General features: G+C 70.4%; 110 protein-coding genes (1 of these 110 only partly in view). 56 read left to right on the top strand and 54 right to left on the bottom strand.

The features are described from left to right. A partial coding sequence (locus tag ACIBHX_RS28115) for a DUF2867 domain-containing protein (protein WP_397070271.1) occupies positions 1-785 on the bottom strand: 785 nt, incomplete at its 3' end. Between the two features lie 69 nt (positions 786-854). Here ACIBHX_RS28115 and ACIBHX_RS28120 point away from each other — a divergent pair. From ACIBHX_RS28120 to ACIBHX_RS28130, 3 genes are all read left to right on the top strand, one after another. After that, positions 855-1,664 (top strand): SAM-dependent methyltransferase, encoded by an 810-nt coding sequence (locus ACIBHX_RS28120; RefSeq protein WP_397070272.1) that lies wholly within the window; start codon positions 855-857, stop codon positions 1,662-1,664. Between the two features lie 101 nt (positions 1,665-1,765). Continuing rightward, positions 1,766-2,794 carry a hypothetical protein gene (locus tag ACIBHX_RS28125; protein ID WP_397070273.1) on the top strand — a complete coding sequence of 343 codons (1,029 nt, stop codon included), beginning with the start codon at positions 1,766-1,768 and terminating at the stop codon, positions 2,792-2,794. 47 nt (positions 2,795-2,841) lie between these two features. Continuing rightward, complete coding sequence (locus ACIBHX_RS28130; protein WP_397070274.1) at positions 2,842-3,414, top strand: dihydrofolate reductase family protein; 573 nt, start codon at positions 2,842-2,844, stop codon at positions 3,412-3,414. On the opposite strand, the gene ACIBHX_RS28135 is transcribed toward ACIBHX_RS28130, so the two are convergent. Further along, on the bottom strand, positions 3,411-4,064 hold the full coding sequence (locus tag ACIBHX_RS28135) for a 2'-5' RNA ligase family protein (RefSeq protein WP_397070275.1): 654 nt from the start codon (positions 4,062-4,064) through the stop codon (positions 3,411-3,413). The two genes, ACIBHX_RS28130 and ACIBHX_RS28135, sit on opposite strands and share 4 nt — an antisense overlap. Between ACIBHX_RS28135 and ACIBHX_RS28140 the strand changes: the two genes are divergently transcribed. Both ACIBHX_RS28140 and ACIBHX_RS28145 read left to right on the top strand, forming a co-directional pair. After that, a complete protein-coding gene (locus tag ACIBHX_RS28140) occupies positions 4,063-4,194 on the top strand; it encodes a hypothetical protein (RefSeq protein WP_397070276.1) in 132 nt (43 codons plus the stop codon). The two genes, ACIBHX_RS28135 and ACIBHX_RS28140, sit on opposite strands and share 2 nt — an antisense overlap. A 151-nt stretch (positions 4,195-4,345) precedes the next feature. Next, the gene (locus tag ACIBHX_RS28145; protein WP_397070623.1) at positions 4,346-4,801 is read left to right on the top strand and encodes a DinB family protein; all 456 of its coding nucleotides are present in this window, start codon (positions 4,346-4,348) and stop codon (positions 4,799-4,801) included. 58 nt (positions 4,802-4,859) lie between these two features. Here the strand turns inward: ACIBHX_RS28145 and hypF are convergent, their stop codons facing one another. Beyond that, positions 4,860-7,142 (bottom strand): carbamoyltransferase HypF, encoded by a 2,283-nt coding sequence (gene hypF, locus ACIBHX_RS28150; protein WP_397070277.1) that lies wholly within the window; start codon positions 7,140-7,142, stop codon positions 4,860-4,862. Between the two features lie 181 nt (positions 7,143-7,323). Here hypF and ACIBHX_RS28155 point away from each other — a divergent pair, with 181 nt between their 5' ends. From ACIBHX_RS28155 to ACIBHX_RS28225, 15 genes are all read left to right on the top strand, one after another. Then, on the top strand, positions 7,324-7,881 hold the full coding sequence (locus ACIBHX_RS28155; RefSeq protein ID WP_397070278.1) for an SIS domain-containing protein: 558 nt from the start codon (positions 7,324-7,326) through the stop codon (positions 7,879-7,881). After that, complete coding sequence (locus ACIBHX_RS28160) at positions 7,878-8,732, top strand: SIS domain-containing protein (RefSeq protein WP_397070279.1); 855 nt, start codon at positions 7,878-7,880, stop codon at positions 8,730-8,732. Before ACIBHX_RS28155 ends, ACIBHX_RS28160 begins: the two co-directional genes overlap by 4 nt. 79 nt (positions 8,733-8,811) lie before the next feature. Next, entirely contained in the window at positions 8,812-9,888 is a 1,077-nt protein-coding gene (locus ACIBHX_RS28165) for a hydrogenase expression protein HypE (protein WP_397070280.1), read from the top strand. 1 nt (position 9,889) lies between these two features. Then, entirely contained in the window at positions 9,890-11,674 is a 1,785-nt protein-coding gene (locus tag ACIBHX_RS28170; protein WP_397070281.1) for a nickel-dependent hydrogenase large subunit, read from the top strand. A 9-nt stretch (positions 11,675-11,683) separates the two neighbouring features. Further along, positions 11,684-12,247, top strand: a complete 564-nt coding sequence (locus ACIBHX_RS28175) for a NifU family protein (protein WP_397070282.1) — start codon at positions 11,684-11,686, stop codon at positions 12,245-12,247. Then, positions 12,244-12,864, top strand: a complete 621-nt coding sequence (locus ACIBHX_RS28180) for a DUF5947 family protein (RefSeq protein WP_397070283.1) — start codon at positions 12,244-12,246, stop codon at positions 12,862-12,864. The genes ACIBHX_RS28175 and ACIBHX_RS28180 overlap by 4 nt, the downstream gene beginning before the upstream one ends. Further along, a complete protein-coding gene (locus ACIBHX_RS28185) occupies positions 12,857-13,483 on the top strand; it encodes a DUF6084 family protein (RefSeq protein WP_397070284.1) in 627 nt (208 codons plus the stop codon). The genes ACIBHX_RS28180 and ACIBHX_RS28185 overlap by 8 nt, the downstream gene beginning before the upstream one ends. Continuing rightward, positions 13,480-14,817, top strand: coding sequence for a hypothetical protein (locus tag ACIBHX_RS28190; RefSeq protein ID WP_397070285.1), 1,338 nt, complete (start codon positions 13,480-13,482; stop codon positions 14,815-14,817). Before ACIBHX_RS28185 ends, ACIBHX_RS28190 begins: the two co-directional genes overlap by 4 nt. Next, positions 14,814-15,287, top strand: a complete 474-nt coding sequence (locus tag ACIBHX_RS28195; protein ID WP_397070286.1) for a hydrogenase maturation protease — start codon at positions 14,814-14,816, stop codon at positions 15,285-15,287. The genes ACIBHX_RS28190 and ACIBHX_RS28195 overlap by 4 nt, the downstream gene beginning before the upstream one ends. 5 nt (positions 15,288-15,292) lie before the next feature. Next, positions 15,293-15,397, top strand: coding sequence for a DUF6893 family small protein (locus ACIBHX_RS28200; protein WP_397070287.1), 105 nt, complete (start codon positions 15,293-15,295; stop codon positions 15,395-15,397). Between the two features lie 24 nt (positions 15,398-15,421). Beyond that, complete coding sequence (locus ACIBHX_RS28205; RefSeq protein ID WP_397070288.1) at positions 15,422-15,814, top strand: hydrogenase maturation nickel metallochaperone HypA; 393 nt, start codon at positions 15,422-15,424, stop codon at positions 15,812-15,814. Further along, entirely contained in the window at positions 15,789-16,040 is a 252-nt protein-coding gene (locus ACIBHX_RS28210) for a HypC/HybG/HupF family hydrogenase formation chaperone (protein WP_397070289.1), read from the top strand. Before ACIBHX_RS28205 ends, ACIBHX_RS28210 begins: the two co-directional genes overlap by 26 nt. A 5-nt stretch (positions 16,041-16,045) precedes the next feature. Continuing rightward, positions 16,046-17,173 (top strand): hydrogenase formation protein HypD, encoded by a 1,128-nt coding sequence (gene hypD, locus ACIBHX_RS28215; protein ID WP_397070290.1) that lies wholly within the window; start codon positions 16,046-16,048, stop codon positions 17,171-17,173. Continuing rightward, entirely contained in the window at positions 17,170-18,240 is a 1,071-nt protein-coding gene (hypE, locus tag ACIBHX_RS28220) for a hydrogenase expression/formation protein HypE (RefSeq protein WP_397070291.1), read from the top strand. The genes hypD and hypE overlap by 4 nt, the downstream gene beginning before the upstream one ends. 141 nt (positions 18,241-18,381) lie before the next feature. After that, entirely contained in the window at positions 18,382-19,797 is a 1,416-nt protein-coding gene (locus tag ACIBHX_RS28225) for an LCP family protein (protein ID WP_397070292.1), read from the top strand. A 47-nt stretch (positions 19,798-19,844) separates the two neighbouring features. Here the strand turns inward: ACIBHX_RS28225 and ACIBHX_RS28230 are convergent, their stop codons facing one another. Beyond that, on the bottom strand, positions 19,845-20,198 hold the full coding sequence (locus ACIBHX_RS28230) for an ArsR/SmtB family transcription factor (RefSeq protein ID WP_397070293.1): 354 nt from the start codon (positions 20,196-20,198) through the stop codon (positions 19,845-19,847). Positions 20,199-20,268: 70 nt separating this feature from the next. Next, the gene (locus tag ACIBHX_RS28235; RefSeq protein ID WP_397070294.1) at positions 20,269-20,859 is read right to left on the bottom strand and encodes a TetR/AcrR family transcriptional regulator; all 591 of its coding nucleotides are present in this window, start codon (positions 20,857-20,859) and stop codon (positions 20,269-20,271) included. A gap of 99 nt (positions 20,860-20,958) precedes the next feature. Here ACIBHX_RS28235 and ACIBHX_RS28240 point away from each other — a divergent pair, with 99 nt between their 5' ends. After that, positions 20,959-21,843: a virginiamycin B lyase gene (locus ACIBHX_RS28240; protein WP_397070295.1), complete on the top strand. Its 885-nt coding sequence runs from the start codon at positions 20,959-20,961 to the stop codon at positions 21,841-21,843. A gap of 21 nt (positions 21,844-21,864) precedes the next feature. Here ACIBHX_RS28240 and ACIBHX_RS28245 read toward each other — a convergent pair whose 3' ends face one another. Beyond that, entirely contained in the window at positions 21,865-22,125 is a 261-nt protein-coding gene (locus ACIBHX_RS28245) for a hypothetical protein (RefSeq protein WP_397070297.1), read from the bottom strand. Positions 22,126-22,589: 464 nt separating this feature from the next. Here ACIBHX_RS28245 and ACIBHX_RS28250 point away from each other — a divergent pair, with 464 nt between their 5' ends. After that, positions 22,590-22,793: a hypothetical protein gene (locus ACIBHX_RS28250; protein ID WP_397070298.1), complete on the top strand. Its 204-nt coding sequence runs from the start codon at positions 22,590-22,592 to the stop codon at positions 22,791-22,793. Continuing rightward, on the top strand, positions 22,793-23,479 hold the full coding sequence (locus ACIBHX_RS28255) for a helix-turn-helix domain-containing protein (protein ID WP_397070299.1): 687 nt from the start codon (positions 22,793-22,795) through the stop codon (positions 23,477-23,479). The genes ACIBHX_RS28250 and ACIBHX_RS28255 overlap by 1 nt, the downstream gene beginning before the upstream one ends. A 74-nt stretch (positions 23,480-23,553) precedes the next feature. On the opposite strand, the gene ACIBHX_RS28260 is transcribed toward ACIBHX_RS28255, so the two are convergent. Beyond that, positions 23,554-23,874, bottom strand: coding sequence for a hypothetical protein (locus tag ACIBHX_RS28260; protein ID WP_397070300.1), 321 nt, complete (start codon positions 23,872-23,874; stop codon positions 23,554-23,556). A gap of 208 nt (positions 23,875-24,082) precedes the next feature. Here ACIBHX_RS28260 and pstS point away from each other — a divergent pair, with 208 nt between their 5' ends. Then, positions 24,083-25,111 carry a phosphate ABC transporter substrate-binding protein PstS gene (gene pstS, locus ACIBHX_RS28265; protein WP_397070301.1) on the top strand — a complete coding sequence of 343 codons (1,029 nt, stop codon included), beginning with the start codon at positions 24,083-24,085 and terminating at the stop codon, positions 25,109-25,111. A 108-nt stretch (positions 25,112-25,219) separates the two neighbouring features. Here pstS and ACIBHX_RS28270 read toward each other — a convergent pair whose 3' ends face one another. From ACIBHX_RS28270 to ACIBHX_RS28290, 5 genes are all read right to left on the bottom strand, one after another. After that, positions 25,220-26,641, bottom strand: a complete 1,422-nt coding sequence (locus ACIBHX_RS28270; RefSeq protein ID WP_397070302.1) for a phosphatidylinositol-specific phospholipase C domain-containing protein — start codon at positions 26,639-26,641, stop codon at positions 25,220-25,222. 75 nt (positions 26,642-26,716) lie between these two features. Beyond that, positions 26,717-27,328 (bottom strand): TetR/AcrR family transcriptional regulator, encoded by a 612-nt coding sequence (locus tag ACIBHX_RS28275; protein ID WP_397070303.1) that lies wholly within the window; start codon positions 27,326-27,328, stop codon positions 26,717-26,719. A gap of 69 nt (positions 27,329-27,397) precedes the next feature. Further along, entirely contained in the window at positions 27,398-28,969 is a 1,572-nt protein-coding gene (locus ACIBHX_RS28280; RefSeq protein ID WP_397070304.1) for an alpha-amylase family glycosyl hydrolase, read from the bottom strand. Beyond that, on the bottom strand, positions 28,966-29,880 hold the full coding sequence (locus ACIBHX_RS28285) for a glycosyl hydrolase family 18 protein (RefSeq protein WP_397070305.1): 915 nt from the start codon (positions 29,878-29,880) through the stop codon (positions 28,966-28,968). The genes ACIBHX_RS28280 and ACIBHX_RS28285 overlap by 4 nt, the downstream gene beginning before the upstream one ends. 37 nt (positions 29,881-29,917) lie before the next feature. After that, the gene (locus tag ACIBHX_RS28290; protein ID WP_397070306.1) at positions 29,918-30,961 is read right to left on the bottom strand and encodes a LacI family DNA-binding transcriptional regulator; all 1,044 of its coding nucleotides are present in this window, start codon (positions 30,959-30,961) and stop codon (positions 29,918-29,920) included. A 106-nt stretch (positions 30,962-31,067) separates the two neighbouring features. On the opposite strand from ACIBHX_RS28290, the gene ACIBHX_RS28295 reads away from it, so the two are divergent. The 8 genes from ACIBHX_RS28295 (at position 31,068) to ACIBHX_RS28330 (ending at position 41,399) form a co-directional block, all read left to right on the top strand. After that, positions 31,068-32,366: an ABC transporter substrate-binding protein gene (locus tag ACIBHX_RS28295; RefSeq protein ID WP_397070307.1), complete on the top strand. Its 1,299-nt coding sequence runs from the start codon at positions 31,068-31,070 to the stop codon at positions 32,364-32,366. A gap of 4 nt (positions 32,367-32,370) precedes the next feature. After that, on the top strand, positions 32,371-33,246 hold the full coding sequence (locus ACIBHX_RS28300; RefSeq protein WP_397070308.1) for a carbohydrate ABC transporter permease: 876 nt from the start codon (positions 32,371-32,373) through the stop codon (positions 33,244-33,246). A gap of 1 nt (position 33,247) precedes the next feature. Beyond that, positions 33,248-34,150 (top strand): carbohydrate ABC transporter permease, encoded by a 903-nt coding sequence (locus ACIBHX_RS28305; protein ID WP_397070309.1) that lies wholly within the window; start codon positions 33,248-33,250, stop codon positions 34,148-34,150. A 67-nt stretch (positions 34,151-34,217) separates the two neighbouring features. Next, positions 34,218-35,495 carry a glycosyl hydrolase gene (locus ACIBHX_RS28310; protein ID WP_397070310.1) on the top strand — a complete coding sequence of 426 codons (1,278 nt, stop codon included), beginning with the start codon at positions 34,218-34,220 and terminating at the stop codon, positions 35,493-35,495. Beyond that, a complete protein-coding gene (locus ACIBHX_RS28315) occupies positions 35,488-38,475 on the top strand; it encodes an alpha-mannosidase (RefSeq protein ID WP_397070311.1) in 2,988 nt (995 codons plus the stop codon). Before ACIBHX_RS28310 ends, ACIBHX_RS28315 begins: the two co-directional genes overlap by 8 nt. A 212-nt stretch (positions 38,476-38,687) precedes the next feature. Beyond that, positions 38,688-38,834 (top strand): hypothetical protein, encoded by a 147-nt coding sequence (locus tag ACIBHX_RS28320; protein WP_397070312.1) that lies wholly within the window; start codon positions 38,688-38,690, stop codon positions 38,832-38,834. Positions 38,835-39,121: 287 nt separating this feature from the next. Beyond that, positions 39,122-40,324 (top strand): PP2C family protein-serine/threonine phosphatase, encoded by a 1,203-nt coding sequence (locus tag ACIBHX_RS28325; protein WP_397070313.1) that lies wholly within the window; start codon positions 39,122-39,124, stop codon positions 40,322-40,324. Between the two features lie 241 nt (positions 40,325-40,565). Further along, the gene (locus ACIBHX_RS28330) at positions 40,566-41,399 is read left to right on the top strand and encodes an alpha/beta fold hydrolase (protein ID WP_397070314.1); all 834 of its coding nucleotides are present in this window, start codon (positions 40,566-40,568) and stop codon (positions 41,397-41,399) included. Positions 41,400-41,444: 45 nt separating this feature from the next. On the opposite strand, the gene mscL is transcribed toward ACIBHX_RS28330, so the two are convergent. The 4 genes from mscL to ACIBHX_RS28350 form a co-directional block, all read right to left on the bottom strand. Then, positions 41,445-41,864: a large conductance mechanosensitive channel protein MscL gene (gene mscL / locus ACIBHX_RS28335; protein WP_397070315.1), complete on the bottom strand. Its 420-nt coding sequence runs from the start codon at positions 41,862-41,864 to the stop codon at positions 41,445-41,447. Then, complete coding sequence (locus ACIBHX_RS28340) at positions 41,816-42,169, bottom strand: P1 family peptidase (protein ID WP_397070316.1); 354 nt, start codon at positions 42,167-42,169, stop codon at positions 41,816-41,818. Before ACIBHX_RS28340 ends, mscL begins: the two co-directional genes overlap by 49 nt. A gap of 100 nt (positions 42,170-42,269) precedes the next feature. Next, complete coding sequence (locus ACIBHX_RS28345; protein WP_397070317.1) at positions 42,270-42,797, bottom strand: hypothetical protein; 528 nt, start codon at positions 42,795-42,797, stop codon at positions 42,270-42,272. Next, positions 42,794-43,432, bottom strand: a complete 639-nt coding sequence (locus tag ACIBHX_RS28350) for a TetR/AcrR family transcriptional regulator (RefSeq protein ID WP_397070318.1) — start codon at positions 43,430-43,432, stop codon at positions 42,794-42,796. Before ACIBHX_RS28350 ends, ACIBHX_RS28345 begins: the two co-directional genes overlap by 4 nt. Before the next feature lie 89 nt (positions 43,433-43,521). Here ACIBHX_RS28350 and ACIBHX_RS28355 point away from each other — a divergent pair, with 89 nt between their 5' ends. Then, the gene (locus ACIBHX_RS28355; protein WP_397070319.1) at positions 43,522-46,959 is read left to right on the top strand and encodes a serine/threonine-protein kinase; all 3,438 of its coding nucleotides are present in this window, start codon (positions 43,522-43,524) and stop codon (positions 46,957-46,959) included. A 3-nt stretch (positions 46,960-46,962) separates the two neighbouring features. After that, positions 46,963-47,913 carry a hypothetical protein gene (locus tag ACIBHX_RS28360; protein ID WP_397070320.1) on the top strand — a complete coding sequence of 317 codons (951 nt, stop codon included), beginning with the start codon at positions 46,963-46,965 and terminating at the stop codon, positions 47,911-47,913. 66 nt (positions 47,914-47,979) lie between these two features. Here the strand turns inward: ACIBHX_RS28360 and ACIBHX_RS28365 are convergent, their stop codons facing one another. The 4 genes from ACIBHX_RS28365 to ACIBHX_RS28380 form a co-directional block, all read right to left on the bottom strand. Continuing rightward, the gene (locus ACIBHX_RS28365; protein ID WP_397070321.1) at positions 47,980-49,386 is read right to left on the bottom strand and encodes a DHA2 family efflux MFS transporter permease subunit; all 1,407 of its coding nucleotides are present in this window, start codon (positions 49,384-49,386) and stop codon (positions 47,980-47,982) included. Between the two features lie 124 nt (positions 49,387-49,510). Continuing rightward, the gene (locus tag ACIBHX_RS28370) at positions 49,511-51,745 is read right to left on the bottom strand and encodes a xanthine dehydrogenase family protein molybdopterin-binding subunit (protein WP_397070322.1); all 2,235 of its coding nucleotides are present in this window, start codon (positions 51,743-51,745) and stop codon (positions 49,511-49,513) included. After that, the gene (locus ACIBHX_RS28375) at positions 51,742-52,737 is read right to left on the bottom strand and encodes an FAD binding domain-containing protein (RefSeq protein ID WP_397070323.1); all 996 of its coding nucleotides are present in this window, start codon (positions 52,735-52,737) and stop codon (positions 51,742-51,744) included. Before ACIBHX_RS28375 ends, ACIBHX_RS28370 begins: the two co-directional genes overlap by 4 nt. Continuing rightward, positions 52,724-53,206: a (2Fe-2S)-binding protein gene (locus ACIBHX_RS28380; RefSeq protein WP_397070324.1), complete on the bottom strand. Its 483-nt coding sequence runs from the start codon at positions 53,204-53,206 to the stop codon at positions 52,724-52,726. Before ACIBHX_RS28380 ends, ACIBHX_RS28375 begins: the two co-directional genes overlap by 14 nt. Before the next feature lie 285 nt (positions 53,207-53,491). On the opposite strand from ACIBHX_RS28380, the gene ACIBHX_RS28385 reads away from it, so the two are divergent. Further along, positions 53,492-54,109 (top strand): class I SAM-dependent methyltransferase, encoded by a 618-nt coding sequence (locus ACIBHX_RS28385; protein WP_397070325.1) that lies wholly within the window; start codon positions 53,492-53,494, stop codon positions 54,107-54,109. A 57-nt stretch (positions 54,110-54,166) separates the two neighbouring features. Here ACIBHX_RS28385 and ACIBHX_RS28390 read toward each other — a convergent pair whose 3' ends face one another. From ACIBHX_RS28390 to ACIBHX_RS28400, 3 genes are all read right to left on the bottom strand, one after another. After that, a complete protein-coding gene (locus ACIBHX_RS28390; RefSeq protein ID WP_397070326.1) occupies positions 54,167-55,072 on the bottom strand; it encodes a hypothetical protein in 906 nt (301 codons plus the stop codon). Between the two features lie 73 nt (positions 55,073-55,145). Then, positions 55,146-55,589, bottom strand: a complete 444-nt coding sequence (locus tag ACIBHX_RS28395) for a DUF6789 family protein (protein ID WP_397070327.1) — start codon at positions 55,587-55,589, stop codon at positions 55,146-55,148. 69 nt (positions 55,590-55,658) lie between these two features. Next, positions 55,659-56,243 carry an SRPBCC family protein gene (locus tag ACIBHX_RS28400; RefSeq protein WP_397070328.1) on the bottom strand — a complete coding sequence of 195 codons (585 nt, stop codon included), beginning with the start codon at positions 56,241-56,243 and terminating at the stop codon, positions 55,659-55,661. A 599-nt stretch (positions 56,244-56,842) separates the two neighbouring features. Here ACIBHX_RS28400 and ACIBHX_RS28405 point away from each other — a divergent pair. Further along, positions 56,843-57,289 (top strand): STAS domain-containing protein, encoded by a 447-nt coding sequence (locus ACIBHX_RS28405; protein ID WP_397070329.1) that lies wholly within the window; start codon positions 56,843-56,845, stop codon positions 57,287-57,289. A gap of 60 nt (positions 57,290-57,349) precedes the next feature. On the opposite strand, the gene ACIBHX_RS28410 is transcribed toward ACIBHX_RS28405, so the two are convergent. Then, complete coding sequence (locus ACIBHX_RS28410; protein WP_397070330.1) at positions 57,350-58,765, bottom strand: alpha/beta hydrolase; 1,416 nt, start codon at positions 58,763-58,765, stop codon at positions 57,350-57,352. A gap of 609 nt (positions 58,766-59,374) precedes the next feature. Here ACIBHX_RS28410 and ACIBHX_RS28415 point away from each other — a divergent pair. Continuing rightward, positions 59,375-59,767, top strand: coding sequence for a hypothetical protein (locus ACIBHX_RS28415; protein WP_397070331.1), 393 nt, complete (start codon positions 59,375-59,377; stop codon positions 59,765-59,767). Positions 59,768-59,781: 14 nt separating this feature from the next. On the opposite strand, the gene ACIBHX_RS28420 is transcribed toward ACIBHX_RS28415, so the two are convergent. Genes ACIBHX_RS28420 through ACIBHX_RS28430 form a run of 3 tightly spaced genes read right to left on the bottom strand, consistent with a single transcriptional unit; the run spans position 59,782 to position 64,637 of the window. Continuing rightward, the gene (locus ACIBHX_RS28420) at positions 59,782-60,834 is read right to left on the bottom strand and encodes a serine hydrolase (RefSeq protein ID WP_397070332.1); all 1,053 of its coding nucleotides are present in this window, start codon (positions 60,832-60,834) and stop codon (positions 59,782-59,784) included. A 53-nt stretch (positions 60,835-60,887) separates the two neighbouring features. Beyond that, positions 60,888-63,656: a BTAD domain-containing putative transcriptional regulator gene (locus ACIBHX_RS28425; RefSeq protein ID WP_397070334.1), complete on the bottom strand. Its 2,769-nt coding sequence runs from the start codon at positions 63,654-63,656 to the stop codon at positions 60,888-60,890. A gap of 9 nt (positions 63,657-63,665) precedes the next feature. Beyond that, entirely contained in the window at positions 63,666-64,637 is a 972-nt protein-coding gene (locus tag ACIBHX_RS28430) for an AraC family transcriptional regulator (protein ID WP_397070335.1), read from the bottom strand. Positions 64,638-64,720: 83 nt separating this feature from the next. Between ACIBHX_RS28430 and ACIBHX_RS28435 the strand changes: the two genes are divergently transcribed. Then, a complete protein-coding gene (locus ACIBHX_RS28435; RefSeq protein WP_397070337.1) occupies positions 64,721-65,563 on the top strand; it encodes an NAD(P)H-binding protein in 843 nt (280 codons plus the stop codon). 227 nt (positions 65,564-65,790) lie between these two features. Here the strand turns inward: ACIBHX_RS28435 and ACIBHX_RS28440 are convergent, their stop codons facing one another. Next, on the bottom strand, positions 65,791-66,927 hold the full coding sequence (locus ACIBHX_RS28440; RefSeq protein WP_397070338.1) for an FAD-dependent oxidoreductase: 1,137 nt from the start codon (positions 66,925-66,927) through the stop codon (positions 65,791-65,793). Positions 66,928-66,989: 62 nt separating this feature from the next. On the opposite strand from ACIBHX_RS28440, the gene ACIBHX_RS28445 reads away from it, so the two are divergent. After that, a complete protein-coding gene (locus tag ACIBHX_RS28445) occupies positions 66,990-67,439 on the top strand; it encodes a MarR family winged helix-turn-helix transcriptional regulator (protein WP_397070339.1) in 450 nt (149 codons plus the stop codon). 58 nt (positions 67,440-67,497) lie between these two features. Here ACIBHX_RS28445 and ACIBHX_RS28450 read toward each other — a convergent pair whose 3' ends face one another. Both ACIBHX_RS28450 and ACIBHX_RS28455 read right to left on the bottom strand, forming a co-directional pair. Then, positions 67,498-68,382 carry an LLM class flavin-dependent oxidoreductase gene (locus ACIBHX_RS28450; protein WP_397070340.1) on the bottom strand — a complete coding sequence of 295 codons (885 nt, stop codon included), beginning with the start codon at positions 68,380-68,382 and terminating at the stop codon, positions 67,498-67,500. A 129-nt stretch (positions 68,383-68,511) separates the two neighbouring features. Further along, the gene (locus ACIBHX_RS28455; RefSeq protein WP_397070341.1) at positions 68,512-69,168 is read right to left on the bottom strand and encodes a hypothetical protein; all 657 of its coding nucleotides are present in this window, start codon (positions 69,166-69,168) and stop codon (positions 68,512-68,514) included. Between the two features lie 89 nt (positions 69,169-69,257). Here ACIBHX_RS28455 and ACIBHX_RS28460 point away from each other — a divergent pair, with 89 nt between their 5' ends. Further along, a complete protein-coding gene (locus tag ACIBHX_RS28460) occupies positions 69,258-69,899 on the top strand; it encodes a TetR/AcrR family transcriptional regulator (RefSeq protein ID WP_397070342.1) in 642 nt (213 codons plus the stop codon). Positions 69,900-69,903: 4 nt separating this feature from the next. Here the strand turns inward: ACIBHX_RS28460 and ACIBHX_RS28465 are convergent, their stop codons facing one another. Next, complete coding sequence (locus ACIBHX_RS28465; RefSeq protein ID WP_397070343.1) at positions 69,904-71,226, bottom strand: serine hydrolase domain-containing protein; 1,323 nt, start codon at positions 71,224-71,226, stop codon at positions 69,904-69,906. Between the two features lie 84 nt (positions 71,227-71,310). Next, entirely contained in the window at positions 71,311-74,661 is a 3,351-nt protein-coding gene (locus tag ACIBHX_RS28470) for a SpoIIE family protein phosphatase (protein ID WP_397070344.1), read from the bottom strand. Positions 74,662-74,814: 153 nt separating this feature from the next. Here ACIBHX_RS28470 and ACIBHX_RS28475 point away from each other — a divergent pair, with 153 nt between their 5' ends. Continuing rightward, positions 74,815-75,249 carry a DUF6098 family protein gene (locus ACIBHX_RS28475; RefSeq protein ID WP_397070345.1) on the top strand — a complete coding sequence of 145 codons (435 nt, stop codon included), beginning with the start codon at positions 74,815-74,817 and terminating at the stop codon, positions 75,247-75,249. On the opposite strand, the gene ACIBHX_RS28480 is transcribed toward ACIBHX_RS28475, so the two are convergent. Genes ACIBHX_RS28480 through ACIBHX_RS28490 form a run of 3 tightly spaced genes read right to left on the bottom strand, consistent with a single transcriptional unit; the run spans position 75,210 to position 78,750 of the window. Next, positions 75,210-76,184 (bottom strand): LLM class F420-dependent oxidoreductase, encoded by a 975-nt coding sequence (locus ACIBHX_RS28480; protein ID WP_397070346.1) that lies wholly within the window; start codon positions 76,182-76,184, stop codon positions 75,210-75,212. The two genes, ACIBHX_RS28475 and ACIBHX_RS28480, sit on opposite strands and share 40 nt — an antisense overlap. Next, positions 76,181-77,320, bottom strand: a complete 1,140-nt coding sequence (locus tag ACIBHX_RS28485; RefSeq protein ID WP_397070347.1) for an acetyl-CoA C-acyltransferase — start codon at positions 77,318-77,320, stop codon at positions 76,181-76,183. The genes ACIBHX_RS28480 and ACIBHX_RS28485 overlap by 4 nt, the downstream gene beginning before the upstream one ends. Continuing rightward, entirely contained in the window at positions 77,317-78,750 is a 1,434-nt protein-coding gene (locus tag ACIBHX_RS28490; protein ID WP_397070348.1) for a carotenoid oxygenase family protein, read from the bottom strand. The genes ACIBHX_RS28485 and ACIBHX_RS28490 overlap by 4 nt, the downstream gene beginning before the upstream one ends. A gap of 94 nt (positions 78,751-78,844) precedes the next feature. Here ACIBHX_RS28490 and ACIBHX_RS28495 point away from each other — a divergent pair, with 94 nt between their 5' ends. Together ACIBHX_RS28495 and ACIBHX_RS28500 are read left to right on the top strand one after the other, a co-directional pair. Beyond that, entirely contained in the window at positions 78,845-80,362 is a 1,518-nt protein-coding gene (locus ACIBHX_RS28495) for a class I adenylate-forming enzyme family protein (protein ID WP_397070349.1), read from the top strand. After that, positions 80,359-81,540, top strand: coding sequence for an acetyl-CoA acetyltransferase (locus ACIBHX_RS28500; RefSeq protein ID WP_397070350.1), 1,182 nt, complete (start codon positions 80,359-80,361; stop codon positions 81,538-81,540). Before ACIBHX_RS28495 ends, ACIBHX_RS28500 begins: the two co-directional genes overlap by 4 nt. Here ACIBHX_RS28500 and ACIBHX_RS28505 read toward each other — a convergent pair. Then, a complete protein-coding gene (locus ACIBHX_RS28505) occupies positions 81,525-82,313 on the bottom strand; it encodes a DUF899 domain-containing protein (RefSeq protein WP_397070351.1) in 789 nt (262 codons plus the stop codon). The two genes, ACIBHX_RS28500 and ACIBHX_RS28505, sit on opposite strands and share 16 nt — an antisense overlap. A 175-nt stretch (positions 82,314-82,488) precedes the next feature. After that, positions 82,489-83,391: a winged helix-turn-helix transcriptional regulator gene (locus ACIBHX_RS28510; protein WP_397070352.1), complete on the bottom strand. Its 903-nt coding sequence runs from the start codon at positions 83,389-83,391 to the stop codon at positions 82,489-82,491. Between the two features lie 115 nt (positions 83,392-83,506). On the opposite strand from ACIBHX_RS28510, the gene ACIBHX_RS28515 reads away from it, so the two are divergent. Then, the gene (locus tag ACIBHX_RS28515) at positions 83,507-86,359 is read left to right on the top strand and encodes a CARDB domain-containing protein (protein WP_397070353.1); all 2,853 of its coding nucleotides are present in this window, start codon (positions 83,507-83,509) and stop codon (positions 86,357-86,359) included. On the opposite strand, the gene ACIBHX_RS28520 is transcribed toward ACIBHX_RS28515, so the two are convergent. Then, positions 86,356-86,613, bottom strand: coding sequence for a WHG domain-containing protein (locus ACIBHX_RS28520; RefSeq protein ID WP_397070354.1), 258 nt, complete (start codon positions 86,611-86,613; stop codon positions 86,356-86,358). The two genes, ACIBHX_RS28515 and ACIBHX_RS28520, sit on opposite strands and share 4 nt — an antisense overlap. Positions 86,614-86,799: 186 nt before the next feature. Here ACIBHX_RS28520 and ACIBHX_RS28525 point away from each other — a divergent pair, with 186 nt between their 5' ends. After that, a complete protein-coding gene (locus ACIBHX_RS28525) occupies positions 86,800-87,492 on the top strand; it encodes a class I SAM-dependent methyltransferase (RefSeq protein WP_397070355.1) in 693 nt (230 codons plus the stop codon). 46 nt (positions 87,493-87,538) lie between these two features. On the opposite strand, the gene ACIBHX_RS28530 is transcribed toward ACIBHX_RS28525, so the two are convergent. Both ACIBHX_RS28530 and ACIBHX_RS28535 read right to left on the bottom strand, forming a co-directional pair. After that, positions 87,539-87,901: a hypothetical protein gene (locus ACIBHX_RS28530; RefSeq protein ID WP_397070356.1), complete on the bottom strand. Its 363-nt coding sequence runs from the start codon at positions 87,899-87,901 to the stop codon at positions 87,539-87,541. Then, positions 87,901-88,320 carry a hypothetical protein gene (locus ACIBHX_RS28535; RefSeq protein WP_397070357.1) on the bottom strand — a complete coding sequence of 140 codons (420 nt, stop codon included), beginning with the start codon at positions 88,318-88,320 and terminating at the stop codon, positions 87,901-87,903. The genes ACIBHX_RS28530 and ACIBHX_RS28535 overlap by 1 nt, the downstream gene beginning before the upstream one ends. Positions 88,321-88,405: 85 nt before the next feature. Here ACIBHX_RS28535 and ACIBHX_RS28540 point away from each other — a divergent pair, with 85 nt between their 5' ends. Next, positions 88,406-89,191 (top strand): helix-turn-helix domain-containing protein, encoded by a 786-nt coding sequence (locus ACIBHX_RS28540; RefSeq protein WP_397070358.1) that lies wholly within the window; start codon positions 88,406-88,408, stop codon positions 89,189-89,191. A 5-nt stretch (positions 89,192-89,196) separates the two neighbouring features. On the opposite strand, the gene ACIBHX_RS28545 is transcribed toward ACIBHX_RS28540, so the two are convergent. After that, entirely contained in the window at positions 89,197-89,859 is a 663-nt protein-coding gene (locus tag ACIBHX_RS28545) for a hypothetical protein (protein WP_397070359.1), read from the bottom strand. 253 nt (positions 89,860-90,112) lie between these two features. Between ACIBHX_RS28545 and ACIBHX_RS28550 the strand changes: the two genes are divergently transcribed. The 4 genes from ACIBHX_RS28550 (at position 90,113) to ACIBHX_RS28565 (ending at position 93,135) form a co-directional block, all read left to right on the top strand. After that, the gene (locus ACIBHX_RS28550) at positions 90,113-90,604 is read left to right on the top strand and encodes a DUF1772 domain-containing protein (RefSeq protein WP_397070360.1); all 492 of its coding nucleotides are present in this window, start codon (positions 90,113-90,115) and stop codon (positions 90,602-90,604) included. Positions 90,605-91,018: 414 nt separating this feature from the next. Next, entirely contained in the window at positions 91,019-92,068 is a 1,050-nt protein-coding gene (locus ACIBHX_RS28555) for a zinc-dependent alcohol dehydrogenase family protein (RefSeq protein ID WP_397070361.1), read from the top strand. Beyond that, positions 92,065-92,439, top strand: a complete 375-nt coding sequence (locus ACIBHX_RS28560) for a DUF2255 family protein (protein WP_397070362.1) — start codon at positions 92,065-92,067, stop codon at positions 92,437-92,439. Before ACIBHX_RS28555 ends, ACIBHX_RS28560 begins: the two co-directional genes overlap by 4 nt. Positions 92,440-92,757: 318 nt before the next feature. Next, on the top strand, positions 92,758-93,135 hold the full coding sequence (locus ACIBHX_RS28565; protein ID WP_397070363.1) for a YciI family protein: 378 nt from the start codon (positions 92,758-92,760) through the stop codon (positions 93,133-93,135). Positions 93,136-93,194: 59 nt separating this feature from the next. Here ACIBHX_RS28565 and ligD read toward each other — a convergent pair whose 3' ends face one another. From ligD to ACIBHX_RS28590, 5 genes are all read right to left on the bottom strand, one after another. Further along, positions 93,195-94,232: a non-homologous end-joining DNA ligase gene (gene ligD / locus ACIBHX_RS28570; RefSeq protein WP_397070364.1), complete on the bottom strand. Its 1,038-nt coding sequence runs from the start codon at positions 94,230-94,232 to the stop codon at positions 93,195-93,197. A 70-nt stretch (positions 94,233-94,302) separates the two neighbouring features. Further along, positions 94,303-94,857 (bottom strand): cysteine hydrolase family protein, encoded by a 555-nt coding sequence (locus tag ACIBHX_RS28575; RefSeq protein ID WP_397070365.1) that lies wholly within the window; start codon positions 94,855-94,857, stop codon positions 94,303-94,305. A gap of 46 nt (positions 94,858-94,903) precedes the next feature. After that, a complete protein-coding gene (locus ACIBHX_RS28580; RefSeq protein WP_397070366.1) occupies positions 94,904-96,007 on the bottom strand; it encodes a DNA glycosylase AlkZ-like family protein in 1,104 nt (367 codons plus the stop codon). 116 nt (positions 96,008-96,123) lie between these two features. Next, positions 96,124-96,867 (bottom strand): polysaccharide deacetylase family protein, encoded by a 744-nt coding sequence (locus ACIBHX_RS28585; protein WP_397070367.1) that lies wholly within the window; start codon positions 96,865-96,867, stop codon positions 96,124-96,126. After that, positions 96,864-97,994 (bottom strand): YncE family protein, encoded by a 1,131-nt coding sequence (locus tag ACIBHX_RS28590; RefSeq protein WP_397070368.1) that lies wholly within the window; start codon positions 97,992-97,994, stop codon positions 96,864-96,866. The genes ACIBHX_RS28585 and ACIBHX_RS28590 overlap by 4 nt, the downstream gene beginning before the upstream one ends. 144 nt (positions 97,995-98,138) lie before the next feature. Between ACIBHX_RS28590 and ACIBHX_RS28595 the strand changes: the two genes are divergently transcribed. Genes ACIBHX_RS28595 through ACIBHX_RS28610 form a run of 4 tightly spaced genes read left to right on the top strand, consistent with a single transcriptional unit; the run spans position 98,139 to position 101,778 of the window. After that, entirely contained in the window at positions 98,139-99,518 is a 1,380-nt protein-coding gene (locus ACIBHX_RS28595) for a hypothetical protein (RefSeq protein WP_397070369.1), read from the top strand. A gap of 9 nt (positions 99,519-99,527) precedes the next feature. Further along, positions 99,528-100,298, top strand: coding sequence for a class I SAM-dependent methyltransferase (locus ACIBHX_RS28600; protein WP_397070370.1), 771 nt, complete (start codon positions 99,528-99,530; stop codon positions 100,296-100,298). 4 nt (positions 100,299-100,302) lie between these two features. After that, entirely contained in the window at positions 100,303-101,181 is an 879-nt protein-coding gene (locus ACIBHX_RS28605) for a metallophosphoesterase family protein (RefSeq protein ID WP_397070371.1), read from the top strand. A gap of 60 nt (positions 101,182-101,241) precedes the next feature. After that, entirely contained in the window at positions 101,242-101,778 is a 537-nt protein-coding gene (locus ACIBHX_RS28610) for a TetR/AcrR family transcriptional regulator (RefSeq protein WP_397070372.1), read from the top strand. A gap of 8 nt (positions 101,779-101,786) precedes the next feature. Here the strand turns inward: ACIBHX_RS28610 and ACIBHX_RS28615 are convergent, their stop codons facing one another. Continuing rightward, complete coding sequence (locus ACIBHX_RS28615; protein WP_397070373.1) at positions 101,787-103,304, bottom strand: MFS transporter; 1,518 nt, start codon at positions 103,302-103,304, stop codon at positions 101,787-101,789. Further along, a complete protein-coding gene (locus ACIBHX_RS28620; protein WP_397070374.1) occupies positions 103,301-104,329 on the bottom strand; it encodes a fatty acid desaturase family protein in 1,029 nt (342 codons plus the stop codon). The genes ACIBHX_RS28615 and ACIBHX_RS28620 overlap by 4 nt, the downstream gene beginning before the upstream one ends. A 76-nt stretch (positions 104,330-104,405) precedes the next feature. On the opposite strand from ACIBHX_RS28620, the gene ACIBHX_RS28625 reads away from it, so the two are divergent. Both ACIBHX_RS28625 and ACIBHX_RS28630 read left to right on the top strand, forming a co-directional pair. Then, complete coding sequence (locus ACIBHX_RS28625; protein WP_397070375.1) at positions 104,406-104,966, top strand: TetR/AcrR family transcriptional regulator; 561 nt, start codon at positions 104,406-104,408, stop codon at positions 104,964-104,966. Between the two features lie 5 nt (positions 104,967-104,971). Next, the gene (locus ACIBHX_RS28630; protein ID WP_397070376.1) at positions 104,972-105,286 is read left to right on the top strand and encodes a hypothetical protein; all 315 of its coding nucleotides are present in this window, start codon (positions 104,972-104,974) and stop codon (positions 105,284-105,286) included. Positions 105,287-105,341: 55 nt separating this feature from the next. On the opposite strand, the gene araA is transcribed toward ACIBHX_RS28630, so the two are convergent. The 6 genes in view from araA to mmsA are tightly spaced (at most 14 nt apart) and all read right to left on the bottom strand, a layout consistent with a single transcriptional unit that may run on beyond the window. Next, complete coding sequence (gene araA, locus ACIBHX_RS28635) at positions 105,342-106,829, bottom strand: L-arabinose isomerase (protein WP_397070377.1); 1,488 nt, start codon at positions 106,827-106,829, stop codon at positions 105,342-105,344. Next, positions 106,826-107,473, bottom strand: a complete 648-nt coding sequence (locus tag ACIBHX_RS28640; RefSeq protein WP_397070378.1) for an L-ribulose-5-phosphate 4-epimerase — start codon at positions 107,471-107,473, stop codon at positions 106,826-106,828. The genes araA and ACIBHX_RS28640 overlap by 4 nt, the downstream gene beginning before the upstream one ends. Then, positions 107,470-109,113: a ribulokinase gene (gene araB / locus ACIBHX_RS28645; protein WP_397070624.1), complete on the bottom strand. Its 1,644-nt coding sequence runs from the start codon at positions 109,111-109,113 to the stop codon at positions 107,470-107,472. The genes ACIBHX_RS28640 and araB overlap by 4 nt, the downstream gene beginning before the upstream one ends. Positions 109,114-109,127: 14 nt before the next feature. Beyond that, the gene (locus tag ACIBHX_RS28650; protein ID WP_397070379.1) at positions 109,128-110,150 is read right to left on the bottom strand and encodes a LacI family DNA-binding transcriptional regulator; all 1,023 of its coding nucleotides are present in this window, start codon (positions 110,148-110,150) and stop codon (positions 109,128-109,130) included. Beyond that, positions 110,147-111,364, bottom strand: a complete 1,218-nt coding sequence (gene mmsB, locus ACIBHX_RS28655; protein ID WP_397070380.1) for a multiple monosaccharide ABC transporter permease — start codon at positions 111,362-111,364, stop codon at positions 110,147-110,149. The genes ACIBHX_RS28650 and mmsB overlap by 4 nt, the downstream gene beginning before the upstream one ends. Then, on the bottom strand, positions 111,361-111,927 hold the final stretch of the coding sequence (gene mmsA, locus ACIBHX_RS28660; protein ID WP_397070381.1) for a multiple monosaccharide ABC transporter ATP-binding protein. The gene runs 927 nt beyond the window's last position; 567 of the gene's 1,494 nt are visible here — the last part of the coding sequence; its start codon lies off the right edge, out of view — the gene reads right to left on this strand; the stop codon is at positions 111,361-111,363. Before mmsA ends, mmsB begins: the two co-directional genes overlap by 4 nt.

A 111,927-nucleotide genomic window follows, 5' to 3' on the forward strand; every position in this document is an offset into this window, starting at 1 on the left:
GGGGGGGCGTGGCGGGCGCGGCCCCCGCGGCCCCCCGCCCCCCCCGCCCCCCCCCCCCCCGCCCCGCCCCCCCCCCCCCCCCCGGCCCCCCCCCCCCCCCCCGGCGGCCCCCCCCCCCCCGCCCCCCCCCGACAGGCGCGTCCAGCGCGGTCGCGCCAGGCCTGTTCCCATCGACGGGTGAGGGCCGGGTAGACGAGGAGGTACCGGAAAGGCGCGATGGCGGCCATGTAGAGCCGCCCGAACCATCCGTTGGCCTTGACGAGGACGGCCATCCGCAGCTCGTAGTCGCCGTTCGCGCCTTGCACCCAGCCGAGATGCATCACGGTGTGCACGGTCTTGTTCGCCAGTTCGCGAGCGGCCTCCATATCGAGCTCGTAGACCGCCTTGAGGGGCATGCTCGGGCTGTCAGGGCCGCGGGGAGCGTCGCGGAGGTCACTGGGCAGCCGGTCGCGGAGCGAGGCAACCCGCTCACCGACGCCCGCTGATGCTTTGTCCCAGCCGAGGAGTGCGCCGACCTTCCACCGAAGGGCGAACAGGAACCTCACCGGCCGGGTCTGCTTCGCGAGTCCGCCGGTGGCTCGCATCGCCGCGAGCATCGCGGGGAAGTCGTCAGGCCCGGCTCCAGGAGTGCGGTACGACCACACATCCTCGACCGAGAAGTCACTCGCGAATTCGTGGATGCGCCACGGGCGGGAGGTGTACGCGGTCTTCGGCAGCCTCATGAGAAACTCCTCGAGTCTATGTCGATTGACACAGGCTATATCTGCCAGCATTTCCTCTGCCATCCGGCATGGGCCATCGAGAAGACCACGATCACTGGCCAAAGTCGCGCCCTTGGGACAAGAGTTGCTTTCATGACCAACGACACGCCGCCGCCACCCTCGCCCAAGATCGACACCACCACCCCGCACTCGGCGAGGGTGTGGAACTACTGGCTGGGCGGCAAGGACAACTACGAGATCGACCGGCAGGTCGGCGATCAGGTCCGCCAGGTCTACCCCGGCATCGTGGACGTCGCCCGGCATTCCCGCGCGTTCCTCGGCCGTGCCGTCCGATACCTGGCCGGGGAGGCGGGGATCACCCAGTTCCTGGACATCGGCACCGGTCTGCCCACGGCCGACAACACCCACGAGGTCGCCCAGCACGTCAACCCCGCCTGCCGGATCGTCTACGTCGACAACGACCCCCTCGTCCTGGTCCACGCTCGCGCGCTGCTGACCAGCACCCCACAGGGAGCGTGCGACTACATCGACGCCGACGTGCGCGACCCCGGCCGCATCCTCGCCCAGGCCGCCGCCACGCTGGACTTCACCCGGCCCGTCGCCCTGATGATGCTGGGCATCCTCGGCAACGTCTGGGACGACCAGGAGGCCGCCATGATCTGTGACCACCTGGTCGCCGCGTTGCCGCCCGGCAGCTATCTGGCTCTCGAGGACGGGACCAACGCCGTCGACCCGGAGGCCGCCGCCCAGGCGGAAAAGACCCGCGCCGAGGCAGGCGATCCCTACAAGCTGCGCACCCCGGACCAGATCGCCGCGTTCTTCCACGGCCTGCACCTCATCGACCCCGGCGTGGTGTCGGTCTCGCGGTGGCGTCCGGAAACCACCCCCTGGGGCGAGCCAGAAGAGGTCACCGCCTACTGCGGCGTCGCCGAGAAGATCTGACGCTCCAGGTGAATAACGACTCTGACCGAAAGTCAAACCGGCAGGCATCGCATGGCCACATGGGCAAGAATCGGCGGAGACCGTAATCAAGGAGGTTCTCTGTGCGCGCAGTTCTCACCGCCGTGGTCATGGCGCTCGCCCTGTTGGCCACCGGGGCCGGTTCCGCCGGCGCCGCACCCAGGTCGTCCCTGCCTGGCGGAAAGGCCAACTTCGTGATCACGCAGGGCTTCCTGAGCGCTGCGTCCACTCAGAACTGGGTGCGCCTGGGTACCTACCAGTTCAAAGCTGACGGCACGGTCAGCGCCAACACCTACCTCTGGTGGCAGCGCAACCCCGAAGGCAGGCAAGCCACCGGTGTCGTCCCGGACTCCAGTTGCGCGACCAAGTCAGGCCGGTCCAGCTCACGCGTACGCGCCTGCGACGTGCTGACCGCCGCCGGCTTCACCGGCGCTCCTGACGAGTCCCGTACCGGGACCTACACTACGGCGGGCAACCTGGTGAGCATCAGATGGAAGATCGCCCAGACCTGGACCGAGAAGTGGCGCGTGAAACTGTCGGCTGACGGCAAGCTGGCCCAACTGCAGTTCGCCGAGAGCACCCTGGCCACCAACGGTTACGGCTACGGCAGCAACGCCCCGCTCAGCACTCGCCGCGCGATGAGCTCCGTGCGGGCGTTCGCCGGAACGCTCAAGCAGGACCTGGTCTCCTGGTCGGGCCACCGCATCGTGAGGTCGGACGGCCAGGTCTTCAAGAACTCGTCCTTCCACGGCTGCGCCACCACGACCTGGTGCCTGACGTACCTGCAGCCGGCATCCCCGGGCGCCTGCCAGAAGTCGGGCGGCTGCCCCAACTTCGGCGGCGGCACCAAGGCGAACGTCAGCTCCATCCAGTACTACCTCGTCAGGGTCTCCAGCAACGACCGCCGCGACACCCTGTGGCACTGGTGCACCTGCTTGGCCCTGGAGAGCAAGCAGTTCTGCTATTCGGGCAACTCGCACATCAAACCGCTTCTGCAGATCATCGACGACAGCGGAGCGTTTCATGGCTGGGTCGGCGCCGAGGCGTCCTTCTATCCCGGGGTCAGGACCAAGGACATGATGGCCGTATTCCGTACCGCTGACTTCCGCTGACGAGCCGGATCAGCGGGCTGACAACCTCGGAACACCTGGGAGATGCGATGGGCACCGTGGTGATGCACAACGTCGTGTCCGTGGACGGCTTCATCGCCGACGCGGAGGATCAGGTCGGCCCGCTGTTCGACTGGTACTCCAACGGCGACGTCCAGCTCGGAGAAGTCGGGAGGATCTCGCAGGTCTCGGCCGAGTACGTCAAGCCGATGTGGGCGAGGATCGGGTCGATGGTGATCGGGCGCCACCTGTTCGACATGACCAACGGCTGGGAGGGGTCGCCGCCGACCGGCGAACACGTGGTCGTCGTGTCACACCGGCCCAAGCCCGACGGGTGGCACCCCGAGGCGTCGTACCACTTCGTCGACGATGTGGCACAGGCCGTCGCGAAGGCCAAGGAACTCGCGGGCGATCGCACCGTCGCCGTGGCGGCGGGCGACGTCGGCGGGCAGGCATTCGCCCTCGGCCTGGTGGACGAGGTGGCGATGGACGTCGTGCCGGTGGTCTTCGGCTCGGGCAAGCGGTACTTCGGGTCAGTCGATGCCCGGCATCTGCTCGACGACCCGCACGTGGTGATCCAGGGCGACCGGGTGCTACACCTGCTCTATCGCGTCCGCCGTTAGGACACGGGCTCGGCGCCTGCCAGCGTGAATCGGGCGACGATCTCGGTGCACGTGCCGTGCTCCCCCATCACGCACAGCGCCAGCGTGTCGAAGGCCGCTGTGAAAGCCTGCGTGGAGGGCAGCAGCGCCGGGTCGACCTGGTGATCACGCTGCTGGAAGCGGGTCAGTGTGATGTGCGGGCGGAACAGCTCGCCGACCTCGTCGTAGCCGTACCGCTCGAGGTTGTCGCGCGCGGGCGCGGGCGCGCTGAGCCGGTAGTCGGCCAGGACGCGACCGACCGGATCATGCCGCCGCCATCCCGCGCGCAGCGGCGCCACCGCGGCCAGCACGTCCTCCTGCAGAGCGGTGATGGCCTCGCTCTTGTCGTAGAACAGCTCGAACATGCCGTGCTCGTTGCCCGCGAAGCGATCGGCCCGCAGATCGATCACCGGCGTGCGCCGGCCGATGCCGGCCAGCCGCTCCACGGCCGCCGCGCGCTGCTCGGGGGTGTAGACGGCCATGAACAGCGACAGGTGCGGATACACCCGCTCCTCGGTCAGGACGAACTCGGCGCCGGCCGGCTCCGCGCACTGCCGGCTCAGCTTGACAGCCTCCGCGGCGATGCCCGCCGGGGGCAGCAGGACGACATCGTAAACCGGAAGATCACCCATGCCGGGCAGTGTACGGCGCAGAAACTCCTCCAGGTACGGCAAGCCGCAAAGGGCCGGGCTGACGGTCCAGCACGACGAGAACGGCCCGCGCGGCATGCGGGTGCTGACCGGCGTCGAACAGCAAGGCTGACCATCCCGTACCCTCGATCGGCGCGTCACCGCTGATCGACGAGAAGGGCTGAGGAGCTTTGGACAACACGGTCCGACAGAGAAGAGGCGACATCATCGGCGGCGATCAGGACAGCCGGTTCGCCTTCCCCGCCACCGGAGACGAGCGGGCCATGCTCGTCAACGTCCTCGCGGCGCAGCGGGCCACGCTGGAGTTGAAGTGCGCGGGGCTGGACGCCGAGCTGGCCCGGCGCTCCGCGGAGCCTTCCACGCTGTCGCTGCTCGGCCTGGTCCGGCATCTCGCCGACGTCGAGCGCCGTTGGTTCCGGCTAGTGCTGGCCGGGCATGACGCGCCTGCCCACTTCTCCTCCGCGGAGGACCCTGACGGCGACTTCGACGGCGCCGATCCCGCCGTCGGCCCCGCCGCCTGGCAGGCTTGGCGCGAGGAGGTGGCGTTCGCGGAAAGCTATGTCGCCGGCGCTCCCCATCTCGACGTCGAAGGCCGCGACGCCTGGCGAGGGCCTGTCTCACTGCGTTGGGTGCTCATCCACATGATCGAGGAGTACGCCCGCCACAACGGCCACGCCGACCTGCTTCGCGAACGCATCGACGGGGCACGGGGCCTGTGAGGCACAGGACACGACGAAGCGCACGAGGCGTCGGCCGAGATCCAGGCGGCGTGGCCGGCTAGCAGCGGCCGGCCGCGTCTCGGGCCGCGGCCACCGCGGCCTGCCCCAGGCTGATGCCGCCGTCGTTGGGCGGGATGCGGTGGTGGGTCAGCACACGGAAACCGCCCGCCTCGAGCCGGCCCGCGAGCGCGCCCAGGAACAGCTGGTTCTGGAACACCCCGCCGCTCAGCGCGACGGTGCGCAGGCCCGTGGCGGCGCGCAGCCGTACACAGCCTGCGGCGGTGACGGCGGCCAGACCGTGATGGAAGCGAGCCGAGATGATCGCCGGGGCCACCCCGGCGCGCAGGTCCGAGACGACGGCGCGGACGAGGTCGCCGCAGTCGACCGTCACGAGGTCGCCGTCGAGCAGGCCGGCCGGGTAGGCGCCGTGCTCGGCAGGGTCGGCGAGCTGCTCGAGCGCGATCGCGGCCTGTCCCTCGTACGCCACGGTGTCGCCGAGGCCCAGGATCGACGCCACCGCGTCGAACAGCCGCCCCGCGCTGGAGGCGAGAGGCGCGTTGGTCCCCGATCCGGCCAGGGCGGTCACGTCGGCCCAGCGCAGCCGGTTGCGTGAGCGCACGGGGAGATCGTCCGGCGGCGCGCCGCCGTACGCGGAGTCGAGGTGTGCGGCGGCCATGCGCCAGGGCTGCCTGATCGCGGCGGCGCCGCCCGGCAGCGGCACGGGAGACAGGCGCCCGGCACGGGTGAAGTCGACGAGGTCGGCCACGAGCAGCTCGCCGCCCCACAGGGTGTCGTCGTCGCCGTAGCCGAGGCCGTCGAACGCGACCCCGATGACCGGTCCCCGCTCCTGGTTGTCGGCCAGGCACGAGGCGATGTGCGCGTGGTGGTGCTGGACCGCGACCAGTTCGGCCCCTTCGGTGTCGAGGGCGTACTTGGTCGAGAGGTATTCGGGGTGAAGGTCGTGCGCGAGGAGTTCGGGAGTGATGTCGAACAGCCGGCGGTAGTGCTCGACCCCCTCGACGAAGGACCGCATCGTCTCGTAGTTCTCGAGATCGCCGATGTGGTGCGAGACGAAGGCATGGCGGTCACGCGCAAGGCAGAAGGTGTGCTTCAGCTCGGCGCCGCAGGCGAGCACGTGCCGGGGAGCCGGCTCGGACAGCATGAGAGGCTGCGGCGCGTATCCACGCGATCTCCGCAGCGGGATCGCCTGCCCCCGGCCGGGCAGGAGCACCGAATCGTCGCCACGGACGTGGATCGGCCGATCATGGACGAGGAAGCCGTCCGCGAGGCCGCCCAGCCGCTCGAGCGCGTCGCCGTCCCGGTGCGCGATGGGCTCGTCCGAGAGGTTCCCGCTGGTGAGCACGTACGGCCCGGCGAAGGCCCGGGCGAGGAGATGGTGCACGGGCGTGTACGGCAGCATCAGGCCGAGCCGGCCCTGGCCGGGTGCGACTCCCTCCGCGACCGCGGCGCCCGGCCGCCTGGGGAGCAGCACGATCGGGCTCTGCGGTCCGGTGAGCAGCCGTTCGGCGTCGGGGTTCAGCTCGCACAGGCCACGCGCGGCGTCCAGATCGGGGACGAGCACCGCGAAGGGCTTGTCCTCGCGGTACTTGCGCGATCGGAGGGTGCGCACGGCCTCCTCGTCGGCGGCACCGACCGCCAGGTGGTATCCCCCGAGCCCCTTGACGGCCAGGACACGGCCCGACCGCAGCAGCTCGGCCGCGCCCTCGATCGGGTCGCCGGGCCGCGGTCGCCCCCGCGGGCCGACTAGCCTCAGTGTGGGGCCGCAGGCCGGGCAGCAGATCGGCTGCGCGTGGAACCTCCTGTCCTCCGGATCGAGGTACTCGCGCTCGCAGTCCCCGCACATGGCGAACCCGGACATCGTCGTGGCCGGCCGGTCGTAGGGGACGTCCTTGATGACGGTGAACCTCGGCCCGCAGTTGGTGCAGTTGATGAAGGGGTGCAGGAACCGCCGGTCGGCCGGGTCGAAGAGCTCGGTCAGGCAGTCGCGGCAGGTCGCGGCGTCGGGTGAGACGAGCGTGGCCGGCCCGGATCCCTGCAGGCTGTCCGCGATGCTGAAGCCCAGGTCGCCGCGTGCGGGGATCTCCGTGGTCGTCACCCGGTGGATGGCCGCCAGCGGTGGCGCCTGCTCGCGCAGGTCCGTCTGGAAACGCGCGATGTCCTCCGGCTCGCCCTCGGCCTCGATGAACACGCCCCTGCCGTCGTTGCCCACCCATCCCGCCAGCCGCAGCCGCCGAGCCAGCGAGTGAACGTGCGGGCGGAAGCCCACACCCTGCACAATCCCCTCGACACGGATGCTGATCCGCGCTTTTCCGCTGCTCATGGCGTCATCCTCGCCAGCTACGGCGAACCGGCAGACAAGGGCACACACGAGCTAGAGGAGAAAGTTACCCCTGCGATCAGACCTTTACCGCAGATCATGACCGCACGGGTGTCGACCATGAAGTTTCGCACCGTAACGTGACAGCTACCTTGAGTGATGGGGTATGCGCATGTCATCGACGATGAGTGAGGCAGTCGGCGAAGCCTTCGCCCGGCGCGATCGCGCCGGGCGTGCACTGGCGGCCGACGTCGAGCTCATCGTGCGGACCTGCCGCGACATGGCCACCCGCTTCCGCCGCGGCGGAAAGCTGATCGTCTTCGGCGACGGCGGCGGATCGGATGCCGCGCACGTCGCGGTGGAGTTCATGCACCCGGTCATCGTGGGCAAGCGGGCGTTGCCGGCGATCGCGCTGAGCCATGACGGGCTCGGAAACGACGAGGGACCGGCCGAGATCTTCGCCCATCAGATCCGGCACTGGGCCGAATCCGATGACATGGCGATGGGCATCTCCCGCGAGGGCCGCTGCACCAGCGTGCGGCGCGGCCTCGAGACGGCACGCGAGCTGGGCCTGTGCACCATCGCCCTGACCGGCGGTGACGATCCGCCGGGCCAGGTGGCCGACCATGTCCTGGTCGCCCGCTCCGACGATCCCGCCGTGATCAAAGAGGTCCACGTCACGATCTACCACCTGCTGTGGGAGCTGGCGCACGTCTTCCTCGAAGGTGAGGCCCGAGGATGAACGACCCTGGAGAGTGCTCCACCGAGGTGTGCGTGACCTGTGCCGACGAGGCCCTGCCGTACGTCGTCGTCCGGGTGGGCGAGGGCATGCTCGCGCAGGTCGACACCGGCGGCGGCGCGCTCGAGGAGGTCAGCGTGGCTCTGGTCGACGCCTCCCCGGGTGACACCGTCCTGGTGCACGCCAAGGAGGCCATCGCCGTCACCGCCAGGGCGGAGAAGTCCCCGCTGGGCGAGCTCTACCCCTTTCTGCACGCGGGCTCGGGCCCGTCGCTCGAGGACGTCGGCCGCTCCACCGCCGAGAAGGCGGCCGAGATCGTCCGGCTGCGCGCGCGGGTGGCGGAGGAGTCGGCGCGGGCCCTGATGGCGTGCGCGGAGGAGATGGCGGCCAGGTTCGCCGCCGGCGGCCGGCTGTTCACCTTCGGCAACGGCGGCAGCAGCACCGACGCCCAGGAGGTGGCCACCGCCTTCCTGCATCCCCACCGCGGTGTGCCCCTGCCCGCCCTCTGCCTGACCGGCGACGTCGCGGTGCTCACTGCGCTGTCCAACGACGTGGGCTTCGACGTGGTCTTCGCCCGCCAGCTCGCCGCGCTGGGCAGGCCGGGTGACGTCGCGCTCGGTCTGTCGACGAGCGGCGGCTCCGCCAACGTCGTCCAGGCCTTCGAGGCCGCGGCCCGGCAGGGCATGCTCACCGTCGGCCTGGCCGGCGACAAGGGCGGCAGGCTGGCCGAACTCGACGTGCTCGACCATCTCTTCGTCATCCCCTCCTCGTCCGTGCACCGGATACAGGAGGCCCAGACGACGGTCTACCACGTGCTGTGGGAGCTCACCCAGCACGCGCTCGATTCCGGCTGAACGACAGGGAGACAGCTACCACACGAACCGACCCCCCACCGATCACGACCCATGGACGCGAAAAGGATGGGGTGGCGACATGACCGCGCCGACCAGCTCGACGAGCGGGGGCTCACCGCCGCAGGACGAACCGGTTCTGCACATTCTCTGGATCAATGCCGGGCTGAGCTGCGACGGTGACTCCGTCGCACTGACCGCCGCGACCCAGCCGAGCATCGAGGAGATCGTGCTGGGTGCGCTGCCCGGCCTGCCGAAGATCGCGGTGCACTGGCCGTTGATCGACTTCGAGTGCGGGCCCGTGGAGGGCGCGGACGCCTTCATCGAGTGGTTCTACAAGGCCGATCGTGGCGAGCTGGAGCCGTTCGTGCTGGTCATCGAGGGGTCCATCCCGAACGAGTCGATCAAGGAGGAGGGCTACTGGTGCGGGTTCGGCAACAACCCGGACACCGGCCAGCCGATGACCACCAGCGAGTGGCTGGACCGGCTGGCGCCCAAGGCGACCGCGGTCCTGGCCGCGGGCACGTGCGCGACCTACGGCGGCATCCACGCGATGGCGGGCAACCCGACCGGTGCGATGGGTGTGGCCGACTATCTGGGCTGGGACTGGAAGTCCAAGGCCGGGTTGCCGATCGTGAACGTGCCCGGCTGCCCGGTCCAGCCGGACAACCTGTCCGAGACGATCCTGTACCTGCTGTACCAGGTGGCGGGGCAGGCGCCGATGATCCCGCTGGATGAGGCGCTGCGGCCCAAGTGGCTGTTCAGCAAGACGGTGCACGAGGGCTGTGACCGGGCGGGCTACTACGAGCAGGGCCAGTTCACCACCGAGTACGGCCGGCCGGAGTGCCTGGTCAAGATCGGGTGCTGGGGGCCGGTGGTGAAGTGCAACGTGCCCAAGCGCGGCTGGATGAACGGGATCGGCGGCTGCCCGAACGTGGGTGGCATCTGCATCGCCTGCACCATGCCGGGTTTCCCGGACAAGTTCATGCCGTTCATGGACGAGCCGCCAGGGGCGCGGGTGTCGTCCACGCTGAGCACGGGCTACGGCGTCGTGATCCGCACCCTGCGCGGCATCACCCTCCGCACAGTCGACAAGGAGCCGAAGTGGCGCAAGAAGGGCCGCGAGCTGCTCACCGGATACCGCGCGCCATGGAGCTGACATGACGACAACACCGAAACAGGACCGCGAACTGGTCGAGATGGCCTGGGATCCGATCACCCGGATCGTCGGGAGCCTGGGCATCTACTGCAAGATCGACTTCAAGAAGAAGGAGGTGGCCGAGTGTTACAGCACCTCGTCGGTGTTCCGCGGCTACAGCGTCTTCATGAAGGGCAAGGATCCGCGCGACGCGCACTTCATCACCAGCCGCATCTGCGGGATCTGCGGCGACAACCACGCCACCTGCTCGGTCTACAACCAGAACATGGCTTACGGCGTGCGGCCCCCGGCCCTCGCCGAATGGATCATCAATCTCGGCGAGGCGGCCGAGTACATGTTCGACCACAACATCTTCCAGGAGAACCTGGTCGGGGTGGACTACTGCGAGAAGATGGTCCGCGAGACCAACCCCGGCGTGCTCGAGCTGGCCGAACGCACCGAAGCGCCCCATGCCGCCGATCACGGCTTCAAGACGATCGCCGACATCATGCGCTCGCTGAACCCGCTGGAGGGCGAGTTCTATCGGGAGGCTCTCGCGGTCAGCCGGACCACCAGGGAGATGTTCTGCCTGATGGAGGGCAGGCACGTGCACCCCTCCACGCTCTACCCAGGCGGTGTGGGCACGGTGGCGACCGTCCAGCTGTTCACCGACTACCTGAGCCGGCTGATGCGCTACGTGGAGTTCCTCAAGCGCGTGGTGCCGATGCACGACGACCTGTTCGACTTCTTCTACGACGCCCTGCCCGGCTACGAGCAGGTCGGCCGCCGGCGGGTGCTGCTGGGCTGCTGGGGCAGCTTCAACGACCCGGAACACTGCGACTTCAGCTACCAGAACATGAGCGACTGGGGTCGCAAGATGTTCGTCACGCCGGGCGTGATCGTCGACGGCCGGCTCGTCACCAACAACCTGGTCGACATCAACCTGGGCATCCGGATCCTGCTGGGCAGCTCCTACTACGACGACTGGGAGGGCAGGGAGCCGTTCGTCACCCGCGACCCGCTCGGCAACCCGGTCGACATGCGCCACCCATGGAACCAGACCACCATCCCGCACCCGCAGAAGCGCGACTTCACCGACAAGTACAGCTGGGTCATGTCGCCCCGCTGGTTCGACGGGGAGAAGCTGCTCCCGCTCGACACCGGTGGTGGCCCTCTGGCCCGGCTCTGGTCGACGGCGCTGTCCGGCCTGGTGGACATCGGCTACGTCAAGGCGACCGGCAACAGCGTCGAGATCAACCTGCCGAAGACGGCCACGAAGCCGGAGAAGACGTTCGTCTGGAAGATCCCCGAGCGCAACGGGGAGTTGCTCTCCAACGCGCTCGAGCGCAACCGTGCCCGCACCTATTTCCAGGCCTACGCCGCGGCGTGCGCGCTGCACTTCGTCGAGCAGGGGCTGGGCGAGGTGCGCGCCGGCCGTACCCAGACGTGGTCGCCGTTCAAGGTGCCGGAGGAGGCGATCAGCTGCGGCTTCACCGAGGCGGTGCGTGGCGTGCTGTCCCACCACATGGTGATCCGCGACGGCAAGATCGCGAACTACCACCCGTACCCGCCCACGCCGTGGAACGCCAGCACGCGCGACAGCTACGGCACGCCGGGCCCGTACGAGGACGCGGTGCAGAACACGCCGATCTTCGAGGAGAACCCGCCGGACAGCTTCAAGGGCATCGACATCATGCGTGCCGTACGCAGCTTCGACCCCTGCCTGCCGTGTGGAGTCCACATGTACCTCGGTGGCGGCAAAGAACTGCGCAAGCTGCACACCCCCCACGCCTTCAACGGCGGGTGACGGGAAGAGATGATGCCGCACGCTCACGATGTCCAGTCGGCCGGTGACCGCGTCGAGGCGCTGCTCGCCGACCTGGGCGGCCTCGCCGACCCGGCGGCGCGCGCCAAGGCCGAGGAACTGGTCAGGGCGCTGGTCGAACTGTACGGTTCCGGCCTGGAACGCCTGATGGAGATCCTCGTCGAGTCCGATGCCGGGGAGGCGCTGCGCCGCGTCGCCGCCGATCCCCTGCTCTCAGGCCTGCTGGTGCTGCACGACCTGCACCCGCTCAGCACGCGGGAGCGCGTCGTCGCGGCACTCGACGAGGTGCGGCCCCTGCTGGGATCGCACGCGGGCGGCGTCGAGCTGCTCGATCTCGACGCCGACGGGGTGGTACGGCTGCGCCTGGAGGGCAACTGCCACGGCTGCCCCTCCTCGCAGATCACGGTCACGGACACCATCGAGCGTGCGGTCGCCAGGGCCGCGCCCGAGGTGTCACGGGTGGAGGTCGACGGGCCGGCCGCCGCGCAGGAAGGAATCCTGCAGATCCAGCGGCGCCCGCCCGGCCCCTGCCCGGTGCCGGAGACCGCGTCGTGACCGCCACCGGGCTGCGCAGGTTCCTCGAGCCCCGGGCCCCTGAGGTGGAGCGGTGCGAGCTGTGCGCGGCGCCGGCGGGAGCTGACCACGGGCACGTCGTGAACACCGAGAGCCGGGCGCTGCTGTGCGCGTGCAGGGCCTGCTATCTGCTGTTCACCCAGGAGGAGGCGGGCACAGCACGGCGCTACCGCGCGGTACCAGACCGCTATCTGTACTTCCCTTCGTTCCGGCTGTCGGCGGGCGACTGGGAGGAGCTGCAGATCCCGGTCCGCACGGCGTTCTTCTTCCACAACTCCGTGCTCGGCCAGGTCGCCGCCTTCTATCCGAGCCCGGGCGGCGCCACCGAATCCCAGCTCCCCCTGGACACCTGGGAGCGCGTGCTGGCCGCCAATCCCGAGCTCCCCGAGACCCTGCCGGACGTGGAGGCGCTCCTGGTGGACCGCGGGCCCGACGGCTTCGGGTGCTACCTGGTGCCGATCGACGCCTGTTACGAGCTGGTCGGCCTGGTGCGCACCCGTTGGAAGGGCTTCGACGGCGGTCAGGAGACGTGGGAGGCGATCGAGGGCTTCTTCGCCGAGCTGCGCGGGCGCGCGCGGGCTGGAGGCGAGCATGGCTGAGGTCGGCTTCACCTGCCTGGGCTCGCGGGTGAAGACCCATGCCGCGTTCCCCACGTTGCTCTTCCGGCTGCGCATCACGTCGCAGGCCGATGTGCACGCGATTCTGCTGCGGTGCCAGATCAGAGTGGAGCCGCACCTGCGGCGCTACAGCCCGGACGAGGCGGAGCTGCTCGGCGACCTCTTCGGCGACCCCGCACGCTGGGGCGACACACTGAAGCCGCTCCAGTTCGCCGAGGTGGCCGTCGCGGTCCCCGGTTTCAGCGGAGCCACGGAGATCGACGTGCCCGTGCCGTGCGGCTACGACCTCGAAGTGGCGGCGGGCAAGTACTTCGCCGCGCTCGACGACGGCGAGATCCCGCTGCTCATGCTCTTCAGCGGCACCGTCTTCGCCCGGGCGGCCAACGGCTTCGCCGTCGCGCAGGTGCCGTGGCACTGCGAGGCCCGCCACCGGCTGCCCGTCGCCCTCTGGCGGGAGCTGATGGACCGCTACTTCCCCGGGTCGGGCTGGCTGCGGCTGCGCCGCGACACGCTGCGCGATCTGCATCGCTTCAAGTCCGCCCGCGCCCTGGCGACCTGGGACGACGCCATGGAGGCGCTGCTCAAGGAGGCACAGGGATGACCGTACCGATGGACATCGCCCGCAGGGTCGCGGACACGGTCCTGTACGAGGGCTACCTGCTCTACCCCTACCGGGCCTCGGCCGCCAAGAACCAGATGCGCTGGCAGTTCGGCGTGCTCGTGCCACCGGGCTTCACCGCCACCGCCGAACCCTCGGCGAGCACGACGGAATGCCTGGCCGAAGCGGCCGGGGCGGCCAACGTGCGGCTGATCCTGCGCTTCCTGCACGTCAAGGAGCGCCGGGTCGAGTGCGCCGACTCGGGCGGATACCGGCCCGTCGCCGAGCTGAGGAGCGGGGACAGCACCTTCATCACCTTCGACGAGGCGACGGAGCGCGAGGTGGAGACCGTGCTCTCCATCGCCGACCTGCTCGACGCCGAACGCACGGTCGAGGTGAGCGTGCCCGGCGAGCTGGGCGAGGAGCCGATCCTCGCTCCGACCGGCGAGGTCGAAGGGCGGGTCGTCGCGCAACACCTGCCGCTGCACGCCGTGCTCAGGGTCGCGGCCGAGCCGATCGCCGGGCCGTACGGACTGATCAAGCTGCGCGCCCAGGTGGAGAACGTCGACGGCTGGGACCCGCGTGACGCGCCGCGCGAGCAGGCGCTGCGGCGCTCGCTCGTCTCGGCGCACCTGCTGCTCGCCCTGGACAGCGGGGCGTTCGTGTCCCTGACCGATCCGCCGGAATGGGCGCAGCCGTTCGCGCGGACCTGCCGTAACGAGCACACCTGGCCCGTGCTCGTCGGCGAGCCCGGGCACCGCGACGTGGTGCTGTCGTCGCCGATCATCCTGTACGACCACCCCACCATCGCGCCCGAGAGTCCAGGCGACCTGTTCGACGCGACCGAGATCGACGAGATCCTGCACCTGCGCACGCTCACCCTCACCGAGGAGGAGACGCGCGAGGCCAGGGCGACCGATCCCCGTGCGGCCAGGCTCATCGACATGGTCGGCGACCTGCCCGCCGAGTGGGTGGAGCGGCTGCACGGCGCGATCAGGTATCCGGAGGCGGCCGCGCCGTCACCCTGGTGGGACCCGGGATCCGACCCCAGCGTGTCGCCCGGCACCGACAGCGTGGTGATCGCGGGTGTGGCGGTCGCCCAGGGCAGCCGCGTCCGGCTCAACCCGGGCAGGCGGCGTGCCGACGCCCACGACATGTTCCTGGCCGGCCGTACCGCCACGGTGGAGGCGGTGCTCCTCGACGTCGACGGGGCCCGGCATGTCGCCGTGACCCTCGACGAGGACCCCGGGGCCGACCTGCAGCGGTCGCACGGCCGGTTCCTCTACTTCGCCCCCGACGAGATCGAGCCGCTCGGCGACGAGAGGGCGGACGCGTGAGGATCCTCGTGGCCGGAGTCGGCAACGTCTTCCTCGGCGACGACGGCTTCGGCGTCGCCGTGGCCAGGCGCCTGGCGGACACGAGCCTGCCCGAGGGCGTGCGGGCCGCCGACTTCGGCATCCGCGGCGTGCACCTCGCCTACGAGCTCACCGGCGGCGCCTACGAGGCGGCGATCCTGGTCGACGCCGCGTCGAACGGCGGACCGCCCGGCACGCTGTACGTGCTCGAGCCGGAGCCCGGCGGTCCCGGCGAAGTCCTCGACGCCCACTCCATGACACCCGAGGCCGTCCTCGCGCTGGCGGGCACACTCGGCGCCGGACCGCCACCGGTCCTGGTCGTCGGCTGCGAACCCGAGGACATCTCGCCGGGCATGGAGCTCAGCCCGACCGTCGCCGGCGCCGTCGGCACCGCGGTCGACCTGGTACGCGACCTGATCGACGAACTCAACGAGAAACAGTCTGCGGGGTGACGAACATGCTCAAACGCCTGATCATCGCGGCTGCCCTGGTGGGCACCGCGATCCTGATCCTTCAGTCTCTGCCCGACATCAAGCGCTACATCAAGATCAGGAACATGTGACCGGCACCTCAGGGGGAGGCAGTCTTGCACGAGTTCGGAATCGCCGAGGCGATACTCACCGCGGTCGAGAACCGCGCGGAAGGCCGGCCGGTACGGCTGGCCCGGGTACGGGCGTCCGCCATGCTCCGCATCACGGAGCCGGTGATCAATCAGGCGTTCTCGATGGTGGCCGAGGGGTCGCCGGCCGAGGGCGCGCGCGTGGAGCTGATCGTCATCCCGGTCAGCCTCACCTGCAGGTCCTGCGGGCACACGGCCGTGTCCCACGACCCCTTCGCCGTCTGCCCGAAGTGCGGCGGCACCGATATCGACACCGAGGGCGGCGACGATCTCGTCCTCGAATCCATCCAGATGGCGGAGGCCGCTCATGTGCCTGGGCATTCCCGGGGAGATCGTGGAAATCCTGTCGGACAGGCCTGACCTGGCGATGGTCGACGTCAGCGGGGTACAGCGGGCGATCAACATCGGGCTGCTCGAGGGCGAGTCGGTGACGCCCGGCGACTGGATCCTCATCCACGTCGGCTTCGCCCTGTCGAAGATCGACGAGGCGGAGGCCAAGGCGGCGCTCGACTTCCTGGAGAGCATCGGGCAGGCGTACGAGGACGAGATCGAGGCTCTGCGCGAGTCCATGATCGAGGAGGTGTGAGGCCGATGCGCTTCGTCGACGAGTACCGCGACGCCGACATGGCCCGGTCGCTCGCCGCGCGCATCGCCGCGCTGTGCGAGCCGGGCCGGACGTACAAGTTCATGGAGGTGTGCGGCGGGCACACCCACACGATCTACAAGCACGGGCTGGAGGACTACCTGCCGCCGGCCGTCACGCTGGTGCACGGCCCGGGCTGCCCGGTCTGCGTCATCCCGATGGGCCGGGTGGACGACGCCATCCACATCGCCTCGCAACCGGACGTGATCATGACATCGTTCGGCGACATGATGCGCGTCCCCGGCGGGTCCGGGTCCTTCCTGGACGCCAAGGCCAGGGGCGCGGACATCCGGATGGTGTACTCACCGCTGGACGCGCTGAAGATCGCCAGGGAGAACCCGGCCAAGCGCGTGGTGTTCATGGCCATCGGCTTCGAGACGACCGCGCCCTCGACCGCGATGACCGTCCTGCGCGCGCAGGCGGAAGGCATCACGAACTTCTCGGTCTTCTGCAACCACGTGACGATCATCCCGGCGATCAAGGCCATCCTCGACTCCCCCGACCTGCGCCTCGACGGGTTCATCGGGCCCGGCCACGTCTCCACGGTGATCGGCTGCCGGCCGTACGGGTTCATCGCATCCGAGTACGGCAAGCCGCTGGTGGTGGCCGGGTTCGAGCCGCTCGACGTGCTCCACACCGTCTACCGGATCCTGCTCCAGCTGAGCGAGGGCCGCTCGGAGGTGGAGAACCAGTACGCCAGGGTGGTCCCGTGGAACGGCAACCTGAAGGCGTTGAACGTCATCAACCAGGTGATGGAGCTGCGTCCCTACTTCGAGTGGCGCGGGCTGGGCTTCATCTCGCACTCGGCGCTGCGGATGACCGAGCGCTACGCCGCCTACGACGCGGAGCGCATCTTCGACATCCCCGGCGGGCGGGTGGCCGATCCCAAGTCCTGCCAGTGCGGCGAGGTGCTCAAGGGCGTCCTCAAGCCCTGGGAGTGCAAGGTGTTCGGCACCGCCTGCACCCCGGAGACCCCGATCGGCACCTGCATGGTGTCCTCGGAAGGGGCCTGCGCGGCCTACTACAACTTCGGCCGGTTCTCCCGCGAGCGCGTCAAGGAGGCGACGCTGACATGACGACCATCCGCGAGGAGCAGGTCCTCGAGCGGATCGAGCGCTCGCGCCGCCGCAAGGCCCGCGTGCTGGAGGACCGCATCACCCTGGCGCACGGCGCCGGCGGCAAGGCCACCCAGTCGCTGATCGAGGCGGTGTTCCTGGAGTCCTTCCGCAACCCGCCGCTGGAGACACTGGAGGACGGCGCGGTCATCGACCAGCTGGCCTTCACCACCGATTCCTACGTGGTGACGCCACTGTTCTTCCCCGGTGGCGACATCGGCGACCTGGCGGTCAACGGGACCGTCAACGACCTGGCCATGTGCGGGGCCAGGCCCCGCTACCTGTCGGCCGGGTTCATTCTCGAAGAGGGCTTTCCCGTCGCCGACCTGCGGCGCATCACCGCGTCCATGGCGGAGGCGGCGCGAGCGGCCGACGTCTGGATCGTCACCGGCGACACCAAGGTCGTGGAGCGGGGCAAGGCCGACGGCTGCTACATCACCACCTCCGGCGTCGGGACGCTGGAGACGAAGACCCGGCTGAGCGCCGCCGCCGCCCGGCCCGGCGACGCCGTCATCGTGTCGGGGCCGATCGGTGAGCACGGCATCACCGTCATGCTCGCCCGCGGCGAGCTCGACATCGCGGCCGACCTCGCCTCCGATACCGCGCCGCTCAACGGCCTGACCACGCTGCTGCTCGACGCCTGCGGCGAGGGGCGGGTCCGCTGCCTGAGGGACGCCACCCGGGGCGGGGTGGCCACGGTCGTCAACGAGATCGCGAAAGCCTCGAAGGTGGCGGTCGTGCTCGACGAGGACGCCGTGCCGGTACGGCCCGCCGTACGGGGGGCGTGCGAGCTGCTCGGCATCGACCCGCTCTACGTCGCCTGCGAAGGCCGGATGGTGGCGGTGGTCGACGGGGAACGCGCCGAGCCGGCGCTCGCGGCCCTGCGGTCCCATCCATACGGGGAGGCGGCGCAGGTCATCGGCCGGGTCACCGGCGACCCGCCGGGGCTGGTCCTGCTGAAGACCTCCTTCGGCGGCACCCGCATCGTCGACCTCCTGGTCGGCGACCCGCTGCCGCGCATCTGCTGACAAGGCCCGGACGGCGCACCCGCACATGGTCGCGAGATAGTCAAAAACTTGCGCACCCGGGCAAGTGTGCCCGGATCTATGATCGCGAGTGCCGCTATAACGGACCTCAGGGGTTGACCAAGACTCTGATCAAGAGGGCACATGGGTAACAAACGGGGTGCGGGAGCGGCCATCGGCTGGACGCTGCTGTCGATCCTGGTTCCTGGCGCCGCGCATCTGCGGGCCGGGCATCGGGTGGCCGGGTTCGGCCTGCTGGCGCTGTTCGTGGGCGCCGGTGTGACGGCGGCGGTGGTGGTGCTGAGGTCGGGCGGTGCCGCGGTGCTGACCGACGCGTCGTGGACCAGGATGCTGGCGGGCCTGTGCGTCGGTGCGGGAGCGGCCTGGGGGCTGCTGGTGATCGCCTCGTATGCGGCGTTGCGGCCGCGGCGGCGGCTGGTGTGGTCGGACGGGGTGGCGCTGGTGCTGGTGGCGGCGGTGCTGGCGCCGTTCGTGGTCGCCTCGCGAGCAGTGACGGCCGTCGACGACACCCTGAGCCAGGTCTTCGCCGCCCCCGAGGAGCCCACCCCCATCAATCACGCCAACCCGTGGGCCGGCCGCAGCCGGATCAACATCCTGCTGCTCGGCGGCGACGGCGCCGCGGACCGGCGGGGCACCAGCATTCGCACCGACAGCATCAACGTGGCCAGCATCGACGTCAAGACCGGCGACACGGTGCTGTTCGCGCTACCCAGAGAGATGGAGAACGCGCCGTTCCCCAAGGGCAGCGTGATGCGCTCCCTGTTCCCGCCGCCCAAGAACTTCTACATCACGGGCCCGGGCCGGGGGGCCGAAGACCTGCTCAACGCCGTCTGGATGTACGCCGACAAACATCCCGACCCGTTCCACGACTCCCCCACCCGCGCGCCGGATGCGACCATGGGCGCGGTCAGCCGGATCCTCGGCCTGAAGATCGACTACTACGTGCTGGTCAACATGTGGGGCGTGGCCCACCTCATCGACGCGCTCGGCGGCGTGCGGATCCACGTGGAGCAGGACATCTGCTACGGCGTGGGCCGCAGCGACGGCGGCGTCATCAGAGCCGGCACCCACCGCCTCGACGGCAACGACGCCCTCTGGTACGGCAGGGCCCGCGACCACGACGGATCCACCTGCGCCGGCGGCGACAACCACACCCGGATGCGGCGCCAGCACTGCGTCATCTCTTCCATGCTCAACCAGCTCGACCCCTCGACGGTGCTGTTCAAGTTCAACCAGCTCGCCACCGCCGCCCGCCAGACGTTCAAGACCGACATCCCGCGCGGCAGGCTGCAGGACCTGGTCCCCCTGGCCGACCTGGTGAAGAACGCCCACGTCACCACGCTGTCGTTCGTCCCGCCCCAGTACAACCCGGCCTATCCCGACTTCCATCGCATCCGGGCCGACGTGCGCAACGCCATCGCCCGCTCACACGCGGCCGTGACCACGGTCCAGGCCAAACCCCGCACCATCCACTCGCCGAAACCCGCCAAGGCTCTGGTGGCGGCCACGGCCAAGTTGTCGGACGCCTGCTCGGCCTAGACGATGCCCGCGACAGCTCGCGTGGCTCGGCCCCGGCGGTTCGACGCTCAGGCGCCCCGGCCGGAGGCGCGCTCCTCGGTGACGTCGACCGCCCGCTCCGCCATGCTTCCGACCAGCCCCTGAACCGTGGCCACGATGTCCTCATCGTCGATCAGGTAGACCACCCGGCGGCCTTCCCGCCTGGAACGCACCAATCCGGCCAGCTTGAGCTTGGCCAGGTGCTGGCTCACGGCGGGCAGCGCGCCACCAACCCGCTCGGCCAGCCCGGACACGTCGCACTCGCCCTGGGCCAGCGCCCACACCAGGTGCAGCCGCGGCGGCGAGGACAGCAACCCGAAGGCGGCCGCCGCCTCGGCCAGCACCTCTGCCGGCGGATCGACGAACCGCGTGGTCGCTACCATCACCCCTCCTCCGGACAGGTGGCAAGTCTAGGCGCGCCCATCAGTGATCACGGCCCGTACACCTGGTCGGTCAGGTGAGTACTCGTGCCCGGGCGGCGGCGAGCGCGGCGTCCGCGGCACGCTCCGCGTCCCGCGTGCTCACCGGCTCGTGGGTGATGAACAGCCGGTAGTAGACCGGGGCGACCGCGGCCCGGATCACCTCCAGAGCGTCGGTGTCGGAGGGCAGTTCGCCCCGTTCGACGGCCCGCCGTACGACCACGGCGGCCTGCTCGTTCCGGGCGGTCAGGAACCCCCGCAGCGCCGCCGCGGCCTCCGCGCTCTGCATGGCTGCCGCGATGAAGGCCGAGGCGACCGGCCCCTGCGCGGGATCGGCGAAGCCGGTACCGACGAGGGCCACGACGCCGCGCAGGTCCTGCTGGACGGAACCGGTGTCGGGGATGGGCCAGGGTTCGTCGCGGGCCAGGTCCAGGGCATCGGCGATCAGCCCTTCGACGCCGCGCCAACGCCGGTAGACGGTGGTCTTGTGCACGCCGGAGCGCGCCGCGATCGCCTCGACGGTCATCCCGCCGTATCCGTGCTCGGCCAGCTCGGCCAGGGTCGCCTGCCGTACCGCGTCGCGAACCCGGGCGCTGCGTCCGCCGGGGCGCTTGAGGCTCTCCAAAGACAACTCCAGTTGCGTTAAGCGGCCACCATCACTACCTTAAAGCTACAACAGTTGCGATTGTAGAGATGTGTTCCGGTACGGATCGGAGAAGCCTTGATGACACACGTTTCCATCCAGGAGTACGGCGTGGCCGACCGCGACGCCGGGCCGTACGCGATCACCACCGGGCCGGACGGCGCGCTCTGGTTCACCCTCGTCCACAGCGGACGGATCGGACGCCTCGCCCCGGGTCACATGCCGACCACGTATCCGGCCGACCCCGGCGGCCAGCCGACGATCATCGTTCCCGGGCCGGACGGCGCCCTGTGGTTCACCGAATACCGGGCGCACCGGATAGGCCGCATCACCACGGACGGCGAGGTGACCGGGTTCGAGCCGCCCACCCGCCAGTGCGGGCCGTTCGGCATCGCCGCGGGCCCGGACGGCGCGCTGTGGTTCACCGAGACCGTCACGGACCGCATCGGCCGGATCACCGTGGACGGCGAGATCACCGAGTTCCCGCTGCCGGTCACCGGGGCGTTCCCGTCCGCGATCACCGCGGGCGGCGACGGCGGGATGTGGTTCACCATGAACCAGGCGGGCGCCATCGGAAGGATCGGCATGGACGGCCAGGTCAGCGTGCACCCGCTGCCATCCCAGGGGGCGGCACCCGTGGGGATCACCTCGGGCAGGAACGGCGCGGTCTGGTTCGTCGACATCGCCACGGGCCAGATCGGCCGGATCACGCCCGACGGGGTGATCTCGGACTTCCCGCTGCCCGACCGGGCCGGCCGCCCGCACGCCATCGCGGCCGACGGCGCCGGCGTCCTCTGGTTCACCGAGTGGGCCGGCAATCGCGTCGGCTCGATCACTCCCGACGGCGTCATCGCGGTGCACGACCTGCCCACTTCGGGTTCCGAGCCGCACGGCATCGCCCTCGGCCCTGACGGCGCCCTGTGGGCGGCACTGGAGATCGGCACGCTCGCCCGCGTCGCTCCGTGATCGTCGGGTCCGGCGCGGGATCTACGTGGAGAGCGTGAAGCCGAAGCCGGCCAGTTCCCGGAGGAACTCGCCGGCGTCGACGGCCTGCTCGAGGTGGTGCACGCCGGCCGGCATGGCCGGGAGGCGTTTGATCACCAGCGCCGCGGCCAAGCCGGTGGCGCGGCTTTGCCGAGGCCCGGTCAGCCAGCCGCCGGCCGTACCTGTCTCGACCTTGAGTGCGAAGCGGTCGGAGCCCAGGTGGACGCGGCCCAGCAGCGCTCCGGCCACGCGACTGCGCGCCAAGCGCGCCAGGCCGGGCAGGCGGCACGATGCGTCTCATCATCACACCCTAACTCGAACATCAATGTTCAAGTTAATGCGAACCCCCGCGGGTTTGTCCGGAAATTGTGCGGGGTTGTGAACACTGTGCTCGTCGGGACCGACGGACTGATGCCGGGGGCGCTTGACCAGGCTGTTTCGAGGCCCCGGGCCCTGGGTTCATCGTCGGTGGAGTTGTCCGGAGGCGTTCGGTGGCATCCGGCGGCCGGGGGCGGTCCGGTTGAGCTGCGGCACCTGTCGTTCATGGTGCGGCGATGGTGTTGTCCGGATGGCAGGTGTGACGTCGTCGTGCTGTCGTTACGGCGGGCGCGGGGTGATGATGGACGTACGGCGTCTGCGACGCCCGGGGGGAGAACCCCCGGGCGGGTGTGTGGCAGTTGCTGGCCACCGGCTCGTCCGGACCACCAACTCACACGTGGAGGCCTTCCATGTCCCAGCTGCTGTGCGTACTTCCCGCCGGCCGCCCCGCGGCGGCGACCAGGCTCGTGCTGCTCATCGTGGTGCTGGCGTTCGTCGTCGCGCTGGCCGCCCTGGGCAGCGACCCCGCCCTGGCGCTGAGCGTGGCGCTGACCGCCGTCAACGCGATCGTCCCCGTCGACCCGCGGGGCGCTCTGCCCCAGCACAACGGCTGATGGGACGCCCCGAGAACCCGATCACCTGGGACGGCCCGGTGGCCGAGCTGGCCCGCGCGCTGCGCGACCTGCGGCAGCAGGCGGGCCGGCCGACCTACCGCGCCATGGCGGCCACCACGCTGCGCGGCGCCTCGGTCCTGGCCGAGGCCGCCGCCGGCCGGCGCTGCCCCACCTGGGCCGTCACCCACGACTTCGTCCGGGCCTGCGGGCAGGACCCCGACACCTGGAGACCTCTGTGGGAACGCGCACGCAAGCCATCGGGCAAGCGCAGACCCTCGCCGGTCACCATCGCGAACCCCCCGCCTGAGCCGGATCCCTGGCGCGCCACCACGCCGCGCGAGTACGTGCTCCACCTGCGCGCACTGCGTGCCTGGAGCGGGCAGCGCAGCTTCTACGAGGTCGCCAGGGCCGCCGGCGGGCGACTGGCCGAGAGCACGATGTACGACGCGCTGAACCCCAACCGCCACCACCTGCCGCCCCTGGCGATCGTGCGCGCCATCGTGACCGCCTGCGGGGCCGACGTCGAGCAGTGGGTCCAGGCCTGGCAGCACCTGCGCATGCGGGAACATCACAACACCCCGCTGCCCACCCGGCCCGTCACCCCGCACCGCGTCACCGGCCATCGGCGCGGCGGCCGGCCGCTCCCTGGTTTCCGCACCGGATCCACCCTGCACTCGACCGCCTGACAGCTCGCGGCAACGGCGCATGGGCGCCGGAGGACAGCGGCCCTCCGACGCCCATGACGCTCTGCGCAGACCGTCTAGCAGTTCTTGAACCCGCGCGGGTACGGCGCGAAGATTTCCACCCTGGACGAGAACCACCAGGTGTGCGACGTGCCCGCCGGGATGTAGTAGCAGTGCAGGTCGGGGCCCCGGGCGATGTCGATCTTCTTACGGGATCCGCGGACGCAGTTGGTCCAGGTCATCTTCCAGGTGCGGACCTTGGTGTAGGGGTTGAACGAGTACTTGGTGGATCCACCGCAGTCGGCGTCGGCGGTGGTGGCGCCGGCCGGCGCGGCTCCAGGCACCAGGGTCAGTGCGGCGGTGGCGGCCAGGACCGCGCCCGCAACGGCTATGCGCATGGTTTCCTCCTCTACGTGGGACGTGCAGTGCGCCCAGACCGTAGGCAGGAGGATGTTGAATCCCCGTTGAGTCCGCGTTGAGGGCGGAGGTGCGGACCGGTGTCGCCTGTCCGCGCTTGGCCTGATGTCACCTACTGGCCGCCACTTTGCCCTGGGTTGATGCAACCCTTCAACGCCCGTACATAGCGTTTGACGTGTGGGAAGAGCGATGGAGGTCGTTGGTCCGATCGCGGCGGCGACGCTCGCTCTGACCTCGTGCAGCAGGGAGCCGAACGTGGCGACGGGCCCCGTCGTGACGATCGTGGGCTCCGGCTCGGCAGAGCAGGTCGCCGCGGTCAACGCCTGGCGGACGGAATTCGGCCAGGTCGTCCCGAGCGTGAGGGTCGACTACCGCCCCGTCGGCTCGGAAGCCGGGGTGCGTGACTTCATCAGCGGGGCGGCCTCCTTCGCCGGGTCCGACTTCGTGATGAGCCCGCAGCAGCAGGCGCAGGCGGACAAGCGGTGCCGCGGCCGCGCCTTTCACCTGCCGATGCTCGTGAGCCCGATCGCGGTGGTCTACAACCTGCCGGACGTGCCCGACCTCAGGCTCTCCCCGAAAGCCCTCACCGGCATCTTCAGCGGGAAGATCACCACCTGGACCGACCCGGCGATCGCCGCCGACAACCCCGGCGCCCGCCTTCCCGGCACGGGCATCCACGCCTTCCACCGCTCCGACGCCACCGGCACGAGTGAGAGCGTTACCACCTTCCTCGCGGAGACGGGCGGCTGGCCGTACCCGCCCTCGACGCGGTGGCCCGCAGCGGGCGGCGCAGGCGCGGACGGGCCGTCCTCGATGACGGATGCGGTCCTGACCACGGAAAACTCGATCGGCTATGTGGAGTACGGCTACGCCAGCGGCGCGGAACTGCGCACGGCGAAGGTGCGGGACGCGGCGGGCCAGTTCGTCGCTCTGACCCCGGAGAGCGCGAGCAGGAGCCTGGCCGGCGCCCACATCGTCGGCAGGAACGGGGACCTGGCGGTCAAGCTCGACCTCTCGACCAGGGAACCGGGGGCGTATCCGCTCGTGCGGATCACGTACGAGATCGCCTGCGCCAAGGGCTCGCCCCCGCTGCTGCTCGGTTTCCTGAACTATGCCACCAGCAACGCGGGGCAATCCAATCTGTCCCTCGTCGGCTACGCGCCGCTGCCGCCGGACCTGATCGCCAAGGTCCGCTCGTCCCTGGCCTTCATGACGTGACGGCCACGACGTCGACCCGCACGACCCCGCGCTGGAGCCAGGGAGAACCTGCGACGCCGTGACTTGCCAGGAGCCGTCCGCCGCCCCTGGGCGGCGGACGGCACGCGTCTACTCGATGGCGCCGGATTGGGTGAGGAGGTCCTGGTACCAGGTGTCGTACGGGTGGTTGGTCGCCGGGTAGTCGGCGAGCGGGCTGGTGGCGTTGCTCGGCGAGTCGAAGTCCCAGCCGCGCACGAGTCGTCCTGCCTGCCGTGCCGCGGTGATGAAGGCGGACTCGGTGGCGGGCGCCGCGTAGAACAGGGCGCCCTGCTTGAGTTCCGCGCTGTCGCCCTGCTGGAACTCGTCGAAGGCGGTCTGCTGGTACTGGACGCGGTCGCCGGTGTACCTGTCGGTGTCCATCCGCAGGGTTTGGGCCGGGGTCTGGCCGTCGGCGCCGTTCCACACGTGCACGCGCGATGTGCCGCTGGTCGAGGTGGTCTTGTCGTAGCGGGCGTCGGAGGTCTTGGCGTTGCCGCTCCACGAGACCGTCATCGCGCCGGCGTCGAGCACGCCGTTCCAGTCCCAGTTCTGGTTGTTGTTCTGGCTGCGGTGTATCTCGCGTAACCCCGTGCCCGCCGCGTCGGTGAACGTGACCGTCGGCAGGACGCCGTTGTCGTACTGGTGGCTGGGCGACCAGGTGATCTCACCGTCGGCGCCGAGGTGGCCGACGTGGTACCACAAGGTGGTCGCGTTCTGGGACTGGTGGACCTCGACCAGGTCACCGTTGTCGTTCAGCGCCACGGCCGGCGTCACGCCGGTGTCGTACCTGCCGTGGCGCAGCCAGGTCACGCGGCCGTCTGCGCCGTACGTGCCGGTCCAGTACCAGAGCACGCCCGCGCCCGAGTCGTGTACCTCGACGACCTGGCCGCGGCCGTTGATGGCGACGGCCGGGTGGTAGCCGATGTCGCGCTTGTAGAGGGTGCGGGTCTTGCCGTCGCCGGAGATCAGCGGGAGCACCCTGCCGCGCAGCGTGTCCACCGTGGGCGGGGTCGCCGGGTAGTCCTTGGCCTGGAACAGCCGCGAGCCGAAGACGGAGGTGAGCTCCTGGTTGAGCGCGGCCAGGTTGCCCGCGGCGTACGAGGTGTTGTCGGTCAGGTCGTCCTTGAGGTCGAGCGCGACGACGATCGGTGCGGCGGCGGGATGCTGCGCGGACCAGGTGTTGATCACGTCGAGCCAGTCGCGCAGGAGGTTGGAGGCGGGGTTTCCCGTGTGGTCGACCTGGTCGCCGGGAGAGTCGTGACCGATGGAGTAGTCATGCGAGGTGGCGTAGTCGTTGTCGTGAATGTCGAGTTCGATGAAGCGAATGCCGTGGTCGAGCTGGTAGGCGATCGAGTTCTTGGCGCCGTCGACGTTGCCGGAGTAGCTGTTGTGCGTGGCGCGGAAGATCGCCGAGGGTAACGGCAGGTCCGCCGACGCCTCGGCGGCTCCACTGATCAGCAGCGTGGACGCGGCGACGGCGAGCACAGCCAGGACGGTTCTTGAACGAGGCATCCTTGATCCTCACGTCGGGGAACTCCCAGACAATACGATCAAGAGCCTTCCGCCAACCCCGTCAGGCTGTTCGGTCTAGGCGCCGTGTTCCTTCGTGGCCGGCGAGTCCGTGCCGGGCTGCTCGAGCTGGCGGTCCAGCATCCAGTGGAGGTGCGCCCTGAACTGCTGGATGTCGGCCGGCCTGATGTGGCGCTCGCTGCGTGGCCGGTCCAGCACGCCGCTGGTGAGGAATCCGTACACGCACCAGACGATCGTCCAGATGAAGAAGCGGGCGTCCACCCCGCGTGGCAGGAGCGGGGAGACCGCGTCGACGACGTCCTGCACCAGCGGCCGGGTGTAGCCCTCCTCGAGTTCCGGTGTGTCCGAGGCGTCCCCTATCCACCTGTGCATCCATAGCCGGAGGATCTGCGGGTTGTCGGCGAAGAAGTCGAGGTAGGCGTCGGCCAGCCGCTTGACCGCCTCCGGGGTGGAGGCGAAGTCCGCGAGTGCCGCACGCAGGGCGGTCCGCTCGGTGTCGTCCGCCTGCTGCATCACGGCCCGGTACAGCTCCTGCTTGCCGCCGAACATCGCGACGATCTCCGAGGACGGGATGCCCGCGGCACCGGCGATGAGGCTGAGCTCGGTCTCGTCGTAGCCGAGCTCGGCGAACAGCCGCGTCGCGACCCTGATGATGCCGTCTCGCTCCACACTGTCACTTTATGTGCATCGCCGGTGCACGCCAGGAACCTCATCCGGCGTGGCGCGCTCTGAGCAGCATCAGGAGAAGACTCCATAGGCGAAACCGTCCGTGGTCACCTCCCCGGCTCCCAGCTTCACGCCGTCGCCGCCGGCCAGGCAGGACATCTCCGACACGTCGAGGCCCTCCGGCAGCGGGGCGGTCACTCTGGCCTGGCCTGGGTTGATCACGACCAGGTGGGTGCCGCCGCGGAGGTAGACCAGCGGATAGCCCGCGTGCAGGACGCGCAGCGACCCGGACGCGCCGAGCGCGTGCGTGCTCCGACGGGCCGCGATCAGTGCCCTGACCTGGTGCAGGAGCGAGGCGGGATCGGCGCGCTGGGCCTCGACGGTGGGGCGCGCCGGGTCGGGGTCGACGGGCAGGTAGAGAGATTCTGCGGGTGCGGTGGAGAAGCCGGCATTGGCGGAGGAATCCCACTGCATCGGGGTGCGGGAACCCTGCCTGGCCTCGGGCCCGCACTGGCTGCCCTCCTTGTCCGGCAGCCCCGGCAGGTAGCGCATGCCGATCTCGTCGCCGTAGTAGATGGTGGGCAGGGACGGCCAGGTGAGCAGGAACGCGAAGGCCGGCGCGACCATCGACGCGGTACGGCTGCCGCACACCAGCCGGGAGAAGTCGTGGTTGGCGGAAGGCAGCGCGACGTGACCGGCGCCGTCGATCGCCGCCCGGGCCTCCTCCCATGCGGTCAGGAACCGGGAAGGCGAGCCGCCTGCATCGGGGGCGAAGAAGCACGGCTCGGTGCCCCATTCAGGGCGATGGCTGCCCTCGGCGTTCCCCCACAGCGACCGGTACACATCCCCCACCGCGTGCAGGAAGAAGTCGGCGTGGAAGCCGGCCGGGACCGACGTCTTCGGATCGCCCCACTCGGCGAGCAGCGCGCGGCCGGGGTACTCGGTGTCGAGCCAGGCGCGCAGTTCCCTCCACAGCCGGGCGGTCTCCAGACGTCCTGGGTCGTCCTTGACGAGGGAGAAGGCCATGTCGACGCGGAACCCGGAGACGCCCAGGTCGAACCAGTGGGCCATGATCTCCCGCAACGCGGCCCGGTTGGCGGCCGGGCCCGGGGCGTCGACGGGCCGGCGCCACGGCTCGTCCGGATGCATCCGGGCGTAGCCGAAGTTCAGCGCGGGCTGCACCGGATAGAAGTTCGGCAGGTAGAACCCGGGCCGTGAGCCAGGCGACGGCACCCACTCCGCGGACGGCCGGGTCGGCGACCAGATGTAGCGGTCGTCGTGCGGGTCGCCGGCCGCGGCGCGGAACCAGGCGTGCTGGTCGGAGGTGTGTCCGGGGACGAGGTCGAGCATGACCCTGATGCCGCGGTCGCGGGCCGCCTCGACGAGCGTGACGAGGTCCGCCTCGGTGCCGTAGCGGGGCGCGATGGTCAGGTAGTCGGACACGTCGTAGCCGGCGTCGCCGAACGGGGAGGCGAACATCGGGTTGAACCAGATCACGGTGACGCCGAGCCAGCTGAGGTAGTCCAGCCGGCCCAGGACGCCGCGCAGGTCGCCGATTCCGTCCCCATCGGAGTCGGCGAAGGACTGCGGGTAGATCTGGTAGATGACGGCGTCGCTGAGCCAGTCCGGCGTGGATCTCCTCACGAGCCGCCCATCGCGTCGCGAACGTTGGCGTACCACGAGGCGGGGCTGGGCAGGCCGTTGAAGTACTCCCAGCCGGCGGCGCCGCCGAAGCCCGGGTACTTGTTGACCAGCTTGCGCAGCGTGCTCGCGAGCCTGCTCGGTTCGACGTACCCGGAGCAGTTGGCCGGGTTGGTGACGGCTCCGGCCAGCACCCGGGAGGGGCTGAACCCGTTCCTGACGATCGCGTCGTAGCTCGCCGTACTGCCGAGCGATCCCCACCCGCAGTAGAACTGGCCGGTGTACCAGGAGATCTGGCCGCCGAGGTCCCGCTCGAGCTGCCGGTAGCTGAACCCGCCCGAGAACGAGCTGGTCCCGGCCAGGTCCGTGGCCACGGGCGTCAGGATGACGGTGAACCCGGCGCCGAAGTCGGCCCGCAGCTGCCTGATCAGGCGTTCGGTGTCGGCGAGCGAGAACGTCTCCTCGATGTCGAGGTCGACGCCGTCGAAGCGGTAGGTCCGCAGCACGTCCCTCAGCAGCCCGTAGAACCGGGTGAAGTCGTTGTGCAGGTTGGCGAAGCTGCCCCGGCCCGCCCCGCCGAGCAGGGCGTGCACCTTGATCCCTGACGAGCGGAGGGCGGCGACGTCGGCCCACATCTGGTCGAACTTCGGGTCCGCGGGCGGGTCGTCGTTGAGGTGGACCGACCCGTCGGCGTTGAGGTGGAAGGCGGCGACCTCGACGTCGGTGGCGATGCCCCGCAGCGGCAGCGGGGAGACGTAGGCGCCGTTGGAGTACTGGGTCTGGTAGTAGGCCAGGGTGTGGTGGCGGGGCGCGGCCTGCGCGGCGTTCACCGGCAACCCGGCCGCGACCAGGACGGCCGCCCCGGCCGCCACGAGGATCTTCCTGACACGCGTCTTGGGGGACGTCGATAACACGTTGCCTCCAGCTGCCGAGATGTCTCGGTGCCGGACACTAAACCGCTTTACTAGGGGTGTCAACGCCTCCTGGCGGCGCCGTGCTCTCCCTGACCGTGAGCCGTGGCGTGGTGGCCTGGATGTCCCGCAGCGAGCCCGGATCGTCGACCGCGGCGAGCAGGGCCCGCGCCACCTGCTCGCCGAGTGCGAAGGTGTCGCGGGACAGCGCCGTGATCGACGGATGGACGATTTTCGTCAGCACCGAGTCGTCGAACGACGCGATGGACAGCTCGCGCGGCACCGAGACGCCCATCTCCGCGGCCACGCCGAGTCCGGCGACCGCCATCACGTCGCTGTCGTAGATGATCGCGGTCGGGCGCTCGGGCCGCGACAGCAGCGTCCTGGTGGCCGCGGCCCCCTGCGCGTCACTGAAGTCCGTGGGCACAGAGACGGCCTCGACCAGGCCGAGCCGCTTGGCGGAGTCCTTCAGCGCCCGGATGCGCCGCCGGGTGTGCTGGAAGGTCGGCAGCCCCGCCAGGTGGGCGATGCGCCGGTGCCCGAGCGCGGCCAGGTAGTCGACCAGGGAGAGCATGGCCTCCCTGTCGTCGGCCCAGACGCTGGGCAGGCCGCCGTGCCTGCCGGGGCCGCCGAGCACGACCGCGGGGACGCCGAGCTCCTCCAGCGCCGCGATGCGCGGGTCGCGCACCTGCAGGTCGACGACGACGAACCCGTCCACCCGGTGCTCGGCCACCCACCGGCGGTGGATCTCGATCTCGGCCGCGGTGTCCTCGACGACGATCACGTGCAGAGCCGTGGACGTGATCGACAACCCGGCCTGGAGGCCGGCCATGAGCTGCATGAAGAAGGGCTCGGCGCCGATCGTGCGGGCGGGCCTGGCCAGGACCAGGCCGACGGCCTCGGCCCGGGCGCCGCCCAGCGCCCGCGCGGCACTGTGCGGCCGCCACTTCATCTCCTCAACGATCTTGAGGATGCGCTGCCTGGTCGCGTCGCTCAGGCCTGGCCGGCCGTTCAACGCGAAGGACACGGCACCCGGGGACACGCCCGCCCGTTTGGCGATGTCGGCGATCGTCGGTCTGGTCACGTCTCGGTGTACCTCTCTTGACAGCGGCCTTGCGCCAAATCATAGTTCACACTCACTAGAGCGCTTTAGTACATCCGACCGCGACAACGATCAGGAGAACAAGCTCATGCGAATCCCGGCTCCGCTGGTCGCGGCCGTCATGGCGGTCACCGCGCTCTCAGCATGCGGCATAGGCGGCGGCCAGTCCAACGGCGCGGCGCAACAGAAGGTTGACACGACCGACCAGCTCAAGGGCACCATCACGTTCCAGACCTGGTCGCTGAAGAACGACAAGTTCACGCCGTACTTCGACAAGCTGATAGCCGACTTCCAGGCCCAGCATCCGGGAACCACGATCAACTGGATCGACCAGCCCGGCGATGGCTACCAGACCAAGCTGAACGCGCAGGTGGCCGGCAACACCCTGCCGGACGTGGTGAACCTCCCGATGGACCTCGCCTATCCGCTGGCCAAGACCGGCAACCTGCTCGACCTGTCGGCCAACGTGCCGACGCTGGAGTCGGACTGGGTCAAGAGCGTCGTCGACGCCTACAAGTACACCGACGTCAACGGCGGCAAGTCCGCCTTCGGCTTCCCCTGGTACACGGGCACGGACGTCCTGTACTGGAACAAGGAGATGCTGCAGAAGGACGGCCTGGACCCGCAGAACCTGCCCAAGAACCGCGAGGATCTGCTGGCCGCGGCCAAGGTCATGCACGACAAGTCCGGCGGCAAGGACTTCCTGCTGAGCAGCTTCCCCGGCGCGTCGGACATCACCTCCACCGGCACCTCGTGGATGACGCCTGACGGCAAGAAGTTCGCGTTCAACACGCCCCAGGCCGCCGCGCTGCTGGACAAGTACCGGCAGGCCTTCAAGGACGGCCTCTTCCCACCGGGCATCCTCACCAGCGACTACCAGGGCAACGCGGAGCTGTTCAAGAAGCGGGTGGTGGCGATGACCACCTCCGGCGGCGACGCCATCACCAACATCAACAAGGACACCCCGTCGCTGAAGGACAAGGTCGTCCCGTCGGAGAACTTCCTCACCCCGCCGCTGTACACGCAGGGCCTGTCGATCTCCGCCAAGAGCAAGAACCTCCCGCTCGCGCTGGCCTTCGCGAAGTTCGCCACGAACAACGACAACCAGATCGCCTTCGTCAAGCTGGCCCCGGGCTTCCTGCCGGGAACGGCGGCGGCGGCCAACGACCCGGTCTACAGCAAGAGCGACGGCACCCCGCAGGGAGACGCCTCCGTCTTCGCCTTCCACGCCCTGCAGCAGGCCAAGCTGGCCACGCCGCCGCAGTGGAGCCCCGAGATGAACGACTACCTGAAGCAGCAGATCACGCTGGCCATGACCGGTAAGCAGACCTCCCAGCAGGCGCTCGACAAGGGCGTCGACAAGGCCAACTCGATGCTGGAGCAGTGACCGTATGAACGCCCACCGGTGGTACACGCCCTGGCTGATGCTCGTCGTACCGCTGATCCTGCTGGCGGTCTTCAGCCTGTGGCCCGCGCTCAACACCATCGTGCTGTCCTTCACCAATGTGCGGATGCTCAGCGGTGGGCACTTCATCGGCCTCAGGAACTTCTCGCTGATCTTCGAGGACGAGCGGCTGCGGGACGCGCTGCTCAACACCGCGATCTTCGTGGTGCTCTGCGTCCCGCTGCTGACGTTCCTGCCGCTGTTCCTGTCGCTGCTGGTGCACAGCCGGCTGCCGTTCATGGGGTTCTTCCGTACCGTCTTCTACTTCCCCGTCATCGCCTCGGTGGTGGCGGTCGCGCTGATCTGGCAGTGGCTGCTCGACGACCGTGGCCTGGTCAACCAGCTGGCCCAGCAGATGGGCCTGATCCAGCAAGCGTTGCCGTTCCTCACCGACCGCTGGCTGCTGATCCTCAGCGTCACCGCCCTGACGGTGTGGCGGGGGCTCGGCTTCTACATGCTGCTGTACCTGTCGGCGCTCGGCAACGTACGGCGCGAGCTGCACGAGGCCGCGTCGGTCGACGGCGCGGGGCGGATGCGGCGGTTCTGGTCGATCACCGTCCCCAGCATCCGCGGCCGGATGGTGCTGGTCGCGGTCCTCATCGTCATCGCCGCGATGCGGATCTTCACCGAGATCTACATCCTGGGCGGTTCCCAGGGCGGCGTGGGCGGTCAGAACGTGACGGTCGTGATGCTCATCCAGCAGGCCGTGCTCGGCGCCGACGGGCGGATCGGGTACGCCTCCGCGCTGAGCCTGTTCCTGTTCGTGCTCACCATCGGGCCGCTGCTGCTGCTGGCCTACCTCAACAAGAGGAGCGAGGCCTGACATGCTGACCGTCACCGATCGCGCCAGGCCCGCCGTCCATGCCAAGTCCAGACAGCGGCATCGATCCCCGGTCTACGACGCGCCCACACCTGCCGGGGTGGTGGGACGCTACACCGCGCTGATCTTCATGCTGCTGGTGTCCGTCGGGCCGATGCTGTGGCAGCTGTCGACCTCGCTGAAGAGCCCCGCCGAGGACGTCTACGCCACCACCCCGCGACTGCTGCCCGAGCACCCGACGCTGGAGAACTACGCGAAGGTCATGCGGCAGGTCCCGGTGCTGGACTTCGCCTCGAACTCGCTGCTGGTGGCGGTCATGGGCGTGGCCGGCAACGTGGTGTTCGCCACCCTGGCCGGATTCGCCCTGGCACGCCTGCGGTTCAGGGGCGCCAAGCTGCTGATCGGCCTGCTCATGGCCACGCTGCTGCTGCCCAACGAGGCCACGATCATCTCCCAGTTCCAGACCGTCAACAACCTGGGCCTGACCAACACCCTGTTCGGCGTCGCCCTGCCCGGCCTGGCCGGCACGGTGAACATCCTGCTGATGCGCAACGCCTTCCAGGCGATCCCGCGGGAGATGGACGACGCGGCGATCATCGACGGCGCCACCGCGTGGCAGCGCCTGCTCCACATCGGCCTGCCGGCGGTGAAGGGCACGATGGCCATCATCGCCGTGATGACCTTCATCGGCGCCTGGGACGACTTCCTCTGGCCGCTGCTGGTGCTGCAGGACCCCGGCGACCTCACGCTCACCGTGGGGCTGGCCTACCTGGACGGCCACTTCGCCGGCGACCCCCGGACCATCGCCGCCGGGTTGATGATCTCCCTCGTCCCGATCCTCGTCCTGTTCGTCGTGCTCCAGCGGTACTTCTTCCGCGGCCTGCAGGAGGGCGGGGTCAAGGGGTGACGGCATCCGCCGCGCCCGACCACCTCATCCGTCTCATCCGTATCCGGGAAGGACATCCGCGCCCAGCATGACAGGACATTCGGGGGAACACGCCGTGCGCTTCGGCGTCAACTACACACCCACCACGGGCTGGTTCCATCACTGGCTCGACTTCGACATGGACACGGTCCGCGCCGACCTGGACTCGATCGCCGCGCTCGGCTTCGACCACATCAGGGCCTTCCCGCTGTGGCCCGTCTTCCAGCCGAACAGGACGCTGATCCGGCCCAGGGCGGTCGAGCAGCTCGTGGAGCTGGCCGACGCCGCCGCCGAGCGCGGGCTTGACGTCAACGTGGACGGCCTGCAGGGACACCTGTCGAGCTTCGACTTCGTGCCGTCGTGGCAGCTCACCTGGCACCGCCGCAACATGTTCACCGACCCCGACATGATCGCGGGCGAGGCGGCCTATCTGCGGACGCTGGCCCAGGCGCTCGCCGACCGGCCCAACTTCATCGGCATGACGCTCGGCAACGAGATCAACCAGTTCTCCGGCGAGCCGCACCCCGATCCCGACCGCATCACCCCTGAGCAGGCGCAGGAGTGGCTGACCACGATGCTGGCGGCCTGCGCGGAGGGCGCGCCGGACCACCCGCATCTGCACGCCTGCTACGACGCCGCCTGGTACCTCGACGACCACCCGTTCACGCCGGCGCACGCCGCGCGGCACGGCTTCGCGACCGCTATCCATTCCTGGGTCTTCAACGGTACGGCGCAGCGGTACGGGAGCCGGTCCACGGCGACCGGCCAGCACGCCGCGTACATGATCGAGCTGTCGAAGGCGTGGGCGCTGGACGCACACCGCCCGGTGTGGCTGCAGGAGGTCGGCGCCCCTGAGCCGCACATCCCCGCCGACCAGGCCGCGGACTTCACCCGCCGCACCGTCGAGGCGGCGCTGGACTGCACGGACCTGTGGGGTGTCACCTGGTGGTGCTCCCACGACGTGGACCGGTCACTGGCCGACTTCCCCGAACTGGAGTACAGCCTCGGCGTGCTGACCAACGACCGCAGGCCCAAACCGGCTGGCCTGGAGCTGGCGCGGACCATCGAGGAGGTCCGCGCGCACGGCCACCGGCCCGCGCCGCGGACGACCGCGCTCGCCCTCGACCTGCCCGACGACTCGGCCAAGCGCTCGACCTGCGCCCCCGGCGGCGCGTTCTTCGAGGCGTTCATGCGCCTGACCGAGGCCGGCGCCCGCCCGGCCGTCGTGCTCCAGCAGCGCGCCGGCGACGCCGCCTACCTGGACTCCCGCGGGATCACCGAGGTGGTCACCGTGGACGACGCACTGTGTGAGGGCTCCCATGCATGACGACCGCAATCTCCTCGAATCCCGGCTCAAGCGGGTGCTCGACGAGCGGATCCGCCCTGCCGTGTATCCCGAGTCGGTGCCGCTCCAGGTCGAGGTGTGGGTCGCTCCCGGCGAGCCGGTCCCCGTCGCGGAGGGGATCGCCGCGCCCCGCTCCCCTGTCGCCGTGGGCGAGCGGTGGGGCAGGCCGTGGGGAACCAGCTGGCTGACCGTTTCCGGCACAGTGCCTGCCGCGTGGGCGGGCCGTACCGTCGAGGCGATCCTGGACCTGGGCTTCGACAAGAACATGCCGGGCTTCCAGTGCGAGGGGCTGGTGTACCGGCCCGACGGCTCGCCGGTCAAGGGGCTGAACCCGCTCAACTCCTGGGTGCCCGTCGCCTCGCCCGCACGCGGCGGCGAGGAGGTCCTGCTGCACGTCGAGGCCGCCTCGAACCCGGTGATCCTGGACTACCACCCGTTCCTGCCGACCGACCTGGGCGACAAGGACACCGCCGGGGACCAGCCGCAGTACACCCTGACCAGGATGGACCTGGCCGTCCTGGACGAGGACGTCTGGAACCTGGTCATGGACCTGGAGGTGCTCGGCGAGCTGATGGCCGAGCTGCCCGCCGAGGGGGCCAGGCGCTGGGAGATCGCGCGCGCGATCGAGCGCGCCCTGGACGCGGTCGACCTCCAGGACGTCAACGGTACGGCTGCCGCGGCGCGGGAGCGGCTCGCCGGGGTGCTCGCGACGCCCGCCGAGCCGTCGGCGCACCGGCTGACCGCGGTCGGCCACGCGCACATCGACTCCGCCTGGCTGTGGCCGCTGCGCGAGACCGTCCGCAAGGTGGCCAGGACCACCGCCAACATGACGGACCTGCTGGAGCGGGAGCCCGGCTTCGTGTACGCGATGTCGCAGGCGCAGCAGTACGCGTGGATCAAGGAGCACCGCCCCGAGGTGTACGAACGGGTCAAGAAGGCGGTCTCGGAGGGGCGGTTCGTCCCGGCGGGCGGGATGTGGGTGGAGTCCGACACCAACATGCCCGGCTCTGAGGCCATGGCGCGGCAGTTCGTCCACGGCAAGCGGTTCTTCCTGCAGGAATTCGGCGTCGAGAACGAGGAGGCGTGGCTGCCGGACACCTTCGGCTTCGCCGCGGGGCTGCCGCAGATCATCAAGGAGGCGGGAAGCAGTTGGCTGCTCACCCAGAAGATCTCCTGGAGCCAGGTCAACACGTTCCCGCACCACACCTTCTGGTGGGAGGGCATCGACGGCACGCGGATCTTCACCCACTTCCCGCCGGTCGACACCTACAACTGCTCGATGAAGGGCAGCGAGATCGCGCACGCCGCGCGGAACTTCAAGGACAAGGGCGTCGCAGGCAGCTCGCTCGCGCCGACCGGCTGGGGTGACGGCGGAGGCGGCACGACGAGGGAGATGGTCGCCAAGGCGGCCAGGATGCGCGACCTCGAGGGCTCCGCGCGCGTCGAGTGGGACAGGCCCGCGGCCTTCTTCGCCCGGGCCCAGGCCGAGTATCCCGACCCGGCGGTGTGGGTGGGCGAGCTCTACCTGGAGCTGCACCGCGGGACGCTGACCAGCCAGGCCAGGACCAAGCGCGGGAACCGGCGCTCCGAGCACCTGCTGCACGAGGCCGAGCTGTGGGCGGCCACCGCCGCCGTGCGGACCGGCTTCCCCTACCCCTACGAGGAGCTCGACCGGATCTGGAAGACGGTGCTGCTGCACCAGTTCCACGACATCCTGCCGGGCTCGTCGATCGCGTGGGTGCACAGGGAGGCGGAGCAGACCTACGCGGCCGTGGCCGCCGAGCTGGAGGCGATCATCGGCGCGGCGCAGCGGGCGCTCGCCGGCGACGGGCCGGGCACCGTGACCTTCAACGCCGCCCCGCACGCGCGCCGGGACGTCCCCGCCGGCGGCGCGGCCCCGGCCGAGCAGCTCGGCGACGCGACCGTGGTGACGCCGGCCGAGGGCGGCTACGTCCTCGACAACGGCGTGATCCGGGTCCTGGTCGACGGCCGTGGGCTCGTCACCTCGGTCCACGACCTGGCCGCCGACCGGGAGGCGATCGCGCCGGGACAGGTGGCCAACCTGCTCCAGGTCCACCCGGACTTCCCGAACATGTGGGATGCCTGGGACGTCGACCGGTTCTACCGCAACACCGTCACCGACCTGACGGACGCCGACGAGGTCTCGCCCGTGCCGGACGGGGTGGCGGTGCGGCGGTCCTTCAGCTCGTCGCAGGTCCGGCAGACTCTGGTGCTGCCGTCCGGCGCCGCGCGGCTCGAGATCCACACCGAGGTCGACTGGCACGAGACCGAGAAGTTCATGAAGCTGGCCTTCCCGCTGGACGTCCACGCCGAGCGCTACGCCGCCGAGACCCAGTACGGTCACGTCTTCCGCCCCACGCACACCAACACCAGCTGGGAGGCGGCCAAGTTCGAGGCGTGCAACCACCGCTTCGTGCACCTCGAGGAGCCCGGGTGGGGCCTCGCCCTGGTCAACGACTCCACCTACGGCCACGACGTCACCCGGACCGTCCGTTCTGACGGCGGCACGACGACGACGGTCCGCGCCTCGCTGCTGCGCGCGCCTCGCTTCCCCGACCCGCAGACCGACCAGGGCACGCACCGTTTCAGCCACGCCCTGGTCGTCGGCGCCACCGTGGGCGACGCGGTCCGCGAGGGCTACGCGATCAACCTGCCCGAGCGTACGGTGCCCGGCGCCGACCCGGTCGAGCCGCTGGTCACGGTCGACGACGACGCCGTCGTCATCACGGCGGTGAAGCTCGCCGACGACGCCAGCGGGGACGTCATCGTCCGCCTCTACGAGTCGCGCGGCGGCCGGGTACGGGCCCGGCTGACCCCGTCGTTCTCCTTCGAGACCGTCACGGACTGCGACCTCCTCGAACGCCCCCGCGGGAGCGCCGCCCTCGACCTGCGCCTGCGCCCGTTCCAGCTGCGCACGCTGCGCTTCTCGAGGCCGGCCTGACCGACGGGACGCGCCTGGGGTCACAAGTGGGGGCTGGAATTCACCGCGGGGGCTTGCGAGTATCACCGAACGTATCGGATCGGCCACTGTATGCTTCCCCTGCGGTAACCTGCGGGTCGCCAGCATGAGGGTCGGTGTGGGCCCGGAAGAAGGGGGTTCTTCCGGGCCCTGCCGCAAACGGGTCTCACACGATCCGGAGGGGGGCGGTTCCGATGCCGGCAGACGAGCCCATCAGCTGCGGCACGTGCCAGGGGGTCACGGCGGTGGAGACGGGAGAGTCCTACACGCCGGCGCGCGCCCGGCTGATCCTGGAGAACGGCTTCTGCCTGTGCGAGCGGCCGGAGACGCCCGACGACTGACGGCGGGTTTCAGCGGGTCATCAGCTCCCGCAGTGCCTCGGCGATGTCGTCAGGCGCTTCCTCGGCCATGAGCCGGAACAGGCCGGCGCGGGCAGCGGCCTGATCACTCTCGGCCCCGTGGCCGATCACCTGAACCTGCTGACCTCGGCACTGCAGGGGCGCTAGCGCACGGCGGGGTCGCACCGATGGTGTCGGTGGCCACCGGCGAGCATCTTGCCTGCTTGAATGGGGTCATCGAGTGAAACAGGTGACCGGCTCGGACGGTTCCGGGGGCAGCGGGTGGGCTCGTGAGTAAGGCAGACGGACTGGAAGGCATGCTGACCGGGCTGCTGCAGGCCAGCCATCAGGCCAGCTTCGAACAGTTGGCCGCCCTGGTCGAGGAGCACGCCGCCCAGGCCGGGCTCGACGAGGTGCTCATCTACGTGGCCGACATGCAGCGCGCCACGCTGCGGTTGATGCCCACGCTCGCGGCCGAGGGTCCCGCGGCCGAGTTGCGGGTCGACAGCACCCTCGCTGGACGCGCCTTCCAGGAGGTGCGGATCCTGCAGCAGGGCGAGCACTGGTGGGTGCCGCTGCTGGACGGCACCGAGCGGCTGGGCATGCTGCGGGTGAGCGGCCGGAGCCGGCGCACACCCGAGGTCGGCAGGCACCTGGCGACCCTGGTCGCGTTGCTGCTGGTCAGCCAGCGTGCCCACAGCGACACGTACGCGCGGCTGATTCGCTCGCGGCCGTTGAACGTGGCCGCCGAGATGCAGTGGCAACTGATGCCGCCTACGACCTTCTCCACGCCGGAGGTGACGGTCGGCGCCGTGGTCGAGCCGGCCTACGAGGTGGGCGGCGACGTCTACGACTACGCGCTGGAAGACGACACACTGCACCTGGCCGTCTTCGACGGGATGGGCCACGACGTCTCGGCGGGCCTCACCGCCAACCTGGCGATGGCCTCCTGCCGCAACAACCGCCGCCAGGGCATGGACCTGATCGCCAACAGTGTCGCCATCGAGCAGGTGCTGATCGCCGAGTTCGGGCGCGGCACCCGCTTCGTCACCGCGATCCTCGCCGACCTCGACATCCGGACCGGCATGCTCACCTGGGTCAACCGCGGCCATCCCCTGCCCATCGTGGTCCGGGAAGGCCGCTGGAGCTCGGTCCTCAGCTGCCCGCCCGCCCACCCGCTCGGCCTGGACCTGGACCTGCCCGTGACCCTCTGCCGCGACCAGTTGCAGCCCGGCGACAGGCTGCTGATCTACACCGACGGCATCGTCGAGGCCGGCGCCCCGCAAGGCGCCGAGTTCGGGCTTGACCGGTTCGTCGACTTCATCATCCGCCACAACACCGCCGAGCTGCCCGTGCCGGAGACCCTGCGCCGCCTGATCAGGAACGTCCTGGACTACCACGACGGCCACCTGACCGACGACGCCACCGTCCTGCTGGTCGAGTGGCACGGCTCGGCACACGAGCCGCTGACGCTGCGGCCACCAGTGGACTGACACCCAGGGCATCGTGGCGTCCAGCGTGTACTGGAGCCGTGAGTTCCTGCCCGAGGAGATCTCACCGTGGGTGATCTCGGGGGTTGTGCTCGGTCTGGCCGTGGGCCGCCGCACACAGGCTGAAGACCACGGCGCCGAGCCCGGGCTGACGGCATTCGGTGGAAAACTTCTGGGCGGATGTCCATCCGTCCGCACCTCACTCGTAGTCATGCCGTAAGGCGACAACCGAGGAGGATTTCCCATGGAAGCAGCACCGACCGTTCCAGTCACCGTTGGGACGCTGCGGGTCGCGGACGCGACCCTGCATTACCAGGTGCGCGGCGAGGGCCCGCTGGTGGCGCTGGTCGCCGCCCCGATGGACGCGGACGCGTACGCGCCGCTGGCCGACCTGCTCGCCACCGACCACACCGTGCTGACCGCCGACCCGAGGGGCATCAACCGCAGCCCCTTGGACGACCCGAACCGGGACTCGACCCCGGAGTTGCGCGCGGACGACCTTTCCCGGCTGCTTGCCCACCTCGACGCCGGTCCGGCCGCGTTGCTGGGCTCCAGCGGCGGGGCGGTCACCGCGCTGGCCCTCGCGCAGGGCCACCCCGGGCTGGTCCACACCGTCATCGCCCACGAGCCTCCGCTGGTCGAGCTGCTGGACGACCGCGAGCAGCTCCGTGCGGAGACAGCGGACATCATCGCGACCCACGTCGCGGGCGACCGCGTAGGGGCTTGGCGCAAGTTCCTGGCGCAGGCGAACATCACCCTGCCCGAGCCCGTGTTCGAGCAGATGTACGCAGGCGAGCTCGACCCGCGGCACCTGGCCGACGAGCACCGCTTCTTCAACCACGAGCTGCGCGCGACCACCGGCTGGCAGCCGGACCTGGCGGCGCTGCGCGAGGCGAAGCCCCGTATCGTGCTCGGGATCGGCCGGGAATCGGCCGACCAGCTCTGCGAGCGCACCACGACCGCTCTCGGCCAGGCACTCGGCATCGCCCCCACGAGGTTCCCCGGCGGCCACGTGGGCTTCGTCGAGGATCCCCACGGGTTCGCCATCCGACTCCGCGAGGTCCTCGGCGGGAACTGAGCGGCGCTGGGCGCGGCGATCCGGCCGCGCCCTTCGCCGTCGCCGCTATGCGGGTTTCTGCGATTCCGGCACCAGTTCGGTCGTGCAGAAGGCGCAGCGCCGCGCCTCGGCCTGGATGGTGCTCAGGCACTCGGGGCACTCCTTCTCCGTCGACTTCTTGTCGCCTTCGAACAGGCTGACCAGCCTGTTCATCGGTACGACGATCAGCCAGTAGATCACCGCGGCGATGACCAGGAAGGTGATCATGTGGTTGAGGAAGTCGCCGTACTTGAACTGGCTGCCGTTGACGGTGAAGGAGTAGTCGGCGAAGTTCGGCCGGCGCCCTCCGGTGACGGCGCCGATCAGAGGTGTGACCAGGTCCGATACCAGTGCCTGCACGAGTCCGCTGAAGGTCGCCCCCACGATCACGGCGACGGCTAGCTCGACGATGTTGCCCCGTAAAAGAAACCTCTTGAAACCACCCATGCCTGGGCAATAGCCGAGCGATCCCCTCCGAAACCCACCCCCGTGCCATCCGTCCCCGTGTACGGCCGGCCCGGTGCTTCCTCGACCGACTCCATGACGGCGGCGAAGACGCCGTCGAGCTCGGCAGGGGTGAGCGTTCTCGGCGCCTTGGAGGGCTCGGCGGAGAACGCCAGGCCGTAGTCGCCGCTTCCGTGGCTGAACGCGGCGCCCACCTGGCCGAGGCCGAGGACTCCCCTGGCCGCGATGCGCGACAGCTGCAGCGCACTGCAGGGGACGTGCAGACGGGCACGCGGTTGTCGATACACGCTTGGATTCTGGGTCTTCACCCGGCGCGGGATCTTGTCGCGCCGACCGAAAGTAGAGCGCCTGATTGGGCGGCCGATCCAAGACGTCTCCCCGTCCTGGCTATGCGCGGGATGAGTTCCTGGCTATCACGATCACGTTCTGGATCAGCAGGGTCAGGCCGAGCATGAAGATGACGCCGGCGCTGGTGGCCAGCGTGGTCGCGGCGTGGCCCGCGCCGTAGCGTCCGACCGCGAAGCGGAGCGCGATGGACAGGCACCACAGGGCGACCGTCACCGGCCCGTAGCGGTACCAGTTCGTGGCGTCCTTGGCATAGATCTGGACCGTGAAGCCTCGAACGCCGCCGAGGCCGATCGACAGCGTCAGGTCGACGGCGATCACCTGGTAGTCGATGCCGTGCAGCTCCACCCCGGCAAGGAGCTGGGGGACCACGGGCGCGAGCCCCACCACGGCCAGGACGATGGGCAGGATCAGCAGCCTGCCGGGCCGAAGCTGCTTTCCGCTCATCCTGGTCACCACGAGCACCAGGACAGCCACGACTCCAATGATCACCGGGAGCTGTCCGGCACCGGCGTCGTCTCGCGCCGCCGCGGCGAGCGTGCGGGGGATGAGCAGAGCATCGACGTTCATCGGGGCGTGTCTCCAGTCAGGTAACCGGCCAGGGCCGAGGCGAGCGCGGTGCGGAACGCGGTGTCGTGCGCCGGTTCGGCCGGGTCGTGCCCGAGCCCGGCCAGCCAGGACCGCTTGCCGAGCGCGTATCCGTACGCCGCGGACAGCCCGAGCAGGACGACCTGCTCGATCCTCGCGCGGTCCGGCATCTCGGACTCGGGGATAACGATCGCGATACCGGCCTGCATCGCGTCCACGAAGCCCGACAACCCTTCCGAGTAGGTCCCGGCTTCTTCCGCGTGCAGCATGGACCAGGCCCACAGGCGCACGTAGCGCTCATCGGCCAGCGTCTCGAAAAGCACCCCGGTCATGCCTGCGGAGTACGGCACGCCCTGGTCGGCGCGCATCCGTTCACGCATCCGTTCGCGCTGGCGCTGGCTCTCGCGCTGCAGCACGGCCCGGACCAGCGCGCCGTACGTGCCGAAATAGTGGGTCACCAGCCCGTGCGTGACGCCGGCGGCGTCGGCGACCCGGCGCAGACCCACACCGTCCGGCCCGTGCTGGGCGATCAGCTCGGTCGCGGCGTCGAGAATCTCCTCGCGCGCCTGTTCCGGCGTTCGCCGCCTGCGCGGCCGGCCGGTCACGTTATTGTCCACTCTGCCAACAGTAGCCTATTGGCCACTTTGACAACAAATGCCGCGTTCTGCCTCTTGGCGTTGACGGTGGCGAGTCGCACCATCGGTGCATGTCGGCACTCGTGGCGGGGGATCCGCGTCAGCTGGGCGAGTTCTGGCTCGCCGGGCGGCTGGGAGAGGGCGGTCAGGGCGTCGTCTACGAGGGGTACGACCCGGCCGGGCAGCGCGTGGCGATCAAGGTGCTGCATCCGGGGGCAGGGGCCGAGCTGCGGCGCAGGTTCGCCAAGGAGGCCGCCGCGACGCAGAGCGTCTCCGCGTTCTGCACCGCGCGGGTGCTCGCGGTCGAGCTCGACGGAGCCAGGCCCTTCATCGTCAGCGAGTACGTCGGCGGTCCCAGCCTGCGCCGCGCCGTGGAGACCGGCGGCCCGTACGGGCCGGATGATCTGTACCGGCTGGCCACCGGGATCGCCACGGCACTGACCGCGATCCACGAGGCCGGCGTGATCCACCGGGACCTCAAACCGGACAACGTTCTCATCGGTCCCGACGGGCCGCGCGTGATCGACTTCGGCATCGCCAGAACCTCGGAGATGTCGCTCACCCCCACCGGTCAAACAGCGGGCACGCCCGCGTTCATGGCGCCGGAGAGCGTCATCGGGGAGCGCGCGGGCCCTCCCGTGGACGTGTGGGCGTGGGGTGCGGTGACGCTGTTCGCCGCGACAGGGCGCGACCCGTTCGACGCCGAGAACATGGCGGCGCTGTTCCACCAGATCCTCGCGGCGGAACCCGACCTGTCGCCCCTGCGGGAGCCGCTTCGCTCGCTCGTGGCCGCCGCCATGGCCAAGGACCCTCAGTCCCGGCCGTCGGCCCGCATGCTGCTGCTCGGCCTGGTCGGCGACCTCGGCGAGCTGCAGGCCCTGCTGGCCGAGGGCAGCCGTGCGGCCGAACCGGTGCGCTCCCCCGCCGAGCTGGCCCCGCCTCCGCTCGAGTCGGTGGCCGAGGGGATCTACCAGCGGTTGCGGGCCGAGGACCGGGTGCTGGTGCCGCAGATCATGCTCCGCATGGTCGTGCCCGGTGAGGGCGCCGAGGACATGCTCAGGAAGGTGCGGACGGCGGAGCTGGAGGACGGCGTCGTCATCGCCGCCGACGCCGAGCGGGTGCTGGCCGGATTCGCCCGCGCCGAGCTGGTCGTCCGCGACGGCGACACGCTCTCGCTGGCCAACGCCGCGCTGCTGCGGGCCTGGCCGCGGATGCGGGAGTGGATCGAGGCCGACCGGGACGGGCTGCTGATCCACCGCCGGTTGGGCGAGGCGGCGCAGCACTGGCACGAGCACGGCCGCCGCCCGGGCGACCTTTACCAAGGCAGCCTCCTGGAGGCGGCGCTGAGCTGGGCCGCGACCGGTCGCCACCATGCCACCCTGAACCTCGTCGAGAACGCCTTCCTCGACGCCGGGCTGGCCATGAGCCGGGTCCGCGCCCGGCGCCGCAGGCAGATCAGCGTGACGCTGGCCGTACTGCTCGCCGTAGCGCTGGCCGCCGCAGGAGTGGCCGTGGACCAGCGGGCCACGGCCGTGCGGGAACGCGACACGGCCATCGCCCGCAGGACGGCCGTGCTGGCGGGCGAGCTGCGTACCTCGCAGCCGCAGCCGGCGATGCTGCTGAGCGTGGCCGCCTGGCGCATCGCGCCGGTGGACGAGGGCAGGGCCGCGCTGTACAGCTCGCTGGCCCAGAAGGAGGTGAGCGTGGTCTCGCCCCCCTTGGCGAGCGCTGACGCGGTGTTCGATCTCAGCGCCGACGGGCGGGCCGAGGCGGTGGCCGACAGGGGCCGGGTCGTGCTGCGGGACCTGGCCGGCGGCGCGGTGCTGCGCTCGATCGGCGGCATCGGCCAGGGGGTGCGGGCGATCGCGTTGAGCCACGACCAGGCGCGGGTGGCGGTGAGCGGTACGGGCGGCGTGCGCGTGTTCGACCTGGCCACCGGGAAGCCGGGCGAGATCATCCGGCAGGAGGCGACCGAGCTGGTCTTCAGCTCCGACGACCGCCTTCTGGGGCTGCTGGCCGGTGACACCGTCGGTGTGTGGCCCGCCTCCGGTGGCGAGCCGCTGGTCCTGGTGCGCGACGACCTGGCCGACAATGTGGTGATCTCCCCGGATGGGCGCCTGGCGGCGCTGGTGTTCAGCGACCGCCGCTTCCAGCTCTGGGACCTGCGGTCACGGCGCCCGGTGCCTGCGCCGCACGGCGGGCGGGCGGACGGGGTGGCCTTCGGCGCGGCGGGAACCGTCTCTTTGAGCGTGGACGGTGGCGTGCGCGTCTGGGACCTGGCAGCGGGACGGTTCAACCCCGGGCTGGAGGCCGAGGGGATGACCGCCCGCTGGATGACCTACAGCGACGACGGCACGATGCTGGTGGCCTCCGACCGGGCCAACCTGGGCGTGTGGGACGTCTCCGGCACCGCGCCCGTCCTGTACTACGCGCTGGCCGACACCATGCACCGGCCGCTGGCACGGCTCAGCCGCGACCACACCCGGATCACCTACCTGACCGGGCGCGGCTCGGTCGCGACCCTCGACCTGGGGCACGACCTGCACCCGCTGAAGGTGTCGCGTTCCGCGGAGGCCGCGGCGTTCGGGCCGGGCGCGCGGATCGCCGCCGTCGCGGCCGACGGCGGGCTGATGCTGTGGGACACCGCCCAGCGCAGGGAGCTCGGCGCGCTGCGCGGCCGGGCGGCCATCTCCGTGCTGGCCTTCAGCCCGGACGGGCGATGGCTGGCGGCGGGCGCCGCGGACTCGCGCGAGGTGACCTTGTGGGACGTGGCCCGCCGCTCCCCGGTGGGCACGGTACGGCTGGCCCACGGCGACTCGGTGGACGGCCTGGTCTTCAGCCCGGACGGGCGGACGCTCGCCGCCGCACCCGACGAGGGCCCGGCCGAGCTGTGGGACGTGGCGACACTGACCCGGACCCGCATCCTGCCCAGGGACGGCGACCGCGCCATGGCCTTCCGTCCCGACGGCGGCGCCCTGGCCGTCGGCGGTCTCGACAGCGCCGTGGTGGATCTGCGCGGCGGTGGCGTCGTGGACAAGCCCTTCGGCGGCGGCATCGACGGGGTCCACTCCATCGCGTACGCGGGCTCGCACGTCGCCACCGGCTTCCATCAGTTAGGCGTCGATCTGTGGGACGCCACGGACGGCCGATCCCAGGGCCGCCTGTGGCCGGACCCCGCCGAGTTCGACACCGTCGTCGCGCTGGCCTTCTCCGCCGGCGGAACGCTGCTGGCGACCGGCGGGACCAGCGGCGCGGTGCGCCTGTGGGACACCGGGCGCCTGGTGCCGGTCGGCGACTCCTACCGGGCGCACGTCCACGAGGTGCTCGCCCTGGCCTACACCGCCGACGGCCGGTGGCTGCGCAGCGCCGGCGAGGACGGCACCATCCAGACCTACCCCGTCGACCCCGGCCTGGCCGCGGACGCGGTCTGCGCGCGCGCCCACGCCGAAATGGATCGCGCCACGTGGCAGCGATACATCCCCGAAATCCCCTTCAGGAAGGTGTGCTGAGTCATGAGGCTGCTTCGCAGAGACGACCACGACCCCCAGATCGAATCCGTCGAGGTGACCCCTCCCACCGTGCTGCTCGGCGAGCCGTTCACGATCACGGTCGCCACCAGCGACAACGGTCCGAGGGACACCCTCACGGGCACCCTGTCCGGACCTGACGGCGGGCAGGTGCGGCTGAGGTTCACCCGGACCGGCGAGAGCGTCTTCCAGCAGGTGTGGGAGGCCGGGTCCACGATCGGTGACGGGCGCGGGCAGTGGCAGGTCCACGTCGCGATCCGGGAGGACACCGCCGAGGCGTCCTTCGAGGTCGCCGACCGTGCCGGCACCGTCGAGACCCGCATCCGCGGCTTCGCCGTCGAGCCCGAACCGGTCGATCCCGGCGACCCGCTGACGTTCACCGGCCGCCTGGAACGCGCGGCCGGGGGCGACGACTGGTCGGGACTGCCGGAGGGGCAGCCCATCCTGGTGTCCTTCCAGGCCGAGGACGAGTTCGCCTGGCACGTGATCACCGAGACGAAGACCGGGGAGGGCGGCCGGTTCACCGCCACCGCCACCGCGGTCGAGTCGGGGCTCTGGCGCGCCGAGTTCCAGGGCGGCGGCGATCTGCGAGCCACGAGGAGCGCCGAGGTCCGCTCGACGGTCAGACGCTCCGAAGGAGACGTCAAGGTGAGCCACGGCCGGAAACCGACCACGGTGGGGAAGGGCAAGACCGTCACTCACCGCGGCATCGTCTGTTACTGGACGGGCAACGGCTGGAGCACCGTCAGCAACCGCACGGTGCTGCTCAAGGTGAGCGGAACCGACCACCCCGAGATCAACGACAAGACCGACGGCCACGGCAAATACAAGATCACCGAGCATGCCCAGGCGTCGGGAGAGCGCGTAGTGGTCTTCCGCAAGCAGGGCCAGTACAGCGCGAAGGAGAGCGCCGCGTGCCAGGTGACGGTGACGTGAACGGCGAAGCCCCACCATCGGTCTGTGTCCAGACCGGTGGTGGGGCGAACGGCCACGTTCCTCGGGTCAGCGGTTGGTTCTGGGCAGCGCCTGGACCAGAGCGGCGACGATCACGTCCAGGGCGATGAGGAGGAGCAGCCCCAGGGCGAAGGCGTGCGGGTAGCTGCCCAGGGCTCCGTAGAAGACCAGGCCGACCACGGCCACACCGATCGCGCCGCCCGCCTGCTGCGAGGTGCTCAGCACGCCGGCCGCGGAGGCGGCGTGCCGGGGGTCGACACCGCTGAGGACCAGGGCGGGCAGCGGAGCCATGACCAGGCCCATGCCCGCGCCGGCGACCACGAGGCCGGGGATGATCCAGGCGACGGGACCGTGGTCGCCGAGCCCCGTGGCGGACAGGGCGAGCATGCCGTACCCGAGGGCCATGACCAGCGCCCCGACCGTGACGACCTGGCGTCCGAGCCTCGCGGCGAGCTTGGCCGCCTGGGTCGAGGAGGCGAAGTAGCCGATGCCGAGCGGCAGGAAGATGAGCCCGGAGCCCATGGCGTCAAGCCCGCGGCCCTGCTGCAGGTAGAGGGCCAGGATCAGGAAGAACGAGCCCATCGTCATCGCGTGCAGCAGGCTGACCACCATGCCCACGGAGAACGAGCGGTTCCGGAACAGCTCGGGGCTGACCAGCGGTGCGGCGACCCGCCGCTGGTGGAGCGCGAACGAGGTCAGCAGGACGACCGCCGCGGCCAGGCACACCCAGGTCCACAGGGGCCAGCCCTGCTCGCGGCCCTGCACCAGCGGGAAGACGATGGCGACCAGGCCGAGCGAGACCAGTACGGTGCCCGCCAGGTCCAGCCGCGGGCCGCCGCCGGGGAGGCGGGATTCGGGCACCATGCGCGGGACCAGGGCAAGGGCGATCGCGCCCACCGGCACGTTGATCAGGAAGATGGTCCGCCAGCCGAGCCCCGCCACGTCCGCGTTGATCAGCAGGCCGCCGATGAGCTGCCCGAACACGCCGCCGAAGCCCATCGTGACGCCGTAGGCGTTGAAGGCCTTCGCCCGGCTCTCACCGGTGTAGACGGTGTTGATGATGGCCAGGACCTGCGGCATCAGCAGCGCCGCGCCCAGGCCCTGGACGACCCTGGCGGCGATCAGCATTCCCGCGGTGGGCGCTGCCCCGCAGAGGAGCGACGCCACGGTGAAGGCGGCCAGGCCGATGGCGAACATCCTGCGCCGGCCGTACAGGTCTCCCAGTCTCCCCGCGGTGATCAGCCCGGCGGCGAGCGCGAGGCCGAAGCCGGCGACGATGAACTGGATCTGCGAGGGCGTGGCGTGCAGGTCGATCTGGATGGCGGGGATCGCCACGTTGACGATGAAGAAGTCGAGGGTGGTGATGAAGAGCCCGGACAGCAGGACCAGCAGGGTCCCCTGTCCGGGATCTGCCGTCCGCGCGGCCGCGGACTCGGGCGCCTTGATGGCGGTCATGTCGCTCTCCTGGTGTGGTGGCCGTTGCAAGGTCGACAATGCCGCCAACACGTGAATGAGCGCGATTACGCGGGAGGTAATGCCGGCGCCTCACGCCGGCACCCCCGCCTCCAGGGGGATCGATTCAGAGGACGTCTTCGACGGTGATCGGGATCTTGTGGTGGCGTCGGCCGGTGGCGTGGAAGATCGCGTTGGCGATGGCCGCGCCGGACCCCACCATGCCGATCTCCCCCACGCCCTTGACCCCCAGCGGGTTGACCACCGTGTCCTCGACCTCGACGATCTCGATCTGCACGTCCGGGGCGTCGGCGTTGACCGGCACCAGGTAGTCGCCGAGGCTGGCGTTGGCCCAGCGGCCCTGGACCGGGTCCATGTGGGTGGCCTCGAGCAGCGCGTGGCTCAGGCCCCACAGCATGCCGCCCATGAGCTGGCTGTGCACGGCCCGCTTGTTCAGCACGCGCCCGGGCGCGAAGGCCCCGGTCATCCTGCGCACCCGCACGGTACCGAGGTCCTGGTCGACGGCGACCTCGGCGAACTGGGCGCCGAAGGTGGCGCTGGCGTACTTCTCGCTCGGCGGCGGCGGGTCCCAGCTGCCGATCGCCTCGGCGTCGGTGAGGTGGTTGCGCCGCATGAGCTCGGCGTAGCTCTCGCCGCGCTCGGGGTGGCCGCGCACCGCCATGCGGCCGTTCGCCACGTCGACCTGGCCGGGGTCCGCGCCGTGCAACGGGGACTTGACGTCGGCGATCGCGCGCGCCACGAGCTGCTCGCGCAGGGCGGTGGCGGCGGCGTGCACCCCGGCGCTGATCACGCCGGTGCCGGCCGAGCCGACCGCCGCCACGGTGTTGGGCAGCGCGGTGTCGCCGCACTCGAACCTGATGGCGTCGAGCCCCACGCCCAGCGCGTCGGCGGCCACCTGGGTCATCGCGGTCCGTATGCCGGTGCCGAACTCGGCGAACGACGCCTGCACCACCGCCCGGCCGTCGTCGTACAGCCGGGCGCGGGCCCGCTGCGGGGTGAAGACCGGGTACACGGGATAGAACGAGGTGGCCATGCCCGTGCCGATGAGCAGGTTCCCCTCGCGGCGCATGCGCGGCCGCGGGTCGCGGTCGTCCCAGCCGAACAGCTCGGCGCCGCGGGCGTAGCACTTCTTGAGCCCCTTGCTCGACCACGGGTTCCTGGTCTCCGGGTCGAGGTCGGCGTGGTTGACCAGCCGCAGCTGGATCGGGTCCATGCCGAGCTGGTACGCCAGCTCGTCCATGGCGGTCTCCAGGACGAACATCCCCTCTGCCTCGCCGGGCGCGCGGATGAACGACGGCGTGATGGTGTTGGCCTTGATCAGCCGGTAGACGCTCTCGTAGTTGGGGCACGCGTACACCGACGCCGAGCAGCCGAGCGCGGGGCCCGCCCAGTCGTCGAAGTGGGAGGTCGGCGAGAGCTTGTAGTGGCGGATGGCCGTCAGCCGGCCGTCCGACCTGGCGCCCAGGACGAGGTGCTGCTCCTGCTCCTCGCGGTGCCCGACGGAGTCGAACATCTGCTCCCGGCTCAGCGCCAGCCGAACCGGGCGGCCGACGTGCCGGGCCGCCAGCGCGGCGAGCGCCGGATGGTCCCAGATCATGGCCTTGGAGCCGAAGCTGCCGCCGACGTACTCCGCGACGACCCGCACCTGCGAGGCCGGGATGCCCAGCTGCGCGGCGACCGTGAGCTGCGTGGCGTTGGGTCCCTGGGTGCCGTCCCAGAGGGTCAGCAGGTCGCCTTCCCACACGGCCGTGGTCGCCGACGTCTCGATCGGGTTGTGGTGGTTGGCCGCGCAGTGATAGGTGGCCGCCACCTGCGCCTCGGCCTCGTTCAGCCCCGCCTCGACGTTGCCGCGCGTGCTGTGACCCGAGATCATGCCGGCGAACACCCGCTCCGCCTCGAACATCTGACCGCGGCCCTGCTCGATCGTGGTGATCGCGGGCGTCCGCGCGTAGGTGATCCGCACCAGCTTGGCCGCCTGCTCGGCGGCCTCGAGCGTGTCGGCGACCACGATCGCGACGTGCTGGCCCGCGTAGTGGACGACGTCGTCCTGCATCGGGAAGAACGACTGGGCGGGAGCGGCCCCGCCGCCCAGCGACGGGAACAGTTCCGGCTGGTCCTTGGCCACCGGCCCCAGGTTCTGATGGGTCAGTACGGCGAGCACACCCTCGGCCCGCTCGGCCTCACCCGTGTCGATGCCGGTGATCCTGCCGCTGGGCACGTCGGCGCCGATCAGCACCGCGTGGACGAGACCGGGCAGCATGATCTCCGCGGAGTAGCGGGCCGATCCGGTGACCTTGTGCCGCCCGTCGACGCGCTCGACGGGCTGTCCGATCGTGGTCATCGTCCTTCTCCCAGCGTCATCGCCGTCTCCAGCGCCCTGATCATGGTCCGCTGGGCCAGCTCGATCTTGAAGCCGTTCATCGACCGGGCGACGGCGGGCGCCATCTCCTCGCGTGCGGCCCGTTCGAAGGTCTCCCTGCCGGCGGGCGCGCCGGTCAGGACCTGCTCGGCCCGCCTGGCCCGCCATGGCTTGGTCGCCACGCCGCCCAGGGCCAGCCGTACCTCCTTGATCGTGCCGTTCTCGACGCTGATCGCGGCGGCGGCGGAGGCGAGCGCGAACTCGTACGACTCGCGGTCGCGGACCTTCAGGTAGGTCGACCGGCGGGCGATCGGCACGGCGGGCACCTCGATCGCGGTGATCAGCTCGGCGCGCCCGAGCGGGTGCTCCACCTGCGGCGCGTCGGCGGGCACCAGGAAGAAGTCGTCGATGAGGATCTCGCGCCTCCCGCGGGGGCCCTCCACGTGCACGATCGCGTCCAGCGCGACGAGCGCGACGGCGACGTCGGAGGGGTGCGTGGCGATGCAGTGCTCGCTCGTGCCGAGCACGGCGTGGCCGCGGTTGACGCCCTCGATCGCCGCGCAGCCGCTGCCCGGCGCGTGCTTGTTGCAGTTCGAGCGCATGTCGCGGAAGTAGGAGCAGCGCACGCGCTGCATGAGGTTGCCGCCCATGGTGGCCATGTTGCGCAGCTGCGCGGACGCGCCGAGCAGCAGCGCCTGCGAGATCATCGGATATCTGTCGAGTACGGCGGGCGTCAGCGCGACGTCGTTCATCCGCGCGAGCGCGCCGATGCGCAGGCCGCCGCCGGGCAGGTCCTCGATCTCGGTGAGCGGCAGGTCGTTGACGTCCACCAGCAGGTCGGTCGATTCGGTGCCGATCCGCAGCATGTCGACCTTCGTCGTACCGCCGGCCAGGAAGGCACAGTCGCGGCCGTTGGCGACGGTGGCGATGGCGCCCGCCACGTCCTCGGCCCGCAGGTAGCTAAACGGTCGCATCGCGCACCTCCCTGATGGCCTGGCGGATGTTCGGGTAGGCGGCGCAGCGGCAGAGGTTGCCGCTCATCCACTCGCGGATCTCCGCGTCGTCGGCGGTGTGCCCCTCCTCCAGCAGCGCGACGGCCGACATGATCTGGCCGGGCGTGCAGTATCCGCACTGGAAGGCGTCGTTCCTCATGAACGCCTGCTGCACCGGGTGGAGCGCGCCGTTGGCCAGCCCCTCGATGGTCGTCACCTCGCGCCCCTCGCAGGAGATGGCCAGCGTCAGGCACGACAGGACGCGCCGGCCGTCGACGTGCACCGTGCAGGCTCCGCACGCGCCCTGGTTGCAGCCCTTCTTGGTGCCCATCAGGTCCATGCGCTCCCGCAGGGCGTCCAGCAGGCTGACTCGCGGCTCGATGTTCAGCACCTGCGTCACGCCGTTCACCGACAGCTTGACCTCGACGGCTTCCGGCCCTCGTTCGTGCACGCCCATGACTCCCCCAGGGATAGACCACCGACAGTGGTTCCCCCTCGCCGGTAGACCCACCGGCAAGACCCGACAAAGCCCTGTTAGACCATCTCCGCGCTCACGACGTCCGACGGGGCCGCCGCGGTCGGCCTGTGCTTGCCGTACCGCTGTGCTGCGTGGAGCGGGTCCTCCCACGGGGCGAGAGGTCCGGCCTATCGGCCGCCGAGCCCGGCTCATCGGCGGAGGCGGGAGATCGCCGTCAGGCAGGAGTCGGCCGGACCGCCGGATCAATAGCGTCGGAGCATGCGATCTGATCTGGGTGTCTTTCTGAGGGCGGCCGTGCGCAGGCCCTTCGTGATCGGCGCGTTCGCGCCCACCTCGGAGGTGCTGGCGGCGCAGCTGGTCGAGGTGGTGCCGAAGCGAGGGGCGCCGACCGTGCTGGAGCTGGGGCCGGGGACGGGCGCGATCAGCGGGCTGATCAGGTCGCGGATGCCGGCCGCGGCGCGGTTCGTGGCGGTGGAGACCGACCGGGCGATGGTCGATCATCTGGCCGTGACCCGTCCGTGGCTGGAGGTGCTGCACATGGACGCCGCCAACCTCGGTTCGCGCATCGGCGAGGGCGAGGTGGACGCCGTGGTGAGCGCGCTGCCGTGGACGCTGATCCCGGAGCGGGCGCAGGGGCGCATCCTTGCGGCGATCTCGCAGGTGCTGGCGCCCGGGGGCAGCTTCACCACGATCGCCTACCTGACCGGCACGCGGTTCGGTCCTGGCAGGCGGTTCCGCGGGCGGCTGGGCGCGGCCTTCGACGAGGTCCTGACGACCAGGACCGTCTGGCGCAACCTGCCGCCCGCGCGCACGTACGTCTGCCGCCGCCCGATCGTGGCCGCGCCGACCGGACGGACAGCTGCCAGGAGCCGATGAAACCGCTCGCTGCTCCGTTGGATTTTCGGGCCCGGTCTGTCTGGCAGGGTGTGCGGATCAGCCGTGAAGGGCGGTGACGGGAACCGTCGCCCTCCCTGGGAGGGCGTCCCACAGGAGAGGCGTGGCGTCCTGGCCGGAATCTTCGGGCAGGGCACGGAAAGCTGCCGAGCGCCGGGTGGCCAGCAGCCGGTCGGGGCCGATGGGGTCTTCCCACCCGGCCGCCATCGCGCCGTTGTTGATCTCGGCGAGCAGTGGGGTGATGGCATCGCCGTCGATCGCCAGGTCGATGTCCATGAAGACGTGGACGTCGGCGGTGTCCAGCCGCAGCAGCTTGGCGCGGCTTTCGCTCCAGGTCGCGGTGCCCTCCCGCCACAGTGGGCGTTGCCGTACGTGCCAGGCGGTGATGCGGTCGGGGTGGCTTTCGGCCTCGGCGTGCAGGACGGCGCCGGCGCCGTCGACGTCGCCCAGGTCCAGGGCGAGCACGTGCGCGGTGGTGTGCGCGATCAGCGCGTCGATGCAGGCCCGGGCCTCGCCGGGTCGTCCGTCGATGAGCAGGCCTACGGTGACGGTCAGGTCTCCGGTCTCCACGCGCTGCCGTTCGCGCACGATGCCGGCGTCGTCGAGCCGGTTGGCGGCCAGCGTGGCGTCCCAGACCCGCTGGGCGTGCACCATGTCCTCCTGGGCGTCCTCCTGGGCGTCGCCTGGCTGCCCGGGCTCACCGGAGAAGCCGAAGCCGGCGGCCGGTTCCGCCTCGGCTCCGCGGGCAGGCTCGTGATGGTGCTGGTGGGAGGGGTCATCGCGCGGGGCTTGGCTGGTGTCGCGCCCGGTCCCCGAGACGCCCGCGATGCCGCCGAAGGCGGACCTCGTGGGCGATTCATCGGATCGTGCGGAGACCGGGATCGACTGGACTGTCGGCCAGACGTGGAAGGTGGTCATGACTTCTTCCTCATTGCGGGTTCTCATGCGGACAGGTTCGGGCACGGCGATCCGGCTGTCGTCGGATCCCGCGTCCTCTCCGGCGTGACCCGGCTTGCCTTCAGTCGTTTCGGGCGGCCCGGTTGAGGGCCATCGCGAGCGTCGTGCCGTACACGATGTGACCGAAGGCCATCACGGCCTGCCGTCCCACGCTGTCGCGGTGAATGGGTGGCAGCACGCCCATCCACGGCACCCATCCGGCGTAGCTGGCCGCCCAGATGGCCAGCCCATACGCCTGCGCCACCGACACCCGGACCGGCCCTCCCCTGGTCACCAGGCCGAACAGGGCACCCGAGGCCATGCCGAAGCCGAAGTGGGCCATCACGCCGAGCACGCCCTCGCCGGACTTGGGCCGGTGGCGGTGGCCGGGCAGCATCGCCCGCACGACGCGCTTGGGCGGCTGGTCAGCCATCAGTCCGGCCCGCTGGCCGGCAAGCATCACCGCGCTCATCGCCACCGTGGCCAGTGCGCCGCCGGCGGCTCCCGCTATCAGTTCACGCTTCATGCCGAGCGGCTACCCGCATGTCCGCGCGGAAAACGTTCTGACCTGGGGCGTTGTCGATGTCGCCGCCGGCTATCCCATGGGGCCCTGTCGAGGCGTGGTGTCTCCTTCCGGGCCGCCCTCCTCGGGGACCGGATAGCCAGTACCCGACAACGGCGCTTCGTCACTGTCGGGCGGTCGAGTGTGGGGCGTGTCGGAGGCGTCCGGGCGGGGGACGTCGCCGCGCCACGCGCCGGTCTCGCCGCCCCGGGACTCGATGAACTCCTTGAAGCGCCGCATGTCGGCCTGGACGCGGATGCGGACGAGCTGGAGCCAGTCGCCGGCGGTCTCGACGAAGCCTTCGGGGTCGTAGGCCATCTGGAGGGTGACGCGGGTGTTGGTGTCGTCGAGGCGGTGGAAGGTGACGACGCCTGAGTGCTTCGGCTTGTCCAGGGTGTGCCAGGCGACGCGCTCGTCCGGATGCTGTTCTGCGATCTCGGTCTCGAACTCGCGCTTGACCCCGGCGATCTCCGCCTGCCAGACGGCGCGGGTGTCCGTGAGCTGTTTGACCGACTCCACCCCTTCCATGAATTCGGGGAACGTCTCGAACTGCGTCCACTGGTTGTAGGCGACGCGGATCGGGACTCGGACGTCTATGGAGTACTCGATTGTGCTCATGGCATCGCCCCCTGCCCATCTCGCCCCAGGGCTAACGCATAGGTGCCGGGGATGGCGGTCGGGTCGGGGCCCGGCGATTGGCGTTCGAGTTCCTTGGGTAAGCACAGGGATTCGCAGCCAACTGGCCCGGCCTCAACGGGGATGCGTTCAGGACCTGGTTGTGTGGGTCCTCGTGGTGGCCATCAGGGGTTCAGGCTGCGCATGGGCGCCGGGGCTGCAGATCGTGGCCTCCGGCGCCCATGACGACATGTACCGACTTCCCCCGGTATTGGATGGCCGCAGCGCATGACCCTGAAGCCAGTCCTATATCCATGCATATCAACCTCCGCTTGGCTCCGCGAGATCGAGCGCGATCCTGCACCGGCCCGTGGTCGAGTGTTGACCTATATGGACATCGAGGCCCGGAGGGCAGGCCAACCGTTGACGTGATCGAGACCTCGCCTTGCGCACTGCAGTGCATAGCGGGTCTGGCCTTGGGATCAGCCGGCGAGTGTGGATTCCCCGAACCGACGACGACCTGGCCGCCGTCGAAAACAGATAGAGGAAGAACTGTTCAGGAATTCGACTTCGTGGGTTAGCCTGAGTGGGACAAATCGGTCATGCAGGCGATGCGGGGACTCGATCACGCGCTTGCCGGCTCCGAAGGTGGGAGGGATGCGATGACCGCACTCACGGTGACCAGCAGCCAGTTGTCCTCCAGCACGCTCATCAGGGTGAAAGGCGAGGTCGACACCACCACCTCCGAACAGCTGAAAGCCGTCATCACCCATGGACGGCGCGCGGGCCGGCCGCTGGTCGTCGACGTGTCCGGGATGAGCTTCCTGGACTGCAAAGGTCTGAGCGTGCTGCTCCACGCGCACACCGATGCGGAACGAGACGGTGGCAGCCTCTACCTGGCAGGCGTGCAATCCAGGCCGCTGCGGGTCATGCAGATCACCGCCGTCCTGTCCCGCCTGAACGTCTATCCCACCCTCGATGAGGCCTTCACCGCCATATCGAACGGCAGCCCGCAGCCCCGGACGCATCGCCACGCCTTCGGCTACTGAGCCAACGTCCAGCCACCGCCCTCGGAAGCAGATGCTGCCCTGCCGTACCACGTCTGGGTCCTATCGGCAGATGGTCCCGGTCGGGGGAAGGGTGCCTGACACCAGATACTCGTCGATGCGGGCCGTGGCGCAGGATGCCCTGAGATACGAGCTGTGTCCGTTGCCGCCGTTCTCGTCATTCACCAGCAGACCGGAGCCGCGGATGTGCGATGACAGACTGCGGGCCCAGGACAGCGGGGTCGCGGGGTCGTGGGTGTTGCCGATCACGAGCACCGGCGGGACGCCGCGCACCTCCAGCCGACGTTGCGGGTTGGTCGGCGGAATCGGCCAGCCTACGCACCCCGCTGTCATGTCCCAGAACTCCGAGGTGCCCTTCATGTGCGGCGACAGCGTCCTGACCCGGTCGAGCCGGGCACGCAGATCACGGTAGCCGCTGATGCCGTGGGCGATGTCGAGGCACAGGATCGACCGATAGGCCGCCGTGCTCGCCGCGTCTTCGAGGGCTGCGCCGCGGACGGACGAGAAGATCTCGGCGTTGCCGTTCTCCGCCTGGACGATGCCGGCGGCCAGACCCCCGCCGTACTCGGGAAGCTGGTTGAGGAAGACATAGGCGACGTAGCGCAGTTCTTCCCCGGTCAGCGGACGGCCGCCCTTGACCGGGATGGGCTCGCGCTCGGCTCTGGCCACCAGATCGTCCCAGACCTGTGTGACGTCGCGGCCGTGCAGCGCGCAGGTCGGCGTCTGGGCGCACCAGTCGGCGAAGCGCTCGAAGGAGTCCTCGACGGCGACGGAGGCGTCGGCGACGAGCCGTTCGGAGCTGAGGCTGTGGTCGACCGCGCCGTCGAGCGCCATGGTGCGGACCTTGCCGGGGAACAGCCGCGCGTACTCGGTGCCCAGCATGGTGCCGTAGGACTTGCCCAGGAAACTGATCTTCGACTCCCCCAACGCTGCCCTGACCGCGTCGAAGTCGCGGGCCACGCTCGTGGTGTCGATCTCACCGAGCAGGCGTCCGGTGCCCGCAAGGCAGCTCGCGCCTACGGTCCGGTTGTGGGTCACCAGCGCGCGGTACCCGGCTAACGTCTGGGGGAACTCCGTCACGGACGGGTCGTGGACCGGCCGCTCGCACTTCACGGCCGAGCTCTCACCGACTCCGCGCGGGTCGATGCCCACCACGTCGAACCGGCGCAGCAACTCGCCACTGACGGCGTACGACGGGTAGTCGCGCAGCAGCATCACGGCCTGGCCGCCGGGGCCGCCGGGATTGAAGAAGAGCGTGCCGAGGCGCTCTCCGGTGGCCTTGCGGCGTACGACCGACAGCTTGATCTTGGGACCGTCCGGGGAGTCCCAATCGAGCGGCACCGCCACGGAGCCGCACTCCGCCTGCTGCTCTCCGCATGAGTGCCAGGAGACGGGCCCAGGAGCGGGCGCCGGGGTCGGAGGCAGCGCCAGGACGAGCGCCAGGAGGGCATGGTTCATGGCAGGCAATGCTGCTCGCGTACCGGATCATGCACATCGGCCGAACGTCCGATCCAGCTCAGCCAGACGGCCGGACTGCTCTCCCTGTTCGACATGGGGCGGTCCTACAGGAAACTCAATCCGGCTACGCCGCACAGCACAAGTGCCGATTCTGGGGACTGCTCGATCAGACCGGCCTGAGTACCCGCCGTCCGTGAGAATGGGGGCCTTTCTGCCGCAGCTGAACGGTAATGCAGTGCGGCTGTGTCACCCGGCGCCGACGGGCCTGAGCGCCGCACCGCCGACGAATTCGCGCGCCCCATAACGAGATGCGGCCGCGCAAGAATTGACCGGAGAAGCAAATGCCGCACGGCACCACCGCTGCGGCGAGGATCGAACGCCGCAGCCGGAAAGGGCAGATCACCTACCTCATCGTTGATACAGCCCTAGGGACTATATTTCAGCCGGCCGGGCACATTTTCAAGCGGCCGTCCAAACCCGTAAAACTTGTCTGGTGAATGCTCTGCGCGCTGCTGGAGATCTCGTGGGTAAAGCGTTACTCGGGTGTGCGAGAGAATGGCGAATACGATGCCATAGCTGACATCGACGGCACGACGAAAGGGGGCAATCATGTTTGCTGCAAATCGCCTCGCGGGCGCGTCCCTGGCGATGGTGCTCGCATCGACCACCCTGACTCTCACGATGGGCACGGGCACGGCCGCCGTGGCGGCGTCGCAAAGCGCCGCGAGGGCCAGCGCCACAGTAAGACTGGTGGACGGCCACATCGGGCTCTCACAGAGAATCTTCCACCACGGCTCCGTCACCTTCACGATCAGGAACGCGGGAACCGTTGTCCACGGCTTCGCCATCGCGGGGCGCGGAGTCAGCGCGAGGTCGAGCTTCCTGCGTCCCGGCGGTTCGACAACGCTCACCGTCAGGCTGCACAGGGGCCGCTACGCGGTGTGGTGCCCGGTCGACGGCCACCGGTTCATGGGCATGTGGACGTGGATCGGCGTGCGGTAGGGACGTAGCGCAGGCTAGATGACCTGCTGGATCGTCCGCTCCACGATGAAGCCGATGGATTCCAGCGAGTCCTTGTCCTGGAAGTTGTTCTGCCACACCACGACGAATCTGCGGCCCGAGTCGCCGTGCTCGACAATCGAGCCGTCCGACGTCACCATCTGACCGGTCTTCAGCGGACCGAGACCGATCTTCGTGTGGGTCACCGTGAAGGACCGGGGTGTCAGGGCTCGTCGGGTGAAGTCCATGTACGACGGGTCGTCGCCGACCGTCGCGCTGGTGGCCAGGATGGCCAGCATGTCGTTCGAGCTGGCTTGATCCACCAGGGTGCCGCTGAAGATGTGCGCGTACAGGTTCGCCATGTCGAAGCAGGTCGTCGCCTGGGCGACCTGCCCGTCATTGGCGCTCGGAATCCGCACCGCCGTCAGCGCCTGCGTGAACGTGCCCGCGAGCCAGATCCCGGACTGCGCGGGAGGGAAGAAGAACCCGCCCGCGTGCAGTGTCCCGTTGATCCAGCTGTAGCCGAGTGCCTGGATGCACGCAGACGCCGCGTTGTTGTCGCTGTTGATCATCATGCGGCGCAGGTTGGTCAGGAAGAAGCCGTTGAACTCGCAGGCCAGCCCGCCGTCCACCAGCGGGATGGTGGTGAAGATGGCCTCGTAGTTCGGACGCCGCGGCACGCCGCTCAAGCCCGGCTCCCGGGCGATGGCGGGAACGGCTTCGCTGATCGGCTTGTCGAACTCGCTGTGCAGCAGGGCGAACAGCTCGCTCGAGGTGAATGATCCGGCCGCCAGGGCGTTGACGCTGCGCCGCAGTTCGAACGCGGCGTACATCGCGGCCACCTTCAGCAGGCTCGCCGAGAAGAACGTCTCCCCGTACCGATGTCCGGCGTGCTTGAAATCCAGGGGCGAGGTCGTCTCGTCGATGGCCGCGATGGAGATCGCCACGCGCAGCGGATGCTCGATGAGAGGAGACCTCAGGGCTTCCTCGATCGCGACTTCGAGAGCCGACCCCAGCGCCGGATCGTCGCCCAGAAGTGTGGGATAAGGGTCGGGAAACGGCCCAGCCATGATGCCTCCTCAGCGACCTCCGCCGATCACCCAACGTAACACGTGGCCGACTGTCAGTCAGCGTGGCGTGTGAGGGACTCTCGGATGCGCTCCAGGCGGGGTGAGGTGATGTCGAGGCCGTCGTAGAGGGCCAGCGACTGGCGCAGGCACTCCCGGCCCTCGTCGGGCTTGCCGAGCTCCACCAGGGCCTGGCCGCGCGAGAGTAGGGCGTGGGCCTCGTTGATCGGGTCCTCGATCTCTCGCGACAACGCCAGCCCCTCGTCGGCGTGGGCGAGGGCCTGCTCCAGATCTCCCGTCCGCCGGTGCGCGTCGGCCAGCCGTACCAGGTCCTCGACGCTCATTTGGACGAGCCCCTGCGCGCGGTGGGCCTCGAGCGCCTCCGTGTAGCACCGGATGGCCTCGGCGTGCCGTTCGAGTACCGACAGCACATCGCCCATGATCGAGACCTCGAAGTCCACGGTCTTGATGGGCCTGACGAGTTCGACGGCCGCGGTGATGTGCCCGAGCGCCTCCTCGGCCTGGCCGGTGCGGAGCTGGATCTGGGCGAGGTTCGTCAGTGCCCGTGCCTCGGCGGCCGGATCGCCGGACCCGCGCCCGGCCTCCACCGCCGCCAGTGCGGTCTCCGCGGCGGCCGGGTAGTCGCCGCGGCTGGCGATGACGAGTGCGAGCAGCGTGGTGATCTCGCTGAGCAGGATCCTGTCGCGGGCGTGGCCCGCGGCCGCGCGCAGCACCGGCTCGGCCTGAGCGCGGTCGCCCAGCGTGAAGAACACGCTGCCCAGCACGCAGGCGGCGCCCGTGGCGGTCTCGAGGTCGCCGCGGGCCTCGGCGCTCTGCTTGACGGCCTCGGCGGTCCTACGGAACTCCCCGTGGTGCACCATCCGGTCCACCCGCTCCTCGAGCAGCCGCAGCAGGCGCACCGCCACGGCGTCGCCGCTCTGCGCCACCACGGGCCAGATCCCCGCCAGCTCGGCGGCCAGCCAGCGATCGGCCTCCGCGGTCCCGGCGAAGGGCAGGCCGCCGCGCACACGCGGAGCCGCCCAGTACAGGGCCAGCCGCCACACCTCGCAGGCGCTCTGCAGAGTGGCCAGCAGATGGACCACCAGCCGTGCCAGGGCCCGCTCGCGTTCGTCGTCGGCCTGCTGGCGCGCGTACACCTTGAGCAGGTCGTGGAAGCGGTAGCGGCCGGCCGCGGGTGATTCGAGCAGGCTGAGGTCGACCAGGTTCTCCAGCAGCTGCTCCGCCTCGACCTCGTCCAGGTCGAGGAGCGCGGCGGCCGACGACAGCGACAGGTCCTCGCTGTCGGGCACGGCGACGAGCCGGAACGCGCGAGCGCAGCCGGGGTCGAGCTGGCGGTAGGACAGTTCGAAGCTGCTCTCCACGGCCAGGTTCAGCACGCGCAGCGCCCTGAGCCGGTCACGCTCGCCGGCCAGCCTGCCGACCATCGACGCGATCGTCCACGAGCTACGCGAGGCCAGCCGGGCCCCGGCGACGCGTACGGCCAGCGGCAGGTGGCCGCACAGCTCGGCCAGCCGCCGTGCCTGCTCGGGCTCCGCCGCCACCCGCTCGGGACCGATGATCTTCGTAAGCAGCGCCACCGCCTCGTCCCCGTCGAGGACGGTCAGGTCCAGGACTCGCGCGCCGTCCAGACCGTGCAACCTGACCCGGCTGGTCACCAGCACGCCGCACCCGTGGTCCCCGGGCAGCAGCGGTGTGACCTGGGCGGCGTCGGCCGCGTTGTCGAGCACGACGAGCATCCGCCGGCCGGACACGAGCGAACGGAACAGCGCCGACCGTTCCTGCGGCGCGTCGGGGATGTCCTGGTCGCCGACGCCCAGCGCGTGCAGGAACGCCGTCAGCGCCGCCGCGGGATCCGCCGGCGCGGGCCCGGCTCCCTGCAGGTCCACGTACAGCTGCCCGTCGGGAAAGTCTCTCCGTACGGCATGCGCGACATGGAGGGCGAGCGTCGTCTTCCCGACCCCGCCGATGCCCGAGACCACGGACACGACCGGGGCGCGCTCCCGCTCCGTCCGCAGCTCCGTCAACAGCTCGTCCACCTGGGTGGCGCGGCCGGTGAAGTCGCTGATGTCCGGCGGGAGCTGTGCCGGGCCGGCAACCAGACGAGCCGGACGCGGACCCGCGCCGGCCAGCAGGCTCTGGTGCAACGTGGCCAGCTCGGGCCCGGGATCGAGGCCCAGCTCCTCGGCCAGCAGCTGCTGGAACCCGGCGTAGACGGCCAGCGCCTCCTCGCGGCGCCCGGCGGCCGCGTAGGCCCGCATGAGCAGGCCGCGCGGCCGCTCCCGCAGGGGGCTGCGGGCCACGAGGTCGAGCAGCTCGGCTATGAGGCCGTCCGCCGCACCGTCGGCCAGCTCCCGCTCGCAGGCCGCCTCGGTCGCCGACAGGCGGAGGTCTTCGAGCCGGGTCCGCTGGGCCTCGCCGTACCTGCCGGTGAGCTCGGGGACGGCATCGCCGCGCCACAGCGCGAGCGCGCGGCGGTGCTGCCCCTGAGCGGCCAGTGCGTGGAACTCGGCGAGGTCCGTGCCGACCTCGCGCAGCGCGTAGCCGCCGCCGAGCCGGACGAGGCGCTCGTGACCGAGAACCTTGCGCAGGCGCGAGACGTAGCTGCGGACCATCGGGGTGACCGTCGGCGCGGGGTCGTCCTCCCACAACGCCTCGATCAGCTGGTCCAGGGTGACGGGCCGCCCCTCGGCCAGGGCGAGGCAGGCCAGCAGGGCACGCTGCCTGGGTGCGCCCAGATCCAGCTCCACCCCGTCGTGCCGGGCCTGCGCGGGCCCGAGAATCCCTACCCAAACCCCCGATGTCACCGGGACAGGTTATACGTCGCCGAGGGTTTCGGTGATCGCGACCTGGGGCCGCAGGGGGCGGCGCCAGGACGAGGGGGTGATCCCGCGGGCGCGTTTGAAGGCGACGCTGAAGGCGAACGCGTCCTCGTAGCCGACCTTGCGGGCCACGGTGGCGATCGTGGCGTCGGTGTCGCGCAGCAGGTCCGCGGCGAGGGTCATGCGCCAGCCGGTGAGATAGGTGAGCGGAGGCTCGCCGACCAGGCAGGCGAAGCGTGCGGCCAAGGCGGCGCGGGACATGCCGACCTCGGCGGCCAGCGCGGCGACCGTCCAGCGGCGGGCGGGGTCCTCGTGCAGGAGACGCAGCGCGTCGCCGATGGCGGGATCGGTCAGCGCCCGGCACCATGCGGGCAGCGCCGAGTCCTGGCCGGCGCACCAGGCCCGCAGCGCGAGCACGAGCACGAGATCGAGCAGACGGTCGAGTACGGCGTCCTGGCCGGGCTCGTCGCAGGCGGCCTCGGTGGCGAGCTGATCCAGCGCCGCCCGGGTCCGCGGCCCCGCGGGCACGACCGCCAGCGGCGGCAGCATGGTCAGCAGGCGATCGCCCACGTCGCCGCGGAGTTCGTAGGCCCCCCGGAGCATGATCGTGGCCCCGGGCAGCCCGTCGCCGTAGGTACGCGGAGCCAGACTGCGCTGGATCCCCGCCGTTTCCTCGACGAAGTATTTCTTTCCGCCGCGGACCACGGCCTGCGGCGGGGTGGACGGGCCGTCGGCGATCGTGTAGCGACTGGTCCCGCTGATGAGGGCGATGTCGCCCGCGGCGAGGCCGGCCGGGGGTGTGCCGGTGTCGTCGAGCCGGATCGACGCCCGGCCGCCGAGCGTGGCCACGACGGTGAGCGGAGGGACGTCGTCGAACGTCAGCGACCAGGGCGGACGCTGGATCAGCTGCCTGACCATCGCGTTCCTGGCCCGGGCCCGGTGCAACAGATCGCTCAGAACGTCCATACGGCCCACGTTAGACGATCACAAAGGTATCTACGACGTTCTCCCATGGATCGTCTAAGTGCCGATGGAGTTCGCTGGGCGGTATGAAAGACATCCTGATCCTCGGCGGCACCGGCAAGACCGGTCGCCGCATCGTCCAGCGCCTCCACTCCGCCGGCCTGCCGGTACGGACCGCATCCCGCTCCAGCGGGTTCGATCTGGGCGACCCGGACACCTGGGCTTCCGCGTTCGACGGCGTGACCGCCGCCTACCTCGTCGAGCCCGACCTTCGGGCGGGCGTGGACCGCCAGGCGCGCTTCCCCCGGCTCGTCACCGAGGCGGTCGGCGCGGGCGTGCGGCGGCTGGTGCTGCTGTCGGCCCACGACGTGGGGAAGGCCGGCGACGACCATCCGCTCAAGGCCGCCGAGCAGGCCGTGCGCGACTCCGGCGCCGCCTGGACCATCCTGCGGCCGACCTGGTTCTCGCAGAACTTCAGCGAGGCGTTCTTCCTGCCGGGGATCCTGCACGGGACCCTGGCGCTGCCCACCGGTGACGGGCGCACGCCGTTCGTCGACGCCGAGGACATCGCCGCGGTCGCCGCGTCGGCGCTGACCGAGGAACGCCACGACGGCCAGGAGTACCAGCTGACCGGCCCGCGGGCGATCAGCTTCGGCGAGGCGGCCGACCTCATCGGCCGGGCCACCGGACGGACGATCCGCCACCTCGACGTGGACCCGGACAGTTACGTCGAACGCCGGGTCGCCGAGGGCGTCCCTCGCGACGTCGCGCTGCTGCTCACCGATCTCCTGGTGTCCGTCCGCGACGGCGGGTCCGCCGCGCTGTCCGACGGGGTGGAACGCGCCCTGAGCCGGCCGCCCAGGCCCTTCGAGGAATACGTCGCCGAGGCCGCGGCCGCGGGTTCCTTCAGCAGCGCACCAGCGTCTTGAGGACTGGGCGAGCGATCACGCCCTCGTCGCCGCGCTCGAGGGGACGCCCCCCGCGTGGATAGGTCGCGCCGCCCCGCACAACCACGGGACGGCGGCCCATCGGAGGAGAGTCGCCAGCCGCACGCTGGTCGGTGCTCTCACAGGGATTAGATGCGCGACCACGCCACAATGTTCGGACGCAGCATGAGTTCCGAAGCTGGTGGCTCCGTCAAGTGGTACCCGGATGGTCAGGCGGATTGGAGAGCGGGGACCTCGGTGAGGCGGTTGCTGAAGCGGGCGAGCAGAGGGGTCTGCGCGGTTTCGGGGATCAGGCGGCCGATCAGCGGGGGGATGCGCAAGTTGGCGGGGTTGCGCTTGGCCATCCGGGAGACCAGGGAGATGTGCGGGTACCGGGCCTTCTCGTAGGCGCGCAGCCGTACCGCGGGATCGTCGCCGCCCTTAGTGAGCTCGCGCCCGAGCACCCACGCGTCCTCGAGGGTCTGGTTGGCACCCTGCCCCAGGGTGGGCGGCATGGTGTGGGCGGCATCGCCGATCAGGGTGATGCGGCCCTCCCCCACCACCTCCCGGACCTTGTTCCAGTGGTGCCCGAAGAAGTTGAGGTCCTCCTCGGTGGCGGCGGCCAGCACCTCAGGGACGGGCGAAGCCCAGTGCCCGAACCTGCGCCTCAGCTCGGCCAGCGGACTGGCCGGCTGCGGGTCCGTAGGTGACCAGCGCACGTCGAACCACCACTGCAGCAGGCCGTCCCCGCCCGGCATGAGCCCGCACGCGCCCTCTCGGCCGGTGATCATGAGGTGGTGGTTCGTCCCGGTGAGATCGATGTCGATCGGGCTCAGGCCCTGCCAGGTGCCGAAGGTCGCCGGCTGGACGGAGCCGTCACCCCACAGGTGGCGCCGTACCACCGAGTGGTGGCCGTCGGCTCCGATGAGCAGATCGCCCGTGGCCGTCGACCCGTCAGCGAACGTCGCCGTGACCCCGCCCTCGTCCTGCGTCACACTCTGGCAGGCCATGCCGTACCGGACGAGATCGTCGGGCAAGCCGTCGGACAGGCGTTGATGCAGGTCATGACGGGGAATCGCCTTGGTCTCGAAGCCGAAGCGGCCTGCCGCGTGGGCGATGTTCATGCTGGTGCGCAACCGGCCGTCGGAGGTCAGCGCGTCGATCCGGTCGATGCGGCAGCCGGCCCCGTCCAGGCTGACGCCCAAATCGTTCAGTACGGCGGTGCCGTTGCTCCAGATGAGCACCGCCTTGCCGCCCGTCCGCCGGGCCGGCGCCTGCTCGTAGACCCGCACCCGGTGACCTTCCGCCAGCAGACCGCGCGCGACCGCGAGCCCGCCCACCCCGGCGCCGATGACAAGAATCTCCATATCTCCTCCAAAGCGGAGTATCTTCGATTCGAAGATACATCGCGGTGGAGTAGGTTAGGAAAGTGGCCCACAACCGTCCGGACGATGCTGTTTTCCGTGAGTTCCTGATCGCGGTGCTGCTCCACAACGAGGCGGTCGCCGACCGGCTCGGCCTGCAACCGGTCGACGTCGCCGCCACGATCCTGCTGGAGATGCGCGGGCCGCTCGCTGTGGGAACGATCTCCGAGGAGCTCGGGCTGCCGTCCGCCTCCACGACCCGGCTGATCGACCGGCTGGAGAAGGCGGGCTATGTGCGCCGGGTGCGCGGCGAACGCGATCGGCGCACGGTCACCGTGGAGCTGATCGAAGGTGGCCTGGGCGACTACGAGGCCGCCTGCGAGGCCTCCAGGCGGCACCTGGAGAAGGTCGGCATGCACTACGGACCGGAGCAGGTGCCGCTGCTGCTGGACATGTTCGCCCGCGTCGGCCAGGCCTACCGCACGGCCACCAAGGACCTGCGCGACGGTCATTGACATTCCCGCACTGGTACGTCCATGCGCGCGCCACCGGCCACGCGATCCTTCGGACGGGTCAGGCCAGGAGGGCGCGGGTGGCAGGGACGACCTCGCGGGCCCAGCGCAGCAGCTGGGTGGCGTCGGGGTTCTCGGGCCAGTAGACGAAGGTGTCGAAACCCGTCTCGGTGGCCAGCCCGGCGAGGATTTTCGCCCACTCCCGCGCGCTGGTCCTGATCGGGTTCTCGCCCTCCAGGCGTACGGGTGCCGGGGTCTCGGTGATGTCGCCCACCAACTGCGCCATCCGGGTGATCGAGGCGGGGTCCCGACCGGCGTCGCGGGCGGCCTTGTCGATGACGTCCTGGGAGGGCCGCCACTTCTCGTAGGGCAGGTAGTGCGGGATCGGCGCCGCCCAGCCGTCCGCCAGCCGCCCGGTCACGGCGTGGGCGCGCGGACCCACGCTGCCCACCCAGATGCCGACCCGGTGCGCCGGCGCCGGTCCCGCGTGCACGCCCTTGACCGTGTAGTGCTCGCCCTCGACACGCACCCGCTCACCCGGCCGCCACATGGCGCGGATGATCTCGATCCCCTCCTCCATCGCCTGCAAGGCCTCGGCCGAGGTACGCGACGGGCCGCCCATGGAGGCGATCGCCGGCCAGAAGCCGCCCGACCCGAGCCCCAGCTCGAACCGGCCACCGCTCAGCAGATCGAGCCCGGCCGCCGCCTTGCCGAGCATCGCCGGGCCGCGCAGCGGCAGGTTGGCCACATCGGGGAACACCCGCAGCCGCTCGGTCTCCGCCAACACGGTGGCCATCAACGCGAACGCGTCCACGTGATCGGCAGCGTAGGGATGATCCTGCACCCCGAGCAGGTCGAGCCCCTCATGATCGGCCATCCGCGCCAGCTCGCGGATCGAGCTCACCTGCGCGGCCGTGGGGGCGAGCTGGATTCCAAACCGAAGCATCAACGTACCCTTCTTGCTGTACTCCATAAGGTCTACGTTTCTACCCCGGCCGCCTCACCCGAGCACACCCAGGGCGCGCTTGACCGGGTGTTGACCCCAGCCGGCCGGGCAGGCGCAGCGCCGACTGGATCACCGTGCTCGGCGGGCCTCGAAGCCCCGCCACGCGCCCCACGCCGGCAGCCCGGCGACGAACCCGTAGACGGCCACCAGCCCGTGCCCGTTGCTCTGCGCGAACCACATCACCAGCCCGAGCACGGGCACGGCGACAGCGAGCAGCCGCTGCTTCGGGACCCGGGTCCGCATCAAGAGCGCCGTGGCCAGGGTCGCCCCCAGGAAATAGGTGGCCCCCGAACTGCCGGCGAAGTTGCGGGGATCGGTGCTGGGCCCGCCCATTCCCAGGAGCGCGTCCATCCGCTCCGGCAGGAAGATGCCGCCCGCGAAGAGCACCACCGTCAACGGCCCGCCCCAGAACCACTGCGCCAGCCCCGCCACGACGGCCAGCGTCACGACGTTCCACAGGGTGCCCGCCACTCCCCCGTTCTGCATGAAGACCGAGGTCACGACCCGCCACCACCCGGTCTTGGCCGGGTCGCTGTCGAGCGCGTCCATCGCCCCGGCCCAGAACAACTGGATCACGACCCCCGCCACGGCCAGCGCGGTGAGCCCCACCGCGGCCCACGGGATGGGCCGCTCGCGCACCGTGTCCCGCCCGACCAGCGCCAGCCCGCTGTTGATCATCATCACCATCAGCGCGGCCGTGGTCGCGAAGAACAGCAGCCCACTCACGGGAGCCCCTTTCGAACACTGTTAGAAACCGTCGACGGCGACGCTACCACAGGATTCAAACACTGTTCAAAATGCGCTACGTTAGCGCCATGAAGCTCACCCAGGAGCGAATCGTCGACGCGGGGATGGCCACCTTCGCCGAACTCGGCTACCACGGTCTGTCCATGCGCCAGGTGGCCGAGCGCCTCGACGCCAGGGCGGGCAGCCTCTACTACCACGTCAAGAGCAAGAACGACCTGCTCGCGATGATGGCCGACCGCGTCTGCCAGCACGCCTACGACACGGGTACGGTCGCCCTCGAGGCCCTCCCTGCCGAGGCCACCTGGCGTGACCAGGTCGAGGTCCAGGCCGTGACCCTCCGTCAGAGCCTCCAGGAGCACCCGGGCGGCGCCATCCTCCTGGCCGACAGTCCCAAGGTGCTCAGCACCGGAGGCCTGTCCCTGATGGAACGCCTCCTCCGAACCCTCCTGGACGCCGGCGTCCCCACCGCGCACCGCGGCATAGCCGCCGACACGCTACTGAGCCACATCACCGGATTCGTCCTCCAGGAGCAGAGCGAATCCCAGGCCCCCGCCATCACCGCGGAGCGCTACGTCGACCTGCGCACCCGCTTCCCCCTGACCATCGACCAGACTCCCCGCCGCAGCCAGGACGAGAAGTTCCACCTGAGCATCCACCTGCTCTGCACAGGCATCGAAACCCTCATCACCCCCGCGACGGGGACCCGCTGAATCGTCAGCGGATGCGCCTGGCCGCTCTGCCGCCCAGGTGGAGGAAGGCGATGTCGCCCGCGTCGTCCCGCAGGAACCGGCCGACGGCACGCACGGGGTCGGTGGCGATCGTCACGTCGTCGCCGCCCTCGACCAGGGCGAGAGACATGTCGGGCATGCCCTCGACGCCCGCGGCCACCAGGTCGGGACGCAGGACGAAGCGCGCCGTCAGGTCCTTGTCGACCTCGAAGGTCCACTGGCCCGCGTCGTAGCTGCCCGCGTACTCGGGCGCGGGGTCGCGCAGCGTCAGCCGTACCGGCTGCGGCTTGGCGTCAAGCAGGTGCTCCAGGCACCAGTCGGTCACGAGCTTGGCCAGCACCTTGCCCGGCGCGGAGTTGGTGAGCGTGGTGACGGCGAAGCCGTGTTCGGGCGCCAGCACGAACGTCGACAGCTGCAGGTTGCCGATGTTGCCGCCGTGCGAGACCAGCCGCACGCCCGCCTGCTCCTCCAGCAGCCACGGCAGCCCGATGCCGGTCCACGGCACGCCGACCTCGACGTGCTGCCTCTGCATCAGCTCCCTGGTGGCGGCGCCGACCGGCTCCTCGCCGCCCGCGCCCAGGTGGAAGGCGGCGTAGCGGAGCTGGTCGCGTACCGACGACACCAGCCCGCCCTCGGCCATGCCTTCGCGGAACAGCCCCCACGTGTGCGCGACCTGCGGTCCTTCCTCGCGTACGGCGTGCCCGACGGCATGCGGCCGGGTGGCGACCTCCCAGGGGAAGAAGAAGCTGTCGTTCATGCCCAGGGGTTCGAGCACGATGCGCCGGACAGCGCTCTCGTACGGCTCGCCGTACACGACCTCGATGATCCGGCCGAGCAGCCGGAAACCGGCGTTGTTGTAGGAGGCGAGCGCGCCGGGCGGGAAGAGCTGCGGCAGCCGGTCGTAGGTACGGATCGAGGCGGCCAGCGCCGAGGTGTCCCAGCTGTCGCCGTCGTCGATGTCGCCGAGGAACCCGCCCGTGTGGGTGAGCAGATGCCGGACGGTCAACCGGTCCGCGGCCTGCTCGTCGGCGAGCCGGAAGCCGGGCAGGTACTGCCGCACGCGCCCGTCCAGGTCGAGCCGGCCGCGCTCGACGAGATGCATGATCGCCGTCGCCGTGACCGTCTTGGTGGTCGACCCGATCTGGAACAGCGTGTCGCCCGTCACGGGTGCCGGCGCGTCGACGCTGGTGACACCGGTGGTCAGGACGTGCTCCGCGCCGTCGAACAGCACGCCGACGGCCGCGCCGGGGACGTGGAGGGATTCGGCCTCGTTGTCGAGCAGGCTCTGCAGGTGGTTGAGGTCAGCCATTCGTTCATCCTGCAGGCGGGGAGAGTGCGGAGCTTCGTCCGCCCGCACCATTTCCGCCGCCCGCTTCGTCCGGGAGCCAGGGCGTCATCCCGGGCCCGTGCCTGCCGTGTGACGGAGGGCGAGCATGGCGACGTCGTCGTCGGCGTCGTGGATCCCCATGGCCTGCAGCGCACGGGCGCAGACCTGGTCGGGATCGCCGGAGGCGCCCGACAGACTCGTGCACAGGGTGGCGAGGCGTTCGCCGATCGGTTCTGTCCGGGTCTCCACCAGTCCGTCGGTGTAGAGCAGCAGGGTGGCGCCGGGCGGCAGGGTGAAGGTCTGGCTGGTGTAGCGGAAGTCGGAGTCCACGCCGAGCGCCAGCCCGTGATGGACCTCGAGCAGTTCGGCCGGCCCGTTGTCGTGCAGCAGCACCGGCGGCAGGTGGCCGGCGTTGCAGACCTGGAGCCGGCGGGCGGCCGGGTCGTAGATCGCGTAGCACAGGGTCGTGAGGTCGCGCTGGTCGCCTCTTTCCAGGAAGATGTTCAGCCGCTCGAGCAGCGGCTCCGGGGGCAGCCCTGCCAGCACGTAGGCGTGGATGGCGGTGCGCAGCCGCCCCATCAGCGCGGCGGCGCGGACCCCCTGCCCCATGACGTCCCCGATCACCAGCGCGATCCGGCCACCGGGGAGCGGCAGGACGTCGTACCAGTCCCCGCCCACGCGCTGGCCGGCGCCGGGCAGGTAGCGGCCGGCCAGGCGGATGTCATCGAACGAAGGCAGGGCCGGGGGCAGCAGGGATTGCTGGAGGTGCAGGGCGATCTGACGCTCGCGTTCGAAACGGGCCGCGTTGTCCAGAGCGGCGGCCGCCCGGTCGAGCAGCTGCATCAGGAAGGGACCTTCCGTGCTGTCGTAGACGGCAGGTGTGGGGAGGGCCAGGGTGACGGCGCCGATGACCCGGTCGGGACAGCGCAACGTCAGAACGGCAGGTTGCCCGGACGTGGCCGGCGCAGGGATCACCGGTGGTTCCCCGAGTGCGGCCCGCGCAGGTTGTGGAAGGTCGTCAGTGCTCGCCGACCCGCGCAGGGCCAGCGAGCGTGGAACGTCCTCGTCGTCGGACATGTCGGCGGATACCCAGACCGCGCACCCCGAGGCGTAGGCGGGCACCATCTGCTCGCAGAGGATCTGGCCGATCCGCGACGGGTCCAGGCTCGCGTTGAACCGCTGGGTGATGTCGGCCAGCCTGGCGATCCGAGCGGCCGCCTGCCTGCGCTCGCGGGCCGTCTGCAGGTGGGCTCGCACCCGCGCGACCGCCTCGGTGCTGGTGAAGGGCTTGACCAGATAGTCGTCGGCACCGGCGTCCAGGCCTTCGACGGTGGCTTCCTGACCGGCGCGCGCCGACACCATGATCACCGGAATGTGCCGGGTCTCTTCACCGGCGCGCAACTGCTTCAGCAGCCCGAACCCGTCCAGGCCCGGCATCATGACGTCGGCCAGGACGAGTTCGGGAGCGCCGCGGGCGATGGCCTCGAGCGCGGCCTGCCCGTTGGGGACGCTCTGCACTCGCCAGTACCTGGACAGGATGCGGGTCAGATGCCGTCGCATGTCGGCGTTGTCGTCCACGATCAGCACCTCCGCGGGAGAACCCTGGGCGGTGGAGGATTGCGTGGACCAGCTCATCGCCTCTTCCACATAGGCTCGCGCCAGCACGTCGTCGGGCGTGCCGTCCCGGATCGGTCCGACCGGCGAAGAGGTTGAGCTGAAGGGCAGCAGCACCGTGAACGTGGAGCCGGCGCCGACCGTGCTGTCGACCGTGATGGTGCCGCCGTGCTGATGGACCAGCTCGCGCACGAGGGAAAGACCGATTCCCGCGCCCTCTTCGCTCCTGGCCGTCGTACCGGCCACGCGGTGGAACCGGTCGAACAGGCGCGGCAGTTCCTCGGCCGGGATGCCGGCGCCTGAATCCGACACGACGAGGCGGGCCTGGTCACCCACCGCGTCCAGGCTGACGCTGATCTGACCGTGCAGGGTGAACTTGAACGCGTTGGACAGCAGATTCAGAACGATCTTCTCCCACATGTCCCGGTCCACCGTGACCGGCCGGGGCAGTGGCCGGCAGTCGATGACCAGGTCCAGCCCGCTTCGCTCCAGCGGGACCTGGAACAGGCTGGCCAGTTCCGTCGTGAGCGCGGCCAGGTCCGCCTGTTCGAAACGCGGCTGGATGCGTCCCGCTTCTGCCTGCGAGAAGTCCAGCAACGCGTTGACCAGTTTCAGCAGCCGCAGCGCGTTGCGATGGATCATCTCCACGCGCTCGCGATCGGCCTCGCCCAGGGCGCCCTGTTCGGCGAGCAGGTCCTCGGCAGGGCCGAGGAGCAGTGTCAGCGGGGTGCGGAACTCGTGGCTGATGTTGGAGAAGAACATCGTCTTGGCCCGGTCGATCTCTGCCAGTTGCTCGGACCGATGGCGTTCCACCTCCAGAGCCGTGGCGTCGGCGACCGCGGCCGCGATCTGCCCGGCCACGAATCGCGTGAAATCCCGGCGCGTGTCATCCAGCGGGCGGCCGCTGTTGACGCCCGCCACCAGCAGGCCGGCGGGCTGCTCGGCGCCGGGCGGGATGATCGGCAGCACCAGCGCGCGGCTGGGCGGGTCGAAGCCCGCACGGGCCAGCTCGGCCAGTTCCGGCGCGGCCGGGCAGGTGACCTCGACGAGGTTGTCCCGCGCCTCGGCCAGGCGCCACGGGTCGTCGCCTCCGGCGAGATCGACATGAGCTGGGCTCAGCGGTCCTGCCGGGCCCAGGCCCGCGGTCGCGACCAGGTCAGCCTGCCCGCCATCCGGGCTGAGCAGGTACAGCAGGGCGAACGGCACATCGGTCGGATGGCGCGACAACACCTCGGCGGCGCGCAAGCACGCCTCGGTCGTGGTGGTCGCGCTCCTGGTCCCCTCACCGAGCTCGCGCACGATCGCCAGCCGGCGTTCGGTCACGATCTGCTTGGTGGTCTCGGTGACCGCGCAGAACACTCCCCCGACCCCGCCGGTCTCGTCGCGGATCGGGCTGTAGGAGAAGCGGAAGTAGCACTCCTCGGGAAAGCCCGACCGCCGCAGGATGAGCAGCAGATCGTGGGAGTAGGTGGCTCTTCCCTCCTCCATCACCTGGGCCAGCATCGGCTCGATCGTCGGCCAGATCTCGTACCAGCACTGCGCGGCCGGCTGGCCCAGCGAGCGTGGGTGTTTACGCCCCAGGGCCGGCAGATAGGCGTCGTTGTACAGCAGCGCGAGCTGCGGACCCCAGAAGATGACCATGGGGAACTCGGAGGCCAGGCAGATGCTCACCGAGCTGCGCAGGCTCTGCGGCCAGGTGTCCAGCGGTCCCAGTGCGGTCTGGGTCCAGTCATGGACGCGCATCAGCGCGCCCATGGTTCCGCCGGCCGCGAGGACCGCATCGATACCAGACCTGGCAGGCATGACCACCGCATCCATCTACCGCCCGCCGTGCCCCTCCACAGCGTGTCGCGTCACCTCATACTTACCCGCTGACCAGGCCGATACCGCCCACGTCATGTTTTGGCAGGTGAACGCGGGATAGCGGATTCACTATCCCGACGGGGGGAGGGTGAGATGGCCGCTTCGCAGCACCGGATGCGCACGCTCAGGTCACTGGACGAGCTCGCCGATCTGGTAAAGGCTCGTCCCGGTCTGCATCTGCGCTATTCCCAGGGGCCCCGGCATGACACGGGTCGAGCCAGCAGCGACTACGAGAGCGGACTCGAGCTGCCCGGGCTTTCCGTCACCGTGCTCGATCCCGAGCGCTGGTGGACCCGGCCATGCGAGGACTGGCTGGCCCGGCAGGTCTGCAAGTACGCCGACCTGGGAGAGGGGCCCGACGGCCGCCGCCCGTGGGTGCTGACCGGCCGGGTCGTCGCACGCGGCCCCGACCACGAACCGCTCATGGTCGACGTGCTGCCGGTCGCCTGGCTCGACGAGCAGGTGGTACGGCAGGCCAGGCAGCGCTATCACGAACGGTTCGAGGTGGGCCGTGACTCCACCTCCTGAAGATCATGGAGAGCCTTGAGGGTGGCGGTGCCGGCGGGATCGCGGTCGGTGCTGACCGGGACCAGGGCCACCTCGTCCACGCCGGCCTCGGCGTAGGCGGACAGGCCCGCTCGCACCTCGGACGCGTCTCCCAGCAGGGCGACCGTGGCGACCAGGTCGTCGGGGACGGCCTCGAGCAGCTCCCGGGGATGCGGCCGGGTGCGGGCGAAGGCCACCACGTCGGCGAAGCCGGCCTCGGCGAACATCTCGCCGTACCCGGGCGCCGCCAGGTATCCGACGACCGCCCGCCGGATCCGGTCGATCGCCTCCCTGTCGGGGTCCACGGCGGCGATGACCCAGGCGGCCACGGTCACGGCCCGGTTCACCGTACGCGCGAGGCGGGCGGCCGAGGCGGGGGTGACCAGGTTGAGCACCATCCGGTCGGCCAGCGCGGCGGTGCGGACGGCCGACGGGCCGAAGGCCGCGACCGTGAGACGCGAGCGCGGCGCGGCCAGGCGCAGCCGGTAGCCGTTGCTCGCCACGCACGACCCGGCGTACGAGGAGCGCTCGCCGTCGAGCAGCGGCCGCAGGGCCTGGACGGCCTCGCGCAGCGCGGTCGCGGACCGGGCGCGCGAGCGGCCGTGCCATCCCTCGACCACGAGCGGGCTTGAGGTCCCGATGGCGACATCCACCTGCCGCCCCGTGAGTTCCGCGACCGACGCGGCGCCCATGGCGATCATCATCGGATCGCGTACGGCCACCGCCAGCGGCCCGACGGTCAGCCGGATCCGTTCGGTGGCGAGTCCGATCGCGGTGGCCAGCGCGAAAGCGTCGTAGGTGGCCATCTCCCCCACCCACAGCTCGGGAAAACCGAGCTCGTCGGCCGCGCGGGCGGTCATCAGCGCTTCGGCGGCGGGCCGGTCCTGCCACAGCCCCAGCGAGACGGAGAGCCTCATACCCGCTCCAGCAGGACGGCCGAACCAGACCCCGCGGCACCCGAGACCGCCGCCACCCCGTAGCGGGCGCCGCGACGGTGGAGCTCGTCGACGCAGGCCGCGATGAGGATGGCTCCCGTGGCGCCGAAGGCGTGCCCCATGGCGATGGTCCCGCCGTTGACGTTGAACCGGTCGTCGACGACCCCGAGGTCGCGCTGGAACTTCAGGCACAGCGCCGCGAACGCCTCGGCGAACTCGAAGACCTCGACGTCGTCCGCCGACAGCCCGGCATCGGCCAGGACCTGCGTCACCGCCTGCTGCCCCGCGGTGAGCATGGTGACAGGGTCGGCGACAGCGGTCGCGCCGCCCACCACGCGGGCCAGCGGCGTGCGGTCCAGATCGGCGCCCACGAGCACCAGCCCCGCGGCGTCGCACAGGCTGGGCGAGGTGCCCCGGGTGTGCAGGTGGCGGATCTCGCTCAGCTCAGGCAGATGCTTGAGGACGACCGCGTCCTGCGAAGGGGTCCCGGCGAAGGCGGGCTCCATCCCCGCGAAGGCCTCGATCGTGAGGCCCGGCCGTACGTGCTCGTCGCGGTCGAGCCCGTTCAGCCGGACCAGCGATCGGTCGTAGCGCCCGTCAGCCCACGCGGAAGCGGCCAGGGTCTGGGTGCGCAGGCCGTACGCGTCCAGCTCGGAACGGGTGAAGCCCTCGAGGGTGGCGACCGTGTCGGCGGCGACGCCCATGTGGACGGAGCCGACCGGCAGAGACCACAGCGGGCCGTGGTCGGAGAACATCGGCACGCGCGAGACCGACTCCACCCCGCCCGCCACGACGGTACGGCAGGCCCCGGAGGAGACCAGCGCGGTGGCGATACGGACGGCGTCGATGCCGGAGGTGCAGTAGCGATTGACGGTCATGCCGGGCGCCTCGAAGCCCGTGGTGAGCGCGGCGGTGCGGGCCAGGTTGCCGCCCTGCTCGCCGTTCTGCGTGGCGCAGCCGACGATCAGGTCGTCGGCCGTCGTGACCCCGGTGCGCTCGCCGAGGGCGCCGAGCAGGCCTTCCAGCATGGCCAGCGGTGTGACGCCGGCGAGGCCGCCGCCGGGGCGGGCCTTGCCGCGCGGGGTGCGGACGCAGTCGTAGACGTAGACGTCGTTCATCGCAGCTGCTCCGAGCGGACCCAGGTGGCGTGGAAGCCGAGCGGCACCCGGCGCGGCAGCAGCACCCGGGCGATCGGCCCCTCCGACAGGCGGGAGGCGGCCAGGATCTGCACCTCGGAGCCGCTTTCCGAGGTGACGAAGCTGACCAGGTAGCCGTCGTCCTCGCCGGTCGAGCCGTCGCGCGGGGCGAAGGGCGCCTCGCTGCCGTAGACGCCGGGGCCGTAGGAGTAGGTCTCCTTGGCGCCGGTGAGGTTGTCGTAGCGGACCAGCCCGTCGAACAGGTTGGTCTCGGCGTCGGCCACGGACACGTTGTAGGCGTAGCGGGTGCGGTAGCCGGTGGAGCGGGCGTCGATGGAGGGGAACTCGGTGTTGTGGTCGGCGTCCACGTACTCCTCGGAGGTGCGCCCCGTCCGCAGGTCGAAGCGGTAGCGGTACATCCGCGCGTCGAGCTTCAGATAGGAGATCATCCGCGCCAGCGGCGAGCCGACGCCCGCGGGCGCCGGGCGCGAGACCCGGCAGACGTCCAGGACGATCTCATCGTTCTCTTCCCAGGCGTTGACGACGTGGTAGATGTAGCACGGCTTGGCCTCGAACCAGCGGATCTCGTGCGCCTGGCCGCGCCGCGGGATCACGCCGAAGCGCGAGGGCAGCCCCCTGTCGAAGGTCAGCTTGTAGCGCCCCTGCCGCGCCGCGTCGAGGTCCTGGTAGAGCGGCAGGTCCATGAGGATCGCGTGATGTCGCGTGATGGCCATGTCGTGCGGCAGCCGCGCCCCCGGCAGGTCCAGCTCCACGCAGTGCTCGACCCGGCCGCTCGCCCCGACCACGCCGTAGCGCAGGTACGGCGGGCGCGGCCCGTAGTCGAACCAGAACAGCTCCCCCGTGCGCTCGTCCACCTTGGGATGCGCCATGAAGTCGCCGTTGACCGTGTCCAGGAAGGTGTCCACGCCCAGCGTCTCCAGCGACAGCGGATCCAGCCCGTACGGCGAGCCGCACAGATACCACGAGGCGAGCACCCGGCCGCGATGGAAGATCACGTCGGTGTTGGCCGTGTCCTTGAACGGCAGGCCGCGCGCGTTCCCGAACGGATTGCCCTTCGGGCTCTCCATGACGCCGCTCCACAGGGACTTCCCGGCGGCGGACTCGGCCTCGAAGGCCCGGGTGCGCACCCACCGGTTGCGGTAGCGGGCACGGCCGTTCTCGAAGTGCACGGCGTGGACCATGCCGTCGCCGTCGAACCAGTGGTAGCGCCCCTTCACCGGGAAGCGAGCGTTGGGCCCGTTGCGCAGGTAGACGCCGTTGAGGTCCGTGGGGATCCGCCCGATCACCGTCAGCTCGTCGGCGGTGATCTCGTCCTGGACCGGGGCGTAGACGCCCAGCAGGTACGGGTTCGGCTCGCCCGACTCGTCCGTGATCACGACACTTTCGGCCATGCTCGGAAACTATGATAAGCGAAGCCAGGCGTCAATTGACGAGCTGACTTTTGTTTTCGTAGTGTGGCGGCCATCACACCCCATGGGAGTCGCGATGACGCATTCCGCGGACCGGATCGCCCGCTACACCGCCGAGGGATGGTGGAGCGGGGACACGATCGACAAGCTCCTCATGACGCACGTGGCCGCCCGCCCGGACGATCTGGCCATCGTGGACCCGCTCGACAAGGCCGACGGCCCGGTCAAGCGGCTGACCTGGGGGCAGCTCGGCGCCGAGGTGTCCAGGGTGGCCGGCGCCCTGCACGCCCGGGGCGTCGGTCCTGGCGACGTGGTGGCTGTCCAGCTGCCCAACGGCGTGGAGCTGGCGGTGAGCTTCCTGGCGATCATCCGGCTCGGCGCCACGGTCACACCGTTCCCGGTGCAGTACCGCGAGTACGAGCTGGCCCAGCTACTGCCCCTGTCCGGCGCCCGGCTGCTGATCACCGGCAGGGAGTCCAGGGCGCCGGCGGGCACGCCGACGCTGTCGTGGCCCATGGACGCTTCCGGCCCGGCGGCCCCGGAACGGCAGGCCGACCCCGCCGAGCGGGTGACGATCTGCTGGACCTCCGGCACCGAGGCCACCCCGAAGGGCGTGCCGCGCTGCCACTACGACTGGCTCGCGGTCGAGGCCGTCTGTACGGCGGCGCCCGCGCTCACCGCCGCCGACGTGATCCTCAACCCGTTCCCCATGGTCAACATGGCCGGGATCGGCGGCGTCTTCCTGCCGTGGCTGCGGGTCGGCGCGCTGCTGGTCCAGCACCACCCCTTCGACCTGCCCACCTACCTCACCCAGATCGCCGAGGAGAACGTCACCTACACCCTGGCCCCGCCCGCGCTGCTCACCATGCTGCTGAACCGGCAGGTCGAGCTCCCCGCGTCGCTCACCCGGATCGGCTCGGGCTCGGCTCCGCTGCCGCCGCCGATGGTGCGCGGCTGGCAGGAGCGGCACGGCATCTCGATCATCAACTTCTTCGGCTCCAACGAGGGCATCTGCCTGCTGTCGGACCCCGCCCGCATGCCGGATCCGGAGATCCGTGCCCGCTTCTTCCCTCGGCCCGCCGTACCCGTGCGCACCAAGCTCGTCACCCCGGACGGCGAGGAGATCACCGCGCCTGGCGTTCCTGGCGAGCTGCGGCTGAGCGGCCCCACCGTCTTCGCGGGATACCTGCCGGGCACCGCCACGACGGACCCGTTCGACGAGGACGGCTACCTCAGGACCGGCGACCTGTTCGAGATCGCCGGCGAGCACGGGCAGTACCTGCGCTACGTCGACCGCGCCAAGGACATCATCATCCGCGGCGGCATGAACATCGCCCCCGCCGAGCTGGAGGCCCTGCTCGCCGGGCACCCGTCGATCGCCGAGGTGGCCGTCGCCGGCTACCCCGACAACGTGCTCGGCGAGAAGGTCTGCGCGGTCGTCGTCCCCAAGGGCGAGATCTCGCTGGAATCGGTCGTCGCCTTCCTGCGCGACAAGGGCATCGCCTCCTACAAGCTCCCCGAACGGCTGGAGCTCGTGGACGCGCTGCCCAGGAACCCCGTCGGCAAGATCCTCAAGAGGGAGCTGAAGCTGTGATCCGCATCCTGGGCGGCTACCAGACCGACTTCGCGCGCTCCGGCGCCGGCCTGTTCGAGATGCTGCGCGAGGCCTCGCTCGGCGCCCTGGAGGCGGCGGCCGTACCGGCGCAGGACGTGCAGGTCGCGCACGTCGGCAACCTGGCCGGCGAGCTGTTCGCCGGTCAGGCCCAGCTGGGCGGCATGATCGCGACGATCGACCCGGCGTGGTCGATGCTGCCGGCCTCCCGGCACGAGGCCGCGTGCGCCTCCGGCTCGATGGCGGTCCTGGCGGCGATGGCCGACCTGGAGGCTGGCCGCTACGACGTCGCGCTGGTCGTCGGCGTCGAGCTGATGCGCAACGTCGGCGCCAAACAGGCCGCCCAGCACCTGGGCTGCGCGGCCTGGGCGGGGCGGGAGGCGCGGAACGCCGACTTCCCCTGGCCCGCGCTGTTCGCCTCGATCGCCGACGAGGTGGACGCACGTTCCGGGCTCTCCCACGACCACCTCGCGCGCATCGCCGAGATCAACCACGGCAACGCGCTGCGCAATCCGCTCGCCCAGACCCGCTCCTGGTCGTTCCCTCCCGGCTGCTTCGGCCAGGACGACACGCTCAACCCCGTGGTCGAGGGGCGGCTGCGCAAGTACGACTGCGGCCGCATCACCGACGGCGCCGCCGCCGTCATCCTCGCCTCCGACCGGTACGGCAGGCCCGGGCCCGCCATCTCCGGCTGGGGCCACCGTACGGCGCCGATGCTGCTGGCGGACAAGCTGGCCACGCGCGAGCCGTACCTCTTCCCTCACCTGCGGCAGGCCGTCCTGGACACCTACGCCCGGGCCGGCCTGCGGGGACCCGCCGACCTGGACGTGATCGAGACGCACGACTGCTTCACCATCACCGAGTACGTGGCACTCGACCACCTGGGGCTCACGCCGCCGGGAGAGTCGTGGCGGGCGATCGAGTCCGGCATGATCGACTTCGACGGGTCGCTGCCGGTCAACCCGTCGGGCGGGCTCATCGGGCTGGGCCATCCGGTCGGCGCCACCGGCGTCCGGATGCTGCACGACGCCGCCCGCCAGGTCTCCGGTACGGCGGGCGAGTGCCAGGTCCCGGGCGCCAGGACGGCGCTCACGCTCAACCTCGGCGGCAGTTGCACGACGGTCGCGCTGTTCGCCGTCAGTGGTCAGAATCCGCGGTAGACGCCGTCCTGGTTTTCGTACTCGTCGTGGCGGCGGAACCAGAAGGTGCCCTCGCTCTCGTTGCGGCCGCGCGGTGCGCGATCCAGCCACTGGTACATGCCCCACAGGCCGTCCAGCCCTCGCGCGTACGCCGAGTACGTGTGGTGGACGACGCCGTCCTGGAGCGCGAACGCGCTCACGCCGGGTCCCTCGCGCATGTAGGTCGGCCAGTCCGTGCCGACGGGAGCCATCTCGCTGGGCCAGGGGTTCTCCACGTCGGCCGGCGGCCGGAAGTCCTGGTCGCGGTAGTTGTAGGTGATGTGGCCCGACCGCCACTCCTCCTCGGTGTGCGCCACCCCGAAGTCGTGGTTGAAGTCGCTTCCGAAGCTGGACGCCCAGGGAAAGCTCCACCCCATCCGCTTCTTGTACTCCCGCAGCTTCGCGAGCGGCGCGCGCGACACCGCGCAGAGCGTGACGTCGTGGTTGGCGAGGTGGACGGCGAACCCGTCGAAGCCGTCCGCGATCGCCGAGCAGCTCGGACACCCCGCCTGGTAGTCGGGCCCGAACATGAAGTGATAGATGAGGAGCTGCGATCTTCCTCTGAAGAGGTCGGCCAGGGACGCCGTGCCCTCATCGGTCTCGAACCTGTACTCCTTGTCGATGGGGACCCACGGCAGTTCCTGACGCCACCGTGCCAGCTCGTCGCCGCGTCGCGTCAGCTCCTTCTCGGCTTCGAGCAGCTTCACCCGAGCCTCGAGCCACTCCTCGCGCGTTCCGGTCCTGTGAGCGGTCATCGCTTTCCTCCTTCGGCGGTGCCGCACATCGAGGGCGCGATGACGATCAGGAATCCCCGCCCGGCGACCCATCGACGGCGGCTTGCGGCGGGCTGGAGCGAGCGTGACGCCCATGACCTCCAGCGCCACCACTATCAGGATCAGTCCGAAGCTCGACCCCGCGCAAGGAGCCCGCTCAGGTTGCGGTGGGGATGACGAAGTGCATGGCGGTGCGGCGGATCGGGTGGCCGCACGTACGGCAGCGGAGGTAGGGGCGGAAGGGCTTGCCGCAGGTGCGATGGGTGATCTCGAGGTCCGTGCCTGAGTACCAGCGCTGCGCCCAGTCGACGATGACGGCGAAGATGCCGAAGAAGTCCAGACCTTTGTCCGTCAGCCGGTACCGCGGGCGTGCGCCCGGCTCGTCCACGGCCAGCACGCCCAGCTCCGTGAACCGCCGCAGCCGGTGCGACAGCACCGAAGGGGCCACGCCCAGCTCGGACTGGAAGTCGGCGAAGCGCCGCGTCCCCAGGAAGGCCGCCGCCAGGATCACCGTGCTCCACCGGTCGCCGAGCAGCTCGAACGTCTCCGGGAAGTACGACAGCGGGTCCCGCTCGCCCCGCACGGTCCTGCGGTGGTGCCGCGGCACCGTCACCTGCGCGAACGTCGCCTCCCCCCGCACCGTCTCAGTGTCCCGCGCGGTCACGGGCGCCTGTCCGCAGCTCTCGCAGCCCAGCTCGACCTCGGTACGGTTACCACAGGCGTCGTGCATCAGCTCCGGTAGCCCGACCCGGCGCGGCACCCACCGGCGCTCCCACGACCAGATCTCCACCAGCAGCGGCCACAGCTCGATCGCCCGCTCGGTCAGCAGATACTCGGTCCGCGTCCGCCCCTGCTCCCGGTACGGCACGGGCCGCAGCAGATCCCCGGCCACCATCTCCTTGAGCCGGTTGGCCAGCACGGACTCGGACATGCCCAGCTCGTCCCGCCAGTCGGCGAAGCGCCTGATGTGCAGGAGGAAGGCCCGCTGCAGGATCAGCAGCGTCCACTGGTCGCAGATCGCCAGCAACGCCTGCCCGATCGCGCTCGGCCGCTCCGCCACCCGCGTCCCCTCCGCCGACGTGCTACTTCGCCTATAAAAGCTATCGTCATGGAAGCTACCGCTTGAGTATGGGTTACTCATGAGGGGCAGGGCCTGATGCGCGGATAGTGGCGGAATGCCAAGCAGGTTATCGCGCGCGGCCCTCGCCCTGCTCCTGAGCATCCTGGGCCTGTCCATCGTCTCGACGCCCGCGACAGCGGAGAGCACCCAGCCGCTCACCGTGCACATCTTCCGTGTGAGTTGCGTCGACCCCTGCCGCAACACCGGACTCGAGGGCGCCGACGAGAGCGCCCCCGACTTCTACGCGATCATCTCCTTCGCCGGGTTCGCGCCCTTCACCACTCCACGGGCGCCGGACGACCAGGACGTGGTCACGCCTGACTGGAAGCTGACCCGGCGCATTCCCAGCACCGTGCTCGAGCAGGACATCTCCATCCAGATCATGGACTACGACAGCAGCACGGCCGACGACCTGGCCGACGCCTCGCCGCAGCCGGGCAACGCCGCCACCACGTTGAAGGTCAACATGGTCCACGGCACCGTCAAGGGTGACCTGACCTCCTCCGCAGGATGCGTCGCCGGCAACGGGGAACCGGGCGGCGGGGTGTTCGGGGACGACCCGAAGCCCGCCGTACAGGTATGCCTGGAGATCACCCCGAACGAGGCGAGCGACACCGACGGGGACGGCTTCACCGACTACGAGGAGTACCGCGGCATCGACTTCAACGGCGACGACGTGGTGGACCTGACGCTGCCCGGCGCGGACGCCGAGCGGCGCGACCTCTACGTCGAGATCGACTGGATGAAGGGAGAGAAGCCGCAGGACCACGTGCTCGACGCGGTGAGCAACGTGTTCAACAACGCTCCGGTGATCGACAGGGGAGTCACCGGGTTGGGACTGCACTTCATCGAGAGCGAGGAACTGCCCTACGCCGAGTCGATCGACTTCAGCAATCAGCGGCAAAGCGGGACGTACGACGACTTCGACGACCTGAAGCTGGGCGACACCGCCAAGGTGTGCGGGCCGGACGCGAAGGGCCACTTCGGCAGCCCGGCCGACCGGGCCGATCCGATGTGCGACAAGATCATGCTGTTCAAGCGGATCCACTTCCGCTACGGGATCTTCATCCACGGGCTCCTTAACGGTGGTGACACCTCGGGCCGGGCAGAGGTGAACGACCGGGGCGGCAACGACTTCGTGGTGTCCGTCGGCCGCTGGACCGACGCCCACTTCGCCCTCGTGGGCGGCCGCGCCGCCGCCGAGGAGGCGACCCTGCTGCACGAACTCGGCCACACCCTCGGTCTCGGCCACGGCGGCCGGTACACCAACGGCGTCGTGGACGGCATCAACTGCAAGCCCAACTACCGCAGCGTGATGAACTACATCTGGCAGTTCACCAACATCGACCCCAACCGGCCCTTCGACTACCAGCGGAAGGGTGCGGACACCCTGCTGGAAGACCAGCTGGACGAGACCAAGGTGCCAGGCCTGGCCCACTTCCCCGCGGACGTCATCTACGGCGTGGGAGGCCACATCCGCACGGCGGACCCCGCCAAGGCGATCGACTGGACGGGAGACGGCCCGCCGTACTCCAACCACGCCACCGCCAACATCAACTACATCCCAGACGTGGACCCGGACTGCAACAGCAGTTCGAGCAAGGACCGGATGGTCAGCAACCCCGACTGGGACTACCTGGCCTACGACTTCACCGGCAGCCCGGACTTCGCCGACGGCGCGCACGGCCCGATCGTGCCCGAGCTCAGTGGCCACTCCGTCCTCCGGATGGCCTCGGCGGACCTGACCGCGGAGATGACCGTCGACAAGGCGGACGCCACCGGCGGAGACACCGTGACCGCCACGGTGACCATCGGCAACAAGGGCGGCAACGCCTCCAGCGCCACCTCGGTCACGTTCACGCCGCCCGCCGGCAGCCCGGAAACCCGCCAGGTGACGGACCTGCAGCCGGGCCAGACGGCCACCGAGACCTTCACCTACACCGTCCCCTGCGCGACCGCCGACGGCGCCACGCTCACCGGCACCGCCAAGGTCACCGGCAAGAACGCGGCAGGCGTCCCCGAACCGGACGAGATGCTCGCGGACAACACGGCGACGGCCACCACCAAGGTCCACGCGCCCGCCCTGGCGGTGACCACCACGGCGACCTCGCCGGTGAACGCGGGTGAGGCGATCTCCTACACCGTCGGATCCCGCAACACCGGCAGCGCGCCCGCGACCGGGGCCGCGCTGACCTACTCCCTTCCCGCCGGGGTGTACTACAGCCAGGCCCTCGACCAGGGCGCCGGACCTCGCCCGGCCACCGTGACCAGGAACGACGACGGCACCACGACCCTCACCTGGAGCCCGGGCACGATCGCGGCGGGAACGGCGGGCGACACCGTGACGTTCACCGCGCGGCCGTCCCTGCTCATGGAGGCGGGCGGTACGGTGACCGGCACGGCGAGCCTGACCTACGGCGGCGCCAACGGCTGCGTCTTCACCCCCGCCACGGCGTCGGCGCAGACCACGATCACCGCCGTCGCGCCCAGCAGGCAGCCCCTGCTCTGGCCCGCATGGGCGCTGCGGCAGGACCTGCGCACGGCGGAGGCGCTCGCCCGTGTCCAGGCCACCGATACCCGCTTCGACGCCGCCGACGGCTCCACGGCCGACGGCGCGCTCTCCCAGCAGGAGGTCTCCGCCGTCCTGCTCCTCCCGGCGACGCAGCCCCGCACCCTGCGCGCGGAACTGCTGGCCACCACCCTCAACCTGGCCACTCGACGGATCAACGCGGCCACCGAGATCCACACCATCACCACCGGCCGCCTGGGGTTGCACACGGTCGGCGATGCCGTCCGGTACGCCCAGGCCACCCTGGCCCAGCCGCCCGGCCTGGCCAACCTCCTCCGCTACACCGACGCCACCCTCGCCCTGACCGAGATCAACTCAGGCCTGGCGGAGCGCTACTAGCGCCTCAGCTGGGCGGCGAACATCGGCTCCAGGGCGCTCAGCATGAGCGTCCTGGAGCGCTGCGTTCCGCCGGCGATCCTGCCCGCCATCGCCAGCGACACGCAGCCGTGCAGGAAGGCCCAGATCGTGTCGACCGCACCGGGGGGATCGGCAAGCTCGGCGCCCCGCGCCTGCGCGATGCCCTGCAACGCGATGCGGAAGACCCGGAAGGCGTTCTTGGCCTCCCCCGGGGTCTCGGCCGTCCCGAACGGCACCCCGTCCATGCTCTCGCCCGCCGGATGCGGATGGGGGCACTCCTGGACACCCAGCCACAGATCGTCGACTCCACCCCGGTCTGGTCCCGGTTCGGCGAGCCCCTGTCCCCTTCGTCATGGCTGAAGACCGCACCCGGACATTGAGTCGCGGGCCGACCAGGCGGCTGTCATCGTGGCGAGGTGGGCATGGGAGAAGCGGTACCGGTCGACTACGACGACGACCCGGCGCGCTTCGCGGCCAACCTGATGGCGACCGCCCGGTTCGGCTCCGGGGACGTGCATCCGATCGTCGCCGCGCGCCTGCTCGAGGAGAACGCGTCCCCGGTGCTGGACGTCGGGGGCGGGACGGGGCCACTGGCGCGCCCGCTGGCCGCTGCCGGGGTGCCGGTCGTGGTGGCCGACATCGCCGAGCATGTACGGCAGGCGCCGCGGCCCGCCGTACGGGCCGATGCGCGGGCGTTGCCGTTCGCCGATGCCGCCTTCGGCGCGGTGGTGGGCCTGTGGCTGCTGTATCACTTCGCCGACCCGGTCCCGGTGCTCAGGGAGATGCGCCGGGTGCTGCGGCCGGGCGGCCTGCTGGCGGTCTCCGCGCCCAGCCGGCGCAACGACCCGGAGCTAGCGGCCGTACTGCCGGACTGGGGCCGCCCGTTGAGCTTCGACGCCGAGTCCGCGGCCGCCGTCGTCGGTGAGGTCCTGGACGTGGAGGCCGTGACGTCGTGGGACGAACCGATGCTGCACCTGCCCGACCGGCAGGCCCTGGCCCTCTACCTGCGCGGCCGGGGGCTGAGCGAAGCGGCGGCCCGTGACGCCGCGCTCCGCGTCGAGACGCCGCTGCGGGTGACCAAGCGGGGATCGCTCGTCTGGGCCCGGCGCGGGTGAAGACCGTGGCCCCGGTGGGGGACCACGGCCGGCGGGTTCTGATCTCCTAGCCGACGGGGACGAACAGGGCCTCGAACGGCGGTTCGCCGATGCCGGTGGTGACGTGCCCGGCTCCGGTGGTGTCGGCGGCGAGCACCAGGTCGCCGGGGCCGAAGCGGCGGCGGGTGCCGTCGCTGACGGTCACCTCGATCTTCCCGCGCAGCATCACCACCCACTGCTCGCGCGGCGCCGGGTGCGCGGTGCTGTCGAAGGCGGCGCTCCGCAGGAACCGCACGCCGCCGCTCGACGGCATCGCGCCCACCGCCATGTCGGGCACCCCGTCGGCGACCTGCTGAGTCACCAGGGCGATCTCGCCGTCCTCGAACGCCGACCCGCCGTCCGGGGTGCGGGTGATCCTGGTGAAACGCATCAGCTCACTCCGATGAACTGGTGGTCGGTACGGATCCGTCCGTCACCGTCCAGCGCCAGCACGTCCAGCCCGCCACCGACGACCTCGCGCGTGCCGGTCGACACCATCGACCACCGGACGACGACCAGGTTGGACAGCAGGACGGTCGGTTCTCCGGCGGTCTCGAAGACATGCTCACCGGGCTCGACGAACATCTCGTAGGCACGCGTCACCCTGGCCTCCAGCGCGTCGTATCCGTGGACCTCCAGCGGAGGCGCGGGAAACGCGAGCGCCGCGGCGGCGTCGCGGATCGCCTCGGGCGGGTCGACCAGCACCTGGTTTCCAGCGGGCGCCCACAGCTGACGGATGAGTTCGCCGCGCGTGGCGGAGTCGGGCTCGTTCCACAGGGCGACGTAACGGTCTGCCAATTCCTTGCTCATGGGCAGCATCGTGCTCCCCGGCCTGCCGTACCGCGATTCCCTGCAGGGAATGGCGCAGCATCAGACATCCAGTATGAATAGGGACATGACGGTGTTGGTGGAACCCGACCAGTTCGCGAGCGAGCTGCGGCGCTGGCGGACGCGCCGCCGCTTCAGCCAGCTCGATCTCGCGATCAGAACCGACACGACCCAGCGCCACCTGAGCTTCCTCGAACAGGGACGCTCGCGTCCCGGACGCGCCATGGTGGTACGGCTGGCCGAGTCGCTGGGCCTGTCGCTGCGGGAACGCAACGACCTGCTGCTCGCCGCGGGCTTCGCCCCCGTGTATGCGGAGTCGAGCCTGGACGCCGCCGAGCTCGGCCCGGTGCGTGAGGCCCTGGAGCGCATCCTAGACGGGCACCTGCCCTACCCGGCGGTGGTCGTCCGGCCGTACGGCGAGCTGGTCGCCGCCAACGCGGCCTTCGCCGTCCTGGCCGAGGGCGCCGCGCCCGCCCTGCTCGAGCCGCCGATCAACGTGCTGCGCCTGGCCCTGCACCCCGACGGGATGGCCCGCCGGGTGGAGAACCTGGCCGAGTGGGGCCGCCACATCACCGGCAGCCTCCGCGACCAGCTACGCCAGAGCCCCGCCCCCGGCCTGGACGCGTTCATCGCCGAGCTCGACGGCTACCTTCCCGACGCGGACCCGCCCGCCGACCACCTCGGCTTCGCCGTACCGCTGCGCCTGCGCGTGCCGGAGGGCGAGCTGCGTCTCATCACCACGCTCACGTCCTTCGCCACGGCCGTCGACGTCACCCTGTCCGAGCTGCGCCTGGAAGCCTTCCTCCCCGCCGACGGACCCAGTGCCGAGATCCTCGCCCGGCGGGCACTGTGACCTGCTCAGTCGATCAGGACCGTGCGTAGATCCTGTGGACGAACTTCCTTGGCCAGGTCGACCTCGCTGATCATCCGGATGAAGCGGCCGTGCCAGGTGTGGTCCCAGACGGAGCCGGTCGTCGCGTTGACCGACAGCATGCCGACGATCTGGTCGCCGCGCAGCGTGTGCAGGGTGTAGTAGCCGGGGAACCGCTCGGGTTCGGCGGCGTGCAGCCCGGTCCGGTGCTCGGCCAGCCAGCGGTCGGCGATCCGGAGCGCCTGGCCGGGCCCGATCGTCCCGGCACCGGTCCGGCCGGAGGCGGGCATCATGCCGTAGGCGGTGTTCCACATCATGGCCGGGCCGAACTCCAGCTGGACGGTGCCGCTGCCCGGGACGACCAGGACTTCCGTGGCGCGGCTGCCATCGGGGCTCAGGAGTTCGGCGTAGTAGCCGTTGCTGAACTGCATGACCTCCCCGACGTGCAGGCCCCACCGCTGGGCGAAGCGCCCGGCCGCGTGCTCGGCTTCGGCCATGCTGTGGACGGGCCCCTCGTGCGACACGACCCCCATCGTCCAGGAGCCGGGCGGTCCGAGGCCGCTGACCGCGACCCACACCACCCAGGCGACAACAGCGGCCAGCGCCACGACCAGTACGGCCGGCCGCAGTCGGCGACCCTGTCCGGTCACCGGGGCCCCTGGGTGATCCACCACAGCGGGACGAAGCCGTAGCAGTCCATCACGGCACTCACCTCCCCAGGAGGTTTCCTTCTTCTCATATTGTCCGTGCGGGCAGGGCCGTGAGACCCGGCGGCCGTGAAGGCGAACCAGCGGGACCTGCACTCCCACTGGACCTGGTGACCAACTGTGGGGCCGAGACAGCTCGGTGAAAGCCTGGTTCCCTAAGATCGGAGCCCACGACTTTGCCTTGCTAGGAGGACACATGGACACCTTGCGCATGATCGCGCTGATGGCCGCGACGCTGACGATGGGGCTCGTGACGGGCGCCTTCGTCCTCTACTGGCACACGATCATGCCGGGCCTCGCCAAGACGGACGACCGGACGTTCGTGGGCGCCTTCCAGTCGCTCGACCGGGCGATCATCAACCCCTGGTTCATGGCAGGGGGTTTCATGGGTGCGCTGCTGTTCACGATCCTGGCCGGGATCCTGTACTGGGGCAGGGCGCCGTTCATCTGGATCGCCGTGGCGTTCGTGCTCTACCTGATCGCGTTCGTCATCACGATCGCCGTCAACGTCCCGATGAACGACGCCCTCAAGGCGGCCGGCAACCCGGCGCACATCGACGTCGCCGCGGCCCGCGAGCGTTTCGACGAGGCCAAGTGGGCCAGCTGGAACCTCGTGCGCGTCATCACCTCCACCATCTCCTTCGGCCTGCTGGCCTGGGCCCTCACGCTCGCCGGCAAGTCGAGCTAGCGGGCCCGCCCACGGTGATCTCGTCCCGCGCCGCCTTGATGTCCTGAGCCCTGGGATCGGCCAGCTCGGCCATGATCAGGTAGGCGGCGTTGGTGACGTCCCGCGCCAGGCCGGGGTGTCCGGCCTGGACCCAGGTTGTCCAGGTTGATGGCTTTGCCCCGCGCGTATCCCAACCGCTCGCACCGTGCCGGCGCCAGGCGGCCCCTGTCACAGCCCTGGCACGCTCCTTTCGCAGTCCAGCCTTGGGCCTAGGCCTCGCCCTGAATGGGCAAACTCTGCGTGGTGTGTCCCCCCTGATGCCCGTTTGGCGGGTAGTGCCCGAAGGGTGAAGAGAGCGGGGAAGAAGCCTGACGACCGCTCGATGTGAGAGAGCCCTGGCGAGGGGCCAGAGAGCGAATGGGGCGAGCACGTCCGATGAGAGCGACATTGATCTACGGTGCCGGTGACGTGCGGGTGGAGACCGTGCCCGATCCGGTGCTGCGCGAGCCCACCGACGCCGTCGTGCGGGTCGTGCGCTCGTGCATCTGCGGCAGCGACCTGTGGCCGTACGCCTCCATGCCTCCAACCGAGTACGGCGAGCGCATCGGGCACGAGTTCCTGGGCGTCGTGGAGGACGTGGGCGGCGAGGTGTCGGGGATCCGGCGCGGCGACCTGGTGGTGGCGCCGTTCGCCTACTCGGACAACACCTGCCGCTTCTGCGTCGAAGGATTGCAGACGTCGTGCCCGAACGGCGGCTTCTGGGCCCGCGACGGTGTGGACGGCGCGCAGGGCGAGGCCGTACGGGTGCCGCAGGCCCAGGGCACGCTGGTGAAGCTGCCCGTCGGCGAGGACTCCGCGCTGCTGCCGGGGCTGCTGTCCCTGTCGGACGTGTACCCCACCGGCCACCACTGCGCGGTCAAGGCCAGGGTCGGGCCGCGGACGGCGGTGACGGTGATCGGCGACGGCGCTGTCGGGCTGTTGGCGGTGCTGGCCGCCAGGCGGCTCGGCGCCGAACGCATCCTGCTGATGGGCAGGCACAAGGAGCGGACGGATCTCGGCGTCGAGTACGGCGCCACGGACGTGGTCACCGAGCGCGGCGAGGCCGGCGTCGAGCGGGTCAGGGAGCTGACCGGCGGTGACGGGACGCATGCCGTACTGGAGTGCGTCGGCACCGAGCAGGCGCTGGAGACGGCGTTCGGCGTGGTCCGCGACGGCGGGACGGTGAGCAGGGTCGGGGCGCCGCAGTACGAGATGGGGCCGATCGGGTTCAACATGTTCGTCCGCAACATCACGCTCACCGGCGGCGTGGCGCCGGCCAGGGCCTACCTCGAGGAGCTGATGCCCGACGTGCTCGAGGGCAGGCTGGAGCCCGGCAAGGTCTTCGACCGGACGATCAACCTGGACGGCGTGCCGGACGGCTACCGCGCGATGGCGGCCCGCCAGGCGCTCAAGGTCCTCATCGACCCCACGGAGACGAGCCGATGACCTGGACGAACGCGGAACTCGACGCGATCGGGACCGCGGAGGAGCTGGAGATCTCGCCGTCGCTCGGCGACGGCACGCCGCACGGACCGGTGACCATCTGGGTGGTCCGCGTCGGCGACGACCTGTACGTCCGCGCCTACCGGGGCCGCGACGGCGCCTGGTACCGCGCGGCGCAGTCCCGCCACGAGGGCCACATCCAGGCAGGCGGCGTCGACAAGGACGTCACCTTCGCCGACGAGAAAGATCAGCAGGTCAACGAGCAGATCGACGACGCCTACCAGACCAAGTACAACCGGTACGGCCCGCGCTACGTCGACCCGATGATGGCCGAGGAGGCCCGATCCACGACGATCAAACTGTTGCCGCGGTGACGTAGCAGGCCGCCTTCGCGGAGTGGGCTCCTATCCGGCCTCGGGCAACCCCGGTTGCACGACTGGCGGAGTGTGCATATCGGTCTGCTGCGGTATTCGCGTCCGAGGTGGAGTCGCTCTGTAGCTCGTGCTTGGCAGCGAGAAGGATCGAAGGACGGTGCGTGTTCGTGTCGAAGGGGACATGGAGCTGGTTCTGGCCGCCGGGATCGAAGCGCTGACGGAGTGAAGATTGTCGTGGGACGGTGTCGGATTCGGGTGTTGCCGTTCGTGGAGTGGGTGTGGCGGCCGTTCGGGTCGCTGGGCTGAGAGGAGACGGCAGTGGCGCAGTATCTGATCTCGTTCAACGACGAATGGGTGCCGGAGCACACCGGGGAGGAGTTGGGCGCGAAGGGCATCGCGGGCCGCGCGGTGATCGCGGAGATGGAGGCCGCCGGGGTTTTCGTGTTCAGCAACGGCGGTATCGACGCCTCGACCGCGATCTGCAGCGTCGAAGCGAAGGACGGGGAGCCGATCTTCAGCGACGGGCCGTACGTCGAGACGAAGGAACACCTCGGTGGCTTCTGCGTCATCGACGTACCGGACGACGAGACCGCCCGCTACTGGGCCGGCCGCCTCGCTGTCGCGCTCGACTGGCCCCAGGAGGTCCACCGCTTCCCGAGCAGCGAGCGCCACAACCGTCCGTCCGAGACAGCGTGATGCGCGCGGGGTGGGTCAGGCGCGGTACCTGACCCACCCCTGCCTCTTCTAGGCTGTCGTCAGCCGACCGCGGCCGCGCCACCTGGTCCATCGCGATGCCGAGAATCGGCACGGTGTTGCGTTTGATGCAATTGTTCCGTTTTCACAGACGTCAGCTCCACGCCGTCGCGCAGGCCCCGCCATGACGGGTGGCGCAGGCGCTGGTCGGGGGTCCACTCGCCGTACTGCACCTCGCCGACCAGCGCGGGCCGCACCCAGCGCGCGCCCCTGGCGACGTCCCGCGGCACGTCGTCGACCGGAGGGCCAGGCTGTTCCAGCGGCGCCAGCCGTTCGCGCAGGTCGTCCAGCATGGCGTCGGTGAAGCCGGTCCCTACGTGGCCGATGAACCGCAGCCGCCCGTTCTCGTCGTGCGCGCCCAGCAGGAGCGAGCCGAGCGTGCCGGCCCGGCGGCCCTCACCGGGCTTCCAGCCAATGATGATCACTTCCTGGTGCTTCACGTTCTTGACCTTGACCCAGTACGGTGACCGGCGGCCCGGCGTGTACGGCGACGTCAGCCGCTTGCACACCACCCCTTCCAGGCCGAGCTGGTTCGCCAGCCGCAGCGCCGCCACCGGGTCGCCCGTGAACCCGACGGGCACCTCCCAGCGCGCGCCCGGCCGCACGATCCCCTCCAGCAGCCGCCGCCGCTCCGCGTAGGGAGAGTGGATCGCCGGGTCCGCGTCCACGTGCATGATGTCGAAGGCCATGTAGGTGATCGGCACCGCCCGCACCAGCTCCGCGACCCTGGCCGGGTGGCGGGCGTGCATCCGGTTCTGCAACTGGCTGAAGCTCGGCCGGCCCGCCTCGTCCCAGGCCACGATCTCGCCGTCGAGCACCACGTCGTGCCGCCGCACCGCGCCCGCGATCATCTGCAGCTCGGGGTAGGCGGCCGTCACGTCGCGCAGGTTGCGGGACATGATCGTGACCGCGCCGCCCTCGACATAGAGGACGGCGCGCACTCCGTCCCACTTCATCTCCGCGGCCCACGCGTCCCGGTCGGCTGCGGGAGGCAGGGTGCCGAGCTGGGCCAGCATGGGCGCGTATCGCGGCAGCGCCATGCACGCAGGCGTACCCGTTCGGCCACCCGCTAGGGTCAAAGCAGGGTCTATGCCTGGTCAGGATCCGCCGTCAGGCAGTGAAGCTGACCTCCGCGGTGGTGACCGTCCCGCCGCGGCGGCCGGGGGCGGCCTGGTGCTGCCAGTAGAGGTTGGTGTGGGCGATCACCTGGTCGGGAGGCGGCGCGCCGTACTGGCTGAGGTCTTCGGTGGTGTGCGCGTCTTCGACCAGCGTCGCGTCGTAACCGCGCACGATGGCCCCGTGCAGGGTCGAGCGGATGCACGCGTCGGTCTGGGCGCCGGCGACGACGAGCCGGCCCACCCCGCGCTCGGCCAGCCGCTCCTCCAGGTCGGTGTCCTCGAAGGAGTCGAGGTAGGTCTTGTGCACCAGCGGCTCGGAGTCGTCGCGGACCAGCTCCGGCACGTACTGCCAGCTGTCGCTGTCGAGCGGGAGATCCTCGTCGGAGTGCTGCACCCACAGCACGGGCACGTTGTCGGCGCGCGCCTTGCCGATCAGGGTGCCGATGTTGGCGATCACGCCTTCGCGGTTGTGCGCACCGGCCATCACCCCGTTCTGGACGTCGATGACAAGCAGCGCCGTGTTCGGCCGGTCGGGCAGGGTCGTCATGAAAGCCTCCTGTGTGGATCTCCTACGGTACGGCGGGCCACCGACATCAGGCCCGCCGCAGTTCGAGCTCGAGCCAGCCCGCCAGGTCGGCGATCTCCGCATCGACCGAGGCGGCCACGGCCTGGGTGAACGGCACGTCTTCGTGGACGGCGTTGACCGTGAACACGCCGGCCTTGCGGTCGGCGGTGGCGTCGAGCTTGCCCACCAGCCGGTCACCGTGGAGGATCGGCAGCGCGAAGTAGCCCCACCGCCGCTTGTCCGCGGGCTTGTACATCTCCAGCTGGTAGTCGAACCCGAAGAGCTCCAGCGCGCGGGTGCGGTCGTGGACGAGCCGGTCGAACGGCGACAGCAGCGCCGCCCGGCCGTCGAACCCCCCGTCCAGCATCGACGGATCGACCCGCCACTCGCCCTTGACACCCTCGACGACCGCGGGCTCTCCCGCCTCGCCGACGTCGGCGGGCTCGACGGGGAACGCCGTGCAGCGGGCACGGGCGATCCCCAGAGCGCGCAGCCGCCGCCGGTCACGCTCCTTCACGGCCTCCTCGACCGGCACCACCGGATCGTCCGGATAGACCCGCTCGGCCAGATCCCACAGCCGGTCGCGCCCCTTGCGCCCGGCCACGGCGACCTCGCCGCGCTGCACCAGGAACTCCAGCATCTGGGTGACGTTCTTGTTGTTCGTCCAGCCGGTGGAACTCCACGGCTTGTCGAAGGTGTTGGGCAGCTCCCGTGAGGGCAGCGCTCCCCGATGGCGCAGGAGGTCGAGGATCTCCCTGCGGGAACGATCGTTGGCCTGGACCCAGTCCTGGCGATGCCGCTGCCAGTCCGTCAGCTCGCCACTGGCCCGCCGGGCGGCCATGGCGGCGCGATAGAGCGCGAGATCCTCGGCAGGTCGCAGCAGGGCCCGCAGCTCGATCAACCGCCGATCCTCCAGCGCCGCCCGCAGATCGCCCGGCGCGTAGGACGACCCCAGCCGGCTCCAGGCCACCAGATCGGCACTGGGCGCGACCGCGCTGATCGGATCGAGCTGCAGCAGGGTCAGCTGGCGCACCACCGACAGCAGGTCGGTCGGCCGTCCGCGCTGCAGAAGCTGAGCGCGCACGGCCACCCGCCGCGCGTCCTGAGGGCTGAGCTGATGCACCTTGGCCATGGCCCCAGAGCCTAGAACCCGCCACCGACAAACACGCGGAGCCCGCTTGGCCGGCCCCCCTCAGGCCGGCCAAGCGGGCCGCTGTTCGGCCGGCAGGCGCGGTCATGCGGCCGTGCTCATAAGTGGAGGAGTTCCGTCACGGTGACGGGGCGCAGGTGGCGGCGGTGCAGGCCGTCGAGGATGCGGGGCAGGGCCGCCAGGGTCTGGGGGTGGCCCAGGTGCAGGCTGACGATGCTGCCGGGCCGTACGGCGCGCAGCACGTTGCCCGCGATCGCCCGCTCCCCCGGATCCAGGAAGTCGCTGGAGTCCACGTCGTAGGACAGGCACGTGCGGTAGCCGGCCGCCCGGGCCAGCTCCCGGATGAGCGGGGTGGCGTGGCGGGCGGCCGACTGCCGGAACCAGGCGCCGCTCGAGCCGGTCAGCTCGTGCAGCCGAGCGGCACAGTCCTCGATCTCCGCACGCGCCCGGTCCTTGGACATGCCCGAGATGTCCAGGTGGTGCATGGTGTGGTTGCCCAGGTCGTGGCCGGCGCCGGTGACGCGGTCGGCGATCGACCTGTTGAGCCAGGTCCCGACCGCCATGACGGTGACGTGGGCATGGTGCCGCTCGACGGTGCTGAGGACCCGTTCGGCCAGGCCGTACGGGCCCGCGCCGTGGAAGGTGAGCGCGACCATGGGACGGTCACGGAGGCCGTGCACCACCTCGCCCGGCAGCCGTGCGGGCGTCGAGACCGGCGCCGGTGCAGGAGTCGTCGCAGGAGTCGTCGCGACAGCGGGAGTCACGGGCGGGCGCGCGGGTGAGGCGCAGGCGGCCAGCGGCAGCAGGCCGACGGACGCGAGCAGGTGACGGCGGTCGATCACCGGAAGACCCCCGTGTGGCCGAGCGAGTAGCGGCCGGGCTGGGGGAACACGCACAGCCCGTGCGGCCCGCTGCCGACCCTGATCGTGTGCAGCACCTTGCCCGTCACGGTGGAGAAGACGTACACGACGCCGTTGTAGCGCCCGGCGAGCCACAGCTGCTTGCCGTCGGCCGACACGCCGCCCATGTCGGGCGAGCCGCCGCCGGGGATGCTCCAGCGCTGGACCACCTTCTGCTTGGCGAAGGAGACGACGGAGACGGATCCCTCGCCGCGGTTGGAGACGTACAGCTGCCGGGAGTCGCGGCTGACGTACAGGCCGTGCGCGCCCTGGCCGGTGTGCAGGAAACCGGTCCGGTTCATGGTGCGGGCGTTGATGATCCACACGCCGTCGGACTCCATGTCGGCCACGTAGAACAGGCGGCCGTCGGGTGAGAGCTTGACGTCCTGCGGCATGCCCATCCCGCCGAGCGTCTTGAGCACCCTGTGGTGCCGCCAGTCGACGGCCACGAGCTGGCCGGAGAACTCGCAGCTGAGCAGGAAGGTGGAGCCGTCGGCGGTGAAGTCGCCGTGGTTGACGCCCCTGCAGGGCAGGTTGATCGAGCGGATCAGCCGCATCGTGTGCGGGTTGCGGAAGTCGAGCCGGTTGTTCCGCTCGGCCATCACCAGGGCGTAGGAGCCGTCGGGGGTGAAGTAGAGGTTGTACGGGTCGTCGACGCGTACCGGCTTGCCGGGGCGGCCTGTCACGGGGTTGATGGGGGTGAGCTGGTTGCCGTCGTTGTCGTTGACCCAGAGCGTCTTCAGGTCCCAGGAGGGGACGACGTGCTGCGGCCGCAGGCCCACGCGGTAGTGGTGGACGACCTTGTAGGTGCGCGGGTCGATCACGTCGAGCGTGTTGGACTCGCTGTTGGGCACGTACACCCGCGGCTTCAGGTCTGCGACCTTCGGGCTCAGCATCCCCGGCGCGTCATGGGAGTAGACGTCCGTCTTCTTGTGGTGGGCGACCGTCTGCGCACGCGACGGCGGCGGGGTGGGCACAGGGGAGGGCACCGGCGCCGGAACGCCTGCTCTGGAGGGTGCCGCGCCGCAGGATGTCACCAGCAGCGCGCTCACGACCACCAACCGTCTCATGAGGCAAACCCTAGAAAGCATCCAGCCAGCGTCGGCTAAGCGACGGGTTAACACCGCGCTGACCTCCGACTTTTTGCCGTATCCGGACCAAACACGCGTCCGTCGGCGAGTCGGAGGCTGCGGCCGTCGTTGTAGTAAGGCGGCGTGAGAAAATGGCTGGCCTTGGTGGCGCTCGCGTACGTCGCCGTGCAGTTGCTCGTGATGCCCCGCATGGGCCTGGGCTGGGACGAGGCCGTCTACGTCAGCCAGGTCAACCCACGCGTGCCCGCCGCGGATTTCACCGCGCCGCGCGCCCGCGGGATTCCTCTGCTGGTGGCGCCGATGGTGGCGCTCACGTCCTCGGTGACCGCGCTGCGGATCTATCTGAGCCTTGCCTCCGGCCTGGCCCTGTTCCTGTCGTTCGGCACGTGGCTGCGGCTGAGGCTGGGCGCCGTGGTCCCGCTGGCAGCGCTGCTGTTCGCCTCGCTGTGGCTGGCGGTCTTCTACGGCAACGAGGCCATGCCGAACATGTGGGTGGCCTTCGGCGCGGTGGCCGCCGCGGGCTGCTACCTGCAGATCGCCAGGGGCGAAGGTGGCCGCCGGGCGCTCGCCGGGCTGGCCGTGAGCGTCGGCCTGGTCGCGCTGGTGCGGCCTTCCGACAGCCTGTGGCTGGCGCTCCCGCTGCTGGCCGCCCTCGTCCTGGTACGGCGGGGCCGCCGCGGCCTAACCTTCGCCATTCTCGGCGGGCTCGTGGCAGGGTGGGCGGAGTGGATCGCCGAGGCCTGGATCCGCTTCGGCGGCCTGGCTGCGCGCTGGGACGCCGCCGCGGTCGACAACCGCACGGGCCTGACGTCCTCCCTGATCAAGCACGCCAGGGCGCTCGACGGGCCGCTGCTGTGCCGCCCGCCCGCCCATTGCGGGTCGGTCCTGATGCCCTGGCTGCTGTGGTGGGTCTCCATCCCGCTGCTGGTGGGCCTGGGGCTGTACGCCGCGCGGGACCGCCTGCCCGAGGTGGGGCTCGCGACCGCCACGGGTGTGTCGCTGGCTCTGCCGTACCTCTTCTTCGTCGACTACGCGGCGCCGCGCTTCCTGCTGCCCTGCTACGCCCTGCTGGCGATCCCGATCGCCCAGGGCGCCGCCTGGGTGCTGACGTGGCGGCCGCGCGTGGTCGGCGTGGGGCTGGTCGCGCTCGGGCTGGCCGCGCACTTCGCGCTGCAGGGGCTGGCGCTGTGGGTGTCCAATCCGATGCGGCTCGCGGCCCGGCGGGCCGACCAGGTCATCGCCGGCCGCCTCGCCACGATGGGCATCACGCGGCCGTGCTTCCTGTACGGCGACGACGCCGTGCAGGTCGCCTACTACGTCGGCTGCCGGTCGTTCGGCGTGCGCGTCTGGCCCACCACCCCTGCCCTGCCCAAACCTCTCGCCAGAACCGCTGGCGAGCACATCGCCGTGATCGCCCGCGGCGATGCCGTCCCGGCGCCCTTCCTCCGGACCTGGGACAAAAACCCCCTCACCCGGGGATGGATCGCCTACATTCCGCATTAGGGAGATGACATGGGTACCCTGACAAATCGATCAAATCCCGTCTATCAGCTGCGTTACGCGCTGCGTAACCCCGGGAAGGTGCCGCCGTACATGCGGCGCATGGCGCGCGACCTGTGGCTGCGCGCCACCACCAAGGGGCACGTCGGCTACTACCGCGCCGTCATGAAGTCCGACGCGGCCCGCGGCCCCGAGGGCGCCGTCGGCAGCCACACGCACAAGCGCTGGCTGGAGATGGGCAAGCTGCAGTTCGACTACCTGCTGCGCCACGGGCTCAAGCCGGACCACCGGCTGCTGGAGATCGGCTGCGGCAACCTGCGCGCCGGCTGGCGCTTCATCGACTACCTCGACTCGGGCAACTACTACGGCATCGACATCTCGCCCGACATCCTGCTGGCCGCCAACAAGACGGTGGTACGGCACAGCCTGCAGGACAAGGAGCCTGGCCTGAGGCTTGTCGACAACCTGACCTTCGACTTCATGCCCGAGCGGAGCTTCGACGTGGTGCACGCGCACAGCGTCTTCTCCCACACCCCCATCTCGGTCATCGACGAGTGCCTGTCCCACGTGGGCCGGATCATGCGGCCGGACGGCCACTTCGACTTCACCTTCGACCGGACCGTCGGCACCGAGCACCACGTGCTGCGCGAGGACTTCTACTACCGCACCGAGACCCTCGTCGAGCTGGCGGCCAGGCACGGCTTCACGGCGACCTTCATGAAGGACTGGGAGAAGGGACCGCACAAACAGTCCAAGCTCCGGCTCACTCCCCGGCTACCGTGAGGGCATGCGCCTGCTGTCCGTGCTGGCGGCCGCGGTGATCGCGCTCTGCGCGTGCACCGCTCCCGCTCCGCCCGCCACCCCCACCACTCAGGCGCCCGCCCCTGTCCAGTCGCCCCCGCGAGCCACGCCCTCGCGGAGCGGCTTCATCGCCCTGGGCGACTTCGGTACGGCAAGCAGCGCCCAGCGGGCGGTCGCCGAGGCCATGGGAGGCTGGGCCGATGCAGGGCACCGCGTCGACGCGCTGGTCAGCACCGGGGACAACGTCTATCCCGACGGCGATCCCCACCGCTTCGACGAGGCCATCGACCAGCCGTACGCCCGGTGGCGGGGCTCGATCTGGGCCACGCTCGGCAACCACGACGAGCAGAACGGCAACGGACCCGACCAGCTGACGCACCTCGCCCTGCCCGAGCTGCCCTACGCCAGGCGGCTGGCAGGCGCGCAGGTGCTCTTCCTGGACGCCAACCGCCCCGACCTGGCCCAGGCCCGCTGGCTCGACGAGCAACTGTCGGCGCCCGGGCCCCGCTTCCGTATCGTCGTCTTCCACCAGCCCGCCTGGTCCTGCTCGGAGCACGGCTCGACGCCCGCGGTGGACCGGCTCTGGGTACCGGTGATCGAGCGCCACCGGGTCGCGCTGGTCCTGAACGGCCACGACCACAACTACCAGCGCTTCGTCTCCCCCGGCGGCGTCACCTACGTGGTCACCGGAGGCGGCGGCGCCGCCCTGTACGCCCTGCGCGCCTGCCACGGCACGCCGGGCCGGGTGGCGGCAGCCGTACGGCATCACTTCACGGCGGTCGAGATCACCAAGAACACCCTCACGCTCACCGCCGTCGACCAGCATGGCAAGCCCTTCGACCGCGCCGTCATCCAGGCCAGGTAGGCCGCGCGACGCCAGTCATTTGTTTGAAACGGGCGTTTGCGGCGCTGGTACGATCCCCTCATGGGGGTCCCCGAGGATTTGCTGGCCGCGGCCAAGCAGTGCCTGGCCGAGCGTGGTTACGCACGCACGACGGTACGTGACATCGTCGCCGTCTCCGGCAGCAACCTGGCCGCGATCAACTATCACTTCCGTTCCAAGGACGCCCTGCTCACGCAGGCGATGATCGAGTCGACCGGGGAAGCCGTCGGGGAGATCCTCAAGGCTCTCCCCGACGAGTCCCGAAAGTGGTTCGAGGCGTTCTGGACCGAGCTGATCGACTCGTTCCAGAACAAGCCGATGCTGTGGCTGGCCAACCTCGACACGTTGGCGCAGGCGGCGCATTCTCCCGAGTTGCGCACCCAGCTGGCCGAGGGACAGGCCCACGCCCGGGGCGAACTGGGCAAGCGACTCCCGCAACAGGACGAGGCGGGCGCTCAGGTGTTGCTGACCCTGCTCATCGGCATGGTGGTGCGGTGGACCGTTGATCCGGACAACGCGCCGACCGCCCAGGACCTTGTTCTCGGCATCCGGTCCGTCGCCGAGGCGGCCACCGCCTGAGCGTCGCGTCACCGCATCGCGTGCTGGCCGCTTCGCTGTTCAGGCCGGCCTGCTCGCTGGACGGACCGCAGCAGGATCGGCGCCAGCACCGCCATCAGGCACAGACCCGCGGCTGCCGCGATCATGGCGTAGTGCTGGCCCTGGGTGAAGGCTTCACGGGCGGCGGCGGCCAGGGCGGTCCGTGCCGGTTCCGGCAGGTGCCGCGCCGCTTCCAGAGCGGCGCCGAGGGTGTCGAGCGCCGGTGCGGGGGCCTGCTTTTCGAGCAGGTGCCCGCGGTAGACGGCTGTGCCGATGCTGCCCAGCAGGGAGATGCCGAGCGCGCCGCCGAACTCGGTGGCCACCTGCGACAGCCCGGCCACCGAACCCGCCCGCTCCGGCGGAGCGGTGGCGATGATCAGGTCGGAGGAGACGGTCAGGACAAGGGTGACACCACCGGCCATCAGCATGATCCCGACGATCAGCAGGCCTGCCTGGCCGGTCACGTCCAGCCTGGACAGCAGCGCGAATCCGCCGGCGCCGACGAGCAGTCCTGCGCAGACCACCAGGCCGGGACGGACCTTCCGGACCAGGACGGGGGCCAGCGCCGCGGTGAGCATGGCCATGCCCGCCGAGGGCAGCGCGTACAGGCCGGCGATGAGCGGCCGGGCGCCCATGACCATCTGCAGGTACTGGGTGGTGAAGAGGCTGGAACCGACCATGGCGAAGACGCCCAGGGTGTTGGCGCCGATGGCGGCGGTGAACGCGCGGCTGCCGAACAGGCGCACGTCCAGCATCGGATCGGGAATCGCGCGCTGGCGGCGCACGAAGGCGATCCCCAGCGCCAGACCGGCCGCGATGGCCAGCACGGGCAGCAGGCTGAAGCCGTCCTGGGCGACATGCTGCACGCCGTAGATCGTGGGCAGGATCGCCGCCAGCGACAGCGCCACGCTGAGCAGGTCGAACCGGCCCGGGCGCGGGTTACGCGACTCGGGCAGCAGCAGTGGTGCCAGGATCAGCAGCAGCGCCATAACCGGCAGGTTGACCAGGAACACCGAACCCCACCAGAAGTGCTCCAGCAGCGCGCCGCCCATCAGCGGCCCCAGCATGGCGCCGCCGGCGAATGCGCCGGTCCAGATGGAGATGGCGACCCGGCGCTGGCCTTCGTCGTGGAACATGTTGCGGATCAGCGACAGCGTCGAGGGCATCAGCGTGGCGCCGCCCACGCCGAGCACGGCCCGGGTGGCGATGAGCATGTCCCCGCTGCCGGAGAAGGCGGCGACGGCGGAGGCGGCACCGAACGCGGCCGCCCCGGCCATCAGCAACCGTCGCCGTCCGACCCGGTCTCCCAGCGTGCCCATCGGCAGCAGCAGCCCGGCCAGCATGAACGGGTAGATGTCGATGATCCACAGCAGCTGGGAACTGCTCGGTGCCAGGCTGGCGCTGATGAACGGCAGCGCGTATGACAGCACGTGCAGGTCCACGGAGATCAGCAGCACCGGCAGGACCAGCACGGCCAGCCCGATCCACTGCTTGCGTCCGGCCTTCATGAACGGTCCTTCCTTCTGAGAGGGGCACCCGCGTGGTGCAGGTGGCGCAGGGCCTCGCCGTGCGAGGCGACGAAGCCGACTTCGTGGTACGGCAGGCGCAACTGCCGGCAGTAGTCCCGCACGATGGGCTGCGCCTGGCGCAGGTTGGGCGTGGGCATGTTGGGGAACAGATGGTGTTCGATCTGGTAGTTGAGCCCGCCCATGGCGATGTCGATGAACCGGCCGCCGCGCACGTTGCGAGTGGTGAGCACCTGCTTGCGCAGGAAGTCGAGCGTGGCTTCCCCGGTCAGCGTCGGCATGCCCTTGTGGCCCGGGGCGAAGACGCAGCCCATGTAGACGCCGAACAGCCCCTGGTGGATGGCGAAGAAGGCGAGCGCCTTGCCCGGTGACAGGGTCCAGGCCAGCACGCCCAGGTAGAGGGCGAAGTGGGCGAACAGCAGCGCGCCCTCCAGGCCGCGATGCTTCAACCAGGGTTGCCGCAGTGCGCGCACGCCGCTGACGTGCAGGTTGAGCCCTTCCAGCAGGAGCAGCGGGTAGAACAGGAACGCCTGCCGGCCACCGATGAGCCGGGCCAGCCCGCTGCTCTCGCGCGCCTGCTCCTGTGACCACACCAGCACGTCGGGCACGACGTCCGGATCGAGGTCCTCGTGGTTGGGGTTGGCGTGGTGGCGGGTGTGCTTGTTCATCCACCAGCCGTAGCCGAGGCCGATCGCGAGGTTGCCGCCGAGCCGTCCGAGGAGCTCACTCGGCCCGCGGCCAAGGAAGATCTGCCGGTGTGCCAGATCGTGCAGGACGAGGGCGACCTGGGCGAAGACGATCGCGAAGTAGACGGCCAGCAGGAGCTGGAGCCAGGAGTCGCCCAGCCGGAGGAACACCGCCACGCCTGCGAGGTAGAGACCTGCGACCACACCGAGTCGCACCAGGTAGTAGCGCGGGCGCCGGTCGAGCAGGCCGGCCTCCTTGATGCGTCTGGACAGACCGCTGAAGTCGCTCGCAGCCGTGGGCGTCGCGGTTGCTTGTGTCATGCCGCCGACCATACACACGTTTGAAACGTTTGTACAAAACATATGTTTGTGACGGATGTTTGGATAGGGTGGCGGCATGGGAGAGCGAGACAAGCTGATCGACGGCGCCAAACGCTGCCTGCAGGAACGCGGCTACGCGCACACCACGACGCGCGACATCGCCAGGGCCTCGGGGGCCAACCTGGCCTCGATCGGCTACCACTTCGGGTCCAAGGACGCGCTGCTGTTCGAGGCCATGCTCGAGGCGACCACCGACTGGGCCGACAGGTTGCGCCAAGCGCTGTCCGATGACGCACCGCACAAGGGCTTCGAAACCCTGTGGCAGCGGGCGATCGAGCTGCTCGACCTGCACCGCCCCGTCTTCGTGGCCAACATCGAGGTCTTCGCCCAGGCCGAACGGCTGCCGCAGCTGCGGCAGGCGCTGTCCGACGCACAGGAAACGGCCCGCCTGGAGCTGGCCGGCTGGCTGGGCGACGCGAGGCTGCCCCAGGCGACGCAGCGGGCGGTCGGCGCCTTCTACCTGACCCTGCTGACCGGACTGATCATGCAGCGCCTCATCGACCCGGAACGCGCACCCACCGCAGAAACGCTCGCGCAGGCGCTTGCCTGCCACGTGAGTTCGCGCGACCTCGGATGACAGCGATGCCTACGCTCACCTTGAAACAAGCCCTGCTGATCGTGGATGCCGTGAACGGGCTGTACTTCGCCGGCCGCCAGGCCAAGGCTCATCTCCTGGCTCCGGAGGTGGCCACGGTCATCGCGATGGGCGCACCCGAGGTGTGGGTGAGCGACGGGCGGGCACTGCTGCGCATGATCGAAACGTGGACGATCGACCAGCGCCTGAGCGTCATCGACGCCGCCGAGCTGTTCTGGTCACTTCCAGCGGGGGGCTATCAGGAGGGGCTGCGGATGGCAGGGCTGCTGCCCACCAAACCAGCACCAGCGCAGCCGCTGTAGCCCCGGGCCACCGTCCTGCCGTCGGTGGCCCTGGCGCGCGGCGGGATCGTGCTGGTCAGAAGCCCTGGGCGAGCCGGTAGTAGGCCTGGTTCCAGCGGATCTCCTTGACGAACTGCCGGGCGGTCGTCGCGGCGTCGATGACCAGGAGCTCCACGCCGAGCATGTCGGCCAGGTCGGAAAGCTCCTCGACGCCGACCGCGGTGGACAGCACGGTGTGGTGCGGGGCGCCGGCGGTGAGCCACGCCTCGGCGGAGGTGCGCAGGTCGGGCCGGGGACGCCAGACCGCGCGGGCCACCGGAAGGCGGGGCAGCGGCTCGGGCGGGACGACGACGTCGATCTCGTTGGCCACCAGGCGGAACCTGTCGCCCATGTCGGCCAGCCCCACCACGACGCCGGGACCCGGCTGGGCGTCGAACACCAGCCGCACCGGGTCCTCCCTGTCGCCGATGCCCAGCGGGTGGATCTCGCACGACGGCGTGCCCGAGGCGATCGTCGGGCACACCTCCAGCATGTGCGCGCCGAGGATGAGCTCCTCCCCCGGCGTCAGGTGGTAGGTGTAGTCCTCCATGAAGGACGTACCGCCGGGCGTCATGGCCTTCATGGTGCGCAGCAGCACGCTGGTCTTCCAGTCGCCCTCGCCGCCGAAGCCGTACCCCTCGGCCATGAGCCGCTGCACGGCCAGCCCCGGCAGCTGCCGCAGCCCGCCGAGATCCTCGAAGTTCGTGGTGAACGCCTTGAAGCCGCCAGCCTCCAGAAACGAGCGCAGGCCCAGCTCGATCCTGGCCGCGTACCGCAGCGACTCGTGCCGTTCCCCCAGCAGCTCAGGAGCGACCTTATACAGATCCTGATATTTCAAGACAAGCTGGGTGATGTCTGGATCAGCAACCGCCTCCACCGCGTCGACCAGGTCGTTGACCCCATAGGTGTTGACCGAGACGCCGAAGCGGAGCTGCGCCTCGACCTTGTCCCCCTCGGTGACGGCCACGTCGCGCATGTTGTCGCCGAACCTGGCCACCTTCAGCCCGCGTAGCTCACGCGATCCCTCCGCGGCCCGCGCCCAGGCGGAGATCCTGGCCGCGACGGCAGGATCGCTGACATGTCCGGCCACGGTCTTGCGGGCCACGCCGAGCCTGGTCTGGATGTGGCCGAACTCCCTGTCGCCGTGCGCGGCCTGGTTGAGGTTCATGAAGTCCATGTCGATGGAGCTCCACGGCAGCGCCACATTGGCCTGGGTGTGCAGGTGCAGCAGCGGCTTGCGCAGCGCGTCGAGCCCGGCGATCCACATCTTGGCCGGGGAGAAGGTGTGCATCCAGGCGATCACGCCGGAACACTGGTCGTCGGCGTTGGCCTCGAGCATCACCCGCCTGATGGCCGCGGCGTCGGTGAGCACCGGCTGCCACTTCACGGGCACCGGCAGCTCGGCGGCGATCCACTGGGACTGCTCGGCCACCTGCCGCAGCGTGGCCTCGCCGTACAGTCCCTGGCTGCCGGTCAGAAACCAGATGGTCCCGTGCTCATCGGTGCCCTCGCTGCGCTCGGTCACGGCGTGCTCCTCTGTCCATAGACGTTCTGGTAGCGGTCGTAGAGGCGGTCGATGTCGCCGGCCGCGAGCGGCACGGGCTCGCCAAGCTGGCGGGCCACGTGCACGGTGCGGGCCACGTCCTCGCACATCACGGCCGCCTTGACGGCGGCCTTCGGGTCCTTGCCGATCGTGAAGACACCGTGATTCCTCATCAGTACGGCGGGCGAACGGTGACCCCGCAGCGTCGACACGATGCCCTGCCCGATGGAGTCGTCGCCGATCAGCGCGAACGGCCCGACCGGGATCTCGCCCCCGAACTCGTCGGCCATCGCGGTCAGCACGCACGGGATCGCCTCACCCCGCGAGGCCCACGCGGAGGCGTAGGTGGAGTGCGTGTGCACCACCCCGCCCACCTCCGGCAGGTGCCGGTAGACGTAGGCGTGCGCGGCGGTGTCGCTGGAGGGCGCGTGGTCCCCTTCGACGAGGTTGCCGTCCAGGTCGCAGACGACCATCCTGTCCGGGGTGAGCTCCTGGTAGGAGACCCCGGAGGGCTTGATGACGAACAGGTCCTCGCCCGGGATCCGGCCGGAGACGTTGCCCGCGGTCCAGGCGACCAGATTGTTGCGCACGAGCTCGGCGTGCAGGTCGCAGACGGTCTTTCTCATGCCCGCGCCCCGTTCCTGATCGCGCGCAGCGTGTGCGCCATCCGTCCGTCCGCGAAGATCTCGTGCAGCGTGCGGTACTCGGTGTAGAGCCGGTCGTAGGCGTCGGCCCGATCCTGGTCCGGCACGTAGGCCGCCTCGGTGCGGCTGCCCATCGCCGCGGCCGCCACCTGGATGTCGGGGTAGGCGCCGGCGGCGACGGCCGCGTGGGTGGCCGAGCCGAGCGCGGGCCCCTGGTCGGAGCCGATCACCGACAGCGGGCGGCGCAGCACGTCGGCGTAGACCTGCAGCAGGAACCGGTTCTTCAGCAGCCCGCCCGCCACGACGAACTCGATCACGGGCACGCCGGCCTTCTCGAAGGTCTCCACGATCGTCCTGGCGCCGAACGCGGTGGACTCGATGAGCGCCCGGTAGACGTCCTCGGGCGCGGTGGCCAGCGTCTGGCCGACGATCACGCCGGACAGGTCGTGATCCACCAGCACCGACCGGTTGCCGCCGAACCAGTCCAGGGCGACCAGGCCGTGCTCCCCGACCGCCTGCCGTTCCGCCAGCGCCGTGAGGTGCTCGTGCACGCTGATGCCCTGCCCGGCGGCCTGCTCGGCGTACGAGGCGGGCACGAAGTGGTCGGCGAACCAGGCGAAGATGTCGCCCACGGCCGACTGACCCGCCTCGTATCCCCACAGGCCGGGGACGATGCCGTCCTGGACGACTCCGCACATGCCCGGCACCTCGGCCAGGCGGTCGGACGGCATCACGTGGCAGGTGGACGTCCCCATGATCGCCACCATCTGCCCGGGCCGGACCGCGTCGGCGGCGGCCGCGGTGACGTGCGCGTCGACGTTGCCCACCGAGACCGCGATCCCTTCCGGCAACCCCGTCCAGCCGGCCGCCTGCGCGGTCAGCCGCCCGGCCAGGCCGCCGAGGGGCGCCAGGTCCTGAGCGGCGAGCTTGCCGACGAGGGACGGGAAGTCCGGGTGGAGCTCGGCCAGGAAGGACTCCGAGGGGTAGGCGCCGTCCTGGAAGATCCCCTTGTATCCGGCGGTGCAGGCGTTGCGGGTCTCCACGCCGGTCAGCTGCCACACGATCCAGTCGGCGGCCTCGATCCAGCGCTCGGCCCTGCCGTACACGCCGGGGTCCTCCTCAAGCACCTGCAGGGCCTTGGCGAACTCCCACTCGGAGGAGATCTTGCCGCCGTAGCGGCGCAGCCAGGGCTCGCCCCGGGCGTCCGCCAGCGCGTTGATGCGGTCGGCGTGCGGCTGGGCGGCGTGGTGCTTCCACAGCTTCGGCCAGGCGTGCGGCAGCGACGGCGTCTCGAAGCACAGCGGCGTGCCGTCCGCGGTGGCCGGCAGCACCGTGCAGGCGGTGAAGTCGGTCCCGATGCCGATCACCTGCTCGGCCGCGACACCCGCCGCCGCCAGGGCCCGGGGCACGGCCAGGCGCAGCACGTCGATCCAGTCCTGCGGCGACTGCAACGCCCAGTCGGGCCCCAGCCGCACCTCGGTGCCGGGCAGCACAGTGCCGGGCAGCACGGTGTCGATGACGCCGTGCGCGTACTCGTGGACCGCGCTGCCCAGTTCGGCGCCGTCGTGGACGGAGACCACCACGGCGCGGCCGGACAGCGTGCCGAAGTCGACGCCGATCACGTAGCTGTTAGCGTTCACATCACACTCCAGGTGCTTGCGCGCTCGACCAGGCGCGGGCGCACGACGAGCCGTTCGTAGGTGTCGGGTCCGGCGGCGTCGATCTGCCTGAGCAGCACCTCGATGCTGTGGCGGCCGACGATGTCGAAGTCCTGCCTGACGGTGGTCAGCGGCGGCGAGAAGAACTCCGACTCCGGGATGTCGTCGAAGCCGACGACGCTGATCTGCTCGGGCACCTTCACTCCCGCCTCGGTGAAGGCGCGCAGCGCGCCGAGCGCCATCTGGTCGTTGGCCAGGAAGACGGCCGTGACGTCGTCCATCGCCGCCAGGCGCCTGCCGGCCTCGTAGCCGGCGCGCGGGCTCCAGTCGCCGGGCAGCGGCTCGGGCACCGGGCGGCCGGCCTCCATCAGCATGCCGCGCCAGCCCTCGTGGCGGCCCTCGGCCTCCAGCCAGTCGGAGGGGCCGCTGACGTGCCAGACCGTCTCGTGGCCCAGGTCGAGCAGGTGGCGGGTGGCCAGGCGGGCGCCTTCCACCTGGTCGATGCAGACGACGGAGACGTCGGCGCTGTGCGAGCCCTCCACCGCGACGGCCGGCAGGCCGGGGGGCAGGTTCTCCAGCGCGCGGGCGGCCGAGCGCTGGGGCGCGACCACCACGACGCCGTCGACGCCCTGCTCGGCCAGGTAGCCGATGGCATCGCGGACGCTGGCGGCGTCGATCGACTTCAGGCTGACGATGCTGACGAAGTAGCCGGCCGTCCTGGCGGCCTGCTCGATGCCGTACATCGTGCTGGCCGGGCCGTACAGCGTGGTGTCGAAGCTGACCACGCCGAGCGTCCTGGAGCGGCTGGTGACCAGCGCCCGGGCGACCAGGTTGCGCCGGTAGCCGAGCCGGTCGATGGCGTCGAGCACCCTGGCGCGCGTCTCGCCGCGCACGTTGGGGTGGTCGTTGAGCACCCGGGAGACGGTCTGGTGCGAGACTCCGGCGGCCCGTGCCACGTCGGACATCACCGGCGGGCGGTGCCTGTCGGCCGCTGCCGTCATCGTGCGGCCCCGGCGCGGCGCTTGGTCCACACGTCGAAGGCCACTGCCGCCAGCAGGACGGCGCCCTTGACGAGCATCACCCGCTCGCTCGGCGAGCCGATCAGGGACATGCCGTTGTTGATCACGGCCATGATCAGGCCGCCGGTGATCGCGCCCACGACCTTGCCGACGCCGCCCTGCACCGCCGCGCCGCCGATGAAGGCGGCGGCGATGGCGTCCAGCTCGAAGTTGGCGCCCGCCGTCGGGCCCGCCTGGTTGAGCCGGCCGGCGAAGATGACGCCGGCGACGGCCGCGAGCACGCCCATGTTGACGAAGATCCAGAAGACGATCTGCTTGACCTTGATCCCGGACAGCACCGCGGCCTGCAGGTTGCCGCCGATGGCGTAGATCCGCCGGCCGAACACGGTGCGGTTGGCCATCACCGAGTAACCGAGCACCAGGACGGCCAGCAGCACCAGCACCCACGGCAGGTTCTTGAAGCGGGCCAGCTGCACGATCAGGAACAGGATCAGCGCAGCGGCGGCGACCATCTTGAGCACGAACATCGCGACGGAGTCGACGTCCTGGCCGTAGCCGCGGCGGGCACTGCGGGTGCGCCACTGCGCGGCCACCATGCCGGCGATCGCGATCAGCCCGATGAGCAGGCTGAACAGGTCGGCCCCGCCCAGCGGGCCGAGCCCGACGTTGCCCAGGTAGCCGTCGGTGAAGCCGTTGGCCAGCGTGCGGACCGGATCGGGGAAGGGCCCGATGCCCTGGTTGCCCAGCACGGTCAGGGTGAGCGCGCGGAACAGCAGCATCCCGGCCAGCGTCACGATGAAGGCGGGGATGCCGAAGTAGGCGATCCAGTATCCCTGCCAGGCGCCGATCAGCCCACCCGCGACGATCGTGATCACCAAGGCGAGCGGCCACGGCAGCCCCATGTTCACCATGAGGACCGCGGCCAGTGAACCGGTCACCGCCACCACCGAGCCCACCGACAGGTCGATGTGCCCGGCGATGATGATCAAGATCATGCCGATGGCCAGGATGAGCACGTAGGAGTTCTGGACGATGATGTTGGAGATGTTCTGCGGCTGGAGCAGCGCGCCGTCGGTCAGCACCGAGAACAGCACGACGATCAGCGCGAAGGCGATGTAGATGCCGCTGGATCGCAGGTTGATCCTCATCCGGGCGGGCTTGCTCTCGGTCTCCTGCCGGATCTCGGTGAGGGTCATCGCGTCGTTCCTTTGGTCATGAGATGCATGAGCCCTTCCTGGGTGGCCTGGCTCCGCGGCACCTCGCCGGTGATGCGGCCCTCGCAGAGGGCGTAGATGCGGTCGCACAGGCCGAGCAGTTCGGGCAGTTCCGAAGAGATGACCAGCACCGCGCGGCCCTCGTCGGCCAGGCGGTTGATGATCGTGTAGATCTCATACTTGGCGCCGACGTCGATGCCCCTGGTGGGCTCGTCCAGGATCAGGACGTCGGGCTCGGTGAGGATCCACTTCGACAGCACGACCTTCTGCTGGTTGCCGCCGCTGAGCTTGCCGACCACGGACGACACCGTGGGCGCCTTGATGTTCAGGCTCTGCCGGAAGCCCTCGGCGACGCGGTACTCCTGGCCCTCGTCGACCCACGCGCCGCTGAGCGCGGCAGCGGAGATGTTGTGCTTGACGTCGTCGATGAGGTTGAGCCCGTAGCGCTTGCGGTCCTCGGTGGCGTAGGCGATGCCGTGCCTGATCGCGTCCTGGACGGTGCGGACCTCGATCGGCCGGCCGTCCTTGAAGATCTTGCCGGTGAT

This window comes from Nonomuraea sp. NPDC050536 (assembly GCF_044457685.1).
Lineage (GTDB): Bacteria > Actinomycetota > Actinomycetes > Streptosporangiales > Streptosporangiaceae > Nonomuraea.

Excerpts from the sequence above, each read along its gene's own strand:
- ACIBHX_RS28240 (WP_397070295.1), top strand. The coding sequence starts at position 20,959 with ATGACACACGTTTCCATCCAGGAGTACGGCGTGGCCGACCGCGACGCC.
- ACIBHX_RS28225 (WP_397070292.1), top strand. The coding sequence starts at position 18,382 with ATGGGTAACAAACGGGGTGCGGGAGCGGCCATCGGCTGGACGCTGCTG.
- ACIBHX_RS28515 (WP_397070353.1), top strand. The coding sequence starts at position 83,507 with ATGCCAAGCAGGTTATCGCGCGCGGCCCTCGCCCTGCTCCTGAGCATC.
- ACIBHX_RS28135 (WP_397070275.1), bottom strand. The coding sequence starts at position 4,064 with ATGGGTGATCTTCCGGTTTACGATGTCGTCCTGCTGCCCCCGGCGGGC.
- hypE (WP_397070291.1), top strand. The coding sequence starts at position 17,170 with ATGACGACCATCCGCGAGGAGCAGGTCCTCGAGCGGATCGAGCGCTCG.
- ACIBHX_RS28260 (WP_397070300.1), bottom strand. The coding sequence starts at position 23,874 with ATGCGCATAGCCGTTGCGGGCGCGGTCCTGGCCGCCACCGCCGCACTG.
- ACIBHX_RS28550 (WP_397070360.1), top strand. The coding sequence starts at position 90,113 with ATGGACACCTTGCGCATGATCGCGCTGATGGCCGCGACGCTGACGATG.
- ACIBHX_RS28320 (WP_397070312.1), top strand. The coding sequence starts at position 38,688 with ATGCCGGCAGACGAGCCCATCAGCTGCGGCACGTGCCAGGGGGTCACG.
- ACIBHX_RS28480 (WP_397070346.1), bottom strand. The coding sequence starts at position 76,184 with ATGAGGCTCTCCGTCTCGCTGGGGCTGTGGCAGGACCGGCCCGCCGCC.
- ACIBHX_RS28440 (WP_397070338.1), bottom strand. The coding sequence starts at position 66,927 with ATGGAGATTCTTGTCATCGGCGCCGGGGTGGGCGGGCTCGCGGTCGCG.
- ACIBHX_RS28310 (WP_397070310.1), top strand. The coding sequence starts at position 34,218 with ATGACAGGACATTCGGGGGAACACGCCGTGCGCTTCGGCGTCAACTAC.
- ACIBHX_RS28390 (WP_397070326.1), bottom strand. The coding sequence starts at position 55,072 with ATGAGAACCCGCAATGAGGAAGAAGTCATGACCACCTTCCACGTCTGG.
- ACIBHX_RS28330 (WP_397070314.1), top strand. The coding sequence starts at position 40,566 with ATGGAAGCAGCACCGACCGTTCCAGTCACCGTTGGGACGCTGCGGGTC.
- ACIBHX_RS28140 (WP_397070276.1), top strand. The coding sequence starts at position 4,063 with ATGCCGGGCAGTGTACGGCGCAGAAACTCCTCCAGGTACGGCAAGCCG.
- ACIBHX_RS28555 (WP_397070361.1), top strand. The coding sequence starts at position 91,019 with ATGAGAGCGACATTGATCTACGGTGCCGGTGACGTGCGGGTGGAGACC.
- ACIBHX_RS28415 (WP_397070331.1), top strand. The coding sequence starts at position 59,375 with ATGTTTGCTGCAAATCGCCTCGCGGGCGCGTCCCTGGCGATGGTGCTC.
- ACIBHX_RS28490 (WP_397070348.1), bottom strand. The coding sequence starts at position 78,750 with ATGGCCGAAAGTGTCGTGATCACGGACGAGTCGGGCGAGCCGAACCCG.
- ACIBHX_RS28295 (WP_397070307.1), top strand. The coding sequence starts at position 31,068 with ATGCGAATCCCGGCTCCGCTGGTCGCGGCCGTCATGGCGGTCACCGCG.
- ACIBHX_RS28600 (WP_397070370.1), top strand. The coding sequence starts at position 99,528 with ATGGGTACCCTGACAAATCGATCAAATCCCGTCTATCAGCTGCGTTAC.
- ACIBHX_RS28305 (WP_397070309.1), top strand. The coding sequence starts at position 33,248 with ATGCTGACCGTCACCGATCGCGCCAGGCCCGCCGTCCATGCCAAGTCC.
- ACIBHX_RS28160 (WP_397070279.1), top strand. The coding sequence starts at position 7,878 with ATGAACGACCCTGGAGAGTGCTCCACCGAGGTGTGCGTGACCTGTGCC.
- ACIBHX_RS28450 (WP_397070340.1), bottom strand. The coding sequence starts at position 68,382 with ATGCTTCGGTTTGGAATCCAGCTCGCCCCCACGGCCGCGCAGGTGAGC.
- ACIBHX_RS28200 (WP_397070287.1), top strand. The coding sequence starts at position 15,293 with ATGCTCAAACGCCTGATCATCGCGGCTGCCCTGGTGGGCACCGCGATC.
- ACIBHX_RS28620 (WP_397070374.1), bottom strand. The coding sequence starts at position 104,329 with ATGACACAAGCAACCGCGACGCCCACGGCTGCGAGCGACTTCAGCGGT.
- ACIBHX_RS28270 (WP_397070302.1), bottom strand. The coding sequence starts at position 26,641 with ATGCCTCGTTCAAGAACCGTCCTGGCTGTGCTCGCCGTCGCCGCGTCC.
- ACIBHX_RS28250 (WP_397070298.1), top strand. The coding sequence starts at position 22,590 with ATGTCCCAGCTGCTGTGCGTACTTCCCGCCGGCCGCCCCGCGGCGGCG.
- ACIBHX_RS28580 (WP_397070366.1), bottom strand. The coding sequence starts at position 96,007 with ATGGCCAAGGTGCATCAGCTCAGCCCTCAGGACGCGCGGCGGGTGGCC.
- ACIBHX_RS28230 (WP_397070293.1), bottom strand. The coding sequence starts at position 20,198 with ATGGTAGCGACCACGCGGTTCGTCGATCCGCCGGCAGAGGTGCTGGCC.
- ACIBHX_RS28625 (WP_397070375.1), top strand. The coding sequence starts at position 104,406 with ATGGGAGAGCGAGACAAGCTGATCGACGGCGCCAAACGCTGCCTGCAG.
- ACIBHX_RS28610 (WP_397070372.1), top strand. The coding sequence starts at position 101,242 with ATGGGGGTCCCCGAGGATTTGCTGGCCGCGGCCAAGCAGTGCCTGGCC.
- ACIBHX_RS28355 (WP_397070319.1), top strand. The coding sequence starts at position 43,522 with ATGTCGGCACTCGTGGCGGGGGATCCGCGTCAGCTGGGCGAGTTCTGG.
- ACIBHX_RS28485 (WP_397070347.1), bottom strand. The coding sequence starts at position 77,320 with ATGAACGACGTCTACGTCTACGACTGCGTCCGCACCCCGCGCGGCAAG.
- hypF (WP_397070277.1), bottom strand. The coding sequence starts at position 7,142 with ATGAGCAGCGGAAAAGCGCGGATCAGCATCCGTGTCGAGGGGATTGTG.
- pstS (WP_397070301.1), top strand. The coding sequence starts at position 24,083 with ATGGAGGTCGTTGGTCCGATCGCGGCGGCGACGCTCGCTCTGACCTCG.
- ACIBHX_RS28120 (WP_397070272.1), top strand. The coding sequence starts at position 855 with ATGACCAACGACACGCCGCCGCCACCCTCGCCCAAGATCGACACCACC.
- ligD (WP_397070364.1), bottom strand. The coding sequence starts at position 94,232 with ATGGCGCTGCCGCGATACGCGCCCATGCTGGCCCAGCTCGGCACCCTG.
- ACIBHX_RS28435 (WP_397070337.1), top strand. The coding sequence starts at position 64,721 with ATGAAAGACATCCTGATCCTCGGCGGCACCGGCAAGACCGGTCGCCGC.
- ACIBHX_RS28495 (WP_397070349.1), top strand. The coding sequence starts at position 78,845 with ATGACGCATTCCGCGGACCGGATCGCCCGCTACACCGCCGAGGGATGG.
- ACIBHX_RS28650 (WP_397070379.1), bottom strand. The coding sequence starts at position 110,150 with ATGACGGCAGCGGCCGACAGGCACCGCCCGCCGGTGATGTCCGACGTG.
- ACIBHX_RS28575 (WP_397070365.1), bottom strand. The coding sequence starts at position 94,857 with ATGACGACCCTGCCCGACCGGCCGAACACGGCGCTGCTTGTCATCGAC.
- ACIBHX_RS28300 (WP_397070308.1), top strand. The coding sequence starts at position 32,371 with ATGAACGCCCACCGGTGGTACACGCCCTGGCTGATGCTCGTCGTACCG.
- ACIBHX_RS28130 (WP_397070274.1), top strand. The coding sequence starts at position 2,842 with ATGGGCACCGTGGTGATGCACAACGTCGTGTCCGTGGACGGCTTCATC.
- ACIBHX_RS28345 (WP_397070317.1), bottom strand. The coding sequence starts at position 42,797 with ATGAACGTCGATGCTCTGCTCATCCCCCGCACGCTCGCCGCGGCGGCG.
- ACIBHX_RS28420 (WP_397070332.1), bottom strand. The coding sequence starts at position 60,834 with ATGGCTGGGCCGTTTCCCGACCCTTATCCCACACTTCTGGGCGACGAT.
- ACIBHX_RS28470 (WP_397070344.1), bottom strand. The coding sequence starts at position 74,661 with ATGCCTGCCAGGTCTGGTATCGATGCGGTCCTCGCGGCCGGCGGAACC.
- mmsB (WP_397070380.1), bottom strand. The coding sequence starts at position 111,364 with ATGACCCTCACCGAGATCCGGCAGGAGACCGAGAGCAAGCCCGCCCGG.
- ACIBHX_RS28405 (WP_397070329.1), top strand. The coding sequence starts at position 56,843 with ATGCAGGCGATGCGGGGACTCGATCACGCGCTTGCCGGCTCCGAAGGT.
- ACIBHX_RS28530 (WP_397070356.1), bottom strand. The coding sequence starts at position 87,901 with ATGCGTTTCACCAGGATCACCCGCACCCCGGACGGCGGGTCGGCGTTC.
- ACIBHX_RS28370 (WP_397070322.1), bottom strand. The coding sequence starts at position 51,745 with ATGACCACGATCGGACAGCCCGTCGAGCGCGTCGACGGGCGGCACAAG.
- ACIBHX_RS28255 (WP_397070299.1), top strand. The coding sequence starts at position 22,793 with ATGGGACGCCCCGAGAACCCGATCACCTGGGACGGCCCGGTGGCCGAG.
- ACIBHX_RS28170 (WP_397070281.1), top strand. The coding sequence starts at position 9,890 with ATGACGACAACACCGAAACAGGACCGCGAACTGGTCGAGATGGCCTGG.
- mscL (WP_397070315.1), bottom strand. The coding sequence starts at position 41,864 with ATGGGTGGTTTCAAGAGGTTTCTTTTACGGGGCAACATCGTCGAGCTA.
- ACIBHX_RS28395 (WP_397070327.1), bottom strand. The coding sequence starts at position 55,589 with ATGAAGCGTGAACTGATAGCGGGAGCCGCCGGCGGCGCACTGGCCACG.
- ACIBHX_RS28410 (WP_397070330.1), bottom strand. The coding sequence starts at position 58,765 with ATGAACCATGCCCTCCTGGCGCTCGTCCTGGCGCTGCCTCCGACCCCG.
- ACIBHX_RS28615 (WP_397070373.1), bottom strand. The coding sequence starts at position 103,304 with ATGAAGGCCGGACGCAAGCAGTGGATCGGGCTGGCCGTGCTGGTCCTG.
- ACIBHX_RS28475 (WP_397070345.1), top strand. The coding sequence starts at position 74,815 with ATGGCCGCTTCGCAGCACCGGATGCGCACGCTCAGGTCACTGGACGAG.
- ACIBHX_RS28360 (WP_397070320.1), top strand. The coding sequence starts at position 46,963 with ATGAGGCTGCTTCGCAGAGACGACCACGACCCCCAGATCGAATCCGTC.
- ACIBHX_RS28605 (WP_397070371.1), top strand. The coding sequence starts at position 100,303 with ATGCGCCTGCTGTCCGTGCTGGCGGCCGCGGTGATCGCGCTCTGCGCG.
- hypD (WP_397070290.1), top strand. The coding sequence starts at position 16,046 with ATGCGCTTCGTCGACGAGTACCGCGACGCCGACATGGCCCGGTCGCTC.
- ACIBHX_RS28630 (WP_397070376.1), top strand. The coding sequence starts at position 104,972 with ATGCCTACGCTCACCTTGAAACAAGCCCTGCTGATCGTGGATGCCGTG.
- ACIBHX_RS28505 (WP_397070351.1), bottom strand. The coding sequence starts at position 82,313 with ATGACCGCTCACAGGACCGGAACGCGCGAGGAGTGGCTCGAGGCTCGG.
- ACIBHX_RS28465 (WP_397070343.1), bottom strand. The coding sequence starts at position 71,226 with ATGGCTGACCTCAACCACCTGCAGAGCCTGCTCGACAACGAGGCCGAA.
- ACIBHX_RS28145 (WP_397070623.1), top strand. The coding sequence starts at position 4,346 with ATGCTCGTCAACGTCCTCGCGGCGCAGCGGGCCACGCTGGAGTTGAAG.
- ACIBHX_RS28590 (WP_397070368.1), bottom strand. The coding sequence starts at position 97,994 with ATGAGACGGTTGGTGGTCGTGAGCGCGCTGCTGGTGACATCCTGCGGC.
- ACIBHX_RS28385 (WP_397070325.1), top strand. The coding sequence starts at position 53,492 with ATGCGATCTGATCTGGGTGTCTTTCTGAGGGCGGCCGTGCGCAGGCCC.
- ACIBHX_RS28365 (WP_397070321.1), bottom strand. The coding sequence starts at position 49,386 with ATGACCGCCATCAAGGCGCCCGAGTCCGCGGCCGCGCGGACGGCAGAT.
- ACIBHX_RS28525 (WP_397070355.1), top strand. The coding sequence starts at position 86,800 with ATGGGAGAAGCGGTACCGGTCGACTACGACGACGACCCGGCGCGCTTC.
- ACIBHX_RS28165 (WP_397070280.1), top strand. The coding sequence starts at position 8,812 with ATGACCGCGCCGACCAGCTCGACGAGCGGGGGCTCACCGCCGCAGGAC.
- ACIBHX_RS28540 (WP_397070358.1), top strand. The coding sequence starts at position 88,406 with ATGACGGTGTTGGTGGAACCCGACCAGTTCGCGAGCGAGCTGCGGCGC.
- ACIBHX_RS28190 (WP_397070285.1), top strand. The coding sequence starts at position 13,480 with ATGACCGTACCGATGGACATCGCCCGCAGGGTCGCGGACACGGTCCTG.
- ACIBHX_RS28400 (WP_397070328.1), bottom strand. The coding sequence starts at position 56,243 with ATGAGCACAATCGAGTACTCCATAGACGTCCGAGTCCCGATCCGCGTC.
- ACIBHX_RS28560 (WP_397070362.1), top strand. The coding sequence starts at position 92,065 with ATGACCTGGACGAACGCGGAACTCGACGCGATCGGGACCGCGGAGGAG.
- ACIBHX_RS28640 (WP_397070378.1), bottom strand. The coding sequence starts at position 107,473 with ATGAGAAAGACCGTCTGCGACCTGCACGCCGAGCTCGTGCGCAACAAT.
- ACIBHX_RS28175 (WP_397070282.1), top strand. The coding sequence starts at position 11,684 with ATGATGCCGCACGCTCACGATGTCCAGTCGGCCGGTGACCGCGTCGAG.
- ACIBHX_RS28315 (WP_397070311.1), top strand. The coding sequence starts at position 35,488 with ATGCATGACGACCGCAATCTCCTCGAATCCCGGCTCAAGCGGGTGCTC.
- ACIBHX_RS28460 (WP_397070342.1), top strand. The coding sequence starts at position 69,258 with ATGAAGCTCACCCAGGAGCGAATCGTCGACGCGGGGATGGCCACCTTC.
- ACIBHX_RS28535 (WP_397070357.1), bottom strand. The coding sequence starts at position 88,320 with ATGAGCAAGGAATTGGCAGACCGTTACGTCGCCCTGTGGAACGAGCCC.
- ACIBHX_RS28375 (WP_397070323.1), bottom strand. The coding sequence starts at position 52,737 with ATGCGACCGTTTAGCTACCTGCGGGCCGAGGACGTGGCGGGCGCCATC.
- ACIBHX_RS28155 (WP_397070278.1), top strand. The coding sequence starts at position 7,324 with ATGAGTGAGGCAGTCGGCGAAGCCTTCGCCCGGCGCGATCGCGCCGGG.
- ACIBHX_RS28430 (WP_397070335.1), bottom strand. The coding sequence starts at position 64,637 with ATGGACGTTCTGAGCGATCTGTTGCACCGGGCCCGGGCCAGGAACGCG.
- ACIBHX_RS28185 (WP_397070284.1), top strand. The coding sequence starts at position 12,857 with ATGGCTGAGGTCGGCTTCACCTGCCTGGGCTCGCGGGTGAAGACCCAT.